The organism is Sphingobacterium sp. DR205 (genome assembly GCF_011064245.1).
Lineage (GTDB): Bacteria > Bacteroidota > Bacteroidia > Sphingobacteriales > Sphingobacteriaceae > Sphingobacterium > Sphingobacterium athyrii.
In genome coordinates this window covers 6,920,577-7,035,919 of the sequence record NZ_CP049333.1, presented here as the reverse complement: position 1 = coordinate 7,035,919, position 115,343 = coordinate 6,920,577, and the positions used below count along the sequence as shown (strand labels likewise).

The 115,343-nt window shown below is 39.4% G+C and carries 106 protein-coding genes and 2 tRNA genes (2 of these 108 cut by a window edge); 57 read left to right on the top strand and 51 right to left on the bottom strand.

The window, feature by feature from the left end; genetic code table 11:
* The 4 genes from G6053_RS29605 to G6053_RS29590 form a co-directional block, all read left to right on the top strand.
* Nucleotides 1-2,408, top strand: partial view of an FG-GAP-like repeat-containing protein gene (locus tag G6053_RS29605; protein WP_165309427.1) — the 3' end only. The gene continues 4,051 nt to the left of window position 1, outside the view; 2,408 of the gene's 6,459 nt are visible here — the last part of the coding sequence; its start codon lies off the left edge, out of view; its stop codon occupies nucleotides 2,406-2,408.
* A gap of 18 nt (nucleotides 2,409-2,426) precedes the next feature.
* Nucleotides 2,427-2,921, top strand: coding sequence for a hypothetical protein (locus G6053_RS29600; RefSeq protein ID WP_165309426.1), 495 nt, complete (start codon nucleotides 2,427-2,429; stop codon nucleotides 2,919-2,921).
* 82 nt (nucleotides 2,922-3,003) lie between these two features.
* Nucleotides 3,004-3,249: a hypothetical protein gene (locus G6053_RS29595; protein ID WP_165309425.1), complete on the top strand. Its 246-nt coding sequence runs from the start codon at nucleotides 3,004-3,006 to the stop codon at nucleotides 3,247-3,249.
* Between the two features lie 71 nt (nucleotides 3,250-3,320).
* On the top strand, nucleotides 3,321-3,539 hold the full coding sequence (locus tag G6053_RS29590) for a hypothetical protein (RefSeq protein ID WP_165309424.1): 219 nt from the start codon (nucleotides 3,321-3,323) through the stop codon (nucleotides 3,537-3,539).
* Here G6053_RS29590 and G6053_RS29585 read toward each other — a convergent pair.
* From G6053_RS29585 to G6053_RS29575, 3 genes are all read right to left on the bottom strand, one after another.
* Nucleotides 3,536-4,291, bottom strand: coding sequence for a copper resistance protein NlpE (locus G6053_RS29585; protein ID WP_165309423.1), 756 nt, complete (start codon nucleotides 4,289-4,291; stop codon nucleotides 3,536-3,538). The two genes, G6053_RS29590 and G6053_RS29585, sit on opposite strands and share 4 nt — an antisense overlap.
* Before the next feature lie 167 nt (nucleotides 4,292-4,458).
* Nucleotides 4,459-5,481, bottom strand: a complete 1,023-nt coding sequence (locus G6053_RS29580) for a hypothetical protein (RefSeq protein ID WP_165309422.1) — start codon at nucleotides 5,479-5,481, stop codon at nucleotides 4,459-4,461.
* A gap of 1 nt (nucleotide 5,482) precedes the next feature.
* The gene (locus G6053_RS29575) at nucleotides 5,483-6,856 is read right to left on the bottom strand and encodes a phage integrase SAM-like domain-containing protein (protein ID WP_165309421.1); all 1,374 of its coding nucleotides are present in this window, start codon (nucleotides 6,854-6,856) and stop codon (nucleotides 5,483-5,485) included.
* A 689-nt stretch (nucleotides 6,857-7,545) separates the two neighbouring features.
* Between G6053_RS29575 and G6053_RS29570 the strand changes: the two genes are divergently transcribed.
* Both G6053_RS29570 and G6053_RS29565 read left to right on the top strand, forming a co-directional pair.
* A complete protein-coding gene (locus tag G6053_RS29570) occupies nucleotides 7,546-8,637 on the top strand; it encodes a medium chain dehydrogenase/reductase family protein (RefSeq protein WP_165309420.1) in 1,092 nt (363 codons plus the stop codon).
* A 41-nt stretch (nucleotides 8,638-8,678) separates the two neighbouring features.
* On the top strand, nucleotides 8,679-9,440 hold the full coding sequence (locus tag G6053_RS29565) for a hypothetical protein (protein WP_165309419.1): 762 nt from the start codon (nucleotides 8,679-8,681) through the stop codon (nucleotides 9,438-9,440).
* Nucleotides 9,441-9,457: 17 nt separating this feature from the next.
* On the opposite strand, the gene G6053_RS29560 is transcribed toward G6053_RS29565, so the two are convergent.
* From G6053_RS29560 to G6053_RS29525, 8 genes are all read right to left on the bottom strand, one after another.
* Complete coding sequence (locus G6053_RS29560) at nucleotides 9,458-9,928, bottom strand: hypothetical protein (RefSeq protein ID WP_165309418.1); 471 nt, start codon at nucleotides 9,926-9,928, stop codon at nucleotides 9,458-9,460.
* A complete protein-coding gene (locus tag G6053_RS29555) occupies nucleotides 9,921-12,122 on the bottom strand; it encodes a peptidase domain-containing ABC transporter (RefSeq protein ID WP_241254884.1) in 2,202 nt (733 codons plus the stop codon). The genes G6053_RS29560 and G6053_RS29555 overlap by 8 nt, the downstream gene beginning before the upstream one ends.
* 25 nt (nucleotides 12,123-12,147) lie before the next feature.
* Complete coding sequence (locus G6053_RS29550; RefSeq protein ID WP_165309417.1) at nucleotides 12,148-13,359, bottom strand: lanthionine synthetase LanC family protein; 1,212 nt, start codon at nucleotides 13,357-13,359, stop codon at nucleotides 12,148-12,150.
* Nucleotides 13,352-16,444, bottom strand: coding sequence for a lantibiotic dehydratase (locus G6053_RS29545; RefSeq protein WP_165309416.1), 3,093 nt, complete (start codon nucleotides 16,442-16,444; stop codon nucleotides 13,352-13,354). The genes G6053_RS29550 and G6053_RS29545 overlap by 8 nt, the downstream gene beginning before the upstream one ends.
* 25 nt (nucleotides 16,445-16,469) lie before the next feature.
* Complete coding sequence (locus G6053_RS29540) at nucleotides 16,470-17,687, bottom strand: glycosyltransferase family 4 protein (RefSeq protein ID WP_165309415.1); 1,218 nt, start codon at nucleotides 17,685-17,687, stop codon at nucleotides 16,470-16,472.
* 3 nt (nucleotides 17,688-17,690) lie between these two features.
* Nucleotides 17,691-18,494 (bottom strand): hypothetical protein, encoded by an 804-nt coding sequence (locus G6053_RS29535; RefSeq protein WP_165309414.1) that lies wholly within the window; start codon nucleotides 18,492-18,494, stop codon nucleotides 17,691-17,693.
* 88 nt (nucleotides 18,495-18,582) lie between these two features.
* Complete coding sequence (locus G6053_RS29530) at nucleotides 18,583-18,750, bottom strand: class I lanthipeptide (RefSeq protein ID WP_165309413.1); 168 nt, start codon at nucleotides 18,748-18,750, stop codon at nucleotides 18,583-18,585.
* Between the two features lie 373 nt (nucleotides 18,751-19,123).
* Complete coding sequence (locus G6053_RS29525; protein WP_165309412.1) at nucleotides 19,124-21,514, bottom strand: outer membrane beta-barrel family protein; 2,391 nt, start codon at nucleotides 21,512-21,514, stop codon at nucleotides 19,124-19,126.
* A 613-nt stretch (nucleotides 21,515-22,127) separates the two neighbouring features.
* Between G6053_RS29525 and G6053_RS29520 the strand changes: the two genes are divergently transcribed.
* Nucleotides 22,128-23,327, top strand: coding sequence for a glycosyltransferase family A protein (locus tag G6053_RS29520; protein WP_165309411.1), 1,200 nt, complete (start codon nucleotides 22,128-22,130; stop codon nucleotides 23,325-23,327).
* Nucleotides 23,328-23,392: 65 nt separating this feature from the next.
* Here the strand turns inward: G6053_RS29520 and G6053_RS29515 are convergent, their stop codons facing one another.
* The 3 genes from G6053_RS29515 to G6053_RS29505 all read right to left on the bottom strand — a co-directional run bounded on the left by G6053_RS29515 (nucleotide 23,393) and on the right by G6053_RS29505 (nucleotide 25,343).
* Entirely contained in the window at nucleotides 23,393-23,857 is a 465-nt protein-coding gene (locus tag G6053_RS29515; protein WP_165309410.1) for a hypothetical protein, read from the bottom strand.
* 39 nt (nucleotides 23,858-23,896) lie between these two features.
* The gene (locus G6053_RS29510) at nucleotides 23,897-24,508 is read right to left on the bottom strand and encodes a hypothetical protein (protein ID WP_165309409.1); all 612 of its coding nucleotides are present in this window, start codon (nucleotides 24,506-24,508) and stop codon (nucleotides 23,897-23,899) included.
* Nucleotides 24,509-24,710: 202 nt separating this feature from the next.
* Nucleotides 24,711-25,343 (bottom strand): glycosyltransferase, encoded by a 633-nt coding sequence (locus tag G6053_RS29505; protein WP_346774515.1) that lies wholly within the window; start codon nucleotides 25,341-25,343, stop codon nucleotides 24,711-24,713.
* A 239-nt stretch (nucleotides 25,344-25,582) separates the two neighbouring features.
* On the opposite strand from G6053_RS29505, the gene G6053_RS29500 reads away from it, so the two are divergent.
* The 9 genes from G6053_RS29500 (at nucleotide 25,583) to G6053_RS29455 (ending at nucleotide 32,782) form a co-directional block, all read left to right on the top strand.
* Nucleotides 25,583-26,506 (top strand): LLM class flavin-dependent oxidoreductase, encoded by a 924-nt coding sequence (locus tag G6053_RS29500; RefSeq protein ID WP_165309407.1) that lies wholly within the window; start codon nucleotides 25,583-25,585, stop codon nucleotides 26,504-26,506.
* A 445-nt stretch (nucleotides 26,507-26,951) separates the two neighbouring features.
* Nucleotides 26,952-27,896 carry a class I SAM-dependent methyltransferase gene (locus G6053_RS29495; protein WP_165309406.1) on the top strand — a complete coding sequence of 315 codons (945 nt, stop codon included), beginning with the start codon at nucleotides 26,952-26,954 and terminating at the stop codon, nucleotides 27,894-27,896.
* Between the two features lie 18 nt (nucleotides 27,897-27,914).
* Nucleotides 27,915-28,367, top strand: coding sequence for a hypothetical protein (locus G6053_RS29490; protein WP_165309405.1), 453 nt, complete (start codon nucleotides 27,915-27,917; stop codon nucleotides 28,365-28,367).
* Nucleotides 28,368-28,544: 177 nt separating this feature from the next.
* Entirely contained in the window at nucleotides 28,545-29,126 is a 582-nt protein-coding gene (locus G6053_RS29485) for a hypothetical protein (RefSeq protein WP_165309404.1), read from the top strand.
* A 647-nt stretch (nucleotides 29,127-29,773) separates the two neighbouring features.
* Nucleotides 29,774-30,520: a TMF family protein gene (locus G6053_RS29475; protein WP_165309402.1), complete on the top strand. Its 747-nt coding sequence runs from the start codon at nucleotides 29,774-29,776 to the stop codon at nucleotides 30,518-30,520.
* 140 nt (nucleotides 30,521-30,660) lie between these two features.
* Nucleotides 30,661-30,939 carry a helix-turn-helix domain-containing protein gene (locus G6053_RS29470; protein WP_165309401.1) on the top strand — a complete coding sequence of 93 codons (279 nt, stop codon included), beginning with the start codon at nucleotides 30,661-30,663 and terminating at the stop codon, nucleotides 30,937-30,939.
* Nucleotides 30,932-31,249, top strand: a complete 318-nt coding sequence (locus G6053_RS29465; RefSeq protein WP_165309400.1) for a hypothetical protein — start codon at nucleotides 30,932-30,934, stop codon at nucleotides 31,247-31,249. Before G6053_RS29470 ends, G6053_RS29465 begins: the two co-directional genes overlap by 8 nt.
* A complete protein-coding gene (locus G6053_RS29460) occupies nucleotides 31,242-31,796 on the top strand; it encodes a BfmA/BtgA family mobilization protein (RefSeq protein WP_165309399.1) in 555 nt (184 codons plus the stop codon). The genes G6053_RS29465 and G6053_RS29460 overlap by 8 nt, the downstream gene beginning before the upstream one ends.
* An 11-nt stretch (nucleotides 31,797-31,807) precedes the next feature.
* Nucleotides 31,808-32,782 carry a DUF5712 family protein gene (locus tag G6053_RS29455; RefSeq protein WP_165309398.1) on the top strand — a complete coding sequence of 325 codons (975 nt, stop codon included), beginning with the start codon at nucleotides 31,808-31,810 and terminating at the stop codon, nucleotides 32,780-32,782.
* A 482-nt stretch (nucleotides 32,783-33,264) separates the two neighbouring features.
* On the opposite strand, the gene G6053_RS29450 is transcribed toward G6053_RS29455, so the two are convergent.
* Nucleotides 33,265-33,705 carry a keratin gene (locus G6053_RS29450; RefSeq protein WP_165309397.1) on the bottom strand — a complete coding sequence of 147 codons (441 nt, stop codon included), beginning with the start codon at nucleotides 33,703-33,705 and terminating at the stop codon, nucleotides 33,265-33,267.
* A gap of 776 nt (nucleotides 33,706-34,481) precedes the next feature.
* Between G6053_RS29450 and G6053_RS29445 the strand changes: the two genes are divergently transcribed.
* From G6053_RS29445 to G6053_RS29435, 3 genes are all read left to right on the top strand, one after another.
* A complete protein-coding gene (locus tag G6053_RS29445) occupies nucleotides 34,482-35,870 on the top strand; it encodes a TlpA disulfide reductase family protein (RefSeq protein WP_165309396.1) in 1,389 nt (462 codons plus the stop codon).
* Between the two features lie 102 nt (nucleotides 35,871-35,972).
* A complete protein-coding gene (locus G6053_RS29440; RefSeq protein WP_165309395.1) occupies nucleotides 35,973-39,191 on the top strand; it encodes a SusC/RagA family TonB-linked outer membrane protein in 3,219 nt (1,072 codons plus the stop codon).
* Nucleotides 39,192-39,202: 11 nt separating this feature from the next.
* A complete protein-coding gene (locus G6053_RS29435) occupies nucleotides 39,203-40,591 on the top strand; it encodes a RagB/SusD family nutrient uptake outer membrane protein (protein ID WP_165309394.1) in 1,389 nt (462 codons plus the stop codon).
* Nucleotides 40,592-40,644: 53 nt separating this feature from the next.
* Here G6053_RS29435 and G6053_RS29430 read toward each other — a convergent pair whose 3' ends face one another.
* From G6053_RS29430 to G6053_RS29415, 4 genes are all read right to left on the bottom strand, one after another.
* The gene (locus G6053_RS29430) at nucleotides 40,645-41,001 is read right to left on the bottom strand and encodes a hypothetical protein (protein WP_165309393.1); all 357 of its coding nucleotides are present in this window, start codon (nucleotides 40,999-41,001) and stop codon (nucleotides 40,645-40,647) included.
* A gap of 26 nt (nucleotides 41,002-41,027) precedes the next feature.
* Nucleotides 41,028-41,768: a MauE/DoxX family redox-associated membrane protein gene (locus G6053_RS29425; protein WP_165309392.1), complete on the bottom strand. Its 741-nt coding sequence runs from the start codon at nucleotides 41,766-41,768 to the stop codon at nucleotides 41,028-41,030.
* A 397-nt stretch (nucleotides 41,769-42,165) separates the two neighbouring features.
* The gene (locus tag G6053_RS29420) at nucleotides 42,166-43,254 is read right to left on the bottom strand and encodes a hypothetical protein (protein ID WP_165309391.1); all 1,089 of its coding nucleotides are present in this window, start codon (nucleotides 43,252-43,254) and stop codon (nucleotides 42,166-42,168) included.
* Entirely contained in the window at nucleotides 43,251-43,940 is a 690-nt protein-coding gene (locus G6053_RS29415; RefSeq protein WP_165309390.1) for a hypothetical protein, read from the bottom strand. The genes G6053_RS29420 and G6053_RS29415 overlap by 4 nt, the downstream gene beginning before the upstream one ends.
* Before the next feature lie 425 nt (nucleotides 43,941-44,365).
* Between G6053_RS29415 and G6053_RS29410 the strand changes: the two genes are divergently transcribed.
* Entirely contained in the window at nucleotides 44,366-45,391 is a 1,026-nt protein-coding gene (locus G6053_RS29410; RefSeq protein ID WP_165309389.1) for a hypothetical protein, read from the top strand.
* 31 nt (nucleotides 45,392-45,422) lie between these two features.
* The gene (locus G6053_RS29405) at nucleotides 45,423-45,704 is read left to right on the top strand and encodes a hypothetical protein (RefSeq protein ID WP_165309388.1); all 282 of its coding nucleotides are present in this window, start codon (nucleotides 45,423-45,425) and stop codon (nucleotides 45,702-45,704) included.
* Between the two features lie 180 nt (nucleotides 45,705-45,884).
* On the opposite strand, the gene G6053_RS29400 is transcribed toward G6053_RS29405, so the two are convergent.
* Nucleotides 45,885-46,079: a DNA-directed RNA polymerase subunit alpha C-terminal domain-containing protein gene (locus G6053_RS29400; protein ID WP_165309387.1), complete on the bottom strand. Its 195-nt coding sequence runs from the start codon at nucleotides 46,077-46,079 to the stop codon at nucleotides 45,885-45,887.
* Entirely contained in the window at nucleotides 46,076-46,216 is a 141-nt protein-coding gene (locus G6053_RS29395; RefSeq protein ID WP_165309386.1) for a hypothetical protein, read from the bottom strand. The genes G6053_RS29400 and G6053_RS29395 overlap by 4 nt, the downstream gene beginning before the upstream one ends.
* Nucleotides 46,217-46,535: 319 nt before the next feature.
* Here G6053_RS29395 and G6053_RS29390 point away from each other — a divergent pair, with 319 nt between their 5' ends.
* Entirely contained in the window at nucleotides 46,536-47,153 is a 618-nt protein-coding gene (locus G6053_RS29390; RefSeq protein WP_165309385.1) for a hypothetical protein, read from the top strand.
* Between the two features lie 89 nt (nucleotides 47,154-47,242).
* On the opposite strand, the gene G6053_RS29385 is transcribed toward G6053_RS29390, so the two are convergent.
* From G6053_RS29385 to G6053_RS29375, 3 genes are all read right to left on the bottom strand, one after another.
* Nucleotides 47,243-48,553 carry a site-specific integrase gene (locus tag G6053_RS29385; RefSeq protein WP_165309384.1) on the bottom strand — a complete coding sequence of 437 codons (1,311 nt, stop codon included), beginning with the start codon at nucleotides 48,551-48,553 and terminating at the stop codon, nucleotides 47,243-47,245.
* A 308-nt stretch (nucleotides 48,554-48,861) separates the two neighbouring features.
* Nucleotides 48,862-48,933: transfer RNA gene (locus G6053_RS29380), tRNA-Glu, on the bottom strand.
* 110 nt (nucleotides 48,934-49,043) lie between these two features.
* The gene (locus G6053_RS29375; protein WP_165309383.1) at nucleotides 49,044-49,685 is read right to left on the bottom strand and encodes a 4'-phosphopantetheinyl transferase superfamily protein; all 642 of its coding nucleotides are present in this window, start codon (nucleotides 49,683-49,685) and stop codon (nucleotides 49,044-49,046) included.
* A gap of 264 nt (nucleotides 49,686-49,949) precedes the next feature.
* On the opposite strand from G6053_RS29375, the gene dcd reads away from it, so the two are divergent.
* Entirely contained in the window at nucleotides 49,950-50,486 is a 537-nt protein-coding gene (gene dcd, locus G6053_RS29370) for a dCTP deaminase (protein WP_108634617.1), read from the top strand.
* On the top strand, nucleotides 50,487-51,596 hold the full coding sequence (locus G6053_RS29365) for an MBL fold metallo-hydrolase (RefSeq protein ID WP_108634618.1): 1,110 nt from the start codon (nucleotides 50,487-50,489) through the stop codon (nucleotides 51,594-51,596). It begins immediately after the preceding gene.
* A gap of 1 nt (nucleotide 51,597) precedes the next feature.
* On the opposite strand, the gene G6053_RS29360 is transcribed toward G6053_RS29365, so the two are convergent.
* Entirely contained in the window at nucleotides 51,598-52,836 is a 1,239-nt protein-coding gene (locus G6053_RS29360) for a glycosyltransferase (RefSeq protein ID WP_165309382.1), read from the bottom strand.
* A gap of 122 nt (nucleotides 52,837-52,958) precedes the next feature.
* Between G6053_RS29360 and G6053_RS29355 the strand changes: the two genes are divergently transcribed.
* The 6 genes from G6053_RS29355 to G6053_RS29330 all read left to right on the top strand — a co-directional run bounded on the left by G6053_RS29355 (nucleotide 52,959) and on the right by G6053_RS29330 (nucleotide 59,950).
* Nucleotides 52,959-55,553, top strand: coding sequence for a phosphatidylglycerol lysyltransferase domain-containing protein (locus G6053_RS29355; protein ID WP_165309381.1), 2,595 nt, complete (start codon nucleotides 52,959-52,961; stop codon nucleotides 55,551-55,553).
* A 39-nt stretch (nucleotides 55,554-55,592) separates the two neighbouring features.
* On the top strand, nucleotides 55,593-56,261 hold the full coding sequence (locus G6053_RS29350) for an AcvB/VirJ family lysyl-phosphatidylglycerol hydrolase (RefSeq protein ID WP_108634621.1): 669 nt from the start codon (nucleotides 55,593-55,595) through the stop codon (nucleotides 56,259-56,261).
* Between the two features lie 75 nt (nucleotides 56,262-56,336).
* Entirely contained in the window at nucleotides 56,337-57,377 is a 1,041-nt protein-coding gene (locus tag G6053_RS29345) for an Atu2307/SP_0267 family LLM class monooxygenase (RefSeq protein ID WP_165309380.1), read from the top strand.
* Between the two features lie 71 nt (nucleotides 57,378-57,448).
* A complete protein-coding gene (locus tag G6053_RS29340) occupies nucleotides 57,449-58,030 on the top strand; it encodes a tRNA-(ms[2]io[6]A)-hydroxylase (RefSeq protein WP_108634623.1) in 582 nt (193 codons plus the stop codon).
* 108 nt (nucleotides 58,031-58,138) lie between these two features.
* Complete coding sequence (gene rlmN / locus G6053_RS29335) at nucleotides 58,139-59,206, top strand: 23S rRNA (adenine(2503)-C(2))-methyltransferase RlmN (protein ID WP_181390595.1); 1,068 nt, start codon at nucleotides 58,139-58,141, stop codon at nucleotides 59,204-59,206.
* A gap of 39 nt (nucleotides 59,207-59,245) precedes the next feature.
* Nucleotides 59,246-59,950, top strand: a complete 705-nt coding sequence (locus G6053_RS29330) for a phosphoribosyltransferase family protein (protein ID WP_165309379.1) — start codon at nucleotides 59,246-59,248, stop codon at nucleotides 59,948-59,950.
* Between the two features lie 29 nt (nucleotides 59,951-59,979).
* Here G6053_RS29330 and G6053_RS29325 read toward each other — a convergent pair whose 3' ends face one another.
* The gene (locus G6053_RS29325; protein WP_108634626.1) at nucleotides 59,980-60,363 is read right to left on the bottom strand and encodes a VanZ family protein; all 384 of its coding nucleotides are present in this window, start codon (nucleotides 60,361-60,363) and stop codon (nucleotides 59,980-59,982) included.
* Between the two features lie 155 nt (nucleotides 60,364-60,518).
* On the opposite strand from G6053_RS29325, the gene G6053_RS29320 reads away from it, so the two are divergent.
* The 3 genes from G6053_RS29320 to G6053_RS29310 all read left to right on the top strand — a co-directional run bounded on the left by G6053_RS29320 (nucleotide 60,519) and on the right by G6053_RS29310 (nucleotide 65,116).
* Nucleotides 60,519-60,890, top strand: a complete 372-nt coding sequence (locus tag G6053_RS29320; protein ID WP_104383543.1) for a PadR family transcriptional regulator — start codon at nucleotides 60,519-60,521, stop codon at nucleotides 60,888-60,890.
* The gene (locus G6053_RS29315) at nucleotides 60,883-62,553 is read left to right on the top strand and encodes a PspC domain-containing protein (protein ID WP_165309378.1); all 1,671 of its coding nucleotides are present in this window, start codon (nucleotides 60,883-60,885) and stop codon (nucleotides 62,551-62,553) included. Before G6053_RS29320 ends, G6053_RS29315 begins: the two co-directional genes overlap by 8 nt.
* A 148-nt stretch (nucleotides 62,554-62,701) precedes the next feature.
* Complete coding sequence (locus tag G6053_RS29310; RefSeq protein ID WP_165309377.1) at nucleotides 62,702-65,116, top strand: TonB-dependent receptor; 2,415 nt, start codon at nucleotides 62,702-62,704, stop codon at nucleotides 65,114-65,116.
* A 45-nt stretch (nucleotides 65,117-65,161) separates the two neighbouring features.
* On the opposite strand, the gene G6053_RS29305 is transcribed toward G6053_RS29310, so the two are convergent.
* Complete coding sequence (locus G6053_RS29305) at nucleotides 65,162-66,187, bottom strand: LacI family DNA-binding transcriptional regulator (protein ID WP_165309376.1); 1,026 nt, start codon at nucleotides 66,185-66,187, stop codon at nucleotides 65,162-65,164.
* A gap of 50 nt (nucleotides 66,188-66,237) precedes the next feature.
* On the bottom strand, nucleotides 66,238-66,384 hold the full coding sequence (locus G6053_RS29300) for a hypothetical protein (protein WP_165309375.1): 147 nt from the start codon (nucleotides 66,382-66,384) through the stop codon (nucleotides 66,238-66,240).
* A 21-nt stretch (nucleotides 66,385-66,405) separates the two neighbouring features.
* Between G6053_RS29300 and G6053_RS29295 the strand changes: the two genes are divergently transcribed.
* The gene (locus G6053_RS29295) at nucleotides 66,406-67,173 is read left to right on the top strand and encodes a rhamnogalacturonan acetylesterase (RefSeq protein ID WP_165309374.1); all 768 of its coding nucleotides are present in this window, start codon (nucleotides 66,406-66,408) and stop codon (nucleotides 67,171-67,173) included.
* 181 nt (nucleotides 67,174-67,354) lie between these two features.
* On the opposite strand, the gene G6053_RS29290 is transcribed toward G6053_RS29295, so the two are convergent.
* The 10 genes from G6053_RS29290 to G6053_RS29245 form a co-directional block, all read right to left on the bottom strand.
* A complete protein-coding gene (locus G6053_RS29290) occupies nucleotides 67,355-68,974 on the bottom strand; it encodes an NADP-dependent glyceraldehyde-3-phosphate dehydrogenase (protein WP_108634631.1) in 1,620 nt (539 codons plus the stop codon).
* Between the two features lie 71 nt (nucleotides 68,975-69,045).
* On the bottom strand, nucleotides 69,046-70,485 hold the full coding sequence (locus G6053_RS29285; protein WP_165309781.1) for an MFS transporter: 1,440 nt from the start codon (nucleotides 70,483-70,485) through the stop codon (nucleotides 69,046-69,048).
* A 106-nt stretch (nucleotides 70,486-70,591) separates the two neighbouring features.
* Complete coding sequence (locus G6053_RS29280) at nucleotides 70,592-71,236, bottom strand: bifunctional 4-hydroxy-2-oxoglutarate aldolase/2-dehydro-3-deoxy-phosphogluconate aldolase (RefSeq protein WP_165309373.1); 645 nt, start codon at nucleotides 71,234-71,236, stop codon at nucleotides 70,592-70,594.
* Nucleotides 71,233-72,258: a sugar kinase gene (locus G6053_RS29275; protein ID WP_241254883.1), complete on the bottom strand. Its 1,026-nt coding sequence runs from the start codon at nucleotides 72,256-72,258 to the stop codon at nucleotides 71,233-71,235. Before G6053_RS29275 ends, G6053_RS29280 begins: the two co-directional genes overlap by 4 nt.
* A 5-nt stretch (nucleotides 72,259-72,263) precedes the next feature.
* Nucleotides 72,264-73,664: a glucuronate isomerase gene (uxaC, locus tag G6053_RS29270; RefSeq protein WP_165309371.1), complete on the bottom strand. Its 1,401-nt coding sequence runs from the start codon at nucleotides 73,662-73,664 to the stop codon at nucleotides 72,264-72,266.
* Nucleotides 73,665-73,678: 14 nt separating this feature from the next.
* Entirely contained in the window at nucleotides 73,679-75,325 is a 1,647-nt protein-coding gene (locus G6053_RS29265) for an altronate dehydratase family protein (protein WP_108634635.1), read from the bottom strand.
* A gap of 12 nt (nucleotides 75,326-75,337) precedes the next feature.
* Complete coding sequence (locus G6053_RS29260) at nucleotides 75,338-76,855, bottom strand: tagaturonate reductase (RefSeq protein ID WP_165309370.1); 1,518 nt, start codon at nucleotides 76,853-76,855, stop codon at nucleotides 75,338-75,340.
* 14 nt (nucleotides 76,856-76,869) lie between these two features.
* On the bottom strand, nucleotides 76,870-77,907 hold the full coding sequence (pelA, locus tag G6053_RS29255) for a pectate lyase (RefSeq protein WP_165309369.1): 1,038 nt from the start codon (nucleotides 77,905-77,907) through the stop codon (nucleotides 76,870-76,872).
* 4 nt (nucleotides 77,908-77,911) lie between these two features.
* Nucleotides 77,912-79,828 carry a glycoside hydrolase family 88 protein gene (locus tag G6053_RS29250; RefSeq protein WP_165309368.1) on the bottom strand — a complete coding sequence of 639 codons (1,917 nt, stop codon included), beginning with the start codon at nucleotides 79,826-79,828 and terminating at the stop codon, nucleotides 77,912-77,914.
* Between the two features lie 7 nt (nucleotides 79,829-79,835).
* Nucleotides 79,836-81,506, bottom strand: coding sequence for a glycoside hydrolase family 28 protein (locus G6053_RS29245; RefSeq protein ID WP_165309367.1), 1,671 nt, complete (start codon nucleotides 81,504-81,506; stop codon nucleotides 79,836-79,838).
* A 571-nt stretch (nucleotides 81,507-82,077) separates the two neighbouring features.
* Between G6053_RS29245 and murF the strand changes: the two genes are divergently transcribed.
* The 3 genes from murF (at nucleotide 82,078) to G6053_RS29230 (ending at nucleotide 86,132) form a co-directional block, all read left to right on the top strand.
* Nucleotides 82,078-83,379: a UDP-N-acetylmuramoyl-tripeptide--D-alanyl-D-alanine ligase gene (murF, locus tag G6053_RS29240; protein WP_165309366.1), complete on the top strand. Its 1,302-nt coding sequence runs from the start codon at nucleotides 82,078-82,080 to the stop codon at nucleotides 83,377-83,379.
* Nucleotides 83,380-83,604: 225 nt separating this feature from the next.
* Nucleotides 83,605-84,360 carry a tRNA pseudouridine(38-40) synthase TruA gene (gene truA, locus G6053_RS29235; RefSeq protein WP_165309365.1) on the top strand — a complete coding sequence of 252 codons (756 nt, stop codon included), beginning with the start codon at nucleotides 83,605-83,607 and terminating at the stop codon, nucleotides 84,358-84,360.
* An 8-nt stretch (nucleotides 84,361-84,368) separates the two neighbouring features.
* On the top strand, nucleotides 84,369-86,132 hold the full coding sequence (locus tag G6053_RS29230; protein ID WP_108634643.1) for an ABC transporter ATP-binding protein: 1,764 nt from the start codon (nucleotides 84,369-84,371) through the stop codon (nucleotides 86,130-86,132).
* Nucleotides 86,133-86,135: 3 nt separating this feature from the next.
* On the opposite strand, the gene G6053_RS29225 is transcribed toward G6053_RS29230, so the two are convergent.
* A complete protein-coding gene (locus G6053_RS29225) occupies nucleotides 86,136-86,654 on the bottom strand; it encodes an acetyltransferase (protein WP_108634644.1) in 519 nt (172 codons plus the stop codon).
* 282 nt (nucleotides 86,655-86,936) lie between these two features.
* Between G6053_RS29225 and G6053_RS29220 the strand changes: the two genes are divergently transcribed.
* Both G6053_RS29220 and G6053_RS29215 read left to right on the top strand, forming a co-directional pair.
* Entirely contained in the window at nucleotides 86,937-87,419 is a 483-nt protein-coding gene (locus G6053_RS29220; RefSeq protein WP_165309364.1) for a DUF4293 domain-containing protein, read from the top strand.
* 67 nt (nucleotides 87,420-87,486) lie between these two features.
* Nucleotides 87,487-87,954, top strand: coding sequence for a hypothetical protein (locus tag G6053_RS29215; RefSeq protein WP_108634646.1), 468 nt, complete (start codon nucleotides 87,487-87,489; stop codon nucleotides 87,952-87,954).
* A gap of 80 nt (nucleotides 87,955-88,034) precedes the next feature.
* Here the strand turns inward: G6053_RS29215 and G6053_RS29210 are convergent, their stop codons facing one another.
* Nucleotides 88,035-88,574, bottom strand: a complete 540-nt coding sequence (locus tag G6053_RS29210; protein ID WP_108634647.1) for a hypothetical protein — start codon at nucleotides 88,572-88,574, stop codon at nucleotides 88,035-88,037.
* A 231-nt stretch (nucleotides 88,575-88,805) separates the two neighbouring features.
* On the opposite strand from G6053_RS29210, the gene ung reads away from it, so the two are divergent.
* Nucleotides 88,806-89,480: a uracil-DNA glycosylase gene (gene ung / locus G6053_RS29205; protein ID WP_108634648.1), complete on the top strand. Its 675-nt coding sequence runs from the start codon at nucleotides 88,806-88,808 to the stop codon at nucleotides 89,478-89,480.
* Here the strand turns inward: ung and G6053_RS29200 are convergent.
* Both G6053_RS29200 and G6053_RS29195 read right to left on the bottom strand, forming a co-directional pair.
* Nucleotides 89,477-90,550 (bottom strand): DUF6695 family protein, encoded by a 1,074-nt coding sequence (locus G6053_RS29200; protein ID WP_165309363.1) that lies wholly within the window; start codon nucleotides 90,548-90,550, stop codon nucleotides 89,477-89,479. The genes ung and G6053_RS29200 overlap by 4 nt on opposite strands.
* Nucleotides 90,551-90,561: 11 nt before the next feature.
* Nucleotides 90,562-91,032 carry an Lrp/AsnC family transcriptional regulator gene (locus G6053_RS29195; RefSeq protein WP_028071042.1) on the bottom strand — a complete coding sequence of 157 codons (471 nt, stop codon included), beginning with the start codon at nucleotides 91,030-91,032 and terminating at the stop codon, nucleotides 90,562-90,564.
* Between the two features lie 332 nt (nucleotides 91,033-91,364).
* Here G6053_RS29195 and sufB point away from each other — a divergent pair, with 332 nt between their 5' ends.
* The 3 genes from sufB (at nucleotide 91,365) to sufD (ending at nucleotide 95,006) form a co-directional block, all read left to right on the top strand.
* A complete protein-coding gene (gene sufB, locus G6053_RS29190) occupies nucleotides 91,365-92,816 on the top strand; it encodes a Fe-S cluster assembly protein SufB (protein WP_104383565.1) in 1,452 nt (483 codons plus the stop codon).
* 63 nt (nucleotides 92,817-92,879) lie between these two features.
* The gene (gene sufC, locus G6053_RS29185; RefSeq protein WP_108635099.1) at nucleotides 92,880-93,638 is read left to right on the top strand and encodes a Fe-S cluster assembly ATPase SufC; all 759 of its coding nucleotides are present in this window, start codon (nucleotides 92,880-92,882) and stop codon (nucleotides 93,636-93,638) included.
* Nucleotides 93,639-93,698: 60 nt separating this feature from the next.
* The gene (gene sufD, locus G6053_RS29180) at nucleotides 93,699-95,006 is read left to right on the top strand and encodes a Fe-S cluster assembly protein SufD (protein WP_165309362.1); all 1,308 of its coding nucleotides are present in this window, start codon (nucleotides 93,699-93,701) and stop codon (nucleotides 95,004-95,006) included.
* 210 nt (nucleotides 95,007-95,216) lie between these two features.
* Here sufD and G6053_RS29175 read toward each other — a convergent pair whose 3' ends face one another.
* A complete protein-coding gene (locus G6053_RS29175; protein WP_165309361.1) occupies nucleotides 95,217-95,411 on the bottom strand; it encodes a hypothetical protein in 195 nt (64 codons plus the stop codon).
* Nucleotides 95,412-95,441: 30 nt separating this feature from the next.
* On the opposite strand from G6053_RS29175, the gene G6053_RS29170 reads away from it, so the two are divergent.
* Nucleotides 95,442-96,671, top strand: coding sequence for an MFS transporter (locus tag G6053_RS29170; RefSeq protein WP_165309360.1), 1,230 nt, complete (start codon nucleotides 95,442-95,444; stop codon nucleotides 96,669-96,671).
* Between the two features lie 39 nt (nucleotides 96,672-96,710).
* Here G6053_RS29170 and G6053_RS29165 read toward each other — a convergent pair.
* Both G6053_RS29165 and G6053_RS29160 read right to left on the bottom strand, forming a co-directional pair.
* Nucleotides 96,711-96,783 (bottom strand) — tRNA-Gly (locus G6053_RS29165).
* 59 nt (nucleotides 96,784-96,842) lie between these two features.
* A complete protein-coding gene (locus G6053_RS29160) occupies nucleotides 96,843-98,387 on the bottom strand; it encodes an FAD-dependent protein (protein WP_165309359.1) in 1,545 nt (514 codons plus the stop codon).
* Nucleotides 98,388-98,554: 167 nt separating this feature from the next.
* Here G6053_RS29160 and G6053_RS29155 point away from each other — a divergent pair, with 167 nt between their 5' ends.
* The 5 genes from G6053_RS29155 to G6053_RS29135 all read left to right on the top strand — a co-directional run bounded on the left by G6053_RS29155 (nucleotide 98,555) and on the right by G6053_RS29135 (nucleotide 102,431).
* A complete protein-coding gene (locus tag G6053_RS29155) occupies nucleotides 98,555-99,133 on the top strand; it encodes a LemA family protein (protein ID WP_108635100.1) in 579 nt (192 codons plus the stop codon).
* Nucleotides 99,134-99,289: 156 nt separating this feature from the next.
* Complete coding sequence (locus tag G6053_RS29150; RefSeq protein ID WP_313533156.1) at nucleotides 99,290-99,718, top strand: TPM domain-containing protein; 429 nt, start codon at nucleotides 99,290-99,292, stop codon at nucleotides 99,716-99,718.
* An 86-nt stretch (nucleotides 99,719-99,804) separates the two neighbouring features.
* A complete protein-coding gene (locus G6053_RS29145; RefSeq protein ID WP_241255028.1) occupies nucleotides 99,805-100,530 on the top strand; it encodes a TPM domain-containing protein in 726 nt (241 codons plus the stop codon).
* 74 nt (nucleotides 100,531-100,604) lie between these two features.
* Nucleotides 100,605-101,744, top strand: coding sequence for a TlpA disulfide reductase family protein (locus G6053_RS29140; protein WP_108634655.1), 1,140 nt, complete (start codon nucleotides 100,605-100,607; stop codon nucleotides 101,742-101,744).
* A gap of 240 nt (nucleotides 101,745-101,984) precedes the next feature.
* On the top strand, nucleotides 101,985-102,431 hold the full coding sequence (locus G6053_RS29135) for a hypothetical protein (RefSeq protein ID WP_241254882.1): 447 nt from the start codon (nucleotides 101,985-101,987) through the stop codon (nucleotides 102,429-102,431).
* 122 nt (nucleotides 102,432-102,553) lie between these two features.
* Here the strand turns inward: G6053_RS29135 and pfkA are convergent, their stop codons facing one another.
* The 4 genes from pfkA to G6053_RS29115 all read right to left on the bottom strand — a co-directional run bounded on the left by pfkA (nucleotide 102,554) and on the right by G6053_RS29115 (nucleotide 106,859).
* Nucleotides 102,554-103,528: a 6-phosphofructokinase gene (gene pfkA / locus G6053_RS29130; RefSeq protein ID WP_108634656.1), complete on the bottom strand. Its 975-nt coding sequence runs from the start codon at nucleotides 103,526-103,528 to the stop codon at nucleotides 102,554-102,556.
* Between the two features lie 194 nt (nucleotides 103,529-103,722).
* Complete coding sequence (locus tag G6053_RS29125) at nucleotides 103,723-105,429, bottom strand: thioredoxin family protein (protein ID WP_165309358.1); 1,707 nt, start codon at nucleotides 105,427-105,429, stop codon at nucleotides 103,723-103,725.
* Between the two features lie 86 nt (nucleotides 105,430-105,515).
* Nucleotides 105,516-105,965, bottom strand: coding sequence for a protein-disulfide reductase DsbD N-terminal domain-containing protein (locus G6053_RS29120; RefSeq protein WP_165309357.1), 450 nt, complete (start codon nucleotides 105,963-105,965; stop codon nucleotides 105,516-105,518).
* A 123-nt stretch (nucleotides 105,966-106,088) separates the two neighbouring features.
* Nucleotides 106,089-106,859 carry a biotin--[acetyl-CoA-carboxylase] ligase gene (locus tag G6053_RS29115; protein WP_241254881.1) on the bottom strand — a complete coding sequence of 257 codons (771 nt, stop codon included), beginning with the start codon at nucleotides 106,857-106,859 and terminating at the stop codon, nucleotides 106,089-106,091.
* A 47-nt stretch (nucleotides 106,860-106,906) separates the two neighbouring features.
* On the opposite strand from G6053_RS29115, the gene rsfS reads away from it, so the two are divergent.
* Genes rsfS through G6053_RS29095 form a run of 4 tightly spaced genes read left to right on the top strand, consistent with a single transcriptional unit; the run spans nucleotide 106,907 to nucleotide 110,745 of the window.
* Nucleotides 106,907-107,281 carry a ribosome silencing factor gene (gene rsfS, locus G6053_RS29110; protein ID WP_077437259.1) on the top strand — a complete coding sequence of 125 codons (375 nt, stop codon included), beginning with the start codon at nucleotides 106,907-106,909 and terminating at the stop codon, nucleotides 107,279-107,281.
* A 48-nt stretch (nucleotides 107,282-107,329) separates the two neighbouring features.
* Nucleotides 107,330-109,414 carry an ATP-dependent zinc metalloprotease FtsH gene (gene ftsH / locus G6053_RS29105; protein ID WP_165309356.1) on the top strand — a complete coding sequence of 695 codons (2,085 nt, stop codon included), beginning with the start codon at nucleotides 107,330-107,332 and terminating at the stop codon, nucleotides 109,412-109,414.
* Nucleotides 109,415-109,471: 57 nt separating this feature from the next.
* Nucleotides 109,472-110,119 (top strand): lactate utilization protein, encoded by a 648-nt coding sequence (locus G6053_RS29100; protein ID WP_104383578.1) that lies wholly within the window; start codon nucleotides 109,472-109,474, stop codon nucleotides 110,117-110,119.
* Nucleotides 110,120-110,121: 2 nt separating this feature from the next.
* A complete protein-coding gene (locus G6053_RS29095; RefSeq protein ID WP_108634659.1) occupies nucleotides 110,122-110,745 on the top strand; it encodes a rhomboid family intramembrane serine protease in 624 nt (207 codons plus the stop codon).
* Here G6053_RS29095 and G6053_RS29090 read toward each other — a convergent pair.
* Nucleotides 110,742-112,286 (bottom strand): YifB family Mg chelatase-like AAA ATPase, encoded by a 1,545-nt coding sequence (locus G6053_RS29090; protein ID WP_165309355.1) that lies wholly within the window; start codon nucleotides 112,284-112,286, stop codon nucleotides 110,742-110,744. The genes G6053_RS29095 and G6053_RS29090 overlap by 4 nt on opposite strands.
* Nucleotides 112,287-112,525: 239 nt before the next feature.
* Between G6053_RS29090 and G6053_RS29085 the strand changes: the two genes are divergently transcribed.
* The 3 genes from G6053_RS29085 to G6053_RS29075 all read left to right on the top strand — a co-directional run bounded on the left by G6053_RS29085 (nucleotide 112,526) and on the right by G6053_RS29075 (nucleotide 113,839).
* Nucleotides 112,526-112,795, top strand: coding sequence for a YtxH domain-containing protein (locus tag G6053_RS29085; RefSeq protein WP_104383581.1), 270 nt, complete (start codon nucleotides 112,526-112,528; stop codon nucleotides 112,793-112,795).
* 128 nt (nucleotides 112,796-112,923) lie between these two features.
* Entirely contained in the window at nucleotides 112,924-113,343 is a 420-nt protein-coding gene (locus tag G6053_RS29080; protein WP_108634661.1) for a hypothetical protein, read from the top strand.
* Nucleotides 113,336-113,839 (top strand): hypothetical protein, encoded by a 504-nt coding sequence (locus tag G6053_RS29075; RefSeq protein ID WP_108634662.1) that lies wholly within the window; start codon nucleotides 113,336-113,338, stop codon nucleotides 113,837-113,839. The genes G6053_RS29080 and G6053_RS29075 overlap by 8 nt, the downstream gene beginning before the upstream one ends.
* Here the strand turns inward: G6053_RS29075 and G6053_RS29070 are convergent.
* Nucleotides 113,836-114,774, bottom strand: a complete 939-nt coding sequence (locus G6053_RS29070) for a GDP-L-fucose synthase (protein WP_165309354.1) — start codon at nucleotides 114,772-114,774, stop codon at nucleotides 113,836-113,838. The genes G6053_RS29075 and G6053_RS29070 overlap by 4 nt on opposite strands.
* Nucleotides 114,775-114,930: 156 nt before the next feature.
* On the opposite strand from G6053_RS29070, the gene trmB reads away from it, so the two are divergent.
* Nucleotides 114,931-115,343, top strand: the 5' portion of a protein-coding gene (gene trmB, locus G6053_RS29065) for a tRNA (guanosine(46)-N7)-methyltransferase TrmB (RefSeq protein WP_165309353.1). It continues 244 nt past the right edge of the window; the window shows 413 of its 657 coding nt (coding positions 1-413); its start codon is at nucleotides 114,931-114,933; the stop codon falls past the right edge of the window.

Here is a 115,343-nt window from a genome sequence, read left to right as displayed (position 1 = left end):
AATATACTTATGATGGATGGGGACAGGTGAAACAGGAAACCTCGCCATTGGGCCAATCGCAATTTGTATATGATCAGGCGGGGAAACTGTCGTCCAGAAATTTTACTGGTACCGGAACGAATATGCAATGGACATATACTTATGACCCGACATCAAAATTGCTGGCCCAGGTAGCATTGGTAAATGGAGATGGTAACAATTCGACCGATGCTTATGTTTATGACACGTACAAACGCCTTTCCTCCCAGACCGAAGATAATTCGTATGCGCAGTTCAGCAGAACATTTCTATATGATGCATTCGGTAGAGTAAATAATACGAAGATCAAGGCCACGCATAAGCCGACATCGACATCGGTCGAAAAGACTGTTTTAACACAATATCAGAATGGTCTAAGACAACAGCTGAACCTTCCGGTAACTCCCGATGGGGGAAATATCTTATGGCGAGTGGATTCGCTTAGTCTTCGCGGAGAGTTGACAGCTGCTACCCAGGGAGTTTCCAGAACCTCATTAAAATATGACACTTATGGATTTCCGCAGCAACGTAGATTATATCGTACCTCTGGGACTCCAACTACTCTGATGACCTTAGGAACAACATTTAATGTCCAGAGAGAGTTCCCTACGAGTAGGACCAATAGTGCATTTAACTGGTCCGAATCTTTTGGGTATGACAATTTAGATAGGTTGACCACATTCAATGACAATAATGGTAGCCAGAGTCAACAGTATGATGCCAGGGGAAGAATTACGCAAAATTCCAGACAAGGTACATATAGCTATAGCGGAGTCAGTTATAAACAAGAGGATCTGACATTAAATACATCAGCAAGCGCATACTATCAAACCAGAACTCCACAGGATGTCAGCTTCAATGCATTTAAATCGCCTATTGAAATCAGTGAAACTGGAATTGATCGAATTAGTTTTCAGTACAATTCTTCACTTGGAAGGGCCAATATGTTCTATGGTGGTGTTCAGGCTGATAAAATGTTGAGAAGATTTCGGAAGCATTATGCCGGTGATGGCAGTTCGGAGATAATCCATGATACCCAGACGGCTCAGGTCTCGTTTATCCTATACCTTGGTGGCGATGCTTACTCAGCACCAGCTATCTGGAAAGAGTCGAAAGGTAGTCTACCCGTAGCCGGGGCTTTATACTACCTGCACCGTGATTATTTGGGAAGTATTGTCATGATAACAAACCAAAGCGGGGGAATCGTTGAAAAAAGGCAATTTGATGCATGGGGAAATATTGTCAAACTTACTGATGGCAGCAACAATAATCTTACTAAGTTTGCAATCTTAGACAGAGGATTTACCGGACACGAACACCTTTTAACCGTTGGACTGATACATATGAACGGGAGGCTATATGATTCAAGAATGGCGCGGTTCCTTTCTCCAGATGGGAATGTGCAAGATCCTTTTAATACACAGAACTATAATAGATTTGCCTATGCATTGAATAACCCGCTGATATATATTGATCCTAATGGAGAAATACTTTTTGGTATTCCTATTCTCGCAGGTATTGTTTGGGGAGCTATAATTGGAGCCGGCGTTGGCGCAGCCGCATATTCTATAAATGCAGCAATAACCGGGGACTGGAGTTGGAGCGGATTTGGAAGTTCCATTGCTATGGGAGCAATTGGGGGAGCAATTGGTGGAGGTGTAAGTGCTATAGGGTCATCCGGCCTTTTGGGATCTTTCGGTAATACATTTGGTTACAATATGCTTTCTCAGACAGTGAGCTCTGTGGTATCAACATCTATGTACGGAGGAGAAATAAATCTTGCCTCGGTTGCTGGAATGGTTGCTGGTGGCCTGGTTGGTTCCGCCATACCTAAATTCAATCCTATAAAAGGGTCGGGTTTCGGAACAGGTGTTAAGAATTCACTTTTGGAATTATCTTATTCAGCGGGAAAAGGAGCATTGACCGGGGCAACTTCAGGAGCTGTTCAAAAAGTTTTGGGAAATGACGATAAAAACATAATTTTGAATAGCGCTATCGGGGGCGCAATTGGCGGATTCTCAAACACTTTGTTCAATATCGGAGTTATGGGCCCTGCAATAAGTTTCAATGATAGTTATGTTCCGCATGGAAAAGATAGGCCGATCCACAGAGCTGGTGGTCTTGCTGATTGGCTGGGAGGAACAGGAGTATCACTAGGGAGAAATGCATATGGAAGTAATTTTGAAGAGGACTATGTCAGAATTGAAGAAAGTCAGCATTATTTACAACAGAAACAGTTAGGGTTTGCTAATTTTTATGGAAGGATTCTTTCAGAAGCATTAAAGTTTGGGAACCCATATAATACTAAAGGTACATTAGAATATCAAGCTCAAAAAGTTTCTTACGATTTTTACAATAAAAGACCGTATAATCCGGCTCCATTACGATAATATTAAAAATATCCAGTTATGAAGAATAGGCTATTGATGTTGAATACAATCTTTGCGCTAATGTTTGGTACATTGATCTCATGTGAAGCTAATAAATATGTCCTTATTAATGGAGACCGTCAAATTTTTCTAAAAAATAATTCCGAGTGTAAGTTGGAGATAAAATCTCATTTTATAAGAGAGGCGTTCCTAATATTTGAATTGAGTCCTAAAGGGTGTGACCTTGAAATAAGCAATGTTGATGAATGGATAGAAAAGTTAACAGCGGCCAATGGATTAGATTCAGGAGCAATCAAATTAAGTAAAAAAGTAGATATTTCTAATCGTAAAGTTTTAATTTCAAACGGGCAGACTTTAAGATTTGATCTTGTAAAGGACTCAAGGACATGGAATCAAGGAAAAATGGACTTTATTTTTCCTAAAAACACTAATATTCTCGGAAGTGGAAAGCCTTTTTTTAGAGAAACGAGGGTTTTGTCATTAGAAGTTGGCAAAATGAGATTTATTTTTTAATTTCTATCTTATGATTTTAAGCAGTACTTTGGATGTCTTCCCAAGGTCAAAAATATTTAGATTTCAAATTACCAAAACTATCATGAAACGTTTTATAATTGTGTTTGTGCTATTATATAACATGAATATCTATGGCCAGGTTCAAGATTTTAAAGATATTCCTAAGGATATTTTGGGGAAGTTCGATTCAATGGAAACCCATGGTTCCCTGTTTCTTAATCCTAATGAGAGTGCCTATTTCAATGTATTAATTGAAAACTCCAGACGAGATTTCGATTTTACCAACAAAAAAATCGCTTTTTTTAGGGGAGCAACGGGGCAACCTTAAGCCACAAGCTCAATCATTTTAAAGATAAAAAAGATAGATGTAAATACTATCTGACCATAACCCACAGTTCATTGGATATCTTTAATGCTGAACAAAAAGAGAAATCAGGTGGATATGATGCCGTAATTACATCTTGGAGTAAGCTATTAGTGCCGGTAGATAAAATTGTTGATAGGCTGAGGAGGGAAATTAAAGTGACAGAAACTAACGCAGATTCATTGCAAAAAAAAAGCGGAGATTTGATTTTTGGCAATCTTGCTAATTATAAACCTTTATATTTCACAAACTAATCCAAACGCACCAAAGGAGACAAAGAGAAAATTCCACTGGAGATCTTTCCTTTCCATTCATAGAAGTAGGCTTGTCTCCTTTTGATAATTACCTTCTTGCTCCTGGGCATCCTTTCTTTGTCCAAGGGTTGTATTACAGTGATCTCGTAATGGTTGGCCCGGGGGTTATTGACATCAATTTCGATAACTTTCTCAAAGCCGTACGAATATACCCCTAACTTGGAAACTTCCTGTCCCGGAAAACTAAATATTTTCGTTGAATCGATAACAACCTGCTTTTTTATTCGCGGAGAAAACATGCAATGTCTATTGTGTGGAGAATGGACTATGTTCCGGTAGTTTTTCCTTTTGTTGATATATATGGTAAGTAATTCAAAATTGAACGGAGATATGCTTACCATCTTATTTTTCTCATAAGTTTCCAAATAATAGCTGATCTCCACTGAAATAGAATCATTATTTTTTTTGACCGATTTTTCCAGTACAGTTATCTTGGGTAATCTCTTTTCCAGATGTGGATTTAAAACTACTGTATCTCCCTGTAATTTCCAAAAACCGCTGCTGGTAAAGGTTTCAAAAGTATAAGGAAAAATAGGATCGGCTTCAATAAGCTCAAATGTGCTGTCAGGTTTCAGGGTCAGGCGGGTAGAATAATCTCCATAAGTACCATAAAAAGGTTTGGAAGTTTTCTGAGCAAATACGGAGAATATCAGCGAAAAATAAAGAAGAGCTGAAAAAAACACCTTTATCATAATCTATTTTTACTTTGGTCTGTTATGGATATGATACAAATATATCACAAAATATTCACTGGATTTACTCTCCGTTCCCCTGAAACGAAAAAGCTATTTATACAAGTGATTTAGAGAACAATTAAGCGTGTCGAAAACGAAAGAAATCCCGCTCCCATTGTTCCCTCTTATTTTTTTCTCAGGCTGTTGATGAATTCACCATTTTTTAATTCGATATCACATAGAATTTTAATATAATCAAAAACTGTCTTTTCATTTTCGGCCTCATAAGCTTTCAGTTCCACTGAACCTATGGAATTGAACAGTTTGTAATAACGTAGGGCAGTATCTATTTTCAGCGGTCCTCCTTGCAATATCCTGCACAGGATTTTGACCCGCTGTTCGTAGCTGAGCTTTTCGTTCCAAATGGCATCGTCCAAAAAACCGAGCTTGTAAAGATAGTACATGCGCAGCTTGTTGTTTTTTATGGATTCGGTTTCCTCTTCTTTGACACTGTCCACAAACTTTGAGAGTTGTTCCCTAAGATCATTACTTTCTTTTTTGACTGACTGGAATTTCTCTCTGTCTTCTTCGCTTTTCTTCTTTAGTTCACTGACTTCCGCTCTGGAACCTGAAAGTAGTGTAGAGAGTTCCAGGTTTGTGTTTGCCATTTCTGAGATCTTGAGTTCGAGTTCCCTGATCTTACTTTCCCTGGAATTTCGGGAGCTGTCCAATATTCTGTTTAAACTCTGGATCAGATAGGATCTCGTATCTCCTGGTCTGAAATCTATGAAGTACGTTTCCCGAATGTCCTCCTCATCCCGGATAATATCGAAGATGATTCCCTTTGTGCTCATCTCCTTCAACGTCTCCCCGTAACGGCCAAATTTCTCTATATCGATCTTTACACCAATCCTCTTGGTCCCCTGTTCTGGTTCCGACGCTTCTAAGAGCTCGATGATAGGTAATAACCGTTCAGCGATCTCCTTGTCATTCTGCTCGACCGCGTTTCCATTTATCAGGTTATCTACCAGGCTCTGGAACGTACCGTCATAGATTCCTGAGAAAAAATCCATCCATGCAGTAGAAAAGTAATTCTTTGCTGAAATATCGTCCCATGACATACCATTCCTGCTCTGGATAAAAACTTTGGGGAACCATAGTATATCTTCGATCTGCGATAATAATTGCTGAAATTCTTTCATGTTCATATCAATCAGTTTTTTTGTCAATCTGTTCTAATGCCATTTTTTCCGTAACTGTATCCAGTATAAACTGTGCATTTTCTTCGGGGGTCATACGGATATATTTGAAAAAATTAGCCTCTGTGGTATGTCCGGTGATCTTCATGATGGTCTGGGCTGGGAGTCTGTAATGTTTGTACATATTTGTAGCAAAAGATCTCCTCGCCGTATGCGTACCCATTGCGTCATGAAAAGGAATTGTTATCTTGACCCTTTTACCGCCATCGGGAACTGATATTGTCACGGGATGAACCAGTTCTGCCATTTTCCCGACCGTCTTGATATAGTCGTTCAGTTTCTGATTGCTGATCGGTTTTGGGTAACGGTAGGTTCCGTCTTCTTCTCGGTATCGTTCCAATATTTCACGGGCGACCGGCAATATCGGTATAGCGACAAAAACTCCCGTCTTTTCTGTCTCAATATGGATAAAGTTACCTACAACACGGGCTTTCTCCTGAAGTACGGAATAGTCCTGAAAACGGAGCCCGGTCCATGCCCCCTGTAGGTAGAGGTCCCGCGCATTCAGTAGTCCCGGATGCCCCGTTAGGTCGACCGAAGCTATTGCCTGTAGCTGAAGGATATCATTGTATACGGCATCGGTATCCTCTTCAACCTTAATAAATGCTTTTGACCGATAGGTATCCGAAACGTGCAGTTTTTCCTCCTCGGATTCCCGCATGAACAGCTTGATATGTTTGATGACCTTGCCAAAATAGTTCAGCGAAAAACGGGAGTCCTCAAACATGTAGCTCCGGATATCGTGATAGAAATCCATGGTAATATCCTCAAAATGTAGTCTCTTTTTTTTGCGCACTTTGATATAGTCCTTTAGCAGCTCAAGGGTTCCTTCATAGGACAGGACTGTGTTTTCTCGGTAAGGATGTCCTTTTCTTGGTCCCTTGATGATCAGCCGCTTTCCTTCACGGCTCAGTTTTATCTGCTTTTCGAAATAGGATATCAGTGACAGGTCGACTTTGGGTTCTTCTGGCTCTTCTCCGTTACCGTTTATCGCCTTTATGACCTGCTGCTTAAAGGATTCCTTGTTGGGATAGGATTTAAAGGCTGAGACGTATTCCCTGTAACTGTTTTCTATGACCGACCTGATAAAGGAGAGCCGTTCGGAAATGATCTTTGCTTCCTGATGGTCAAGGCCTTTCAGCCCGCCTACAGGCTTCTCTTTCTCGGGGTTCCATTTGGACGGAAGGATCTTGCCGCCGGTTGGGATCTTTACCACGGGCTTTCCGTTGAATTCTACAAAACAGGTGATCGGTGTAGCTTTGGTGGAGCCGGATTCCCTTAGCCTGAAACTGATCCCACATTCTATCTTGACTGTTCTTACCATGCTGATCGTGGTTTAAAACGGTTAAACAATACGACAAGATACCAAATAAAGTGCTCAAAAGGAAGTTTTCAGGGGTGCCTGCCGGGGTTCTTTTTGGTGAATTTCCGAGAATCACAACGAATCATAAAAAGCAAAAACCGCATTTAAATATATTTAAATGCGGTTTTTGAATCTTTTTGACTCTCTTTGGAGACTCTTGGTAGCCCGTAGGGGAATCGAACCCTACTTGCATCAATCTATTTATCAGTAGCTTACAAACCTTCTTTTTCCCTACTCATCGAATAACTCACTGGTTTGATATACGTTTTAGCTGCAAGTGCATAATTTTTAAAAATAGTATTATTTCTTCAACTTTAATAATTACCCCCCTATTAATTAGAGATATTTTTGCTAATCCACATATAATGATAAAGAACACATAAAATAATTAGAGGGAATTATTAGTTTTTTTCCACACTCTTGAAATAAATCGATAAAAGAATTAAATTGAGAAAAGTTCCTTCCATACGCAATTTAATAGAATAAAATCAGGCTCAAAGTTATCAATATTTTATACCTAAACTTTAACATATAAATCAATCAGTAATTAATTGTAAGATTGCTATATATTAACATGTCAAACTTTGTTAAACAACTTTCATAAGTTAAAAATAATTTATAAATTATAAAAATTCACAAATATCACAATAATGAGGTCTTTAGTAGTATATAATGAGGAAAAGGATTTAAAACAATTAGAGATTCTAGAACATGGAAAATTCAAAATACAAGGAGAAATCATAAAATGTGCGCTGGTTCAGGATGAATTGCCTGATTTTAATCTGAATAATTTCCCAAATCATATCCTAGTTAAGAAAAGTGCTTTCTCATGCAACTATAGGGATATAGCAATTATGTTAATGAATAAAAACGAAGCGGCCCAAATGGGGACTATAATTCCGTTCGGATCCGAGTTTTCGGGTGTAGTTATTGATAAGGGTAAATCAGTTACAAATTTACAGCTAGGAGACAGAGTAATTCCTAATGGGAATTATCCCAATAATCCTAGATCCCCTTCAATAATCGGACTTCCCACGAATAAAGCTAGTTTGGAATTTGAGCTAGTCCACAAAGATCAACTTATTAAAATTCCTAAAAATATGAGTTTTGAAGAAGGAGCTGGTTTTACTATCGGCGCCCAAACGGTCTTTTCAATGAAAAAAAAATTAAATATTAAAAGAAAACAAAAAGGATTAATATTGGGATTCCCTTCAAATACAGCACTTTTCGCCTATAATATTTTAAAATCAAAAGAATTAGAACTTTACATAGGAAGTAGACGTCCGGTTGACAATAAATATGGCATCCCTGAAAAAAAATCTTTAATTATCCCAGACGATATCAAAAGATTATCAGAAATTGATAAGATCTATGAGGAAATTAAGATCTATGGGAAGTTCGATTTTATTATTGATCCATTTGCGGACAATTATCTTTTTCGGATTATAGATCTCATGGGTATGGGCTCCAAATATGTAACGTGTGGGATCGCAAATCAATTTTCCGAATTGGAGCATTCAATTGATGCAACGGATTTTTTTAGTAAAATCATTATGAAAAATTTGACAATTATTGGAAATTGTTTAGGAAGTACAGTAGACTTACAAAAAGCGTTAAGGGAATTTGAATTGGGAAATTTTGAGGTTCCGATAGGTGCAATTGTCAATAATTTGAATGACTTCATGAATCTGACATTTATCAACAAAAAAGTAGTAGGGAAAATTATATTTAAATATTCATAAGCAAAGGTAAGTAATATTTATTCGTTTAACTTTATTAAAATATGTATATTTTCAATATCAATTGTATTAATGTAAAATTTTTTTTTAAACCTTTAGCGGTAGTGTTTATTACCATTTTTAGTTTTATAACAATGGTAAAGGGGCAAACAAGAAATGAATATAGAGGTACTATTTTATCTGCTGATTCAACATTGTTGTTGAAAGGGATTAACATAATAAATTTGAGATCTAAGAGCCGTTCACTTTCCGATATATATGGAAATTTTGCCTTGGATTATAAATTAGGTGATACAATTGAATTCCGTCACGACCATTGGGAAACGAAATTAATCCTCGGAGATGCCTTAAAGGATTCTATTTTCTTAAATAAAAAGAGTATAGTACTTGAAGAAGTCGTAATAACAAGTAATAGACGTAACACGGAAATTATGGATCTGAAATCAATACAAAAAGAAAAAAACAAAAAAGGTGGAATATATTATGGAGGCAGACCACCTATTGCCCTCTTGAATCCTTTTGGAGGAAAGCCAATAACTTTTTTCTATGAGCTCTTTAGTAAAAATGGGAGGAGAGCTAGAAAAATGGAAAAAAATATTAAAGATGCAGAACTGGAAAACAAAGTAGATAGTGCCTTTAATATCAATTCGATTAAGAAAGTTGTTTCAATAAAAGACGATGAAATAATGAGCTTTATTGAAAAATATAGACCTACCACTGAGCAGGTACGGACATGGAACACATATGATCTATATCTATATATACAGGAAAGCTACGAATCTTTTAAGAAAACCAAAGTTCAATAATTTCATATAATATTTGGCTACCCTTTATTAAAAGAAGCTTTTATATTTTCAATTATTAAAGTTAGTTTTGACTTGGGTATTATAAAACCATTTAATGAAATATTTTTGGGTAGTGTTGAAATGCCTTCGTCATTTAAGGTCTTTATAAACAGAACCATTCTGTCTCGTTGTATTGAATAGTTGATAATTTTGGCTCTGAATATCAAGTTTTGTTCTTCTGTAATAACCTCAATATATGCAATATCAGCTACTTTATCAAAGTCCGAGTTGTTGATAAAAATTTCTAAATTAGAGCTACCCCGTCCAGATTTAAAAACAGAACATTGAATTTTATAATTGTCCCTTAATGACCAATGAATTCCTAAGACAAGTAAAATTGCAAGTATGAGTGTTGGTCCAATTCTTAAAAGCAAAGCAGGCTTTTTGCTCATAAAGTCAGTAATGGCACCGCTATGGATCCTGATATTTTTTTCTTTTGTCCTATTCACTTAATTCTAATTGATTTTTAATAAGGTGAAAGTACGTCGCTCTTTTTGCAACCAATTGCGAGTGGTTGCCTTGCTCAACAATGGCGCCTTTTTCCATCACAATAATATTATCAGCATTTTTGACGGTACTAAGACGATGTGCAACGACAATTACAGTTCTGTTCTTAAAAAAAGAACTTAGATTATTAATAATATTTTTCTCATTTTTTGCATCCAAGGCATTAGTTGCTTCATCTAAAAAAATGAACTTAGGCTGCTTGTATATTGCTCTCGCAATCAATATTCTTTGTTTTTGTCCCTGGCTTATTCCTTTACCAGCATTTCCAATTTTCGTTTTTAAGCCAAAGGGTTGTTCATTTATGAAATCTTCTAAACAGGCGATTTTAATCGCTTCATTTAGCCTTTCATAATCAATTTGATCGTTGCCACCTATCGAAATGTTTTCCTCAATTGTATTTGAAAATATAATATTATCCTGAAGGACACAACCACATGCATCACGCCATATTTTAAAATCTATGCTTTCTAAGTTGTAATTACCCACTTTTATGATTCCCGCTTGTAAATCGTAAAATCGTAATATGAGCTTTAGAATTGTAGTCTTACCACTACCGCTTTCACCCACTATCGCAGTCGTTTTTCCTTCGGGAAAGTGCATGTTTAAGTTTGTAAATATTGGTTTGTTGCCAGATCCAAAATATTTAAAAGTGACATTTTCAAATCTAATAAAGGCATTGGACGGTATAACTTCAGTATAGTTATCAACTGAAACACGCTCTTCTTCGGTTTCATAGATCTCATTTAACCTTTCAACACTTAGTGATGCATCTTGATATGATTGAACCAGAGCCAAAACGTTTTTTATTGGTGTGTCTATACTGCCCGTTATGTATTGAACTGCCATCATTGCTCCAATTGTCATATCCCCATCTATAACAGCTCTCGCACTTAAAAAGGTAATCAAAATAGTTCGGATGCTATTAATAGCTGTTGATCCAATAGATTGCGCCTGAAAGACAAAAAGTGATTTTTCCTTTAATTTGAAAATACGTGCTTGGATATCTTCCCATATCCATCTGATCTGTTGTTCAGCATTATTTAGCTTAATATCTCTAATACTTTGAATCATTTCAACCGTATATGTACTGTTCAACGAAGAGAGATCAAATTGTCGAATGTCAATTTCTTTCCGAGATCTCATGAATATTAATATCCAAATAATATAAACAATTGTACAGACAAAAAATACAATAAATATTCGAGTACTATAAAAGTATAATATAGAGCCAAAAATCATTACGTGTATAATAGAATATATAGCATCAAGGAATGATTTTGTTATAAATTCTTCAATTCGCTGCTGGTCTTCCATTCGTTGTAAAATATCGCCACTCGTTCTTTTGTCAAAAAATGAAAAAGGTAATTTCATCAATCTAATCAAGAAATCGGTTAAAATTTCAATGTTTACTCTTGTGCTTATGTGCAGGAGTGTCCAAGATCGGAAAACAGAAATAGAAATTTGGCCAACAAAAAATAAAAGCTGTGAGAATAAAACAAAATATAAAAAATCAATATTCTTTTGGTTTATTCCAAGATCTACTGCGTTCTGCGTTAAAAACGGTATAGATAAATCAAAAATTCCGCTTAGAATTAATCCTATAAATAACTGGATAAAGAGATTCGTATAACCGGAGAAGTATCTTAATATGTTTTTCCACCTATTTTCCGAATCGGACATTCCAAAGTTATGGTTTAAGCGTTTAGGTGAAGATAATGAAATTAGCACGCCTTTACCAATTTCAGGGGAAGGATACCAGTTGTTCTCAAAATCTTCGCGACTATATTTTATAAGTTTATTCGCAGGATCAGAAATATAGTATTTTTCGTTTTGGATTTTGTAAAGTACAACAAAATGATTCTGCTTCCAATGTAAAATTGCAGGAAGCCTTACTTGATCCAACTCATCTACAGGTAATTGGATCGCCTCTGGCGCTAGTCCTAGCTCCTCTGCCGCTTCTGCGATACCAAGCATATTCACGCCTCGATTGGTCGTAAAACATAAATCTCGGAGTTTGGTAGCCGAAACGACCATTCCAAAATATTTACAGATTATTCGTAAACAAGTAGCTCCACAGTCCATCTCGTTTGCCTGCTTGAAGTGAGGGAATTTTTTAACTTTAAAAAGGCTCATCATCAGAAATTTTCAATAACGATATCCACTATAGTTTAGACAAATTAAAAAATGTTCCCCAATCTGCCATTTCAGGCTCAATATAGTTCAAAAATGTTAATCCTATACCAGCGATGCCATTAAGTAGACCAAATGACGGTTGCCATAAATCTTCATCAACATACATTCTAAAGCCTGCTGCACTATGTTTGTCAAAGTTAGAATATTCGATTGTTTTTTTCATCCAATACTCCTGACATTTCAAGAAATCCGAATGACCAGTATATTTGTGTAATACATTATATTGGTAAGACAGGCCTGAAGTTCCGTGGCAGAAACCCGTATCCAATACACCACTGTCTCGCACAGAATGTCGATCGCAAGTTTGAAGCGCGATATTTTTACCGATTTCAAAGAATTCCTCCTTGGTGCAAACTGCTCCGTATTTCAATAAACTAATACTGATACCTATATCACCATAACACCATGCTAGAGGAGAGAAATTATCATTACCATTTATTATATTGGCATATTTCGGAAACTGAGATAAACCAGATATATTTCGATATTTCAAAATGAATCTAAAGACTTGCTCTAAGATTTTCTGAATTTCATTTTTATAGATATCAAATTGGACGCAATCTAATAATAGCGATATAATTCCAGGGATCCCATGTGCAAAACCAATATTAATAGGCTTACTGTAAATCAAATTAATATCGTCTCGTTTTGAAATATTCCAAAAAGCGACATTATCATCTATCCGAAGATCATTTAATAGCACTTTCACACCTTGCGTTATTAAATTCTTTAGATATTCATGCTGGTACTTTTCATATCTTTCTAATAGATATTTCATTCCTCCTCCTCCTCCATACATATAGTCATAATCCCCTTTGTTATACCGTTCCATCATATATCCAGCAACCAATCTGTCTAGTGAGTCGTCTAATAAACCAGAATATATATCTGTTTTGTCAGACATATAATTAAAGAAAGATAAAACACCAGTAAGACCATTACCGTAACCAAAAGGGAAACTTTCCAAATCATTGAATTTACTGACTAGGTGTGTAGCACTTTTTTCACTAAAAGCAGTGCTTTGATTGCAATTGAATAACTCTCCAAAGTGAAAATTGAACAAAATAGAACCAGGAAGTCCATCCATTAGTGAAATATCGTTAAATCTTTTCTTTTGTAATGTTTCCTTAATTCTGTAGATAATTTGAACCACCTGCGAATTTGTAATACTTTCACCCATTAGGATTAGTTTTTAATTTGAATAGAAAATATCGCTCCATAAAATGATAGATAATCATTTCCCATTTTCTTTGTTGATTTATAAATAGCCGATTTATGAACATATGTACATAGCTAGAAATTAGATTATTTTTTATAGAACCTGTCGCTTTGTGATTAGAAATATTCTTTAAGATCTCCGTTGAAATAACCCCGAGTTGTTCGTAATACAAGCTGAAACTTTCTTTCAAAAAAATTCCATATTCCTCACTTGTCTCATCAGAAAGAAAAGACAGAATATCTTTTTGAAATATCTTATACATTTTGTTGATCTCTTTTTGCAGTATTTTTTGACCGCCGAATTCTTGGTAGAAATCGTTTGCTCCCTTTTTAGCAAACTCATGTTTTTCATTTAAGTTTAAGTTGAACATGTCTAGGTAATTTAAAAAGCCTAAGAGTCCAATCAATAGTCTGTATTTTTCTTCTTCAGGCTCCCCTCTTACCGATTTTAATGCTTCTAGAACAGTTAACGAATCGTAATGAAATAAGGTTTCAGAAATATCTATATTTTCGGGAAAATACCGTTCTAATTCTCGATTATAAACATCAATTGTCCATGAATGGATAAATTCAGCATCAACCAAGTGATTTAGAAATTCGGTTAAGGTCTCCTGAAATTCCGAGAGGGTTCTTTTGTCACTTTGAAAGAAACGTAGCCTTAAATGATTAAATTCGTCTTTATAGCGAATGAAAAAGAATTTCTCAAAGTAATTTGATTTGGCTAGAATAAAGGAGGCTAATCTGTCTACAAGAATTTGATCTAGGCTCTCCGGCCCACCATAAATTTTAATAAAAAGACATTCTTCACCAATTAAAAATCTTCTTTTTACAGTTGTGTTGACTGCTGGTTTAGGAAAGAACTCCTGAGATGGAGTTGAGCTATAAATTGGTATTATAACTTCGTTATTATAATAAAATGAACTGTTATCTTCTATAATTGAATTTTCAACTGACGATAGATATTCACACAGAATAACCGTCTTTTTTGTAATCAAATGTTTTAATAGTATATCAATACAATCTTCCGATTCAAAATCTAGCAGTAAAGTATTATCTCCCTCAACCAGTAAAGCTTTCTTTGGTATATTAGCGGTAACAATAAAATCTTTAAGCTTTTGCTCGTTTTCTTTTGGGAGAGTAGCACTTCCAACGAATATGTCCTCAAAAATAATTTTCCATCTTGCCTTGGCAAGTATCAAATTTTTGTATTCTACTCTTGGTAAGTACCGATTATCAGATAGTATACCCCAGTCCCAAACTACGGGGGTAGATCTATTTTGTTGTTGCAGGTCACATAAAAATTTATAAAACGGTAGACTTTTATACTCGTAATTATGGGCACTGGTTAATTTAGGCACAATATAACGATTATGCTTTTTACTTTTCAAAAACACTGTACCATTGCGAACACTAACATATAAATCGGAAAGTTTAATTTTAGTGCTTTCATCTGAAGTTGAATTACCTAAAAATGTAATTTCAAAATCTCTAATTGATGGTCGCATCAGAATATTACCTAAGCGGGAGTCGGGTAGATGAACGATTTCAGCATTACAAGCATTATTAGTTCCTATAAATTCAGACTCTTTATCTGTAATCTCTTTTATTAGTTCCAAAAATTCTTTACCGCCATAAGAGAATCTTGTCAGCAAATTTGCTCCTGATGATCCGCCTATTGATGTTAGATCAAATTTGAACCCATGCTCTCTTTGGAGGTAATAAGTACCCATTATATAAGTACTATTTGGGCTTTTATTGTTATCTAATTCAGATTCTAACTTCTTAAGCTCCTCCTCCCCAATATTTATAATATCGTCGTTCCCATTCAGAAAGTCATTGAATTTTTTAATTACAAATTTATCGACAGCAGAATCATAACCGCCTTTTATTGTAGGGTAAGAAACCGGTAAATTGTCTAAAATATCTGAACTGCCAATAGATAAATCTGAAAAAGTTCCGTAACCTACTCCAATATCCGAATCCAATGCATGTAATAGAGAGATTTCATTATCGTCATACCGTTCCGTAAACCGTCTCATAAATTCGTCCAATGTCGAAGATTTATAATCTTTTGACAAAGCCATAGTTTCCTCTACTTGGGTTATTATCTTGTCAATATCTTTTTCGTTCAATGCCCCCTTCTCAACATTTAAGAACATATCGGTTTGAATTGTATTTTCGACTTTTCCTACTTCTGGAGAAATGTCTTTTAAAATATCATTGATTTTTTCGTAATCATCAATTACTGCATTAACTTCAAGTTTTTTTAGGATAGTAAGCAATTGTTTAATTGAATTTTTTTCTCGATCACCTGGTACAATTTCTACTATTTTTTCTAATGTATAGAAAGGGGTAGGTTGGATTACCATTGCCCCAATTTCTGGAACAAGAATCCTCGCATTAATCAATTCATCAATATACTCCCAAATTTCTTCGGAGTGTAAATCATATTTTATTTTCAATATAGAGATCACTTCATCCAGTTTTAAACCTGAAGCTGCTAATTCTATTATAAAATCAAGATAATCAGTAGTTTCAACAGTGTTTAATCCGTATGTTCGATTATTATTTTTTACATTCCAATCAATATATCGAAGAAAATTTGTTCCTCTATAAAGGCTATCATTGATATACCATTTGACATTTCTTTTAGACTCAATGTTTTGCAAAAGTGACTCGATAATAGATGATAGGTATTCCATATCAATCCGAGATCTTCGATATCTATTTTGAGGATCAAGGACAACCCGACTTTCTGTGGGGAGTATATCAATTATAGATGTGGAAGCAAACGTTCCAAAAGGAGTACACCGAGTACAGCTCCGATTCCAGTATTTTAATAAAGATTGTCTAGTCTGATCATTTTTCCCATTATCATTGACTGTATAAATATTGGTATCGATAATCTTGTAAAACTCTTTGCTCGAAAGATATACACCTTCCATGAAAAGTTTATTATCCCTGTAATCTGATAAATTATTACTTAACAGGAAGCTATTGAGTGGAACCCGTAATATAGCTTTTCCATAGTGCTTAAATCTTCTCATATTGTTGGTTTATTAAAATAATTAGTTAACCGACTAAGTCTCGGATTCCATAAGCATATTTACACAAAACAGGAAAGTTTTTATCTGCTGTTAAATTTTCCATAAAATAAGAATATCCCTTATGCCCCAATTCCTCTATCAAATCAGTATTCTCCAACAGGATACTGAGCTTTTCCTCCAATTGCTTCGACATTGAACTGGATGTACTTTCCGTTATCTTTATGCAAATACAATCATCAATATCTTCGAATGCAGGAATATCACTGATTATCATCGCATTTTTACTTCTCAATCCCTCCAAAAGTGTGAAGCTGCTCTGCTCGTGCCGTGAAACTAGGACTTGAATATCTGCAAGGGCTATTATATTGTCCAAAACCTTTCTATCCGTAATATAACCTGTATAAATTAAACGCTCCCATAAATTTGGAAGACCACCTAAGAGATGACTGATATCCCCCCCGCCTACTAGTAGGAGTGTACAATCTTTATTATTGACAAATAAATTATTGCACGCTTCCAACAATTCACGAATTCCTTTATCATCGTCCATTCTGCCGCAATACATAATAATTTTAGTATCGGTTCTTAAGCTTGTCAATAATGTATTATCAACTAACTTCTTAGTTTTTTCCGGAAGGAAATTTGGTAGATATAAAAGTTTCTTCTCATCAATTTTGAATATAGTAGATAAAATCCTCTCAGTTTCTTTTGAAAGACAAACTATACTATCCGATATTTCTAGCATTTGAAACTCAATTTCTAGATAATGCCATTGTCTCTTTTTAATTTTTGAAGCCTTAAGCCAGTTCGACTCCAGTTCTCCCTCATTTTCGAAATAACTTTTCCACGTTGAGAAATGAACTGTGTATATGATCTTTACTCCAAAATCATTCTTTAGCAAAAAGGCAATATCCAATCCGGAAAATGAATTAAAATGAAAGATATCGTCGTTTTTGAGTGAAAACCTATTTCCTATCCAAGCCAAAAAACCTTTTAAATAAATCGGATCATCCCAAAAATCTGTTTCCGAACATAGGACAGGAATGATTACATAGCTTACATTACCCTCAATATTAGTTTCAGCCGACTCTAAGCAATCACTGAATCGAATGTTTACCACGATTATTTCAATTTTTGAACCATATTTTCGAGCTTCATTCGTTAAAGTATTAATATAGGTCTTTAATCCATATTCTTGCCCTAGACCCACTGAAGCTAAGAGAAAAATTCTTTTTCTTGACATATATTAATGTAATTTTTGTTCGGTCACATCATTTTTAAAAGCATTCCAGTACAAAAAATCGAAACAACTGCTCTTACTGCAAATAGCCAAGATCACTTGATTTAAATGAAATAGCTTATCACGTGTTGAAAAGAAAAGATCATCACCAACAATTTTGTAAAAAATCTCTTTGATTTGTCTTTTAGAATTAAGGTCTATTATATTCGTATTATATTGGCCCGCAGCAAACTGCAAAATTTCAAAGTAGAATTTGGGGAAATCAGATTCGTACATATCCATTTTCAAAGGGAAACAGAAATCCGTGTATCCTATATTATTTTTACAGCACAAGATCTGTTTAGCTTTATCTACAAGCTTTTTGACAGACAAATTTTGATTTAACATATCATAATTGTGATATCCATGGATCAAATATGTTAGGCCTTGATGATCATACCTACTCATATTATTGTTATCAATATGGTGGTGAATCTTATCAATAATGTACTCATTCAACGATTCCAAATCAAAATCAATTGTATCGTTAGCGATAAGATGCGTAATGGCCAAATAAATACCAATATCACCGTTAAGAAAAGATAGCGGAGTGCAGTGTTTAGTGGAAATTGACAACTCACGAGAAATACAAAATTCAAATAATTCAAATCCAAAATTGTACAATTCTTTACTGTTTAAATATTCTGAAATATGCAAAATATTAATCGCTGTTAATCCATTTCCATCTAATAGATGGGAAGGAAATGTTAATGGAGCTCTACAGACTATATCTAAAAAATAATCAACTACTAATTGATTTTCAATTGGCATATTAAATTAAGAATGGGTTAGGAATAAGAAAATATCGTCGTGTTTTCAATTATAACAATCAAAACACAACGATATTTTTAAAGTTCAATTAGCATCTATTACTAGTTGTTCTAGGGTTAATTGAAATAGCTGAAGTATAAATACTTATCTTTTGTGGAGCAGCATTACCACCGTACAAGTTGCTCAATTCATCATTAGACAAATTTGCAATTTTTCTTTTGTTTAGAACAAGCTTTTTTTTCTCTTGCTTTTTCATAAGATAAAATTTAAATGTTAGAAATAATTATAATAAATATCACCGATTTTGTGATTTACTCTAAGATAATAAAAATATTTATATTCGTGCAAGTTATTTTTTTTAAGATTTTTAGATTATTTTTATTAATAAATAGGAATTAATCCATTTATACTGTATTACTGCTTATAAATTGATAGATTCTTAGAAAGAAAAAAATGAAAACCTGTTAATTTTAACAGTGTATTTTTTTTGATACAACAATTTTTACTTATTGAACTTATTACTGATCTCCGAAACATTGTTTTTGTCATATTTAAATATTTATCATAATCTGGAGACTAGGAGGTCGATAGAAGATCTACATAGGGTATACGAAAATAGCTTCTCAACTTTACAATCTGTTCTTTTCATCAACATTACTCTTTGTTAAATCCTTCAATTCAAAGATCTGACCGAAATTAAAATTATAAGATAGCGAAATTGAGAATATCCTAGATTGTTGCCTCTTTTTTATTCTTATTATATCATCATTGTAGTGACTATTAGCAGTATAGCCACTGGTATAAAATAAATCGCTTACTGAAGCTTTAATAAGCAGTTTATCCTTTAATACTCCTTTTTGTATTGCTAAATCTACGCTTGCAATATCATCAGTAATTATGTTACCTTCAACCATTCCATTGGTGTAAAATGCATTCAAAGAAGCTTGCCAATTTTTAGGAAATGAAAAGGTATGATTTGTCTGCACCAAAAGTGAATTGTTTACAAATGAAAAATTAGGCGCATTTATCTTAGCCCTGTTTAATTGAAAATTATTATATGTGTTCCACCAAGGAAAAAAGTCATGAGGTATGCTCAAGGTCAAATTCATTCCATTCTTTTTTCCTGAATTTTGTTTTGTTATAAGCATCGTTGCGTCATTCGTGTTAGTTATAAAAACTTGGTTCATAACATCTGTCGTTTTATAAACTCCTAATGACAGATAATAGCGTTGCTTAAAAAGGTATCCTAAATCAGCAGTTGTAGTATATTGCGGAGTCAGATATGGATTCCCAGTTTGGGTAGTATAATTATCTATAAAATATCTATAAGGATTCAATTCTAAATACGAAGGTCGGTCTATTCTTCTATTAGCAGATAATATCAGAACATTTTTAGAATTTTCTCCCCATTCATATTGACTGCTAAAAGAAGGAAAGAAATCAAAATAAGATGGGGTTATCGAGGTATCTTGATCGGCTCCATAAACCTTGCCCTTTATATCGGTATGTTCTCCCCTCACCCCAAAATTAAAATCAATTCCTTTAAATTTAGTTTCTAGCAATAAGTAGCCGGCTGTTATAAGTTCATTATAATTATAGGTAAAGTTAAATCTACCAATATCCGCTTTATTCAGATTTGCGAAATCGTATGAATTGTTATTCTCAATTTTAGTATTTGATATTTTAGATCCTACAGAAAAAACCGACGTCTTTCCTATTACCTTTTCATACTTTAAATCTCCGGTTGTAATTTTAACATTGTTGGGATTTGAAAATATAAAAGCGGTATCGGAGAGGTGTCTTCCGTCCCGATATTGACTACTCTTTGTTTCATTTTTATTTCTTTTTCCGTTATATACAAAATCACCCAATATTTGTAATTTGGATCCAACACTATCCATCTCCCAAGTGTAATTTAAGCCAATATTAGAGAAATTTGTCTTTGACAAACTCGAGAAGATACCTAAAGAATTAATATTGTTAATATTATCCTTCATTAGTAATTGTGAATTGGAAGACAATGTGTCTTTTAGCTCACTGAACATTCCTGTATATTCAATTCCAATGTTACTTCTTTCGCTGATGGCATAATTAGTGGAAAACCTTATATTTTTCTTTCTGTAGGTTGATTCATCATAATTATTTGCGATGTATCTAGAAGAGTCAAGCATACTTCTACTTTGATCTAATTGTTCAAACTGTTTATCTTTTGAATAAGATAGATTTAAGTTTGTTGAAAACCTCCCCCGCTTATATTTAAAGGAAGTAGAAGGGGAATATCCTGGAAACTTGCCTAAACCCTTTGAATAGTCCAGACCTAAACGGCCATTAAGTCCTTCCTCGATATTTTTTCGCAGCTTTATATTAATGATTCCACCGCCTCCACTGGCGTCATATTTTGCTGAAGCTTGATATATAACTTCGATTGATTCTATATCTTCTGATCGTAAACTTAAAAGATATTGCGTGAGATCTCCACCGGATAAGTTAATAAACTTATCGTTCACCATAACCCGGCCACCCGAGACTCCTTTTATTGAAATTGATTCACCCAGAACAAAAACCCCAGGTAGCCTATTCACTAACGTAAGAGAATTTTCCCCTATTATCTCTTTTGAAAAATCCATAATTAATCTATCTTTTTCTCTGCGAATTTTGGGCTGATTTACAGACACTGTCACTTCATCAATATATTCCGAACTCTCATCTAGGTTAATTGAACCTAGATTAATATCCTCAATGAAATTTAAGGTGTCTCTATATTCCTTAAAACCTAAAGAAGATATGCTAAGTAAAAATTGACCAGATGAAATGTCAACGATTTTAAAATCACCTCCTTCATTCGAAGTGGTACCATTAACTGATTTCTCATTTGACAAGTTCTTAAGCTTAATAGTAGAAAAAGAAACTGGATTACCCTTGTTCAACAATTTCCCTTTTAAACAATGTTTGTCCGTTTGCCCAAATGTTGTCTGAACTGAAGCGCAACTAAGAAGTATAAGCAGTAAAATTTTGTTCATTATATTTGATTTATAGAAATGATTATTTCAACAAAGCTCTTTTGGTAGAGCTACGTTTGCCGGAAATATAATTTAATATTCTAGAAATTTTTAGTTTGATCCTCTACAGACAATTTCAAACAGCTAGCTTTTAACAATTTTTTGCAATGTAATATTGGCATCAAAAATATAAGGTTGAGTTCCATAACAATCAGTTTAAATTTGTAGCAAAAGCACATATTGAATCGCTCCAAAGGTATTATATTTTCTATAATCTCATTATTCCCCCTATCAGTTATATAGTTTTTTTAACATTAATTAACGAAAATCACTTTAAAAGCTTTACTTAATGATTACTTAATATATTCTTGTCGACATGTAAGAACATACAGGTATGCCATATGAACAGTAAAGTTGTATTTATGAAGTAAAGACATATACATGGTCAATAATAAAGATTACGGTCTAATAATTTATAGAATTTTGTTTATTTAAATATTATTATGCTTTAAATTCATTCTATGATAGAAAATTTTTATTTTGGAATTTATAAACTCTAATGATAACTTAGCTTAAGTCAATTAAAAATATTAAAACAGTGACCTTTATCAATTATAAACTTTAAAGAATAAAGATGATTCCAATAGTTAAGCTATACGATTTTGATAGAAATCCCCTATCCATCGATAGGCAAAACCAACAAGACCTGCGAACGATTCTACATAATTTACGATCTTCAATTCTCTGGGCTATAGATGCTGAAGAAGATGTTATTTTTTGCAAAGTAGAAGATAATGAAAACAATTTGTCCAAGTCAATTTCTTATGATAATATAATAAATGACCTCGTTGATCAAGGGATATACTTTTACTATATAAATGTTGAGTGTGGGTCGCTTTTATCAATTGATGAAAATATTGCTGTAGTTTATGATATCAAATCGATTTCTTCATTTATATTGACTAGGCCTATATTCAATTTAGCTCTTTCCCTTATAGATAATATTGGTAATATAGAAAACCAGAATTGGTTATCTTTTTGCAAGATTCTTGCTCCTGATTCGTTTGCAATCCTAAAACATGATTCCCACAATTTTAAAAATTTTAAAATTCATGTTATTTCACCTTTTAGAAATGTCTCATTATTTATAGATGAATACATCACTACTGTTGAAAAACAAAAATATTCGGATTTTAACATTCATCTTATAGATGACGCTTCTACAGATGGCGGAATCAGCAAATTTATAACGGATTCCAGATTTTCATTAATTGAGAATCCAATACGCCAGTTTGCGCTTAAAAATATCGTTGATACACTTTTACGTCGGGACTTTGGTGATGACGACATTATTTGTTTAATAGATGCTGATGATATACTTCCACACGATTATGTATTCACGATAATCAATCAACTATACAATGATGAATCTTTGTTATTCACTTATGGTTCAGTGAGAGTCTTAGGTAATTATATTTGCGAAGGAACTCCTTATTCTATTGAAGAATTTTCTACATTAAGAAAAAGCGAGTGGAAGGTGTCGCATCTACGTACATTTCGCTACAAACTATTTAAAGAATATCAAAGACTAGATCCAAGATTTTTACAATTGAAAGATTTGAATTTAGACTTTTTGAAAATGCCATATGACATGGCTTTGTTATTTCCCCTGATGGAAATTGCTGGGTTTGAAAGAATAAGATTTATCGAAAGCGTACTGTACGAATATAGATTCCATTCCAATAATGATCATAATATTAGTCGGGAAGAACAGTACCGAGGAGAAAAAATTATTCGCAACAAAATCCCACTTACTAAGTCTTTAAACTTATAATATTAAAAATCAGATTGCAGCTATCAATTGTGCCAAATAACGATTTTAAAATTTGCTATCAAGATTTAATTCCTTTCATTCAAATATCTTCTTTCGGCAAAGTGAGAAAATAGTAGAAAATGATAAAATTCGGGCAGATTTCTTAAATATCGCAAATGTGTATTACAAATATCTTCAATTGTCCCATAGTTATCTCTGAAATCCATTAATTCAACATCTCCAACAAAATCAAGAGATATCAAACCTGTATCATTTTTCACAAAGATTGTTTGTTGAATTTGTGCGTCATGGGTGAAACTTTTGATCTTTTGCCAAGTAATTTCATTGTCATGTGTTATATCCCATTTTAATAAGTTCTTGTGAAGAAAGAAAAGTTCTCCATCTGAATTATATTGCACTATTGTATTTCCATAAAAATCGCCATTATCAGAAATTATACCACAAGAATCAGGGTAATATTCAACCATGTAAAAATCTATTTTAAGAGCTATCCATGCAAACCTGAAAGTATCTTTATCACCAAGAATCATTTTATAATAATATTCGTTACCTAATTTATTAAAGTGGATTCAAAGATTAAGTGGTTTCCAGCATTTCTCCTTATTAATCAAAATCTGTCCGCTTTCCTGTTCATGTATATTGTCATAGGGTGAATCTACAATTTTCCACATGGGATTGTCCTCGCCCGTATACCAATAATCCGGCCAAAAAATTGTTCCAAATTTCTTATAGTTTTCATCTTCAAATAACGTATGGGGAGATCCATAACAAATATTATCCGCATCTAAAAAGAGTACCTCTTCAAAATTTGAATGGAGAATGGCAAGTGGTTTAAGAATAAATCCTTTCGATTCGAACACACCATAATCATGAAAATTTCTACATTCAACATCTAAAGATTTAAATAAATTAATCATTTCTACAGATAATTCACTCCCCATATACCACAATTCTATCGGTAGAGAACATCCTTGGCTTCTCAAATTTGAAATTGATACCCATGCACAAATGCCATATGTAACTCCCCCTGCGGTATACACAATTCCTTTTCCTTGATATTTAAATTGTGGATAGCTTGGGATATTTGCAACATGTAATTGCCATTGAGTTCTTAAGAATTGAATTTCTTTATCAGTACTTTCATAAGTACACTGTCTTAAACCTGAAGGATGAAATATCATATCTATTTTTTATTCTTGTCAATGAAATAATTAATTAATCAACACAAAAAAGGTTTCTCATTCGCTTTAAGCTACTCATTAATTATATTAATATTTTTAGTTGGTCGAACAATCTAATTACACGTTAGGGAGCAGATCATAGACAAATCAATATATTAATCAGTATAAAAAAACGAAGGGAACGACTTTTTATCACACCTTATTAAAACCAGGAATGCTCCCAATAATGAGTCATAATTCCTGATTTCTGAAATTCCGTCGCAGCCTTTGCTTCAACGTAGTCATATTCGAACACCTCCTTAACATTTAAAAGATCCTGTAAAGAATTCCTATGTTTTAATAAAGAGTTTAGCATTCTATATGGACCAGAGTATTGGGGAGTAAACATTAGATCCTGTTCGCCTCTATTATACGTCTCAACAATATCGTTGATAATAGATAGAAGAAATGGTTCATTTTTGGTTCCGGAAAAATGTTCAGCAGCTGGGACGTTATTCGCTGGATCTAATAATAAGTATCCATTCGGTGTCTGCCGTACGAGTTCAAGAAATAGATCTTTATCATTTAAATTTATATCCCAATCGCAATAATACCCCCCTTCGTTGTAAATAATAATGTATCTTCCAATATCTGCCGCCTCTGCGTGATTTCTTGCTGATAAGAAAGTATTGACCACTGATGGATGTCTACGTTCGATTAATTCCAACAAATGATTGTCATCCCAGTATTTTATTTCGAAACCAGAATAAGTTAGCTTTCTCCAGCTTTCCATACAATCTTTTACTAAACTGGAAGGTTTCTGACCAACAATTTGATGTATAATTTGGGGAACCATATAAATAATTTTTCAAAGTAATTGCAACATTGCCTTGAAAATAATAAATTTAATCGGAAACAAGAAAAAGGATTTCATTAAGACCGTTGGAAATTTATTCAACATAATCAGATCATTATATTTATAACATCCAAAGCAAACAAATTTACATTGCAGTATGGTAGGATTCCGTCACATATTTTCAATTCCTACTTAGATATAAACTAATTTGTAGATCAAAACTAAGCTATCTAAAAATTATGGAAAAACTAACATTAAGTATATTGGAATTAGGATCTTTTAATGGAGTACAAAGTATTGTCGATGATATTATTCCTTATGCGCAAAAAGCGGATAAATATAACTTTTCAAGATTTTGGATAGGCGAGCATTATTTAGCGAGATCTCAATGGTATAATCCTGATATTCTTCTACCACTGTTAGCAGGTTCTACAAATAAAATATCAATTGGTACAGCTGGAATATTGTTATCCTATAGAAATGTTTATAGAACTGTGTTAGATTATAAGATGCTTAGCAGTTTGTTTCCGGATAGGATTCATCTAGGTTTGGCAAAAGGAGGGATAGAGCCAGAGATTGAAGGGCTTTTAGCTCAAAGCACTATGAATGATGAACTATTAATATCCCAAAAGTTTGAACGTAATTTTAGACAATTAATGGAATATTATCACTATTCTTCTGAGGATATTAAAACTAGTCCCGAACTTTTCATACCCCCAATTGATGGTAGGCTTCCTGAGTTATGGTATTTAAGCGCTACATTACCACAAGAAATCCAAGATAATCAGTTGTCGAAATTAAATTATTGTTTTTCATTCTTTCATACACCAAATCTGACAATACAATCCATGGCTCAGCGGATTGAAAAATTAAGAGAAGTCTATATAAAACGCTTAAATATTCTCCCGAAAATTAGTATCGCATTTGCTGGAGCTTGTTTCAAAAGCTCTGAAAATATCTATGGTAAATGGAGTATAATAAAAAAAACTGAACCCGTCAATTCTTTTAATGAAATCTATGGAGATATTAATCTATTTTATGAACAGGTTAAAGAGCTTAGTTACAAACTAAATATAGATGACTTTGTGTTTTATAACAAACAAATAGAGCCAAAGCAAAAAAAACAGTCTTTAAAAATTATATCAAAAAAATTTGATTTATAACTTAATAAGCCATGTGTAAACCTATAGTCGGACGATACAATGAAGCAAGCAGAAGTTGGGCAGAGCCCTACTTTTCTTGCCCCATTTACCAAAAATGGGGTTTTGAGTATCCTCCGGGGATACTCTCAGGGCTTAGCAATAGCATAAAGCCAATTTTTGGTATACTGAGGAGTATACTTTAGGAAAGATTTGACTTTAGCAGTGATAAGCTATATATCTAATAGGCTAATTATCCAGATAAATAGCCCTATAACTATACATATATCTAAAAATACAGCCCAACATCTCCATGATTATCAATTTTACTCCTGTATTTTAATTTACCTGTAGCGTCTGTAAATAATTATCCGTTACAATAAATAAACCTAAGACAAGGTTAAGACCAAGAGAAGAATATTTATTTGTCTGATCAATATCAGATGATGTAACTACGACAAACTTAATCATGGAAAATAATTTGCGAAAACAGGACCAATTCAATGAACATAGCTATGACCTCCATGCCAATTGGTATAATACCCTATATCCTGAAAAAGAACAAAAGATAAAAGTAATCAAGTCACTTAATAGCTATAAAGGAAGTATAAATCACTGGCTCCAGGAACTTTTTTTCAAATGCCTGAATCCTTTCACTAAGGACAAAAATGCGAAATGGCTGACCCTTGGCGATGCTTATGGACATGACGCGCGCTACCTTCTTGACCAAAATATCCACGATGTCACCGCCAGTGACCTAGATGACAGTTTCCTGAAAGTTTCCCATGAACAAGGATTTATCAAGGATTTCTCCGCCCAAAACGCTGAGTCATTAAGGTTGGAAGACAATAGTGTAGATTATATACTCTGTAAGGAAAGCTACCATCACTTCCCACGCCCCTACGCAGCGCTCTACGAAATGATCAGGGTAGCCAGAAAAGCCATTATAATTATTGAACCGCAGGATCCGATATCAAAAATGCCTACCTTATTATATTTAGCCAATCTACTTGGAAGAATCAACGACAGAAAGATCAATAAGATATGGAAAAATCGGTTCTCCTATGAAACGGTGGGAAACTTTGTCTATAAGGTTTCAGAACGGGAATTTGAAAAATTTGCTGCTGGACTCAACCTTCCCATGATTGCTATTAAAAAACTTAATCCCAACTTTTGGTTTCCGGGGAGTGAACATATCAAAGCTGATAGAAAGGAGAAGGCTTTCAGGCGTATTCTTTTCAGAAAGAAAATACGTGATTTCTTTTCCTGTTGGGGGATACTGCCCAGTCAGACACTTTCCATTGCCGTTTTTAAGAATATGCCCACGGATTCCCAGAAGAAATCCCTTATCGAGGAAGGATATAGATTGGTCGAGATTCCGAAAAACCCACATATTAAAAACCCATCGTATTAATCCTAAGAGAAAATAGCTATGAAAAACTATTCTATATTACTTTTATTAGCATTGATTTTTGTTTCCGCGAATTCATGTAAAAAGGAGAAGACCATTTGCGGGCAATTGGACATGTTGGTACTGACCAGGATAAATTATCTGGACGAAGACGGAAAGGACCTTCTTTTCGGAGATTATCCACCCTATCCCGCAGAGGACTTGAAAATCTATCAAATATTGCCCAACGGACAGAAGTTAGAGGTATATTTCAGCATTAACAGAGACGAGAAGTTTATAGCTGTAAATATAGACCGTGAAGAAACCGGAACATTTTATATAGAACTTAAACCCGATCTGATAGACAAAATAACATTTAGAAATGAAGCCGATAAAAGCATGCCCTGCAGCGCGCTGATGTTAAAAGAACTAAAACATAATGACATTGCCGGTCAATATGACGAAAAGACACAGGTCTGGATTTTGACAAAATAATATTAACAAACTGAGCTCACGTTAAACTGGAAAAAATCCTGGCAACCTGTGGCTGAAATTTCGCGAATAATAAACTTTATCCAGCGCATATTAAGTCTCCATTTTTTCCGGATGGTGAAATCCATAATTTTGGCAGAACAACATTGAAGCTAAAAATCTTAAAAAAATAAACAGGAAATGCCAAGTAAAGTTTTGAAAGAGATAAATGGAGGCTTAATGATAAGCCTGCTTATTTTTGTTCCATATATGACTGTCATTTATCTTTTCGTCCAATGGAACCTGGCCCAGACCAATAATGTTACGAAGGATGATCTTAGAGAACTAAACTTTAAGGTGCAGAACATAAAATCCTATGAGACCTCCAAGACAGTAAATAAACAAAGGATCAAAGACAGCTTTATTCAGATTATCTCCCAGGAACCATATGCGAAATGGAGAATAGACGGTGAAACAAGTATTGATGTGCGTAAAAATGACAGCATAACTGTCAAGTACCTTAAACTACAGTTCAATACAGCGACCTCGCCAGCTTTAAGCGGTAAGATCCAGCGGTTTTTCTCGACCTATGGAGATCATATACTTATATATCAGTTGATAAAGGACAGCAGGATACTGATAGAGAAACCCATCAATGAATATGATGAAGGCACCCGGTCAAGAGGGCAGATTTTTATGGCATTATTTACCCTTATATGGTTTGTTGCCCTGAATAAAATGGTAAAATATCTGAAGAGAAAAGGGCTATGGGTACAATATTGATATATCTCTCCAAAACTGGATTCTCCAGAATGGATAAATAAAATGGCTAGGGCATGGAAATGTTACAATTAATCTCAACAGAGAAAGACCAATTGAACGTTCTGTTGTATCAGGCGTCCAGATCTGAAAACTTTAGGAAATCAAGGCGGAATAGCCGGCTGATCTTTGGCACAATAATGCTCCTGTTAAGTATATTATTTGCAGTTTTTGAAAGAAAGATGGGAATTATATTTTTTACTCTATCAACTATTGCGTTTATTTTCTTTCCCGTTTATCTGGGATGGTATTATAAAAGGAATTTTACAAAGCTTATAAAATCGGATGATTATAGAGCTCAGACCGGAAGCCAGTACAATATTACATTTGAGCAGCAGAGCGTCCTGGTGCAGAGTCCTATCGGAGAGACCAGATACCTTTGTGATAACTTTGATTATATTTCGGAAACCGGAGATAGTTTCTATATCAGATTAAAAACCGGTGCGCTTTTAATTTTTCCCAAAAATCAAATTATAGACATCCGCGAACTAAAAAATTATTTTAAAACCATTTGCAGTACATATGGGATAAACTTCATTGATGATAACCGGTGGCACTGGAGATGATCGCCCATCAATTATTGTGCGGCACCTTTTTATTATATTTATGACATGTCAGCAATGTATTTTAAAGCAAGAAAAGCCTTTGATTTCAATCCGCACCCATTTGATTTAGGAAATATTCTGGGGCTCAAAATGGGGTATGAAGACAATCACTTCCTTTTGAAGGTCTATGATCTGGAAGAGAAAATATTTCAGGATTATTATCAGTACCATCTGGAATATTACCTTTCCGGAGGAAACCGCTCGGAAAAAGATTTCTTTTCCCATGTCTGGCATATCGTTTCCGATAGGATAGATTATTTTAAGGGACAGGATCCCTTCTCCTCAAAGCATTCCCTCCATATCTCCAACATCAGAAAGCTGAATGAATTTTTGGATTTTCTCGCACCATTGGACAAATGGAACATCAGGCCAGATGATATGCTGATCAAAGAAAAGGATGAAGAGATATGCAGATTGCGGGCAGAATTGGAAGCCCTGCAGAAGAAACTGGACGATCTTGAAAAATATGAGGTGTCCGTAAAACCAATGGTACAGGACGACCATCTTGCCACTTTTATCGACCTGATCCAACAGTTGAAAAACCTGACGCTTCCAAATGGAAGAAAGTTATTGGTCAGCGACTACGAAAGCCCCTATTACAAGATGGTCTCGAAATATTTCGTCTATAATGGCAAGGATATACCGGTCAATACCGTCCGGAATTATTTTGTACAGAAAGCCCCAAAAGATTCCATGAAAGGCGTCAAAATCCCCGAAGACAAAAAACTGTTTCAGATAGTACCCAAAAAATAGGCATAATAGCGATCCTGTTCGACTGCCGAACATGACCAGCGCAGTCCGATGGTCATCCAGGATGCTCCTCAGATACCCAATTTTGTACAAATGGCCAGGCACGGAAGTCTAGCCCATATTGTTCACAAAATTGATATGCTATGGTATTTGACATCCTGACAAAAGAAGACTTACAGCAGTTCAAGAAAGAACTGCTCGAAGAGATCACACAGGTCCTAAAAAGGAAAAAAACAGCTGGCAGCGGAGATAAGGAATGGCTCCGTAGCCGGGAAGTCAGAAAGAAACTGGATATATCTCCAGGGACATTGCAGAACTTACGGATCACAGGCATCCTTCCCTTTAAGAAGATCGGCGGCAGCATGTATTATCGCAGCAGCGATGTCGATAAAATGATGGAGGGAGGTAACAGCAATGGATAACAGAGCGCAGGGTCTTTGCTTTGGTTCTTATCTTGAGCATGTGGCAAAAGATAACAGGTTGCTCCCATCGCACATCGGACTGCTCGCGGCGATGTTCTATTATCACCAGAAACAACTTCCCGGGGATTACTTTCATTCCAGCCGTAAAAAACTGATGTATTTTTCACGTATAAAATCCATTGCGACCTATCACAAATGTCTTTCCGATCTAGTTCTTTATGGATACGTGGATTACATCCCTTCCTGGCATCCCACAAAGGCCAGCAGGTTCAGGTTTATCATCGACAATAATTGCGAAAGTAATGGCTAGACCCGATGAAAATACACGGTCTGTCCGCTTCCCAGTGGAAGTGGATGGCCGTCTGGCACTGCTCTCCCGTAAACTGGGTAGAACCAAGCGGCGATTGGTGATGGAGATGGTCGATTATTTTTACAGGAGCAAGAAAGACCCTGCTGACCTGAATGACGAGGTACTGAAAAAGGAACTCTCCAGTGGGGTAAGCCGTATCCTTTCCTTTATCCGAAAACAGGAGACCGATCTATTGGTTCCCCTATATTCCATGCTTGACGAACTTGGCGCAGTCACCAAACAGCAATCCGGTATGATTGACCTAATTTCAGATGAGCAGCAGAAATCGTCCGAATTTCTAAAAACAAATACGGAATATCTCGGGAGTCTGGATAAAGTCCTTAAAAAAATATTCTTGGGCATTACACAGAGAAAGGAATTAAAGGATGGTTTCAGAAGGATCCTTGAACATTACATTGCCCAGCGGGAAACACTAGGATGGCCTGTGTCAGCGGCAAAAAAAGATGAACTGGCAAGACAGGTCAGGGAAGCACTGGATAAACTTTAGCCCTATCCGAAATGTATATCAATATCACGGATTCCGAAACAGGGAATAACAAAGGTAGTTGTAGCGATCTTGTCGGTTATCTGGAAAAAGAAAACCGCCTTGCCGATAATAAAAAACAGGAGCACTGGTTCAATGGAGGGCGGAACAATATTAAACCCCATGAGGTGCGCATCGGGATTGATGGCAATATTGCCAAACTTGGAAAAGAGGATAGTAAATTTTTCCTGGTCAATATCAGCCCCAGCAGAAAGGAAATCGACTTCCTGCTGGCGACCTATGGCGAGGTGGGCGCAAGGGAAAAGCTGAAAGAATACGCCGTAAGGATAATGGACGAATATGCCCGCAACTTTAAAAGGTCGGGAATAGAAAGCAATAAGGACCTGCTCTGGTTCGCCAAACTGGAAAACTACCGTTATTACAGTCACAGGGACAAAGAAGTAAAGAACGGTACCAGAAGAGCAGGAGAACGTAAGGAAGGCCCACAATTTCATGTACAGATCATCGTCAGCCGTAAAGATATTACCAACCGGATCAAGCTGAGCCCCCAGAATAGGTCCCGTGGAAAAAATGTGGAACATTCCAAAAAGCTCGGGCAATTTGACCAGATGGCTTTCAAGCAGTGCGGGGAAACTGTTTTTGACCGGATGTTCGGCTTTGACCGCAAACTAAAAGAGACTCTGCAATATGCGAATATCATGAAGAATGGGAATATCGCACAAAAATCAGAACTGCATGCGCTGGACAGATTTTTGGAAAACGGACGACTCCCTGCGATGGAAAAAGGCCAGACCAATACAATAGGCTCAAACCTTTCAGGTGATATATTTCACCAGCTGGGAGAGACAGCAGCTTCGTCGATAGGAAACAGCCTCGGGCTTCTGGATATTCTTCTGGATCCGGTTCAGGATTTTGGAGGTCAGGGTACGGCCACTGATGAGGAAGAAAGGAAAAGGAAGCGAAAAAAGAAAAAAAGGGGACAGCGATGATGATCAACTTTCGATATTGAATCTATCAGTAACCAAATAAAAAATCAATGATCCTGCAGGTACCCTACATTGTCATCTGCCCCAGCAAATTTACCCACGATGGTACAAAAAGGCAAGGGTATAATAAACGCTCCCACACTCAGAATTCCCTCCCTAGCGCCCTTGACCCAATTGTACCATCTTGTCTTTTGGTGGCTTACGCAGTGACAATGCAAGAATATATGCCAATATTTCCCAAGTTATATAACTCAAAAACAACTGCACATAAAAAGGCCCTCATTCCAAAGGACGAAGACCCCAGTTCTCAATCTTGAATTTCTTGAATTGAAAATATTATCTAATCAGCTTTTCGGTTGATATCTTTCACACTGCCTTCACTATATTGGTGTATACTAAAGTTATCGTAAGAACAAGACCTGTTCGTGTCTTTTATCTGCTAGATGAGCATCTCATCTAGTTATATAAATTATAATTTCGTGTGATTATTTTTTTAAAGAACGAATCTCTTTACTCAACTCTTTTATTGTCCGGTTTGCGTCAGACAATTCCTCTCTGCAGATTGCATGTGCTCTTAACAGTTCATTGTGACTTTCTAGCAGATTAGTATATTTCTGTTGAATTCCTTCAAATTGGATTTTCAAGTCCGTATAACTTTTCTCACCGCCAATTGGGTTTGATCGAAAATAGGGTGCTAATTCAGGGAAATCAATCGAGAAATCATGGGGAATTGCCTTCCCATATTTTATCATGATAGAATCGGCCAAAAATTCTTTCTTAAAATGATTATACAGTGTATTAGCTTTATATCCGGCTCTTTGAGCAATACTGTCGTTCGTATCCGTACTCAACGACACTGCGATATATAATGCTAATCCTCTTCCTGTATATTCTTTATCAGTTATTTTATTATTCCTTTTTCTCACAAAAACTTTTATCTCAATTTACATAAAGATAGGCAGGCTTTATATTGATATTAAAATTGAAAATAAGTTGATTTTTATTGATTTTTATTTATATTTGTAATACATAATGTTTGTAACACTATTTTTTCATTGATTTAAATAAAGTAAAATAGAATTAAATCAATAAGATTAGAGAAATTGAAGTTAACGAACTCTCGTATCTGAATTTGGCGATTTGCAATGCGAGTGTGAGTACTGCGTCAATTTTCCTATCTTTGAGAAATCTTTTTCTCTGGGTAGGGTTGACGCTTGCTTAGACCATGCATTGCAATATAATCTTCGGGTTATACATTGAAAATTACTTCCCTGAGAGTAATAAGTAAAGGTTTCGCCAAAACCTCAGATGCAAAGGAAAGCAAGTAGTCAACCTATTTTTGCTTAGCTTTTCGGGAGTTCTTAGAAATAAGAGCTGATGAGAACAACGAGTACACCAAATAAGCATCATCTTTTACCATTGCAAAATGGTAATAGTGATGCTTATTTTGTTTTTCGCTCAAGCAACAAACAATTACTTCGAAATTTAGCTTGCCCACCTGAATAGCCCTACTGAATACCTATATACTGCTCCTTCTCTGTCCCTGTCGAATCCGTCATAAATTTTCTAGGGGACTTGGGAGCGGCTATTTTTATAACCCTAAAAAACAAACCAATTTCATCGAAAAAGTAAACGCCATTAGCGTAACGGGATAACTATGCCCCTTCATGCCGTTGTTTTTCGACCATAAACAGACCATATTATGCGCGCACCGATACTGTCAATCATAAAAGATATCTCAAAAACACGCTTTTACAGGAGAAATAGCCTGTTAAATATATTCACGGCAATTTTCGTTTCTATGTTTAGTTTATCGGCTCAGACGCCCCGCAGGGACAGCGGGGCCGATGGGCTATCCCATCTTGTTGCTTTAAAGCCCGGCGATAAGATCCCAGATGCAGTTTGGAACCAGTCGCTCGAATTGAATTATTTCAATGGGAAGAAGAAAACAATCAAGTTCTCAGAGCTTAAAGGTAAGCTGATCCTACTGGATTTTTGGGCCACCACCTGTCCGAGCTGTATCGAAAATATACCCCATATGGAGGAAATCCAAAAGCGGTACCCACAGGAACTAACAGTAGTATTGGTGAATAGCAAAAGAAACAAGGATACTCCCCGCCGCATTAAGATTGTATTGGATCGATACAAGGAAAAGTACAATTTTGAAATCAAACTATTGACCTTATTGGATGATACGATACTAACAAACCTTTTCCCCCACAATACCATACCCAATATTACCTGGATCAATCCGGATGGTATCTTTCTGGGAAATACCTTGCCAGATGAAGTCGGCATAAAAAATATCGAAGCTATTCTCCAAAATAAAAATGCAGATTTACAGCTGAGCGGTGAATTTCGGAATAAGGATAACAGAATGGCAACGCCGCCGATCTTTGATACGACAGGTGTTAAATTTCTGTCCGCTATAACTGGCTATTTACCCGACTATCTACCAACTTATCCGAATGTCGCCCATAAGAATGATAAGTCCAACTATCAAATGGTCAATGCAGCCTTCAATTTTATGCTAAGAAATGCTTTTAAAAATGAATTGAAAGGTTTTGAAAGTACTGACTATGTGTTTGAAGACGGATTGAAGGATAAGATCCAACTAATGCTGCTCGGCGGTTCGCGGCGCGAATACCAATACAGCTATCAGCTCTTTGTAGCGGACACAATCTCGCCGGGCAGGGCTGAGCGCTATTTTCAGAAAGCTTTTAAAGATTACTTCCACCTCACTATAGAGAGGAAAAGAGGCCCGGTATCCTATTACAAAATCGAAATATTGGACAATATTTCGGATTTGAAATCCAAAGGCGGTATGCATCAGATCAATGTAAACCCCGGGGAAGGGCCAATTTTCTTTCGGAACTTTCCCTTGGTAACCCTGCTCAGCCTACTGCATCAGTATGTTGACCTGCCGGTTTCCTATGACAGGAATGAAGACATGCAGGTCGACCTCACATTTCCAGTGGGTTTTGAAGGGATGCCTGTGGAAGAGAAGCTGAGTTTTTTGGCCAGTAAGGGCATTTTGTTGACCAGGCAGCAGCAGGAAAAGGAATATCCCTACATCAGCCGTATTTATTAATCCCAAAGACTTATTGTTATGAAACCATCATGATTTATTCAATCACACCGGAGAATGAATAAATCTGATAGCTTCATCACAACTAAAAAACAAATTAAATAGATGAAAATATATTATTTAATAACCCTTATGCTGTGCTGTAATTTTATTGCACATGCCCAGCAAGACAATTTGCTGATCTCAGGTCAGGTCTATTCGGGCGAAAACAAACAGCCGCTCGGGGGAGTAACGGTCCGGCTGATGGGAAAGGGAACGCTCGGTCGTAGTACCTCGGATGGAAAATTTAAAATAAAGGTGCAGAGTTTGAAAGATACACTGGTGTTCTCCAGTGTGGGATTTATAGAGAGAAAGGTGGCGGTAAGTTTCTTTGATCGTGAAACGCCTCTGTTTCTGGAGAGACAGATAAACTACCTTGAAGAGGCACTGGTCAGTACGGGATATCAGACCATAAAAGCTCGTGATATCACGGGGGCCGTCGAAGTTGTTTCGGCAGATGTGCTGGGTCAGCAGACGGGATTAAATGTACTCCAGCGCCTGAACAATGTAACCGCTGGTATCCGCTTTGATAACCAGCCGATCAATAACCCGGATCTTCAGAAACTGAATTTTTCAGTGCGCGGGCTGAGTACAATAAATGGTAACCTTGACCCGCTGGTGGTGCTGGATGGTTTTATCTACGAGGGTGCAATCGGAAATATAGACCCCAATAACATTGAATCTGTTTCAATATTAAAAGATGCTGCCGCCAGTGCTATCTGGGGAGCAAGGGCGGGCAATGGGGTAATTGTCATGACCTCTAAAAAAGGAGGTATCGGCTTGGCTCGGCAGGTGAAGATCTCGTTAAGCAACACATCCATTATTCGACAGAAGCCTGATCTGAATCAGCTTTACCAGCCCTCTTCCCGGGATTTTATCGAAGTAGAGCGTATGTTATTTGATGGTGGATATTATGATACTTTCCTTAATTATCTGCCCTATTATGCGATGACTCCAGTGATCAATCTGCTGAGTGGTAAAAAACAGGGACTCGTCACAGCGACAGATTCGGCACGTATGATCGATTGGCTTTCCAATCAGGATGGCCGCCGCAATTTTGCAGATAGCTTTTACGGTGCCGCTTTTTCCAATCAGCTTTCCTTGCATATCAATGGGGGTAGCAACTCAAACGCTTATGGATTGGGCGTTGGCTATACGACAGATCGGACAAATCTGAATGCACGCATGCGAAAAATAAACCTGCTCTTTTCCAATAGCTACAGACCTATAGAAAAGATGCAATTAGATCTTACAATCAATTTTACCCAGCAGCTTGACCGATCTGGAAAACCGGACTATTCAAGTTTTAATACAGTGGGGAAAGCTGTGCCATATCTCTATTTTAGAGATGTAGCAGGAAATGAAACACCTTTTGAAAGCATGTACAGCAAAACTTATCTCGATCAGCATTATGCAGATGGTTACCTGGATTGGGGATACTATCCCTTACAGGATTATAAATATGACCGCAAGACAGGTCATCTCAATGAATTATTTGCAACGGCTGGTTTGCGCTACCAATTATTTGACTTCTTAAGTGCCAATGTGGGCTTTCAATGGCAGGATCAGCGTGCGGAGAATGAAAGCCTGCATGAAAAAGACAGTTATTTTACGCGTTTAAAAATCAATCAATTTATGACCGTTGATCCGGTAAGTGGGCAGCGCAAGTATAATGTACCTATGGGAGCCATTCGCGCACTGGACCAACAGCTGGGCAGATCGTACACAGCAAGGGCACAGTTGGATTTTAACAAAATCTTTGGCCAGCATCGTCTACAAGGTATAGTCGGAGCAGAGGCTCGGGAAAATCAGTCGTCGGGAAGTTCAAATACCGCGTATGGCTATAATGAAGTACCGCTCACCTCGGTGCCGGTGGATTATCTAACAGCATTTGCCACGGTACCGGACAATCTGTATTTAAACATTGTGGGTGCGCCCATGTTTACCAAAACGACAAATCGATTTGTCTCACTCTATAGCAACTGGACTGATCTGTACCGTGATAAGTACGCCTTATCTGCAAGTTTTAGAAGGGATGGCGCCAATATCTTTGGAGCAACTACCAACGATAAATGGTCGCCGCTCTGGTCTGTGGGTGCTTCCTGGCAAATGGATCGTGAGGTTTTTTTTAAGGTGGGATGGATAGATGCGCTCAAGCTAAGGGTTACGTATGGCTATAGTGGCAATGTTGATCTCCGCAAGACACCCGAACCAATTGCCGGGAGTGGGGCAGATCGCTATACATTATATCCTATGCTGGGTATTTCAAGTTTGAACGATCCATCGCTGCGTTGGGAGAAAGTGGGTATGCTCAATTTTGGTGCTGATTTCTCAATAATAAAAGGTCGCTTATCAGGGGCTATAGATCATTATCAGAAATATGGCAAAGACCTTTACGGAGAGACAGCCTATGATTACACGACATGGGGCAGCAGTGGAACAATCGTGAAGAATGTGGCCGAGATGCAGGGCAGGGGTTGGGATATCAAACTCAATTCAATAAATACCACTGGTTCATTAAAATGGAGCAGTAATCTCTTGCTGGGGATCAATAAAAACAAGACGACGGCTTACTATAGTAATCTGAATGAGGGTTTAGTGTACTTTCTGGCCGATGGCAACCGGATCAATCCCGTCGTTGGCCTTCCGCTGAACGCCCTTGCCGCGTACACCTGGATGGGGCTGACTGATCAGGGGATGCCACAGGGACTGCTGGATGGCGGGGCAAGTTCAGATTATACCGCGATATTTAGATCGGCATCCATGAACCCCATGGGCAACGAGACGATCACCTATATCGGACCTGCCAAACCGACCTCTTTTGGGAATCTGATCAATACCTTTTCGTACCGTGATTTTGATCTTTCGGTCAATGTGAGCTATAAAGGTGGTTATTATTTTAATAAGCCAACGACCAGTTACTATACCCTGTTTCAGTCCGGGATAGCCTATCCGGATTTTGAGCAGCGCTGGCAAAAGCCCGGTGATGAAAAGGTGACCAATGTACCGGCCATGAATTATCCGGTATCGACCGATGCGGATGCTTTTTACGCCAGGGCAAGTATCAATGTATTAAAGGGCGATCACCTGCGGTTGGAATACATCAATCTCAGCTGGAGAAAATCCTATAAAGTCATGGCTAAGGACGTGAATATTCGCCTCTTTGCTAATGCCAGCAATTTAGGGGTGATATGGTCTGCCAATAAGGAAAATATTGACCCCGAATTTGCTTACAGGTTGCGTCCTTCAAAACAATTTTCACTGGGTCTACAACTGGAATATTAAATCGAAGAAATATGAAAAAGATAATTACCGTCCTGTCAATCGCACTAGGTATTATTGCCATGTGCCTACTGTTTAGCTCCTGTAGCAAGTATCTGGACATTCAATCAAACGATGCCCTGGTAATCCCCAAAAGTCTGGAAGACCTGCAAAAATTACTGGATAATACGCTTACGATGAACCGCGGTATTGGATCGATGGGTGAGATCTCGGCAGATGATTATTTTTTGGAGCAGTCGGTACTGGATATGCAGACGGATATGGACCGGTTAAATTATACCTGGCGGAATAATCTGTATAACTTTAGCAACGATTGGTCTGCAGGCTATGCGCCTGTGTATATCTCCAACTTGGTTTTGGAACGTTTAGACAAGATCGAGCTGACAGCAGCTAATGCGCCAGACTACGATAGAATCAAGGGGACCGCCCTCTTTGCAAAGTCCAATCAGTACCTATCCTTATTATGGAATTATGCTAAAGCTTTCCACAGTACAACAGCTGCGTCGGATCTGGGGATCGTGCTGCGGGGCTCTTCGGATATGAACGAGAAGTCAGAGCGTGCTCCGGTTTTGGGCTGTTATAATGCTTTGCTGAATGATTTACGTGCTGCTTCGGATCTATTGCCACAGGAGAGTACACATGTGATGCGCCCTTCAAAAGCGACTGCTTATGGTTTACTGGCCCGGGCTTACCTTTCGATGGCAAAATATGATTCAGCCTATTACTATGCAGATAAAATGCTCCAGATCAAAAATGATCTGATGGATTTTAATAATCCGGACGAGGTCGATCTGACAGGAACAAATCCGTTTTCGAGGTACAATAAAGAAATCGTGGGTTATTATGAACAGACTTCCAATGGCACTCCCTTGATCCGTATAGCCCAGATGGATACAGTATTGTATAGCTCTTTTGATGCCGATGACCTTAGGAAGCAGGCTTATTTTAAACCTGGTCCGGGCGGTTATCAGGCATTTAAAGGGAATTATGCTGTTGCTTCCAGCGCCTGGGAAACAGTATCGCCATTTGGCGGGATTGCAGTAGATGAAGTTTATCTTATCCGTGCGGAATGTCTGGCACGGGCAGGTAAGCCAGTGGAAGCGCAGGCAGATCTCAATAAGCTATTGGCCACCCGATATAAAGCCGGGACTTTTAAGCCTTATCAGTTGACTCTCGCAACCGATGTACTCGAAATGATATTAAGAGAGCGACGAAAAGAGTTGATCTTTAGGGGGCTGAGGTGGATGGACATCAAACGCCTGAATCTTGAAGGGGCGAATATTGTACAAAGGCGGTTTTTGGCCGGAAAGGAGTATCGGTTGGAGCCTAATGCAAACCGGTATGCTTTGCCATTGCCGGATGATATTATTCGCTTGACAGGAATGGAACAAAACCCACTTTGATAGAACAACCAAAGCCTCCCATATAGGGAGGCTTTGGTGTTTTGAGGAACTGTTTAATTTCGGTTCAACGGATTGAAAGGTGTCGAACTCGACCCTCCGGTACGCTGCGGAATATAACCTGACCCAGCGCCAGCTGCACCGGGAGTTGCATCCATCGAAATTTTTGCTGGATCTAAAGCCGATCCGCTCAAGTCTGTATTGTCAACTGAAAGCGAACAGGCTTTATTGTTCGTCAGATTACAACTATGCCCATTTGGCGTAGTCGTCCAGCGTGATTCATCAGCAACCTGAGATGCATTCAATGGATCTCCGTTGAAATAAACAGTCACAGGAGCTAAACTTTTTCCTGCATAAGCCTCAGCACCTTTAAATGCTGAGAATCCGATAATCATGGCTCCTCCTAATATCATGTAGCCATAATTGTTTAAAAATTTGGTTAGCATTTTGCTACCCTCCTTTCTGTACTGCAGGCCAGTAATTGATTAGTAAAGCTGCTAGCCTGCAAACTTTTGGTAAATAATTGTCGGTACGGTCCTGTGTACCGATCGTATAAGGTTACCAGCAAACCTTTTAAATTGCTGCTGGAAGTATTGGGCTCCCAATAGTCGTAAATGCTGTCCGGTGCGTACCAAATACCCTTTGACTTTCTATAGTGGATATTCCAGTAGCTGATGGCTCCCATTGCCATAAAGCCTATCAGAAATAATGCGATATGTGCTCTGCCCGTCAGTGCACGCTCGCCATATCTGTCCTCCGTACGATGCAATCGCCATCCACTTATCGATAGGCCAAGAATAACGAGATTAAAGATCAAATGCGTTGTCCAGGAAATATTGCTCAAAAAGCTGGTACACATACAGGGTTTCTTTTCATATACATTCAATACCCCCAGAACGATATAGATACTAAAAGCAATAAGCAGTATGATCGAAACTTTCCATCCCAGGGCGCGCAGCCTGACCGGTGGCATTCCCAGCAATACGCCAATACCGATTTCCATGAGCGGAAGCAGCCAAAAGAGTATCGGAGCCAAAGAACTGATCACTGGTTGCTGCTCCAGGGCAATCTTGAACGCTCCTAGCTGCCAGAGTTTTTCCATCCCCACATAGACCCAAAAAAGCACCATTGCTGCCCGAATGATCTTGTATATCATGTTGCCGGCTTTATTTGCTTTCATAACTTTAATTTTTTATTCGTATTTATTATTTCTTTTCCTTGTTTTATTATATTTCGCCGTTTCAAAACAGAGCGCTGTATCTGCCCCTCCATTTGATACAGCGGCCTGCCTCAGCGTCAGCTTCTACTTTCTCGTACGCTGTAAAACAAAGTTAGTATGGAAAATCGGCCGGCGCAGGTGTAACGAAATGGTTGATCTGGAGAGTGTACCTGCCTCTATTCGATTTAAATAAAGACTGGGATGTAATGAAGATGTATTATGCAGTGAAAAGGTTCAGAGGGAATTCTTGGTAAAACAATAGGTTTTGACACAGTGAGGGCTGTTTTTGATCGGTAGAATGAACGCATTCAGGAGGTGTAGCGATGGCATACCCCCTGTTTTTTAAATTTTCTGTATTTTACTGTTTTAATTCGGGAAACTGTTCGTTAAGCTCGGCAAGCATTGTATTCAATACTTTGCGGATACGGATGGCTGCATGAAATTCAGCGCTTTTATCCATCCGGGTCAGGCTATGGGCAGATAGTAATGTGCCTTCCCGCGTTTTGACAAGCCTGGAAAATACCTCGGCAACTTCTTTTTTCTCCGACGACCACATAATATTCGCCTTCACAGATATATGCATCCACAGTTTGAGTTCTTTGCCATTAAAGTTGCTTTGAATAAATTGCTGGGGATCATCCCGCATTGCTGCTGATTGAGAGATATTTTCATCCTCCATGTACTCGCGCATCAACTTGAGCAGGCTCCTGCTGTTGCTATCATAAGCGAAACCCGGGATACAGGAGAAATGTTTGGGAAAGCGTATTAGTAGATCCATAAAAGTAGTGTTGGAGGTGTGCAATTCTTTCCATCGGTTGAAAAATCCCATATGGTTAAAATTTAATTTGACCATCAGGACCAAAAAACGATAATGCCAGTTTTTACTCTGGCGTCTGTCGTCGGCCAATTGGCGCAATGATTCGATCACTTTAGGTAGGTAATCCTGATGTCTGAATTGAATATAAGGAATCTTACCATTTTCAAATAGGCTGTCCATAGCCGAAAGAATTTCGGTGAGATAGGCTTTCGGTATGTTTTTTTGAGTCAGCTTATCCAGGATACCGGGCATATTTGCATATACATATTCATGCATCCGTAGGTAATAATGTTCTGGCAGCGGCGTACAGGGATCAATATCTTTTTTAAAGAGATGTTCGATTCGCTCAAGTAACTCTTCCAGGGCGAATAGTGCCGTAGGATTTTCAATTTTACCTTTTTTACAGAAGCTACTGAGCAGATGGTATAGATGCAACAATTGTGTGTGGTAAAGTTGGATGGCCTGGCGGGCACTATCTACCTTTATGATCTCCCGGTGTGCCTCCAGTGCCAGCGCAAAATTATTATTGCAGGCCTCTGTGATTTCACAAAAATGTTTTGGGATATCCGTGTTCTTCAGATGAACTATGGCTTCTATGAGTATTGTCAGCTTCTGTAGACTTACGATCATCTGTACCTCCTTTTAATATCTTTGTGGTACCATGGCCAGCCATATCTTCCGGGATGCATCTGAAGTATGAGCGAATCTCCCTCATTGGTCTGTTCATGTAGTTTGAGACCTACATTAATGGAAACCTTTTCTTCCTGGCCTTCATACCTGAACGAAAACCACAGTTCGTATATGTCACAGCAAGCGGGGCATTTTTGGATAACAATGGCAGGTATGCGTACAGCTTTAGCATTTGGGATATGCTGGCAATTAGCTATGATCAGCAGCATACGGATATACCAAGTACATGCAATGATCATGATGGGAAATTGGATCCCATAAAGTTTGAAAACATTTGTTTTTCTCCAGAAAAACAGATGTGCCATGGCGCAGACAATAAAAGCTATCGGTATACCTTTTTTTACAGCGACCCAAAACGGTTGCGAGCTGATCAGTAGCTGATAAGTTAGACGGTCAAATAAAGCAATACTACTGGCCTGGATACAGACAAAAAAGATAACAAAAAGCTGCATGATGCGCTCTTGGCCTCGGATTTCCAAAAAAGGGATGAACAATACCAGAATACCGATGCTGTACAAGCACTGCTCTTGCGTCGTTGCTCCAAAAAGCCCATACAAGGTAATCGATACAGCTATCGCAATAAATACATAATTACGGCTGAATGGTATTTTCTTTATCGTCCTCATGATCTATGGTTTAATAATCAGTGAAGTTTTACTCTTTAAATTTACCCACTATAGCACGAAATAATAGTGAATATCCCCATCATTTCAATGAGGGGCAATTTTTTACAATGAGAGGTGATTTCCTTACAACGAAAGAGGAATTTAAGACAATACAGAAATAAATTTTCATCCGGCAGGGGAATTATTTGAACCAAAGAAGGACCTAAAAGCATCGATTTAAGGTAGACGGATATTGTTTAATAAATAATTGGCTAAATTTATATAACAAAAATTTCCTCAACAGGGGAGTTTTTAGCGGCAGTTCTCCGGCGATAGGTTGCTAGGTAATGTCGGATGAACCTGATAGGCGAAAGATATACAGAAAGAAGATATAAATCTGATAAATATGTAGGTTTTGATAGCATTTTTTAAAATGTCGTTTGTACATGAAAAGTTTTAATGAGAATAGATCTCTGGATAATAGAAAATTGACCGTGCAGTATCCCGATGGGATTTGGCAATTGATCGCATCCTTCGTTTTTGGGGGATTCTGTTGGTATCTGGGGTACCGTGGAGCTTTGGCGGAATGGCTTTTAGACTGGCCTGTCACCTATAGCTATCTATTTTTTGTATTGATTGTAGCGATAGTTTTCTTTTATATACGATTGGTTATCGTGATATTGGACAAAAGGCAAAACTGGCTGGTTAGCCCAGAAAAACGCGCCGCTAGCCAATTGTTATTTTGCTGCATATTACCATCACTTTTGCTGTTCTGGATTATAGGCCCCGATCAGCTGGCTAAGGATGAATGGCTGCTATTTCCTTTAATGGTCATATTTAGCGGAATTTTGGTCCTGAATATGGGCCATACAGTCTATTTCTATGTCGCTATTAATCAAAGGCAGAGAAAGTTGATTTTGGAACAGAAGGAAACTATCCTGCAGCAACAGTTAAAAATGAGAAATCTTGAGGAGCAGTTCGAGTTGTTTTCTCCGGATCTAGAAGAACTGAAGGAGATTCTGGAAACAGCTGAGGAAGATAAGGATGTCGATTCTATGGGTGAAATGGACATAGTACAGGTCAAATCCATTGATGTGGAGAAGGAAGTATTCTTGCTCAATAATAAAATCCTGTCACAAAAGATATTGTATAAAGATTTAGGGATTTTTACGTTTAAAAATAGCATCGTCAGCCTTTATCTGAAAAATGCGATGAATGAAAATCTGACCTGTGGCGAGCAGCGCAGCTTAAAGGAAGTTGTAAATATTACGAAGGGCTTTGTACAGAAGATAGACCGGGATAAGGCCATACCATTGGATATGATCCAGGCTTGTCATGGGTTGAAACGGGGCCGGCTGCGTATTGTGCTAAAAACACCTTTTGAGGGGCGATATGATTTTGAGGTTTCCGATAAGATTGCAAAACATATCAGGGAATGGGTCATGTTGCAGGTACCAATAGAAAAGGAGTAATACATGAATAGGTAAAAAAATAGCTATTTATATGGGAACCAACAAGAAATGTAGGGAAACCGGAAAGGTGATATTTGCTTCCTGGATAGAGGCCCGGCTCGTCATGCTCGACATTAAGTGGAACTACTTTTTCAAAAGGGACGAAACAGGCCGTCGCATCAAGCACAGGCAGGGACAGCCTGTACAGCGGAGAGCATATTACTGCACATACTGCAGGGGCTACCACCTGACTAAATGGAAAAAATCAAATTTTAACTCCTATACCGAGAAAAAATGGAGAAGGGATAATGGGGAAGAAAATTCAGACTTATAAAAGCTTTACCCATACCATGATCCTCATCCCCGATTGAAACGGCCACGGCGGAGTCTAAATAGTAAAACGGCCACCCTTTTTGGGGCAGCCGCTTAAGGATTAGTTTATGGGGATTGTTTGAAAAACAATATCAAATTACGCATTTCAAGGAAGTTTTCAAAACCCGGAATTAAAAGCTTTCTATTTTCCCAGCTGCTTGATGAAGTATACAATTTCGGAAAGGGATTTGTTTCCCGGTCCATCTATTGCAGCGAGCTTTTCATACGAAAAGGCCATCAGTTCAGCAACCGTCACTATCCCATGCTTCTGGAGAGCACCTACAGTCTTTGAACTGATCTCCTGCCAGAAATAATAAAGATCGCTTTCAAGGATCATCTCATGGATATAGTCGTTGTCACCCAGGATGGCTGCAGTTTCAGGGAAAGGTTCCGAAGTGAGGTATAATCCATCTTTCGAAGGTCGACCCTCGTTTTCACACCATCCAGATAGATATCAATTTCATGTTCTTTCATGGATTCAGATTATTTGGTCATCAGTTAATGGCCATCTGCTCTGACCGTCGTTCTGTTCAAAAATCAGCATTCAAATTAGGTCAACTTGAATAATAATTCCAAATTTATTCGACCAACTGCCATTAGACCATATCCAAGAGTATGATTTGCTCGATTATTTAAACTTTTCGGACAATCCCTTCACAATTATATCTATCAAAAGCGCCCCACATTGATAAAATCTTCTATCCCGACTACCGCAGCTTGAAAACTAAATCTCCATAGATTTTGGACTCATTTTTAAATTATTTATTTTAGCTATTCAAACCGTAATTAGGCCATGATGAGAAACCAATTGATCCTTTTGTTCATTTTTTCCCTATTGTTTGTTTCCTGCAAAAAGGAAAATTCTGGGCAGGATATGACTGACAGTCTGAAAGGAAAATGGAAGTTAAAAAGTTATGAAACGACCCTTTCAATCGGTGATAAGAATGGGAGCAGTAATGTTCAGATAGACAACCTCCCTTACGAATATCTTAGTTTTGACGGGCGTGACAGTGCTTCTCTACGGTTAACGGTACCGTATTTTATCGGTTCAAGTAGTGCCGGCGACGGCGGAGAATGGAATCTCCCGGGCGCAGATGTAATTATTAAAGATGGGAGCATCCAGACCGGAGAACCTATTTATTACCGCAAATATTATTATCAGCTCGCAGGAAACCGTCTCTTGCTCAAGGAAACCAGGACATTTGACCCATCCGCATGGGTAGAGAAATGGGGAAGCCCTGCGACAGGAATTGTCGATTCCCTCGCAGATTATTACCCAAAGCTCAGGACGGATATAGATTGGTGGGATGTATCTCTTGATAGAAATTCACTAAAATTACAGCAGGAAATCAGCTATGGCGGCAAGGACAGTTTTCGGTCCAAAGTAATAATGCTCTTTTCAAGAGAATAGAGAAGGACGGCTATTTCTCTACTGAGGAAGGATAACATATTTTTTATTTAATATGGAAGCGATACACGATGTACCGCTTCCTTTTGTTATTAAGCAATATTTCTCCCGTTATGGTCTGTCTTTATAAAAGTAAATGCCTGAGGGGTACATCGCTCCGCGATTTTAGCTTGATTTGCAGAGGCCGGTTTATTCTCGATTTTTCTTTCCAGTCTTTCCATATCCACGGCAACCCTGTTATCCAATAACTTCGCATAATGCTGTGTGGTTTTGATATCCGTATGTCCAAGCATCTTTGAAACTGTTTCAATAGGAACACTATTGGCAAGTGTCACAGAAGTGGCGAACGTATGGCGTGATTTGTGAAAGGTCAGTTCTTTGGTGATCTCACATAGGTCTGCAATTTCCTTGAGATAGCTATTCATTTTCTGATTACTCAGCACAGGAAGTGCCATATCCTTTGCCACACATGGTGGATAGGTACGATACCGTTCAATGACTTCAAGAGCCTTGGGCAATAGCGGAATATTTGATGATGTTTCGGTTTTCTCCCTGCTTGTGAAGATCCAGAGTTTTCCATCCACTCCCTCAGCAATATCGGTCCATTTAAGTTTCCTCACGTCTGCATAGGAAAGTCCAGTGTAACAACAAAAGACAAAGATATCACGGACATGTGCAAGTCTTGGTATCTTGAATAATTTCCCCTCTATCCTCCGAAGTTCCGCATCGGTTAAAAATTCTTTTTCTTTAGCTTTCGCCTTGATCTTATAAAAGGTAAATGGATCGTCCGTTATCCATCTATGCGCAATACAGATCTTGATGATCTTGCGAAGGTGCTTCATGTATTTTGCTGCCGACACGGCAGAACAGCTCATCGTGGCACGCAAAAAGAACTCATACCCTGCGACAAAAGCATGGTCAATCTTTCTTGTGTCAATATCCTGCGACCTGTATTCTTTCTCAAGGTATCCACAAATATGCAATAAAGAGGTCTTATACCCTTTGAGCGTATTGGGCTTGAATCCATTGCCGAGCAATGCTTCCATCTGCATATTGTGTTCCCTAAATACATCAAGGAATTGCTTTCGCTTAATATCCTTTCCCTGATACCTTAGTTTGATGGATTCTGCTGTAATTTCCTCTGCGGCAGCCGTCATGGCCGTATGGATCGTACCTACTTTGCTGACTAGGGTATCAAGGTAACTGTTCATGGTTTTGACAACTTCTGTTGTGCCTTTCATACGGTTAGCTTTGGAGTTCCATTTCGACGGATCACATTCCCGTCCAGTGGAGACTTCTTTTGGGATACCATCTACGGTAATCCGCATGTAGATCGGTTTGGGACCGTTAACATAATTTTTGGGTTTCTTCAGATAGAAGAGCAAGGAATAATTTGTACTCATGACAACATCATTTAAGTGAAACAAACCGAGCCGCCTTTGCGGCGAGCTCTGCATCACCACTGAAAAACAAATTTCAGCGATGCAAAATTAGCCTTGCAACTAAAACGGATCAAGATGTTTAATCTTTGAATAAGCTGATAATCAAAATATTAAACATGTTTCAGTGAGTAGCCATGTCGGAGAAAATGACTCACTGAATGACTCACTTTTTTCTTGGTAATTCGTGTAAGTTTTGTAGATACTGAAAAACAAAAAAGCCTGCAAACGTTTAATTTGCAGGCTTTTGTATGTTTTGACTTTTAGATGTGTAGCCCGTAGGGGAATCGAACCCCTGTTTCAAGAATGAAAATCTTGCGTCCTAACCCCTAGACGAACGGGCCATTTCCTTTGTGATGCTGCAAATATAGAAGCTTTTTCAATAAGCGCAAAAAAAAAGTGCGTTTATATCGCTAATTCGCTGAAATTGAGAAAAATTATTTTTTAAGCGACCTTAGCCAACAGCATATGCAAGCATATATTCATTGAATTTTTCATAATGTACGTCAAAAGTCTGCTTGTGGTGGTTGCTGTCCAGTTCGAGTTTTAAGACACCTTGCTTTTGGTAGTCGAAGGGCTGAATCGTCATGTTGTTTAAGAAAGAGACCCCCGCATTCCCCTGAAGTTTATAGATGGCTTCTTTGGCACACCAACAGGCATACAACTGCTCGTATCGTGTATCGTCCTCTGTAATAAAAGCAAATTCAACGGGTTTGAGAAATTTATGTTGGATCCGCTCAACTTTTGTTTTGATAATTTCCATGTCGATCCCAACCTCCCCCTCGGTACTTATCATTGCGGCGGCATAGTCAAAGGAGTGCGAAAGTGATATCTTCTGTGGAAAATTGGCTAAATAAGGTTTACCGTTCGCATCGGAAGGGCAGTCTATATAACGCGAAGTATTCAGAAGGGTCCGCAGTAAGACGCGTGTAGCAAGCCAATGTAACCGTCGTTTACCTTTATTAAAAGAACCCAGTTTAGCCTTCTCGCGCTCGTCCAGCTGAAGTTTGGATAACAGATCATCATCGGATTCTTCAATCCGCCAAATGGCAAATTTGGTTTGGCCATCTATTTCACGTAAATACACTAGACTCATACCCAAATTTAAAAAACAAATTGCAAATTATCGCATGTTCAATCAGGAGCGATTAGATAAACCGTCGTGTAGAATACAGACAGCAGGGGGAAAGCTGATTTTGGTACGCCCGTCAAAATGAACGAACTGAGCTGGTCGAAGCTTTAAAGAGTCAATTCTCAATAAAAGCTGTACTTTAAATAAAAAATAGCGTAAAAATTTGTGTGAGAACCGTATTTTTGAATTTATATAGCATGGCCTGATGCTCTTGCTATCTTGATACACATGATTTTATCGGATAAAAGAATTCTTGAAGAGATTGAAAATGGCAGTATTGTCATTCAACCGTTTGACCGTAAGTGTTTAGGAACAAATTCCTACGATGTACATTTGGGCAAATATTTGGCAACCTATGCAGACCGCGTACTGGATGCCAAAAAACATAATGAAATTGATCATTTTGAAATACCGGAGGAGGGTTTTGTATTGGAACCTAATACCTTGTATTTGGGTGTAACACAGGAATATACAGAAACACATAAACATGTTCCTTTTTTGGAAGGAAAATCGAGTACTGGCCGTTTGGGAATTGACATCCATGCAACAGCTGGTAAAGGGGATGTGGGATTTTGTAATACGTGGACCTTGGAGATATCTGTCGCACAGCCCGTCAGAGTCTATGCTGGAATGCCAATCGGTCAACTGATTTATTTTGCTGTAGAAGGCGAAATCGAGACGTTTTACAATACAAAGGGGAATGCAAAGTATAATGGCAAGACCATACGTCCTGTCGAATCCATGATGTGGAAGAATAGTTTCTAAATGAAAAACGTTGGATGGATCATTTTAGGGATGCTGCTGATTATCGTGATCAGTGGATTGCTTTATTATTTTGTTCATCCAATGTTTGGCGGAAGCTTTAAAGGCGCCCGATTAGAGCGGATGAAACAGTCGCCAAACTTCAGAGATGGCGTATTTCATAATCTTGAAGTGACTCCCTCCCTAAAGAATGATGTAAATATCGTCTCTTTAATGTGGGATTTTCTTTTCAATAAAAAGCCGGGGCTGAAGCCATTGGTTGTGTTACCGGCGGTGAAATGTGATCTGAAAAATCTGCCGGCACAGGATCTTTTGGTCTGGTTTGGACACTCTTCTTATCTGCTGAAAATTGATGGCAAACTATTGCTCGTCGATCCCGTATTCAGTGAAAATGCTTCACCCGTACCGGGAAGTAACAAGGCTTTTAAAATTGCCGTGGATTATACAGCGGCAGACTTTCCTGAAATAGATTTCCTTTTTATTTCCCATGATCACTATGACCATCTCGATTATGAGACTGTAACCAAACTACGGGAGAAAGTCGGTCGGGTTATCTGTGGTTTAGGGGTGGGGGCGCATTTTGAATCCTGGGGTTATAAACCAGAACAGATTGTCGAGGGCGATTGGTATGATCAGGTTACTCTTCAGCCTGATTTTCAGGTAACTTTTACCCCCGCAAGACATTTTTCAGGCCGTAGATTTACAAGAAATAATACCCTTTGGACTTCCTTTGTCCTGAAAACAACGAAATACAATTTGTTTTTAGGTGGTGACAGTGGTTATGGTAAGCATTTCAAGACAATAGGGGATCGATTCGGCCCGTTTGATCTGGCTATATTGGAGAACGGGCAGTATAATGATGCCTGGCATTATATCCATTCGTTGCCCGAAGAATGGGGGCTTGAAACCAGAGACTTACAAGCCAAAGTCACTTTGCCCGTTCATTCGTCAAAATTTGCCTTGGCAATGCATGGATGGAAAGAACCAATGGAAAAGTTTTATGAAATTGCCCAAAAAGAAAACAGTAAACTCATTACACCGAAAATAGGGGAACTGGTGCATCTGGACAAACTGGATACAATATATGCTCCCTGGTGGCGGGAAGTCAATTAAATTATACCTTGTTCTTTTCAGCAATCCACAGTGACATATATTTTGTGCTCTGTACAGTGTGATGTAGGAGGATCTGGCTAATAAAATTGTGTTGCCGATGTTTGTCCAGCTGTACCTTAAGTAAGGATAGATTGGTCATAAAGTCCGCTTGATATTTGCGTTTCTCGTAGCGTTCGTTGATGATACGGATACCATTGGACTGCGCTGTTGCCCAGGCGACTTTGTCGTTATAAAGCGCCATGGTTTTTTGGCAGAAAGCTTCGGGTTCATCTTCAATAAAACCATTCCAGGATAGATTGCCCTTCATCGCCTCAGCGCCAATCGATGTCGTGACGGTAGGGGTACCGGTATGCATGGCGTCGATAAATTTGCCTTTCACTCCGGCCCCAAATTGAATCGGCGCAATCAATAGTCTGTAGTTGGACATGGTGTCCTTTGCAGAATCTGTTCTTCCTTTGATATGAAAATTCTCTTTGGGATTATGTAACTGAAGTACTTTCTGTGTCGGATATGCCCCATAGATATGTAGCTCTACTTTAGGGAGCATTTTACGAAGAACTGGCCAAATCGTTGTCTTTAGGTATTGCACGGTATGCCAGTTGGGTTCATGGATGAAGTTGCCGATAAATAGCAGATTTCCTCGTTCTTCAAATGACTTCCATGCATTCGTCTGGTCGACCGTAATTTCATCTTCCAGAAAAGGGAGATAGTATAGAATATCAGGCGAAATCCGAAACACTTCCGTCAGGATTTTCATTTCAGACTCCGAGATAATTAATGATAGATCACAACGCAATATGGAGGCAATCTCCCGCTTTGCCGTGTCTGTAAACAATTCCTGAAAGGAAAAATCGTCTTTATTTTTGACGCAGGTTTGCCGTGCCTGTCGTAAGAAATGGAGGTCCTCGGTGTCGAGCACCCGAAGTGCATCGGGACACTGTTGAGCCACTCTCCAGCCATATTGTTCCTCGACCATGAACCTGTCGAATACAACAATATCGGGTTGTAACCATGCAATAAATTCGTCAAAACTATCACTATTGAGCACAATAGCTTGTTCGGTAATACCTCGCGACTTTAATGGTGCACTATAGGGAGATTTGGCCGCTGCAGAAGCAAAGGTTATTTGATAAGAACGATCCAGGAATGTCTCGATCAGTTGCATCATCCGAAATCCGGCGGCTGATGATGTTGGTTCTGGCCAAACCAGCCCGATGAACAATACCCTTTTCTCTTTCATGGGTGAAAATTACTGATTAATGTCAAAAGAATTGATGAAAACTTAACAATTTGTCATTTTGAAACGATTAGCTTTATTTCGTGTTTATTATACGGTACGGTTATTAGACAATAAACGATAATATGGGCAAGACTATTGTTCAACGCATTAGACGTTTTTCACCAAAAACCTATTGGAAGGAACTAATAGCTGTTTTGGTTATTTTATTGGCTTTCGTTTTTTTTAGAAATGAAAGGAAAGAACTCGCCGCCATTATTCCGCAGTTAAAAGCGGCAGATCTAACCTGGGTGTCGGTCGGCATCTGTATAACCCTGCTCTATGTCCTATTGCAAGGTGTGATGTATGTGCAGAGTTTCAAAGCCATTGGTCTCTCGATCAATTTGAAAATTGCCATAGATCTATTCCTAAAAAGAAATCTGCTCAGTGTATTTCTTCCTGCGGGCGGCATTAGTTCCCTCGCTTATACAACTACTCAGTTGCGAAAGCGGAATCTGAATACGACACAGATTCATCAGGCTGGCGCGCTGTATGGGTATGTGGGACTGTTAACCGTCTTTATGATTGGTGTCCCCGTCATATTGTATACAATTTGGGATAATAAAAATTTTGGTGATGCCTGGATTTCACTGTTAATTTTGGGTATACTGCTCGCTATTGTATTCTGGCTCGTATGGTCTTTCCGTACACACAAAGGAATTTACCGTTGGGTAGAACTAAAATTTCCTGCTGTTGCCTCCAATATAGACGAGATATTTTCCGGGGAAGTAAAAATGAAATATCTTCTGGGTACCGTGTTGGCGTCTATGGTTGTTGAATGCTGTGGGATAGCCCATGCTTTTGTTAGCATGTATGCGCTGGACTTGGATCATTCCTTTGAAGCAGCGGCTATCGCCTATACCGTTTCAGTGGTTTTAATGATTGTGTCACCTTTTTTAAGAGGTTTAGGGGCCGTGGAATTAACGATGCTGTATATCTTCAAGGCCTATGGCTACGGTCAGGCAGAAGGCTTGGGAATAACCATTCTTTATCGTGTATTTGAGTTTTGGTTGCCACTATTGTTAGGGTTAATCGCTTTCGCTTGGCGGGGTAGACAGCTTTTGGCGCGTGTAGGGCCAGCACTGCTGATCTTCTTCTTGGGCATGGTCAATATTGTGTCGGTGCTGACACCGCCTTTGGCCGATCGCATGAAGCTAGATCGGTTTTATTTACCCCTTGAAGCGATCCATGCATCTAAGTTTATGGTTTTTGTTCTAGGAGTAGGTTTGTTGGTTACGTCGGCTTATTTGATCAAAGGTTTTCGTGTAGCCTTTTGGATCGCTGTTATTTTTAGTGCGCTGTCGTTATTTGGGCATGTGTTTAAAGCGTTGGACTATGAAGAGGCATCGGTGGCCTTAATGACGCTCGTTTTTTTGGGCATCAGTTATAAGCAATACCCAATTAAAAGCAATATTCGCTGGGTGAGGATCGGGTTTGTAACATTCGTCGTTGCATTGGTCGGGGTCTGTTTATTTGATGTATTGAGCTTCTATTTTATCGATAAGCAACATTTTGGAGTTGAATTTACTTGGCGGCAATCCATTTATCATACCGCAAAGAGCTTTTTGTTGTTCGCCGATGACGATCTGATGCCACATACCAATTTTGGGCAGGAATTCTTACGCATTACGCAGGTCCTGGGGATTTTTTGCTGGTTCCTTCTGATCTATGCGCTCGCCCGGCCACGCCTGATCGCAGATGAAGATTCTAGTAAATCCGAACGTGAACGGGCGCAACAGCTACTGGATGAATTCGGACAGTCTCCCATGGATTTTTTCAAACTCGGGAAAGACAAATATCTTTTTTTCTCTGAGATTTCCGAAGGGTTTACCGCCTATAGATTGGCAAATGAGTTTGCCATAGTATTGGATGAGCCGGTTTGTGAACAGGGGGATAAAGAAGAGCTTGTCGAGGAGTTCGATCGTTATTGTTATGCCAATGGATTAAAAGCGATTTATTATCGGGTCGATGAAAACAGCCTGGTTCATTTCTCATCGCTTCGTAAGCAGAAGATCACCATTGGGCAAGAAGCTGTTTTGGAACTGGAAACATTTACGCTCGAAGGAAAAGAGCGTAAATCATTGCGCAATGGACTGAATGCAATCCAGAAAAAGGGATTTACAACCGCAGTGCTGAAGGCTCCACAGCATGCAGCAGTCCTTGATGAACTTCGGGCTATTTCGGACGAATGGCTAAGAGAATTTGATAAAAAAGAAATGGTTTTTTCTCAGGGAATGTTCAATACCGCAGAACTGATCGAACAGGATATTATTGTGCTTAAAAATGGGAACGGTAAAATCGTCGCGTTCTTGAACGTCATTCCCGATTATGCCAAAGATGAATGCACTTATGATATGATCCGAAAATCAATGGAAGCACCCGGCGGGAGCATGGATGCGTTGATTGTAGAGATGATCAGTTATGCAAAAGCGCTAAAATATAGTTACCTGAATCTGGGAATGGTTCCGATGACGGGGCTGGAAGCAACAGAGAGCCCCGCAGAAAAGATTATGAAATTTGCGTCAACGCGACTTGGGAATTTTAAACATTATCACAGCTTACGTGATTTTAAAGCGAAGTATGCGACTTTTTGGGAAAACAAATACCTTATCTTTGATCATGATTTTGATCTGATACAGCTTCCGGTTGCGCTAGTTAAAGTAATGAAACCGAATGATTAGTATCATCTTGAGCGTTATTCGGCGAGTAATACTGATCCTATGAAGAAGTTGACCGTTTTATTTATCATTGGTTGCATGGCATTTCATGCCCTCGCCCAACAACGTTTGATCGAGATGAAATATTGGAACAACAAAACGGTATTGCCCCTGGTCCTTTATTTGAGTGGAGATGGTGGTTTCAATTCTTTTTCGAATAAGATCTGTCGGTTAATTGCCGATGCTGGATATGCTGTGGCTGCGATTGATTCCAAGAGCTATTTTTGGAAGAAAAAAACACCTAAGGATATCGCTGCGGATATGTCAAATACACTCAAAAATCTGATGTTGTCTCGACAGAATCACCAGCTTTTTATTGTGGGATATTCGTTTGGAGCAGATGCGGTACCTTTTATCATAAACCGTATCGATCCCTTAATAAAGAAAAATGTACGTAGCATTGTGTTACTGGAACCATCGGTATCGACCGATCTGGAGATACATATTGCCGATATTTTGGGTAGAAGCAGCACCAAGCGGAGCCTTGATGTAGTTGCTGAGATAAACCGGATAGAAGGTGTCAAAACAAGTGTGGTGTTAGGAGATGATGAGGCCGAATTTCCGGTAAAAAAGATTACATTAAAAAACTTTAATAAGAAATATCTTTCGGGTGGACATCACTTTAGCGGCAATGCGGAGCAGGTCGTTAAAACAACATTATCTCTTTTTTGATATTTCTTATCCTAGATCAAATAAATTACGAAATGGAGCCGCTATTTTTGAATTAGTTTTAAATAGAGAAGACACATGGAATTAGGAATAGGAATGTTTGGTGACTCCAGGATAGATCCCGCTACAGGTCAGATTCAGGCGCCACAGGATAGAATGAAAGAAATTATTGAGGAAATCAAACTGATGGATCAGGTTGGACTGGATTTCTTTGGTATCGGTGAACATCATCGGGCAGATTATGCTGTTGCTGCCCCGGAGATCATATTGGCTGCTGCGGCTACGGTGACAAAGGACATCAAGCTGGGCAGTGCTGTTTCCGTATTGAGTTCGGCGGACCCCGTCAAACTATATCAGGATTTTGCGACAGTTGATCTCTTGTCTGATGGTCGGGCAGAGCTGATGGCGGGCAGAGGGTCATTTATTGAGTCATTTCCGCTCTTTGGATATGACCTAAAGGATTATTCAGATCTGTTTGAAGAGAAATTGGAATTATTACTCCGGTTGAATAAACAAAATCCGGTTACCTGGCGCGGAAATTTTAGGGCTCCTTTGATCAACCAGGAAATTTTTCCACGTCCAAAGAACGGATCTTTGCCGATCTGGGTTGCAGTAGGTGGTACTACATCATCTGTTATTCGTGCCGGAAAACTCGGTTTGCCGGTCATGTTCGCAATTATTGGAGGGATGTATGAAAGTTTCGACCATTTGTTTGAAATGTATCGCCAGGCGTATGAAGATAATGGACACGATATGTCAAAATTTCAGGTCGGGGTGCATATGCACGCCTTTTTTGGGGATAATAGCAGGCAGATTGCAGATTACTATTATCCCATCTACTCGGCACAGATGGATCGTGTCGGAGCTAGCCGCGGATGGCCACCTTATCAGCGGACACAATATGATTTTGGCAGGTCTTCAAGGGGGCATCTTATTGTTGGGGATGCTGAATATGCCGTTGACAAAATTTTGGCAATTCATGAAAAATTTGGATTGACGCGTTTTTCGGCGCATATGGACGTTGGTGCTCCGGGACATAAAGAGATGTTGCGGTCAATTGAAATTTACGGTGAAAAAATAGCGCCTAAAATTAGAGCAGTACTCAATAAAGATAGCTAAAGAACACATTATCATTTTTTTTAAGCAGAGATATTGCCTACCTTTGCCAATAAATTATTTTAGATAGTAAGATGCTTGGACTTAAGTTGTTGACAGATCCGCGATGGGCTAATATCGCAGAGGGGAATTTGGAAGAGATTTTGACAGATCATGCGTGGTGTGAACAAAAGGCAGCTTCAAATGCAATATCCTTGATCACAAACAACTCAGAGCACGAGGATTTGGTTCATGAATTGACAGCCATAGCCATTGAAGAGATGGAGCATTTCAAAATGGTTATTGACATCATCAAAGAACGGGGCTATACATTGGGTCGCGAGCGGAAAGATGACTATGTAGGTCAGTTGATGAAATTTTCCAAAAAGGACGGTAGCCGGAATATGGCGTTTATCGATAGACTATTATTTGCTGCAATGATTGAAGCACGTAGTTGTGAGCGGTTTAGGGTCTTGTCTCAAAATATCCAAGACAAGGAGCTTGCTCAGTTTTATTACGATCTGATGGTTTCCGAAGCGAACCACTATACAACTTTCCTTAATTTTGCAAGGAAATATTCCGTAGATGTCGATGTGGAAAAACGCTGGAAAGAGTGGTTGGACTTTGAAGGTAAACTGATCCAGTCTTACGGAAATAAAGAAGCCATACATGGCTAAAGGATAGCGAATCTACCTATTTTAAAACACATACATAACAGTTGTCCCGTTCTATTTTCTTTAGAACGGGATTTTTTGTCACTTAATTATTCTTATCTTTGTACCGTGATCGAAAAAAGTAAAATAATAGATATCAGGAGTTTGTCTTTGAGTCAGATCAAAGATCAACTGACCGCGTTGGGTGAACAGGGCTTTCGTGCAAAGCAGATTTATGAATGGATATGGGAAAAATCTTGTACAGATTTTGATCAAATGAGTAATTTGAGTAAGGCCCTGCGTGAAAAGCTGAAGGAAAATTTTACGATTAATGCAGTCAAAGTTAAAGAGTCACAAATCAGCTCGGACAAAACTATTAAAAGCAGCTTTAGGCTCTATGACGGTAATATCATAGAGGGTGTATTAATTCCGGCACCTGAGCGTATGACTGCCTGCGTGAGTTCGCAGGTGGGCTGTAGCCTGACCTGTAAATTTTGTGCAACAGGTTACATGGATCGAAAACGTAATCTTAATGCAGATGAAATTTATGACCAAGTGGTACTTATCAGTAAGCAGGCTGAAGAGAACTATGGTCAGCCTTTGACAAATATTGTCTATATGGGCATGGGCGAGCCGCTATTGAATTACGCCAATATGATGAAGTCTGTTGAACGGATCACCGCTCCGGATGGCCTTAATATGGCTGCGAAACGAATCACTGTGTCAACAGCCGGTATTGCGAAAATGATCAAGAAACTAGGAGACGATCAGGTACGGTTTAACCTCGCTCTTTCACTACATGCGGCAAATGATAAAAAGCGTAATGAGATTATGCCAATCAATGAGCAGAACTCTTTAGCCGCATTAGCTGAAGCGCTAAAATACTTTTATGCGAAGACAAAGAGTCCGATAACATTTGAATATATTGTATTCAATAATTTCAATGACGAGTTGGAAGACGCCAAGGAGCTTGCTAAATTCTGTAAGCATGTCCCCTGTAAAGTAAATTTGATTGAATACAACCCAATTGCTCTGGCCGACTTCCTGAATGCCGAAGCTGACAAGATAGACGTATTCGCGAATTACCTAAAAAGCCAGGGAATCATCACCAATGTAAGACGAAGCCGAGGAAAGGATATTGACGCAGCTTGCGGACAATTGGCCATAAAAGACAAGGATAAAGAGACTGCTGAGGCTTAGTTTGCAATATTGTTGCTATCTTTAACTTAGGAAGTTAGCATGATGCCATTTGATCTACGGAATATTCTTGGTGATTTTGTTTCCATATTCTTTCCCAAAGAATGTGCCTGTTGTGGCTGTGTGCTGAAATATCAGGAAAAATATATCTGTATTGCCTGTGATTATCATCTGCCTTATACCAATTTTCATACATATTCGGATAACGATACCGCTAGGCAGCTCTGGGGCAAAGCGCCTATAGAAGAGGCTTGCTCTTTTCTCCTCCTACAAAAGGGGAGTCGTGTAGAGCGGCTAATCTACCAGATTAAATATAATAACCAGCCATTTTTGGCTGAATACTTTGGTTATCAGTATGGCCTCAAGCTCCTTCAATCCGAACTGTACGTTGGATTATCGGCTATTGTTCCGATACCATTACATACGAGTAAGCTTCGGAAAAGAGGTTATAATCAATCGGCTTATTTCGGTCGTGGGCTGTCGCGGGCGATGCATATTCCGTTATGGGAGGACGTATTGATCCGTAAACGGGCAACAATGACACAAACAGGTAAGGACCGTTTAGCGCGTTATGAAAATGTGGAAGACATCTTTGTCTGCAAAGAACTTTCAATGCCACAAGATGCACATATTTTACTTGTTGATGATGTACTTACTACCGGTGCAACCATTGTCTCAGCTGCAATTACCCTGCAGGAATCCCGCGGATGCAAAGTGTCCGTGGCAACCTTGGCCAGAGCCCAATAGTTTTATTCGATAGCCGAGTTTACCGCCAATCAGTGCCTCCTGTCGACATAATTCAACAGATAGGCAAATCCGGCCATGCCAATTCCTACAGAATCAGCAAATAAATCCCACCAGTCACCACTACGGTAAGTAAAAATATAGAGCTGAAGTATTTCCGTTAATCCTGCAAACAGAAAACCGAAAAAAGAGACAATAAAGATGGGTAACCAGCGTGTTGGTTTTCCGCTAAATTGTTGAATAACACCGTTGTACATCAGTGTGCAAAAAACGAAAAACATGCCCGCATGAACGAGTTTGTCCATTCCGGGGTAGCTGGGAACTGTATCAAAGTTATTTCCGGGGAGCGTACATAAAACAATGACTATGATGGCCCAAATAAAACACCATTTGTAGTCCAGTAGGATTTTAATCATGGGGATAAATATCCAAAAATTTCTTGATAGAAGTGAAATGTAAATAATTTTAAAAAATTATTTACCTAATAATCAGCTTGTTAATATATTTTATTTGTTTTATATGGTACTATGTATTGCATGGTACCATAAAATACATATATCTTTGTATTGTTATGATAGCTGAAAATACACAAATCCAAATGAGGAAGGGGATACTTGAATATTGTATCCTATCCATAATTTCTCGAGGAGAAATTTATGCCTCCGATATTATCAGCGAACTGAAGAAAGCTCAATTGTTGGTTGTGGAAGGAACCCTATATCCGCTTTTAACACGTCTAAAAAATAATGGCTTGTTGAGTTATATATGGAAAGAATCGACTTCAGGTCCGCCTAGAAAATATTATGAAATTACCCAAGAAGGACTTGATGTCCTTTCAAGATTGGACATTACCTGGAATGAATTGGTGTTTGCTGTAAACACGTCATTGGTGGGTAGAAACAATGATTCAACTAAACCAGTTAAAGACAATAGCGATGAATAAGACAATAATTATCAACATAAATAGCATCGTCTTCCATATTGAGGAGGATGCCTATGAGGTACTGCGGTCGTACATGATTGATATACAGAAGCATTTTGGTCAGTCGGAAGACAGCCGTGAGATTTTACAGGATATTGAGAACCGTATTTCTGAGATGTTTACAGAGAAGATCCAGGCGGGAAGTAAAGAGGTGCTCAATATGGAAGATGTAAATGCAGTTATTGATCAGATGGGGAGGGTTAGTGACTTTGAGTCGGAAGATCAGGATGACTATAGCTCCTTTCGCCATGAAACGAATACCAATGGTTTTAAGGTCGGTAAGAAATTAATGCGGGATCCCGACGATCGCGTTTTCAGTGGCGTCTGTAGTGGTCTTGGCCATTTCTTTGGGATTGAAGCCAAATGGGTAAGGTTACTTTTTGCGCTTTTTGTCATAATCGGTGGATCGGGGCTATTGGTTTATGTGATTCTTTGGATTGTAATGCCGCCAGCGATTACCAGAGCGGATAAAATGGAGATGCGTGGCGAAGCGCCGAATATCCAGAATTTTAAACGTTCTTTTGACGAGGAAATGAGCGGTGTGAAGGAGACTTTTTCGCGGGGCATGGATCGCACCGGGGATGGCGTGGCGAAGCTATTGCAGATAATCGTTAAAATCATTGGCGTCTTCTTTGTCATCATCGTGGGATTGACTCTTATAGGCTTGATTATAGGTTTGATTTTCTTTGCCTTGGCCATCGTGAATGTTATTCCGGATGTGATGGACGATTCAGGACCATTTTATCTGATGGATCCTAGTGACGTCCCTTTTGCATTGATTGCTGGCTTTTTATCTGTATTTATTCCTTTTGCCGGTTTGTTTTATTTACTTCTTCGGGTGCTATTTGAGAAGAAGCCAATGAGTAATTATCTGACAACGACATTGTTTGTTGTGTGGTTACTGTCCGTTGGAGCACTTATTTACTATTCAACTTCGGTAGCGAAAGAATTTAGGGAATCGAGCACGATTGTGGACGAAAAGCCGCTACAGAAACAGCCGGTATATTATCTGAAGGAAAATGATGTTCGGGTTATCCGCTTAAAAAATGGGGTGAAAACCGGTATCGGAATAAAAAGCGAGAACCTTTCGTCTTATCTGAAACGGGATATCCGTATTCGGATTGAACGTATCGACTCATTGCAGGAACCTTATGTACGTTATGAATATTCTGCAAAAGGAAATACCTACAAAATTGCTACAGACAGGGCCGCAAAGATCAATTATGCACTGAAGCAAGATACAACTGCCTTGATTTTTGACAGTGCTTTCCAATTGAGCGAAGGTGAGCGCTACCGTGATCAGGAAGTGAATGTTACCCTGTTTTTGCCTGTTGGAACAAAATTGGTGATCAATGATAATTTGGAAGGTAAATTACGCGATATTTCATTTTACGAATGCCGCGACCGTTATAATAAAGATTTAAGGGATGTCAAGGATGTGGAATTTATTGTGACTTCGCTTGGTGTTAAATGTGCTTTGCCTCCAAAAAAATCAGACGAAGAGGAGGCAGAAGATGCTGACCATAATGAAGTCGTTATTGCCGATACTTCCATTGTGATCCGTCGGGATACGATCATCAACACGAAAAAAGATGGCGCGTCCGTTCAGATAAAAAATAAATAATAAGCTGTCTTCCGCCTCAACCGGGCGGAAGACAGATCATACAAGCCAATACCATGATGAAGCCATTGAGCGCTGAGGTTAACTTGCAAAACAAGATAACTAGGACCCTTTTGAAGTTTCATTGCCTTTAAACAAGATTATCCTAATAATGAAAAAATATTTTTACTTCTTACTGTTAAGTTTTTTGATTGTCTCCTTTGCCCATGCGCAAGTGAAAATTACGGGGAAAGTGCACTCGGCGGATCATTTGCCGCTGCCTTTAGCAACGGCCTACCTGATGAAAGCCAATTCTGCTGTTGTCTTAAAAGCAGTGGTCACCAATGAATCTGGAGAATACCAATTTACGGATGTGGGGCCCGGAAACTATCTCGTTGAAGCAAAGATGGTGGGATATACTTCAAACCGAAGTAGCTCTTTTGCTATCGATAAGTCCGATTACTCTCCAGCCGTGATCGAATTGATTGCGGATAACAGAAAATTAGAGGAGGTCACTGTGGAAGGGAAACGTCCTATGGTCGAGAGTAAGCCCGGTAAGTTGATCCTAAACGTAGAGAATTCTCCATTGGCGGCCGGCAACAATGCCCTGGATATAGTGCAACGTGCACCCGGTGTCAGCTTGGACAACAACAATAATTTGCAATTGATGGGACAATCGGGGGTAGCCGTTACCATTGATGGACGGCAAACCTATATGTCTGGTGAGCAACTTTTGAGCTTTTTGAAAAGCACGGATGGTAATCAGATTAAATCCGTTGAAGTGATTACGACACGATCCGCTAAGGATGATGCTGAAGGAGCTGTAGGAACGATCAACATTGTCCTTAAGAAGAATAATCGTATGGAAGGATTTAACGGGACCTTTAACCTGACGGCAGGAAGCGGTGAAAAATTCAAGGGAAATAGTTCCCTTTCATTAAATTACAAAAAGAATAATACAACACTGTTTGGTTCCTATGCTTATTCTGATGAAAAGTCTTACCGTAAGCTGTATATAGACCGGGTTATACAGAATGATGGTAAAAAGAAATATTTCAATCAAAAATCAACATTGGATGAAGATGAACGTAATCATTCCTACCGTTTCGGCGTTGAACAAAAGACATCTTCAAGAAATACATTAACACTACAATTCAATGGGTCAAATAATACCGAATATAATGACAATGATAGTAGGACGAATATAGGTACTACCGTATCCGCTTATGATACGATATTAAGCTCATCGTCCTCTTTCAAAGAATTGTTTGACCGCTACTCCGCTAATCTAAATAATGAGTTTAGGATAGATTCCAATGGTCGGAAACTGACTGTTGATTTGGACTGGAGCAAATTTAGGAGCAACAAACGTGTCACTTATCGCAATGAATATTTTGATGCCGATATGAAGTCAGTTGCCCCATTGGAAAATGAACGCAGTAGAATGCCAATCGGTATCGATATCTATGTTGCGAAGTTCGATTACGAACATCCCTTATCAAAAAAGTCCAAGCTTGAGATGGGGGGTAAATATTCGAATGTAAAGTCTGATAATGATCTGCTTTTCGAAAAGCTACAGAAAGACTTTGTGTGGATAAATGATCCGACACGTACTAACCATTTTGTCTATAAGGAGCAAATAGTGGCAGGCTACCTCGATTATAATACAAGCATTGGACAGTGGAGTTTAAAAGCTGGTGTGCGGGGCGAGTATACGATGTCGGATGGAAACTCATTAACAAAGAGCAAGCGTGTGAAACGTGATTATTTTCAACTTTTCCCCAACGCTAATTTGACCTATTCGCTAAATGAGAATCATATATTGTCTATAGGATACACCAGAAAAGTGACCCGTCCTAATTATCGCCAACTGAATCCATTTGATTATTATATTGACAAGTTGACCTTCGAGCGTGGAAATCCGTATTTAAATCCCCAATTTTCCAATGAATTCACATTGAATTATACCTTGTTGCAGCGTTATAATGTGACACTGGGTGTCAATGATGTGAAAGACGCAATTGTAGAAAGCATGGGACAAGACTCTGTCAGAGGTGAGACTTGGGTTGTGCGGGAGAATTTAGGTCGAAATCTGACCTCTTATTTAAATCTAAATATTCCCGTCACTGTATTTAAGATCTGGAGCATGAATAATAATATCACTGGAATCTACTTTGATTTTGATGGTATGATTTCAGGTATTCCGATCAGAAGGAAATCATTTCTCCTTCAAGCGAATTCCATGCATAATCTAAAACTAAGTAAGAGTCTTATGGCTAATGTTAATTTACGCTATTTTTCACCTTTTAAATACAGTGTGTATGACTTAGAGGGGAGATGGGACATGGAAGTGGGAGCGACCAAAACATTTAAAGATCAGCGTAGTTCCTTAAAATTGGCGGTGAGTGATCTATTCAATACGGGCAATCAAAACCTGGTCACTACTTTCGGTCAATTTGATTCTCAGATCAGGCAACGTCAAGATCGTCGGATTATACGGCTGACTTATTCGTACAAATTTGGTAACCTTAAAAATAATTATCGTAAGAAAGATACAAGCAACGAGGAAAAAGAAAGAGCGCAATAGAGCATTACTGTTGTTATTATATGGCACCGTAAGAAAATCGTTTTCTTACGGTTTTTTTATTTCGTGATTGTTGATTAGTTCGGTGGGTAATACACGGGTCTCAAATTCTGTAATAGGATATTTGGCTTCTATCAGTTTGATCAGCAGTTCGGTAGCAATTTTCCCCATTTCGAAAGCAGGTTGTCTAATTGCTGTGACTTTGGACGAAAATAGTTCGACAACATTAGAGTTTGTAAATCCGGCAATAGCGATATTGCTAGCGGCTTCGAAATTTCTTTTTTTCACGACATGGAGGTATCCTGTGGTCAATTTGTCTCCAGAGATGAAAATGGCATCAAACCCAATTTGGATAAGCTCTTCGATCGCCTTTTCAATTTCGTCTAAATGCAGACCTCCATATTGAGAATATTTGACAAGATTCGGATCAAAATCGATATGATTTGCCATCAATGCCTTTTTGTATCCTTCTAAGCGATCTCTTGTTATGGACAGGGATTTTGAGCTTGTCAGGTGCGCGATTCTCTTGTTTCCGAGTTTTATGAGATGCTGGGTCGCATCATAGGCCCCTTGCTGATTGTTGACCACGACCTTGTAGGTGTTAAACTGTTTTGGGATTCGATCAAAAAATACAATTGGAAATCCACGTTCTTTTAATTGATGAAGATAGGAAATATCCTCGGTTTCTGAAGACAATGCAATCAGTAGGCCATCTATGCCTCTGGATGTTAGGTACTCCACATTAAGCCGTTCCCTTTCCGAAGACTCATGTGTCTGTGAAATAATGATCTGAAAATTCTTGTCATAGGCAATAGATTCGACGCCGTTGATGACTTGGGAGAAGAAATTATTGGCTATTTCACTGACAATAATACCAATGGAGTGGCTTCGACGTTCCTTTAAGCTCCTCGCAATGGGATTAGCACGATAATTGATTTTTTCGGCATATTCCAATACAATTTTTTTTGTTTCAGGACTTATTTCATAACTATCTCTTAATGCTCTGGAGATGGTAGAAGTTGATAAGTTAAGCGCTTTAGCAATGTCTTTGATTGTATAGTTTTCGAATTTCATAATCGGCAAAATAGACTATAATATTAATCAAAAAAAATTATAAAACCTAATTAACTGCCCCGTGCAAACGTTGCCGGCAACGTTTGCATAACTTTATTAATGACATTGGCATCAACAAGTGAAATATACTTTGTAAACTTGATCATATGATAACCAAATAAATTTCCATGCAGTTCGTGCAAGAGTAATTTAATCATTTTAATTAAATACCTAAAAATATGAAAAAAATCAGTACACTTATTTCGGGCTGTGTGATGGTAATTTTTCTCCTGGCTTTACAGCGGGAACAAATCCGCACAATCTATATAATTGGCGACTCTACAGCTGCGGATAAAGATAGCCGTACCTTTCCAGAAACTGGTTGGGGAATGGCTTTTGCAAAGATGTTCAATCAACAGGTGAAGGTCGATAACCGTGCATTAAATGGGCGTAGTTCCAAATCCTTTAAACATGATATCGGCAAAGATGGAAGTGCTGTAAATCATTGGAAGCCTATTTTTGAAAACCTCCGTCGAGGAGATTATGTGTTCATTCAGTTTGGACATAATGATGAAAAGGTTCATAAACCCGCTGTGGGAACTTCATTGGAAGAGTTCGAACAGAATTTGATTTTCTATATCAATCAAACAAGAGAGAAGGGCGGCACTCCGATTCTTTTGACACCGATAGCACGGCGTAAATTTGAAAATGATGTGCTCGTGAAAACCCATGGAGAATATCCTGCAATTATCCGTAAGGTCGCTCGGGATATGCAAACACCTTGTATTGACATGGAGGATAAGACAACAAAACTTGTCATGTCCTACGGAGTAGTGGACAGTAAGAAATTGTTTTTGCATGTGGACAGCGGTGATAAGAATTATCCGCAGGGAAAGAAAGATGATACGCATCTGAATACTTTTGGTGCTAATGAAGTGGCAAAGCTCGTTGCCGAGGGGATTCGCGAATTACAGTTACCTATTCAAAACAATCTGATTCTGAAGTAACTTTAGAACGTTATAAAATCAGAAAGAAGCATACACTCAAATCAATTTGACTGACAGAGGAGGGCTGTCGTAAAAGATGCAGTAGATATGAAAAAGTATTTGGAGAATTTATGAAAAAATGAATTTTCATAAAAAAGCGACATCGATAATCTCGATGTCGCTTTTTTGTATCAGTCGTATACTAGAAAATATATTTCGTGCTTAAGAAATTTGATTCATTTTCACTGACTATGTCATTTAATAGTTTTTTGTTTTCCTCAGTGAATTTTGTCGCCACTAAAGAACGTATAGAGAATGAACGCAAGGCATCCACTACGGACAACGTTCCTTCAGCACTGTCCTTTCTACCTGTGAAAGGGAAAGTATCCGGACCGCGTTGGCATTGACAATTGATGTTTACACGGCTCACTTGATTGACCAGTGGATCGATAAGTGATGAAACAACAGCTGCATTATTGCTGAAAATACTTACCTGTTGTCCATGCGAAGATCCAATTAAGTATTCGATAGGTTCTTCAAGGTCATCAAAAGGAACGACTGGGATAACCGGGCCAAACTGTTCCTCTCTATAAAGTTTCATCTGTGAATTTACAGGATAAACAATCGCCGGGTAGAAGAACGATTCTGCAACTTGGCCACCGTTTTCATTCACTACTTTCGCACCGTATGCTTTTGCATCTTCAATGCATTCAGTCAAATATGCCGGCTTATTGACTTCAGGAAGCGGAGTCAAGGATACTCCTTTTTCCCAAGGCATGCCAAACTTCAATTTAGCAACTTCAGCAGAGAGACGTTTCAGGAACTCTTGTGCCAAGCTACGGTGCACATAGATAATTTTAAGCGCTGTACAACGTTGACCATTGAATGAAAGTGAACCCAATACTGTTTCAGAAACTGCTAGATTCAAATCTGCATCTTTGGTAATGATTGCTGCATTTTTTGCGTCCAAACCAAGAATTGCACGGAGACGATTCACTTTTGGGTGCAATTTTTTAAGTTCATCAGCTACACGGCTTGAACCGATTAGCGTTAATACATTGATCTTTCCCGATTGCATTAAACTAGGGACAATTTTATTGCCACGGCCATAGATCGTATTGACAACACCTTTAGGGAAACTTGTTTTAAAAGCTTCTAATAAAGGGTAGTGTAATAACGTACCATGTTTAGGTGGTTTGAATAACATGGTATTCCCCATGATCAATGCAGGAATCAATGTCGTAAAAGTCTCATTCAACGGATAATTGAATGGTCCCATACAGAGTACGACTCCTAATGGAGATCTTCGGATTTGGGCAACGATACCCTGTTCGATTTGAAAACGTGAAGAATCGCGGTCTATATCTTTCAGTGCATCGATCGTCGCATAGATGTATTCTACCGTACGATCAAATTCTTTCACGGAGTCAGCGTAGGATTTGCCAATTTCCCACATAATAAGCTTGACGACAATGTCCTTCTTGGCGATCATCTTTTGTGTGAAATTTTCAACACAGGTAATACGATCGGCAACGCTCATTGTCGGCCATTCTCCACGGCCATTGTCGTATGCTTTTACAGCAGCGTCTAAGGCTTCCATGGACTCTTTTTCTGTACAAACAGGGAAACTACCGATGCGCTTACGTTTCAAGCCGTCCTTAGTCTTCACACAAATAGGTGAAAAAACTTCGTTTACTTGACCCGTCCAAGAAATCATTTCTCCATTGGAAAGGAACTCTCTTTGATCGACCTGTTCGTCGAGCGTAAATTCTGCGGGAATGTCTTTCTCCTCGTAGAAGATACCTTCTAAGTTTAAGCTCATTGTTTTTAAAAATGGTTTAGATTGATATTTATAAAGATATTGCTAATATAATATAAATTTTGCAATATATGTTAATTTTTTATTAAAATAAGTTTAGGAACTAGTGTTTTCATTACGACCCATGCAATTAAATAGGCAATGGCGCAGAAGGAAAAGATAATGAAATAACCCGCTTCCTCGCCTTTGAAGCCCATAAAAGTCATCTGGGTTTCTTTGGCGTAATCAAATAGCCATCCTGATGTTTTGTTGATAATAAAGGCTCCTACACCTCCCGCGAGCCCTCCAATTCCGGTAACGGTTGCAATGGAGCGCTTTGGGAAAGAGTCTCCAACGGTCGAAAAGATATTGGCGGACCAGGACTGGTGTGCGGCCCCGGCAAAACCGATAAGAATGACGGGTATCCAATAGGAGATATGTCCCAGGGGCTGTGCAAAGAGTACAACCAATGGCACAAAAGCAAACAACAGCATGGCTTTCATGCGCCCTTCGTATGCGTTCATTCCTTTTTTGTCAACAAAATAGGTTGGTAGCCATCCGCCATAAATAGACAACATGGTAATTGCATAGAGCACAAAAATTGCGAGCTGCCCTTCTGTATCCGATGATTTTATGTCGTAGACGGCAGAAAGATAAGCCGGCATCCAGAATAAGAAAAACCACCAGACTCCGTCGGTCATAAATTTTCCAAAGACAAATGCCCAGGTTTGTTTATATTTTAAGCATTCAGAGATGGTCGTTCTTGGAAGTTTGGTATCGCCGGAAGGTGTGATCTGCTGTTCATCGTCATCTTGATTGATATAAGCCAGCTCGGCCGCATTGACTTTTGGGTTTTCATTTGGTTTTTTATAGAGAAACATCCAGAAACCCATCCAGACAAATCCTAATGCACCGATGATGATGAAAGACATTTCCCAGCCCCAATGTGCGGCGATTACAGGAATGGTTAAGGGAGCTGCCAAAGCGCCTATTGTCGCGCCCGAATTAAAGATACTAGTAGACAATGCGCGGTCTTTCTTTGGAAAATATTCTGCCGTAGCTTTGATTGCAGCCGGAAAATTGCCCGCTTCACCAACAGCTAATACGAACCGCGCAAATATAAATAGATTGACACTGACACTGATCACTAATCCCACATTGTTGACATGAGAAATTGCCTCTTTTGCGCCTTCGAAACCTACGAACCATTCACCAGCAACAATTCCTGACGTCGCTATACCACAGAAGGCATGTAGTATTGCACCAATGGACCAGATTCCAATTGCCCATAGAAAACCTTTTTTTGTGTCCATCCAATCCACAAAGCGACCTGCAAACAGCATACTGATGGCATAAAAGATTGAAAACAGGGCCGTAATGTTACCATAGTCCGTATTTGTCCAATGAAATTCGGGGCTAATAAAATCCTTCCAGGTCAGGGATAGCACCTGGCGATCCAGGTAATTGATTGTAGTAGCAAAAAATAGTAGGGAGCATATTACCCAACGGTAATTACCCTTTTTCTCCGTGTTAATCATAATGGGTTTAATAGTTTATTTATAGTGTAAGTGTCTGTTTTTTCACGCCAATAAGATCCCTTTGTATTTGCTTTTTAAAGCCGGTGCCAGAGGGATTTTACTGTTATCGTGCTTTCGAGACGAAGTCAAGTGCCTTTTTAGTGTTCTCAAATAAATTGCCTGTGTCTTTAGGGGCAATCAACTTGCTGCCCATCCCTACGGCGCATACACCGGATTTGAACCAAGCTTTTAAGTTTTCCATTTCGATTTCTACCCCCCCCGTAGGCATAAATTTCTGACCTTTAAAAAGGTCCCGGATAGATGACATAAATGCTGGCCCCAGCATATTTGCGGGGAACAATTTTATAAGTGCTGCTTGTTGCTGTTGCGCCGTATAGATTTCTGTTGGGGTCATACATCCCGGGATCCATAATTTGTGCTGCTCATGAACAAGCGAACCGACCAAAGGATTTACAATCGGAGAGACAATAAAATCGGCACCGATTTGCAGAAACTGTTGTGCTTCTTCAACCGATTTGATTGTACCTATACCCAAATAAAGGTCAGGCATGTCAAGGTTCCTTGCAGCAACTAAACTCTCAAAAACTGTTAATGCTTCGGGACCACGGTTTGTAAATTCAAAGACACGTATACCGGCCTGGTATAAGGTCCGCAGAATAGCTATACTTTCGGCCTTATCGTGATGGAAGAACAAAGGAAGTATCCCTTGTTCAATGATTTTATCTAATACAATTTCTTTCAAATTCATGCTATCATTCTATTTTTTATGTCTTCCACTGTACTTGTTGTCGCATCGCTGGCGATAAACAGTTTATCAAATGCGGCTAGTGTTGCAAACTCCAGGGTCTCCTTAGGAGAAAGGTTGGAGTATAAGCCATAAATCAGGCCCGCCATAAAGCAATCGCCACTGCCTACCTTATCCAAAATTTCATCGGCTATATATTCCGTTGATTTAATCAGGCTGTCTTTGTCAAACAGTGTGGTATAATACTTGATTCCCTTGCTTTGATGGTCAAAACGAAAGGTGTTGGCTACATATTGACAAATCGGATTCACGGAAATGATCTCTTTGCTTGTACGATCTGCCTGTGCCAGTAAATCTTCTTCCTGATACCCGGAAGAAGAAGTTAGGAACTTTTCGTCTAGCTGCGTACCGAGCATTTGATGTGCAGCCCAGATATTTCCCATGATTAAATTGCAGTATTGTGCAATTTTGGGCATAATTTCTTTCGGTGCTTTCCCATATTTCCAAAGCTTTGCACGGTAGTTAAGGTCCAATGATACAAAAATGCCTTTTTCCTGTGCTTTTATAACTGCTTCCTGGCATAGATCAGCAATATCTTGGCTAATAGCAGGACAGATAGCTGAAAAATGAAACCATTTGACATCGGCAAAAACCTCTTCCCAATCGATGCTGCCTACTTTGAGATTAGCAAATGACGAATTCGCACGATCATAGATGACACCGGCATTTTTTAGATCTTTCCCTTTTGGGAGATAGTAAATTCCTAATCTCTCGCCGGTCCACAGCATAGCCGAGGTGTCTATATTTCTGCGTTGCAGGTAGTTGTCAATACCTTCACAGATGGCATTTTGAGGAATTGCGGATAAATAGGATGATGGTACATTCCACAATCCTAAGGCTGTGGCGACATTCAGTTCAGCCCCCCCCACGTAGAAAGGCAACTGGTGTTGTTCAATCCAATCTTGTTCGATGTCGGGACATATCCGCAACAACAATTCTCCAAAGCTTAAAACTTTACCCTGCATGTTCATTAAAATTCAAAATATTCTTTCGCGTTATTGTAGCTGATATCTGTTATGATTTTCCCTACCCATTCGATATCATTCGGTATCTCTCCCTTTTCGATGTCCTGCCCAAAGATGTCACACAATAATCTTCTGAAATATTCATGTCTCGGGAAAGACAGGAAGCTTCTGGAGTCGGTCAACATACCAACAAGACGGCTTAATAAACCCATATTCGACAGTGTATTGATTTGCTTTGTCATACCATCTTTTTGGTCTAAAAACCACCAGGCAGAGCCGAACTGGATTTTTCCCTTGATAGAACCATCGTTGAAATTCCCGATCATAGTCGCAATAAGTTCATTGTCCGCAGGATTGAGATTATACAAGATTGTCTTGGTTAGCTTATCTTGATTGTCTAATTTATTCAAAAATTTTGACAATGCACGTGCCTGGCTAAAATCTCCAATGGAGTCCCAGCCTGTATCTGGTCCGATCAAGCGATGCATACGGGCATTGTTGTTGCGTAATGCTCCTAAGTGGTATTGTTGAACCCAGCCTTTTTCATGATCCCATTCTGCAAAATAAATCAGCATTGCAGATTTGAATTTCAGATTTTCGGCCAAGGAAATTTCCTTTTTTGTTCGAATCTTATCAAAGATCGTCACGATTTCCTGTTCGGTATAGTCTTCTGCATAGATTTGTTCCAGGCCGTGATCCGACACTTTGCATCCGTTGGCAGCAAAGAAATCATGTCTTGCTTTTAATGCCTTCAAGTAATCTCCAAGACTATTGATTTGAATATCGCTGACCTCTTCCAGTTTATCGATGTATTGATTCAACGCAATGATATCGTCCGAGTTCATGGCTTTATCAGGACGAAAGGCGGGAAGCATCTTGAACGATTCTTTCTCCTTGGCGAATTGTTGGTGAAACTCGAGACTATCGATCGGATCGTCAGTGGTACAAACGACCTCAACATTCATCATTTTCAGTAACCCCCGAACCGAATGGCTATCTTGTTGTAATAGGGCACCTGTATCGGCGTATATCTTGGCCGCCGTTTTTGGGGATAGCAAATCCGTGATGCCAAAGTAACGTTGCAATTCAAGGTGTGTCCAGTGGTGTAATGGGTTGCGCAATGTATAAGGAACAGTTTCTGCCCATTTGATAAATTTTTCTTCATCCGAAGCATCGCCCGTAATATAGCGTTCATTGATACCATTGGCGCGCATGGCCCGCCATTTATAATGATCCCCATGCAGCCACACTTGACTAATGTTGTCAAATTTGACATTATTAGCGATCTGTTCCGGAATTAAGTGATTGTGATAATCAATAATCGGCAAATGCTTCGAATAGTTGTGATACAGCTCTTCGGCTGTTTTTGTGTTTAATAAAAAGTTGTCGTCTAAAAAAGCTTTCATACAATATCCTATTTTTATAAACTCACACCTCTTTTCCAAGGTATGAAATCGTCTTGATTTAATTGGACAGCCTTAGGTGTTATTTCGCCACTCGCTGCTTTGATACAATATTCTAAAATATCCTCTCCCATGGCCTGGATAGATTTATCTCCGTCTATAATAGGACCGGTATTAATATCGATGATGTCGGCCATTTTGGTGGCTAATACATTATTTGTTGCTACTTTGATGACCGGACATATTGGATTACCTGTAGGGGTACCCAAGCCTGTTGTAAACAGAATAAGTGTTGCGCCTGCAGCTGCTTTTCCGGTTGTTGCTTCCACATCGTTTCCGGGTGTACAGACCAAGTTAAGACCGGGCTTTGTCGCTTCCTCGGTATAGTCCAGGACATCCACAACGGGTGAGGTTCCACCTTTTTTTGCGGCACCATTACTTTTTATAGCATCCGTGATAAGCCCATCACGGATATTCCCTGGAGATGGATTCATATAAAAACCCGAACCCACAGCCTCTGCGGCGTTGCTGTAGGCAGTCATAAGGTCAATAAATTTATTGGCGGCCTTTGGATCGATAGTACGGTCTATTAGATTTTGCTCGGCACCACATAGTTCCGGAAATTCGGCCAATAGTACTTTTCCGCCAAGAGCAACCAGGAGGTCGGCCGTGTAACCTACCGCAGGATTGGCTGAAATACCGCTGAATCCATCACTGCCACCGCATTTTACACCTAAGGTCAATTTGCTCAATGGCACGGGCTGTCTACCGAGTTTATTAATTTCTGTCAGCCCAATAAAAGTTTGCAGTATAGCCTCCTTCAGCAATTGCTCCTCACTTTTTGATTGTTGCTGTTCAAACAAGTACAAAGGTTTATCAAAATTTGGATTACGTAGCTTGATGTCGTTGACTAGATCATTCAGCTGTAAATTTTGGCAGCCTAGACTCAATACTGTAATGCCTGCGACATTCGGATGGTCGGCGTAGGCGGCAAGCAATTTACTCAAGATGGCCGCATCTTGTCGAATTCCGCCACAACCACCCTGATGGTTCAAAAATTTGATGCCATCCACGTGCTTGAATACACGGTCAGACTGTTCGGTAATCGTGTTAAGCTGGTCTAGTGAGGACAGGTCTAACGTTTCACCTTTTTCATAGGCTTTTAACAGCTGATGAGTGAAGTTCTTGTATTTTGCAGTGACTGAATAGCCAAGCTCATTATATAATGCCTCTTTAATAACATCAAGATTACGGTTCTCGCAGAAGACAGTTGGGATAAATAACCAGTAATTTGCGGTTCCAACACGGCCGTCCGGGCGGAGATAACCATTGAAAGTTCTTCCTTCGAACTTTGAAACATCAGGCTTTTCCCAGTGGTAGTTTGAAGGTCTGAAATGATAAGGCTCCACAGCATGTTTGGTGTTGTCTGTATTCATGATGCTTCCCTGAGGAATATCAAATTGAGCCTTTCCGACGAGTACACCATACATGTGGATTTCGTCACCAAAGTGCATGTCTTGCATAAAAAATTTATGCTTGGCCGGAATATCTTCCTGTAAAATATAATTCGTGCCCTCAAACGAGATCGCATCCCCTTTTTTGAGATCTTGTAAGGCCACCAAAACATTGTCTTTGGGATGTATTTTTAATACGTTGTTTTTCATCTTTAGCGCTATTTATACCTTTTTATTGTCAAGAACTGATGAAATTTCGAGCGCTTTTAATGCTCCTTCTTCAATGATCTGCTGTAATTTCTGATTGACTGTTTCTTCAAAATGAGGAAATTCCGTTAAATTGGTTCCCCATAAATCCGTATCTGAAAGTACGGTATGGACGAGTTTATCTGGATTGGTCCAGGCGGCATGTAATCTTGGGGCCAATTCGTCCTGAAGTACGATCGTCCGTCTATTGATCACCTGCGTATACTGATCGCCGTTCAGTTTCGATTTTAATAGATAGAGATAAGCCGCAAAGCCAAGTGCAAACAGTTGAGGCGCTTCATTGTGGGCTGTATACCACTTTTTTAGCAGCGGGATATTGCGCATGGCCATTTTTGAGCTGTAATTTAAGGCAATGGATTCCCATTTGTGCTCTAGGTGAGGATTAGCAAAGCGATCGATTACTTTCGACGAGAAATCGTTGGTATCCGCAACGGAAATACTGTCACTTAATATTGCCGGGCCAATTTCATCTTGCATTAAAAGACGTATAAATTGGTTGAATGCTGTATTTTGCATAGCCTCCTTTACCGTATTGAAACCTGCAAGAAGAGCAAGGGCACAACTTAATGTATGTGTTCCATTAAGGAGCCTCAGTTTGATTTCCTTGTATTTTTCAATGGAAGGAACCAGCAATACATTTGAATCCGCCAGGGCAAAGGACAGACGTTGCTGCACACGTTCAGAAATAGCTTCTATCGCCCACAAGCGAAAGGGTTCGGCCATAATCATCAATTGATCTTCGTAGCCCAATAAGGCACAGGTTTTTGTGTATTCCGCTAGAGGCAGTGCTCCGGGGACGATACGGTCTACCAGTGTGTTGCAAAAGTCGTTGGCGGTATCAAGCCAGTTCAAAAACTCTTTCGGGAGCTTATTCAGCTCAGCAAGATCCCTTATTATTGATTTCAGTTTAGTTCCATTGTCCGTGATCAATTCGGTCGGAACAATGGTTAAACCTTTATTTTTATCTGCATTGAAGTAAACAAATCTCCGGTATAAAATGGCCAAAAGTTTACCTGGAAATGAAGCTGGTGGTGCGTCGTTGATCGTATCTTCACTCATGACAATGCCAACTTCGGTGGTGTTGGAAAAGACAATTTCAAGATCGGGATTTTCGGCACTTTTTAATATCTCTGACCAATTTTGGTTGGCCGAAAGCACACGTGAAATCGAATTGTTGATTTCGTAATGTGAAATTTCCTCACCGTCTTCTATACCTTTAATAGCTAATGTATATAGGTTGTTTTGCTGTTCGAAAGCATCAGCACCGGCTGAACTTGTTGATTTTACAACGAGGATTCTGCCACAGAACAGGTTTTGTTGATTGGCTTTATGGACAAAATAATCTGGTAGGCCTCTGAGCAGTACGCCCGTGCCGAATTGAAGAATCTTTTCTGGATAAGAGAAAGATGATTCGGTAGGCTTACTGACCAGATCCGAACCAATTGTATTTATAGTATGTTGTGCGAGTAACATCTGATAACTATTTATTATTGAATTTTATGTTGTTTTTTCCATTTCGGAAAGTCCTTTTCGATCAGTTTCTCTGGCCAGCTGCCGAACCAGGCATAGCCATTTCTACGCTCTTCGGATACATCCTCAAAATTGTATTTGACGGTATCGTCGCGATCTCCAAAGAGCGGACGGTTGTCAGCCAAATCATAGAATCGTGCCCAAATTGTTGAACTACTATCAGCCACAAGCTTACGCTCATACTCTCCGGTCAGCTTATCTTGCATGCGGTCGAAACGATAACCTTCGATATCATTTTGCTGAAACCATTGTATTGCGGATTCGATAGCTTGCTGGATCGCTGGCGTCGCAGGCTGCATCATCAGAAACCGAACGATGGCAACGGATTCACTCGTACTTAATGAAGCAGGTTCAAATTTTCTGGCTTGAGCAGGCACCAAAGTATTCTGATCGTATTGGGCAGCCCAAATACTCCTTATTCCGTCTTGCATGACCTGTGTTTTCAGGATACAGGCTATGCCTTTTTCCACTGCTGTTTGCGCTTTTGACACAAATATAGGGTTGACAGATTCAAAGCCTTGTTGTTTATTGGCAACTTTGTAAAGCACCAATAACGCATTGATCATGGCATTATCGTTGTAGGTTATCTCAGCTCTATAGAGTGATTTATTCGGATAGTATTGTGGAAAGCCCCCATTCTCATATTGAGCCGATAAGATATATGCGATACCTTTTTCCGCAGCGGTCAGATAAGCCGGATTTTTGGTATCCTTAAAAGCTTTGATCAATACATTTATTTCCCGAGTGGTCGCATTGTTGTCGAGCGTGGCATGGTCAATAGCTGTGTTTTTAATCTTTTGCAGGATTTCTTTTGTTATTGGCAGCTTGTAGTCAACGACACTTTTGTCGACCAGCTGTTTAGGCCATGCACCATTTGGTAGTTGATAAATGAGCATCTTTTCCGCTAATGAATCTTTGGAAGTCAAGGACTGTCCAGTGCAGTGATGATGAAACACGGATACCGCGATGAAACTTAGGATGGCTATTTTTCTCATGGTTCTAGTTTTTGATCTGCTTGAACAACCAGTGCACTAAATCATTTGCCGCAGCAAAATTTTCATATTCCTGGGGCAGTTTTCTTCCATCTGTATATTCGTTATACAACCATGGATCTCCGATTGCAAATACGGTCCCTTTTCCATACTTCGCCGTGGCAATGATGTTATCACCATTCTCTTGAATCAATACTTGGGCAGGAGCTTTAACTTGTAACGTTGAAATCTCCTTGACATATATTTTGGATGTATTTGGAAATACTGTATTACCTTTCGGGATATGAACTGCCCCGGTCTGGAATTCATTTCCTTTGACACGATTGCGACTGTCTTCATTAAATGTGATGCCGAACTTCTGTGCGAGGGTATTGAATTTGGTGATTTCGCAATTGCCACTATCATTTAATAAAAGAACGAGTACACCGCCCTGTTCAACCCATTGTGCAATCTGCTGGGCATCGGTTTCATTCATGAAATGTGGATTTTCGGTTTCTTTCTCTGTATCGGGATCTACGATCATATAGATGTTGGATTTGGAGAGATTCTGTCGTGTAGGAGCTGTCTTTAATGTATTTAATTGCCCCCCGTTTTTTTCAATTATCCTACCCAACAGCGAAAATCCATTGTTATCATCGCCATCCCAAAGATAATGATAGGGTTTAAGCTGCCCCGATGCTGTCTTTTTATATTCGTTGTTGAAGTAATTGTCCAATGTGACAGTACGCCGTTTCTTACCCTTTTGTTCATTCACAAATTCAACTTCTGATGCTGCAAGGATAAAAGCACCGACTCCCTTGGGATCATTGGTAATGACGGGTTCGCTCATATAATACGCAAAGCTACCGTCGCGATATTTTTTCCCACCTAAGCCAGACACTTGGACCGTTTTGTTAAGGTTCACACGATTTTCTCCTGCTGGAGTAATGAACTCCTTAACAAGTCCTTGATAACCCCGGTCCAGACTTTTTTGAAATGAAACCGGGATATAGCCTTTGCGCAATGATTTTGCCAATGCAAAGACAAACATACTTGAAGCCGAGGATTCGAGGTAATTCTCTTTTCTGGTGCCTAAATCCACAATATCATACCAAACACCTGTTTTGGCATCTTGATACTTGACGATTGCCGATAACGTTCTGTTTAAGATCGCAATGAGTTCTTGTCTACGTGGATGCTCTTCCGGGAAATAGTCCAATACATCGACAAGCGCCATGACATACCAGCCCATGCCCCTGGCCCAAAAGTGTGGTGACAAACCTGTTTTCGGATCAGACCAACGTTCTTTTCTCGATTCATCCCAACCATGATACAGCAGGCCTGTTTTCGCATCACGGGCGTTTTTTTCCATGTAGCTAAACTGGTTGGCGATATCGTCAAAGGCGGAAGGTATATTCATTAGGCTAGCATATTCCGCGTAGAAAGGTTGTCCCATGTATAAGCCATCCAGCCACATTTGATAAGGATAGATTTTCTTATGCCAAAAGCCTCCTTCATTAGTTCGCGGATGCTTTTGGAGCTGTGCATATAATTGGTGGCAGGCCTTAAGGTATTTTTCTTTGCCGGTCACTTTGTAAAGCGTTAATAGTGCCGTACCATTTTTGATGTTGTCGATATTGAAATCTTGCGCATCATAGTTCTTAATGGAATCCGGAATGCTGAGATAAGCATCCATGCGGGTCTGCATATAATTAAAATAGGTAGCGTCTGCCGTATTGCGCCATACATCTGTGAGACCTTCAAAAATAACCCCCATGTCGTATGACCATTTCGGAAATTTGTCGGTCCTGTTGAATAGGGAATCCGGATAGAGCTGTTCAAGTACAGTATTGGCCATCTGCTCAGAAAAAGGCTTTTTTTGGCCAAATCCTGAAAATGGAACAAGTGCTATAAGGTTTAAAAGAATTAAAAATAACTTTCTCATCACGTTCCTAATTTTTGATCGTTAAGGATTTGTTCGTACTTCCCGCTATAAATTGACTGACAGTCTTGGCCGCCTTTGTGTTGGATTTTGAGAGCCGGATATCACTGCTTTTCTCACCTGCTACCTCGATATACAATTCTGGAGCATCCAATGCTTGGATATTATCTAGCTTTATCGCGGAGCTATTGTTGATGGCGATCAACGGATTGTTTTCTGTTGTCTTTAATACAATATTTTTTAAATTAATCTGAGAAGCTTCAATGATTTCTATACCCTTATTTGCTTCCAGGGTCGCATGCTCAATCCAGATGTTTTGAATATGCATTTCAGGAAGACCACGTAGGAAAATTCCTTTTGATGCTCCTTTTGCTACAATATTTTTGATATAGAAGTTCTTAAACTGCGGAGTTTCTTCTGTAACCGGAAGTGTTGTTGTTTTTACGGAGGATCTTTTTTCTCCGGCCAGTGGAACGGGGTCTACTGCCGCATAATACATGTCAAATAGAATAGCCTCGCCGGGAATATCAATCATATTGATATTGTTGATGAATATGTTTTCTACTACTCCACCGCGGCCTCTTGTCGTTTTGAAGCGAAGTCCAATATCAGTCCCGATAAATGAACAGTCTTCCACCCAAATATTACGGGCGCCACCGCTCATCTCGCTTCCGATCACAAACCCACCATGTGCGTGATAAACAACATTATTGCGAATGATTACATTTTCGGTTGGCTTGCCACGGTCACGGCCAGCTTTATCCCGGCCTGACTTGATACATATGCCGTCGTCACCAACATCAAATGTACAGTCCTCAATCAGGACATTCTTGCAAGATTCGACGTCCACACCATCGCCATTTTGACCGTACCATGGATTACGAACCGAAAGTTTACGTAAGGTGAGATCTTCACATAATAAAGGGTGTACATTCCATGCAGGGGAGTTTTGGATCGTCACTCCTTCCAATAATACCTTTTTACAGTTTGTAAATACCAGCAGATTGGGCCTTAAGAAATCTTTGACATCTTTGAAGTCATCGATTGTTGTGCCCGGACGAATTACTCCTGCTTTCTTCTCTTGAGAACCTTTCAGCGAACTCGCTGAGGGATACCAGATTTCACTCTTGGGATCGACTGTACCTCCGGATGCGACCAGGTTTTTCCATTGTGAAGCCGTTAATTTACTTTTTTTGACCATTCGCCAGGCTCCTCCATTCCCATCGATGATACCATGGCCGGTAATGGCAATATTATATAGGTTCTTGCCAGATATTGGATTTTGATTGCGCCAAGCCGGTTCACCTTCCCAATTGGATTCAACAAGCTTGTATTGATCAAAGTCCTTGGTGAAAAGCAAGACGGCGTCTCGTTTGAGATGTAGGTTTACATTGTTCTGCATTTCAATAGGCCCTGTCAGCCAAATTCCGGCGGGGACCAGTACCACACCGCCACCGCGTTCGCTACATGTGCGGATGGTTTGGTTGATTGACGCCGTATTAAGAAATTGACCGTCACCTTTAGCGCCATAATTGCTAATACTTAACGTGTCTTTCTTAAATTCGACTTGTTGTATAATAGGACGGGCAGGTTCTTGGGCCATACACAGCTGTGGTAGCACGAGAAGCAATCCAAGCGCAGATTTCAATGTACGGGAATAGTGCTTTTTAAACGAATTCATTTTTTACATTTTTGGTTTAAAAATGGTTATTTGTAAAAGCAATTGTACATTCTTTGTTCCTAACTTAGATGAAAAACTTATGCAATCGTTACCGGTCATTACTTAGCAATTAAATGTAAGATTGGTGTCCATTCCTTGAATACAAGCCGAGAATTAAGGCTATCAGCTGCTCCATCTATTAAAAGATGTTCCCATTTGACACGATTTTGTGACATAGAGCCAACCTGTTTATTCCTATATTCTACTAAACATGGGGAATTTTTATTCGATACCTGTATGGTTTGGAAAGCGCAGAAACCAACTTCCCCAATACCCGGATCCTGTCTTTTTGCTGTCGGAGCAAGAAGACAGAAAGAACGTGAAAAAAGTGAAAGTATAATCGTCCGCATTTCAAACTGTTTAATTGGTCAATGAAATTACCAATATTAAAGCCTTAGTTAAAGAAAATTGGTTAAAATAAATGCGCAAACGTTATCGGGGATTGTGTTTGTAGTCCAATTATTTGAGATGTGCGTCCCTATTGATTTGAAATCGGGCAGAATGGTTATATTTGCTCATCAAATTTCTAAACATGGACATTCAATCGTTATATCAGATTTATAAACAGTATCCAAATATTACAACAGATACACGTAAGATTGAGAAGGATAGCATATTCTTTGCACTGAAGGGCGCAAATTTTAATGGAAATACATTTGCAGAACAGGCGCTCGAGATCGGAGCGAAGTATGTTGTTATTGATGAGGAAATTTATAAAAAAGGCGAACAGTATATCTTGGTTGACGATGTATTGAAGACATTGCAGGAGCTGGCAAATTATCATCGGAGACAATTGAATATTCCCGTTATCGGTGTAACAGGAACAAATGGAAAGACAACAACAAAGGAATTATTGTATTCCGTTGTCTCACAGAAATATAAAGCTTATGCGACAAAAGGGAATCTAAATAACCATATCGGCGTTCCTTTGACACTGTTGGCTATTGATGCATCCATTGAAATCGCCGTTATAGAGATGGGAGCCAACCATTTGGGAGAAATAGCGTTTTTGTGTGAAATTGCTGAACCAACACATGGATTGATCTCCAATGTCGGAAAGGCGCATCTGGAAGGATTTGGCTCTTTTGAAGGTGTTAAAAAAACAAAGGGTGAGCTGTATGATTGGTTGCAAGATCATCGGGGGACACTCTTTTTACAGGCGGATAATCCGCATTTGAGAGAAATGGCTGCAGCACGGCAAATAGCTGAAATTGTGACTTATGGGTTTTCCGAAACCAATGATGTCATTGGTAAGTTGTTGAAAGCGACTCCGTTGTTACAGATCTCGTGGAGGACGAAAGAAGATCCGCAGACTTATATCATAGATACGCAACTTACAGGTTCATACAACACAGAAAACTTTTTGGCTGCGATAGCGGTAGGTTTGCATTTCGATATCTTGCCCCGGGAGATCAATTCCGGTATTGCGGGCTATACCCCAACAAATAATCGCTCCCAGATCATGAAAACGGCCCACAACACGGTAATCTGTGATTATTATAATGCCAATGCTACCAGTATGGCCGCTGCTTTGGATAATGTTCGAATTATTGAGGCCGACAAGAAAGCGGTTATTCTGGGGGACATGTTTGAACTTGGTGCCGAATCTTTTGATGAGCATAGGAAAATCGTGGATAACGTAGGAAGTATGTTCGCTGATCGCAAGATTTTTGTCGGAAAGGCATTTCTTGAACATAAAAATGATGACGCCGAGTTTTTTGAAACGACCCTAGATGCGAAAGCCGCCCTGGAGGAAAGACCGATTATCGGAGCTACGGTATTATTAAAAGCCTCGCGGGGTATGGCTTTTGAAAATCTGATAGATATATTATAGGCTCAGCATAAGTACACTTGAAAAAGGTGGACTCAACATGGGTTCAAGGTGTCTGCATGACCAATTTGGTAACAACGTAGACCTGAGTAATTTCCTTATTCCTGTAGGTTAAAACCAAAGGCGTTAAAAGTTTTGTCATGTGAGGATTAAATATTGGCAAAATAAGCAAAATAATACCTTGGGGAAATGTAGCTCATTTTGAAAAATGTACCTTTGTGTCGTATAATGGATAAAAGACGTTTTTTTTTAGAAATAGCCTACTTTGGGCAATCTTATCATGGTTGGCAGGTTCAGAACAATGCGATTTCGGTACAGGAAGTATTGAATAGGGCATTGGCGACATTGTTGCGCGAACCTATTGAGACTACTGGAGCGGGACGGACGGACACAGGTGTGCATGCGAAGCAGTTGTACGCACATTTTGATGCAGCTGCTGTGGGAATATTAACAAAGCCGGACCGTTTTATTCATTCACTTAATGCATTATTACCTTTTGACGTTGCGGTTAAAAGGCTGATTGAAGTTGCTGATGATGCTCATGCCCGATTTGATGCGACGCATAGATCTTATGAGTACCACCTTCATTTTCATAAAGATCCGTTTATTTATCCTTATTCCTGTTTCATGCGTGACCGCCCCGATGTGGACAAAATGAACGAGGCTGCCCAATTTTTATTGGGTAAGCAAGATTTTGAATGTTTTAGCAAGTCTCATACGCAGGTGTTTACAAATATTTGTGATATTCGTAGAGCAGAATGGTTATGGCATAATGAACAGGATCTGGTATTTCATATCACCGCGGATCGTTTCTTGCGCAACATGGTCCGTGCGATCGTAGGTACTTCGCTGGAGATCGGACTGAAGGACAAACCGGCTTCCTTTATGCAGGAAGTGATTAAGAGCAAAAGTCGCGGCAAGGCTGGGGTATCCGTCCCGGCGCATGGATTGTATTTAACAGAAGTAGCTTACCCTTATATATAAATATTAACGTGAGTCAAGATAAAATAACAGGTAAAACCTATGATGTCAATTTGTTGCGGCGCATGAGTCGCTATATGCGGCCTTATCATGTCGCATTTTGGATATCCGTGGTTTTAACGATACTATTGGCGGCAGTTGCCCCAGCGCTACCGATGCTTATTCAGCATACGCTAGACAACTATATCTTAAATTTTGATACGGCGGGATTGTCCTATATGCTCATGGCCATGCTGGCATTGGTCGTGGTGCAGACCCTGATTCGTTATTATCATACCCTGATGACAAATACACTGGGGCAGTCTGTTATCCGGGATATCCGCATTCAGGTGTTTAATCATATTGTACAGCTGCGTCTTAAGTATTTTGACCGCACTGCCTTGGGAAAGTTGATTACGAGGACGATATCTGACTTGGAAACACTTTCCAATATCTTCTCGGAAGGATTGATTCAGATTATTGGCGATCTTCTGCAGTTGGCGGTGATATTGGGCGTTATGTTCTATTCGGATTGGAAATTGACGTTAATTGTACTTATTCCAATGCCTTTGATGATTGCTGCAACCTATGTATTTAAAGAAGCTATGAAAGCTGCCTTTATCGATGTTAGGAAATGGGTGTCTAATTTGAATACCTTTTTACAGGAGCATATTACTGGAGTCGGTATTATCCAATATTTTGCACGTGAAAAGCAAGAAATGGATAAATTCAAAGAAATTAATGCACAGCATCGGAACGCACATATCCGTACCAACTGGTATTTCTCTATCTTTTTTCCTGTTTTGGAAATTATCATGGCAATTTCCTTAGGCTTGCTGGTGTGGTTTGGTGCCAAACAGATTATGGGCGATGTGATTTCACCCGGTGTAGTTGTAGCCTTTATTATGTATATCAACATGATTTTTAGGCCTATTCGGGAGCTTATTGATAAGTTTAATACGCTTCAAATGGGTATGGTGAGTGCTGAACGCATTTTTGAAGTCCTAGATACCAATGAGATGACTCCTAATTCGGGTACATTAAAGCCCGACCATATTAAGGGAGAAATTACATTTAAGCATGTTTGGTTTGCTTATAACGATGAAAGTTGGGTATTGAGAGATGTCAATTTTAGTGTACAACCTGGCGAGACATTGGCTTTGGTGGGTGCTACCGGTGCGGGTAAATCATCCACAATCAATATTCTTAGTCGGTTTTACGAGATCAATAAAGGTGAAATCCTCTTGGACGGTGTAAATATTCGCGATTACGATCTTGATTATTTGAGAAATACCATTGCGACGGTGCTGCAGGATGTGTTTCTTTTCTCGGATACTGTCATCAATAATATTACATTGGGTGATCCCTCAATTTCGAGGGAACAAGTTATCGAAGCGGCCAAAGAAGTTGGGGCACATGACTTTATTATGCGACTTCCCGGTGGGTATGATTACGACGTGAAGGAAAGAGGAGCAACATTGTCTGCCGGGCAGGCTCAATTAATTTCTTTTATTCGGGCGCTGGTTCATGATCCTAGAATCCTGATCTTGGACGAGGCTACCTCCTCCGTAGATACCGAGACTGAGGAAATGATCCAAAGTGCGATCGACAATTTAATGCGGGGACGGACATCCATTGTCATTGCCCACCGCTTGTCCACCATTCAAAAGGCGGACAAGATCATTGTTTTGGACAAGGGGGAAATAAAAGAGATTGGAACACACCAAGAGCTTTTGTCTTTTGAGGGTTACTACAAAAAGCTGTATGATCTACAGTTTCACTCGGCGGGAATTTAATCCTTAAACGACACTCTCTTTGGGGATGGTCTCTTCGTCCTCGATATGAGTGTTAGCTTTGATTTCTGAGCCTCGGCCTACCAGTACATTGGCACCGATGGATACATTTGGTCCAATGTTTACGAAATCTTCAATAATGGTATTGCTTTCAATGACTGCCGATCCTGAGATGATACAATGGTTGCCAATCTGTACATCGGGGGCTATTGTTGCTCCGGGAAGAATAATACATCCTTCACCAATTTCAGCTCTTTTGGAGACATAGGCTTTCGGGTGAATTAAGGACTGAAAATTCCAATCCGGATTTTCGGACACGATCCTTTCGCGTAGCCCCGGATTTTTAACGGCAACAAAGAAATTTTCTGCAGCATCTTTCACCTGATGGTGGAGTTGGACCTCATAATCGAATACATCCTCGATCAGCAGTGATTTGTCAATAAGCCCTCCGATTTCGATGTCCAAATCTTCGGCTACATCTACAGCAGTCTTTGCATGCGCTGTTGCACCATATATATATAGCATGATCTTGTTTTTTGTGCAAAGATAATGCTTTCTGAAAAGAACTCCATGAGGCAACCTGTATCAACATGCTAAAAAGAAATCGGGGACCAAGTCTGAATATTGAGCTGAAAGTAGATCGTTTTAACGGTTCCCAAGAAAAACTTAGCATGAATACAAATGTGCTGTGGCCGGGAAGAGAGTTTTTTATCTTCCAAAATTTGCAACAAAATAGCCCTTTCGATTGTTCTGATTTCTAAATAGAAAGAAAGCTTATTATATTTGTTGACATACAAAAATTAAAATATGATTCAACGTATCCAAACTGTTTATTTATTAGTGGCAGGATTAATTATATTCGGCTTATTTTTATTCCCTTATGTAAATTACAGTGATTTAGTCGGTTTGGGAAAAAATGTGAAGGTAACAGGTGTTTATGGCGTTACTGCTGGGCAGCCGGTCCATGAAGGTGGTTTTGGTTATATCCTTCAGACTATTGTGGCAGCGCTATTGGGATTGCTTCCGATTATCACCATATTTAAATTTAGACAACGTAAGGTTCAGCTTTTATTGATATGGGTAGAGATTGTCGCAATTATATTTTTCGCCATCTGGCTTTATTCATCCGCGAGCACACACCTCGCTACCGTCGGTCAGTTTTTGGGAGCCGGTAATATCGGGGTTGGTTTCTTTTTATTGCCAATATCAATTATTTTTTGTGCGCTGGCATTGGGCGGAGTACGCAGGGATGAGAAACTGATTCGCTCGGCCGACCGTTTGCGTGCATAATTTGATTTCAATAGATTTTTAATAGATAGGAGCCACGGTTAGCGTGGCTTTTTAAATAGTATAATATATGACTAAAATTTTCCATTGTGCTGTCATCCTGCTTTTTCTTTGTTTTACTGCTGGCACAGCGCAAGCTCAATCTGCGGATTCATTATTGGTGGTTGATGATATCCAATTTGATTTAAAAGAGTTTCATGTGGATAAGGCAAAAAATGAGTTGGTTATTAATTTATTTGCAATATCCTACAGTACAGATCCCCGCGAGTATAAAATGAATACTTTCTCCACACAGATTCTGGATCAAAAGAAGCAGCCGCATTTTTTCTCTTCAATTCAGATGGGAAATGTCCGGATCAACTTTGAAGATAAACAGAACTATTTGCATTATCTGCTTGAGGAGGATAAACCTGTAGATATTCAGGTAATTGTGAAAGACTGGAAGAAGACCGATAAACCCGTTAGTATCAAACTTGTTTTTGAAAGTAGCGAGGAGGAAGGTAAATTTTTGGAAGTCCCCATCTTGCTGAATAAATAGTTGATCGGACTTACATAAATAGAAAAAGCGCTGAGTCTTCAAAGATTCCAGCGCTTTTTTAGCTTTTTGAAATTTATTTCTTATCGATTGTAACGGATCTGTTGTTTGTCTAACATGCCCATCTGATCTTTCATCATTTTTATTTGGTCAGCTAACAGTTTATTTTTATCTGCTTTCTTAGCTTCTTGAAGTAATTTTTCCGCTTCACGTTTATTACGTTTTGCCATTGCTACACCTGCTAAACTTAATTTTGCCAACGCGATATTATGATCCATATGAAGTCCGAGTGCAAGCGCCTTTTTGAAATACTTTTCGGATTGCATTGGAGCGCGTTGAGATTCGATCAATCCGATTAACATGTTGTAATAACCATGTTGTTGCGGAATTAATTGTTTTTCATAATTCGTGATTTTCTTTAACCATTTTTCGGCAGCAGCCATATCTTGTTTGCGCATATACCATTGCGCGATAAGCATGTATTCATGAAAAAATACAGTGACAAAACCAAGAATTGTGATCAAGATGCCTAGTATTCCCCATCCCCAATTTCCGGTCCAAAATAAAGCAACTGTCCCAATCAGCAATGCACTGCAAATGATGATTCTAACGAGATTTGACATAAATCTTTGTTTAAAAATATTTGTGTTCAATTTAATTCTGCAAATATCCGTTAATTTCGTCGTTTAAGCAACTTGTTCAAGTGGTTATTTTGTAAAATTATACATTTCATGCTCATACCGATCGTCAAAATGATCTTATGGCAGATAACTGTTCCGCTATCGTAAGTGCTTTATGAACAGCGACCGGGGAATAAATTTGCCATTACATGCAACTTTTTCTAAGTTTGGTTTATGGAAAAGCTATATGATGATTCTTGGGCACCAGTATTGAAACCTTTGTTCAGTCAGCCTTATATGAAACAATTGTCTGCCTTTGTACAGGCGGAACGTCAACGGACTAAGGTGTTTCCGCCTGCTGATCTGGTGATGAATGCTTTTAAACTGACTCCGCTCCAACATGTTAAAGTTGTTATTCTCGGGCAGGACCCGTATCACAATGATGGTCAGGCACATGGTTTGTCTTTTTCTGTGCCAGAGGGGATTGTATTGCCGCCTTCTTTAAAGAATATTTTTAAGGAATTACAGGATGATATTGATGGATTTGTAGAACCTCGATCAGGGGATCTGACGTCTTGGGCCAAGCAGGGCGTATTGTTGCTTAATGCAACGCTGACTGTGCAGGCGCATTTGGCCGGTTCGCACCAGAAAAGAGGCTGGGAAGTTTTTACAGACAGTATTATACATGCTATTTCCGAACGATGTGAGCATGTGGTCTTTCTGCTTTGGGGTAGCTACGCGCAAAAGAAAAGTGTATTGATCGACGCGCGTAAGCATCTTATTTTGACAGCTGTGCACCCATCGCCGCTTTCTGTTTACAGGGGTTTTTTTGGAAGCAAACACTTTTCAAAGGCAAATCAATATTTGGTGGAGCATGGTAAGACTCCTATTGATTGGCGTTTGGTCTAAGCGTATTTGTCATGGGCAGTAACACCGGTTTCTCCAATTGCCAAAACATGGATATGTTCGATTCGAATGGTATTCTTATTTTGTCGTAGATGACTGAATAGAAAATGGCTGTCGTAGGTGATCTGATAGGAGCTTTCAAAATCTATGGGCTGGCTCGTTTCCCCCAGAACACTGTATTCATGCTCTCCTTGTTGCGTGAATCGATGTATAATCACCCGATTCGCACTAATGGGGTCTATGTGGAACCAGGCCCCCTCGCCGACACCGCCTAGGTACTGTGCGCTGGCTGGGAGGTGGCAGGGCTTATCTTTCTGCAGCATTCCACCAATTGTAATATCTTCGGGTAACGTTCCAGCGCAACGAGCAGAGATATTACTCCTTAGTTTTTTAAGGAGAAATAACAATGATGTGAATCGTCCCATTTTTATACGTTGCAGGCCGCCTGATGTCGTATATTTATAGATTGACCCGTCGGAGCAAGAGTTGACTATATTGCTCATTGGGCTTGCCTTTATGGTTTCCGGAAAATTGATCGGATGCCAGAAATGAAACTTTTTGGAGGCGTGGATAAGGAGTCTTACAATAAATCGGGAGCAATTATTGTTATTGTACGCTACGGCGCCATAGGGGTATGATCCCCGGTGTACCCATTGATCAGCAAAAGCTTTTGCATGATAAAAATCTATTTTTTGGACAATGGAAAAATAAAGATCGCCGACGCCCTGCATGGCATCTTTCATCTCTTCAAAATACCGGACAATTTCCGGCAGGTTTAGGATGTGGTTTCGCTCAATTTGTGCTTTAAGTTTAATCGTTAGTTTTGGATCAGAATCTTCTGAACGTGCTCTTCCGTATCCTCTTGGGGCAATATATCGGCCAAAATCGTAGAAACAAAGTTTGCCTGTATCGCGTTCGATCAGGACGATGCCTGTGTGGCCGACTTTAAAGTTTAGATTTTTAACAAGGCCTATTTTCTTGAAAAACATCATCCATGCTTCGTCACCGCGGATCGTAGCATCAGGCCAAGCAAGGATCATTGCGAGATCCTGATATTGGGATGATGTTTTCATAGGCTTTTCTTTTAGTATTCCAATGGAATGATCGGTTCCTTTTTGCTTGTGGACATAATCATCATAGTTTGGAATGTTTTTACAAAAGGAATTTTGGCAATCTTTTCCATGATAACACCTTCATAGGCTTTTATGTCTTTTACGTAGACCTTGAGAATAAAATCGCAATTACCGGTGACATGGTGGCACTCTGTTACCTCCGGGATCATTTTTACGGCAGCGACAAATTCTGGAATTGCATTGTGTGTGTGGAAATCCAGCGAGATCTGTATAAAGGATTTTATGCCTAGTCCTAATTTTTCTTCGTCAACAAAAGCATGATAACTCTTGATAAAGCCCGAATTCTCAAGTTTTCTTACACGTTCTAAAGTCGGTGCAGGAGAGAGCCCGATACTGGATGCTAATTGCAAATTGGTAATACGGCCATTCTCTTGTAATAGTTTAAGAATTTTTAAATCTGTTTTGTCTGGTGCAAACGGCATATCTTAAGTCTTAATAATCAATAGTATTTGTAAATATACAAAATTATATTTGGAAATTTAAAAATAAACAAAATTATTGATGATAAATAGATTTTGTTTATATGATTTGTAGTTTGTTATAATTTTTATTGATTTAAAATCATTTGACTGTCATAATCGTTTGAAATGTGCGCATTTCAATGAAATGAAATGATAAATGTCATTTTTTTATTAAAAATACCTGTTTGAGGATACATAAAATGTATTTTATTGGCTTTGAAATTGTAACTTTGCAGTTCGATAGGTGCGGAGGTTAGACCCCTCCCGAATTAGTTAAACCGTGAGAGCGAAATATGAGTACTAAAGACGACGATTTATTAAAAGAGCTGGAGCTCGAAGAATATAAATACGGGTTCACGACAGATATCGAAATGGAAATCGCAGCCAAAGGCCTTACAGAGGAGACGGTTCGTTTTATTTCGGCAAAAAAGAATGAGCCTGAATGGTTATTGGAGTGGAGATTGAAAGCTTTTCGTCATTTCTTGACGTTAAAGATGCCTACTTGGCAAAATTTCAGAGCTCCAGAGATTGATTTTCAAGATCTATCTTATTATGCTGCCCCAAAGGCAAAACCGCAATTGAATTCTATGGACGAAGTTGATCCTGAATTGATTGCTACATTTGAAAAGTTGGGTATTCCTTTGGATGAGCAAAAGATTTTGGCCGGTGTGGTAGCTGTTGATGCGGTCTTTGATTCGGTATCGGTAAAGACAACGTTCCGTGAGAAGCTAAAGGAACAAGGGGTAATCTTTTGTTCATTTGGCGAAGCCGTACAAGAACATCCTGATCTCGTAAAGAAATATTTGGGAACAGTGGTTCCTCAAACAGATAATATTTATGCTGCGTTAAACTCTGCCGTGTTTTCGGATGGATCATTTGTTTATGTTCCAAAGGGCGTGAAATGTCCGATGGAGTTGTCAACTTATTTCCGTATTAACGCACAAAATACAGGTCAGTTCGAACGTACCTTAATCGTTGCGGATGAAGGGGCCTACGTGTCGTATCTGGAAGGCTGTACTGCGCCGATGCGTGATGAGAATCAATTACACGCTGCTGTAGTGGAACTGATTGCTGAACGCGATGCAGAAATTAAATACTCTACTGTGCAGAACTGGTATCCCGGTGACAAAGACGGTAAAGGTGGTATTTTCAACTTTGTAACGAAACGCGGGATCTGTAGAGGTGATAATAGCAAGATTTCATGGACTCAGGTAGAGACTGGATCTGCAATTACCTGGAAGTATCCAGGGGTAATCCTAAAAGGAGATAATTCAATCGGTGAATTTTATTCGGTTGCAATGACCCGTAACTACCAAGTTGCTGATACTGGGACAAAAATGATCCACTTAGGTAAAAACACGAAGTCTAAAATTGTTTCAAAAGGAATTTCTGCGGGAAAAAGCCACAATAGTTACAGAGGATTGGTGAAAATAGGGCCTAATGCTGATAATTCCCGAAACTTTACCCAATGTGATTCTTTACTGATCGGTGATAGATGTGGTGCACATACATTCCCCTATATCGAAAACCGCAATAAGACAGCAAAATTGGAGCACGAGGCGACTACATCGAAAATTGGTGAAGATCAAGTGTTTTATTTAAACCAACGTGGTATTGATTCCGAAAAAGCGGTTGGGTTAATTGTTAATGGTTACGCTAAAGAGGTGTTAAATCAGTTGCCAATGGAATTTGCTGTGGAAGCACAAAAATTATTGGCGATTTCTTTAGAAGGTTCAGTAGGATAGATAATAAATAATTGAGCAAGCTAGCTAATGCTGGCGTATCGTTCAATACTCAATAAGAATAAAATGTTAAGCATTAAAAATTTACATGCGTCTGTAGAAGACAAACAAATATTAAAGGGATTAAACCTGGAAGTTAAAGCAGGGGAAATCCACGCTATTATGGGACCTAATGGAGCTGGAAAGAGTACCTTAGGTAATGTTTTGGCCGGACGTGAATCATACGAAGTGAATGAAGGTTCTGCTTTTTTGGATGGCGTGGATTTATTGGATCTTTCTCCAGAGGATCGTGCTCGTGAGGGACTGTTCCTGGCGTTTCAATATCCTGTTGAAATCCCGGGTGTATCGAATATCAATTTTCTGAAAACAGCAGTGAATGATATTCGTGAATATAAAGGTTTGCCTCCAATGGAAGCCAAAGAATTCTTACAGATGGTAAAGGATAAGCAAAAGCTGGTTGAGTTTTCGGCCAATTTAGCGAATCGTTCTTTGAACGAAGGGTTCTCCGGTGGTGAGAAAAAACGTAACGAGATTTTTCAGCTGGCGATGTTGAATCCTAAATTATCAATTTTGGATGAAACAGATTCAGGTCTGGATATCGATGCACTTCGTATTGTTGCAAATGGTGTGAATCAGTTGCGTTCCAAAGACAATGCCTTTATTGTCATCACACACTACCAGCGTCTGTTGGATTACATCGTTCCAGATTTTGTTCACGTCTTGTACAATGGCCGTATCGTGAAATCGGGGCCTAAAGAATTGGCTTTGGAGCTCGAAGAAAAGGGATACGATTGGTTAAAAGAATATGATACACAAAACGCCTAATCTTTTACACCGATAAAATAGGAGTGGAAGAGAATTTTGGCGATTTGATTAAAAAATAACATGAGTACATTAGTTTCAGAATCATTACTTCAACAAGTGTTGGGAGCTTTTAAAGAGCAACGTGTTTCAGACGGACCTGCTTTCTTTACGGAAGCGCGTCAACAAGCATTCGAGCGTTTCGAAGCAGCAGGCTTTCCCACAGTTAAGAATGAAGAATGGAAATATACAAACATCCACAGTATTGTCAATAAGCCTTATGCGCTTGATGTAGATGTGGATATCGAGGGCTTGGATTTTAGCGCGGGAGAGATTCCGAATTTGGATGCGTACCGTATTATTCTGGTTAATGGCCAGTACGTATTGGCGGTGAGTGAGCTGGAAAAGGTAAAGGGACTTGTTGTTATTCCAATGGATGACGCTGTTGAGGAACCTGCATTTCAGTCCCATTTTGCGAAATACGCTGACAAGTCCGATAATATTATGGTGGCACTCAACACAGCGGCCTTTACGAATGGTGTATTTATCCATTTGAAAAAAGGCGTTGTACTTGATAAACCTATTCAGATTATCCACGTAGCAACCGGAAAAGAAGACTTTTTTGCACAGACACGGAATTTGGTCGTTGTCGAACCTAATGCTGAACTTGAACTGATCGAGAGTTTTATTATGGCAGATGGTAGCGCAAGCAATGTGCATAATAAAGTTTCGGAAATCATAGTAAAAGAGAATGCTAAAGTTCAACATTACTATCTTCAGGTGGCCGAATCTGCGAGCCGTTACTTTAATCATACAGAAGTATATCAGGAAAAATATAGTCTTTACAATAACTACAACTGTAATTTCCCCGGTGCATCCTTTATTCGCAATAATATTAATGTGCGCTTAGATGCTGAAAATGTAGAAAGTCATCTGTATGGTATTAACCTGACAGCGGGGGATCAATTGGTGGACAATCACACTGTTGTGGACCATCTTAAGCCACATTGTGAATCCTACGAATGGTATAAAAATATTACACAGGATAAATCTACGGCTGTTTTCAACGGAAAGATCTTCGTTCGCGAAGATGCACAGAAAACCAACGCTTTCCAACAGAACAATAATATGTTGATGTCGGATAATTCAGCGGTTTATACAAAACCACAACTGGAGATTTTTGCGGATGATGTGAAATGTTCACACGGATGTACGATCGGTCAGTTTGATAATGAAGCTTTGTTTTATTTGAGAGCGCGTGGAATAGGTGAAGAATCAGCACGTATCCTACTTGTACATGCTTTTGCCTTTGATGTAACGACCCGCTTTTCAAACGAAGTTGTTCGGAAATATGTCGAGGAGTTGGTGGAACAAAGCCTAAAAACGAACTAAATAAAATCACACAAACTATACACTGAATAAGGCGTTTACCAATCGGTATACGCCTTATTTTTTTGATCAACATTTCTCTTTAAAAGATCCGGTGGAAACGGTTTTAAAATAGGTAGAAGCCTTGGAGTTGTGTTTTTGCTTCTTTTCTCTTACTTTTGTACCGTTATGAACATGTCTTTGTATACAGCTTACGCTTATAAACCTTGGGTTTTATAGCTCATTTACGTTTTTAAATTCTCCATTGGACACACCTGTTCGCTTAATGAATGGATTGGTGCTCTCTGAGGTATCCACTTGCAGCTTTGACAAGTCTGATATTCGGTGCGCGCGATCCGGTATTTTCATTTGCTGATTCGGTAGGTGGTAAAAGCGTTTTACTTTAATGTGCTGATCATTCTTGATCATGCACCTGTTGTATTTTTTATTTAAAATTTTATGGAAAAAAATAACTGGTTTCGTACCTATAGTTATATATGGATTGGACAATTTATTTCTTTACTGTCCAGTTCAGCGGTCAACTTTTCGATCATGATCTGGTTGAGTTTGACACACAGATCTGCTGAGATATTGGCTTTTGCCGCTATTGCCGGTTTGTTACCACAGGCGATTATCGGACCATTTGCCGGTGTTTATATCGATCGTTGGGATAGAAAGAAAGTCATGATTTTCGCTGATGGTTTTATCGCTCTCTGTACCCTAGGAATGACATTTGTGCTAAAAAGTGACGGCACCAATATGTTTCTAATTTATTTATTGATGGCCTGTCGTTCGATCGGCTCTGCATTTCATTCGCCGGCCATGCAGGCAATTGCACCGTTGCTTGTGCCTGAAAATAAATTATTGCGTGTATCGGGGATTAATCAGATGCTACAGTCAGTAAGTAGTATCGCAGGCCCTGCATTGGGGACATTGGCAATTAGTTATTTCCCAATTTCACAGGTGCTGTACCTGGATGTCATTGGTGCCGCGGTAGCCATCACATCTTTATTTTTTGTAACTATCCCACATCTTTCCCGATCTGATATGAAGCCTTCGATTGCTGCCGTTTTGGAAGATCTTAAGCAAGGAATGAGAGCGATCTATCATAATAAGGGCTTAAAAATGTTATTTATTTATGCCATGGTGGCGACTTTTTGTATTATGCCCGTTGCGATCATGTTCCCTTTATTGACCATTGGTCATTATAGTGGTGGTAAGTGGGAAATGAGCATTATTGAGATTATTTGGGGGATAGGTATGCTTATCGGAGGGAGCTTTTTGGGACTTGCAAAAGTGTCGGTGTCCAAGGTGGTATTGGTTAATAGCATGCATATTGTTTTAGGAATCACGTTTGCCCTGTCGGGTTGGTTTCCCTCTACTTGGTTTATTCCTTTTGTCATTATGACCGGTCTGGGCGGAGTTTCAATGTCTATTTTCTCGGCCTCATTTATGACAATTATTCAAGAGCAGGTGCCGGCGGAAATGTTGGGTCGTGTGTTCTCGCTTTATTTTAGCATCGCTATTTTACCAAGTATGATAGGACTTCTCTTTACAGGCTTTATCGCAGATGTGATCGGAGTGGCGACGGCATTTATCATTGCGGGTCTTATTGTTGTATTGGTGGGCTTGTTGTCTTTTTTCAACAGCTCGATTATGAGTTTGGGGGAGGTGCGTAAATTAAGCTAATAAATAAAAAAAGCTTCCAAATTTTGGAAGCTTTTTTAGAGCGAAAGACGAGATTCGAACTCGCGACCCCAACCTTGGCAAGGTTGTGCTCTACCAACTGAGCTACTTTCGCGTTGATGCTACAAAAGTAAGGCATTTCTTCTTATTCTGCAAGAGAAAAAATAAAAAATCTTAACTTAAATCAATAGCGTCGACACAATTAATCCCGTCTATCGCGGCTGAAATAATGCCGCCGGCATAGCCGGCTCCCTCCCCACAAGGGTAAAGTCCTTTGACCTGAGGGTGTTGCAGGTTTTCTTTATTTCGCGGGATACGTATAGGCGAAGATGTCCTCGATTCTACACCGACCAGAATAGCTTCATTCGTATAGTAACCTTTCATCTTTTTACCAAATATTGGGAGGGCACCCCGAAGCGCTTCATGTACAAAAGTTGGTAAAACCTCTCGCAAGTCTGCCGAAGAAGTTCCAGGTTTATACGAATTTTCCGGTAGATCCATAGATACTCGTCCTTCGACAAAGTCAACCATCCGTTGTGCGGGAGCAACAAGGTTTCCTCCGCCAACTTCGAAAGCCCTGCGTTCGATCTGCTTTTGAAAATCAAGCAGAGCAAAGGGATCATTCAGGGTATTAGGTACATCATCGAGGTTGATCTGGATGACGGTACCTGAATTGGCATGTGGATTATTCCGTTTGGATGGAGACCAGCCGTTGACGACGATTTCGTTATGGTCAGTTGCACAGGGGGCAATAACGCCACCCGGACACATACAAAATGAAAAGACACCGCGATCATTAACTTGCTCGACCAGACTATAATAGGCTGGTGGTAAATGCTCACTTCTGACCTGACAATGGTATTGAGCCTGATCAATAATAGCCTGTGGATGTTCAATGCGGACACCGAGCGCAAAAGCTTTCGCTTCAATCAACCAATTATTGCGATGAAATAGTTCGAAAATATCACGCGCGGAGTGGCCCGTGGCTACAATCACATGATCGGCTTTGATTTCTTCTCCACTGGCTAATTTTACACCACGGACCTGACCAAAGGATTCCAATATATCATCTACACGTTGATCGAAAAGAAACTCACCTCCAAATTCGATCACACTCTCCCGCATCGCTTCGATAATATGCGGGAGCTTGTTGGTGCCGATGTGGGGGCGGGCATTCACTAAAATGTCCGTTGTCGCTCCATGGGACACAAAAAGCTTAAGGACTTTGTCAACGTCACCTCTTTTATTGGAGCGGGTATAAAGTTTCCCATCTGAATAGGTCCCCGCGCCACCTTCTCCGAAACAGTAGTTGGATTCGGGGTTCACAGTGCCCTCGCGGTTTAGCTTCGCAAGATCGCGTCTTCGGTCCTGTACTTTTTTGCCTCTCTCAATGACAATTGGTTTGAGACCTCGCTCAATACAGCGGATCGCGGCGAATAAACCTGCAGGGCCTGCGCCAACGATAATAACCGGCTTTCCTGTCCGGACAGATTTAAAATGATTTTCATATAGCTCAGGCAAAGGGAATTCGTCGATGTAATAAATGACCCGTGCCCTATAAACCACCTGTCTGCTGCGGGCGTCAATAGAACGTTTACGAATTTTAAATCCTTTGACCTGTTGTGGTTTTAGGTGCAATGCTTTTACACCTTCTTGTAGAATATATTGCTCATCTTCGATTTTTTCGGGAAGGATAGCAATTTCAATTTCTTTTTGCATAAGATAAAAGGGCTGGGTTTTTATCCCAAAACCGCCACAAAGTTACGGAATATTGGTTGTTTGCCGATTTGGAAATAAAAATATTCTTATCTTAGTAGGAGCTTGGTATATGCTTTGATAGTGTATCCATATAATTTGAATAGTATTTAATTCTTTTAACAATGAAAATGAAAAGATTTTTAGTAGCCCTATGCGGTTTATTTGCATTAGTATCATTAAACTCATGTGGTTACAATACGATGGTTTCTCAAGATGAGAATGTCAAAGGGAAATGGGCACAGGTTGAAAATGCTTACCAACGTCGTGCAGATTTGGTGCCGAACTTAGTGAACACTGTAAAAGGTGCCGCGAAACATGAAGAAAGCACATTAACTGCCGTGGTTGAAGCGCGCGCTAAGGCAACGTCGGTTACCATCAATGCGGATGATTTATCGGAGGAGAATATTGCTAAATTCCAGAAAGTACAAGATCAGTTCAGTGGTTCTTTGAGTCGTCTATTGGCTTCGGTGGAAGCTTATCCGGACTTAAAGGCAAATCAAAACTTTTTGGAATTGCAAGCGCAATTGGAAGGTACGGAAAACCGTATTTCGACGGAACGTAGATCTTATAATGAAGCCGTGCAGCAATTCAATACGACTGTACGCAGCTTTCCGAATAATTTAATGGCGGGCATGTTCGGCTTTAAAGCCAAAGGTACATTTACTGCTGCCCCTGGTTCAGATAAGGCCCCTACCGTATCATTTTAATAACATCTTTGTTAGAAATGGACGAAATGATGGATGATGCGGCTTGCGTATGGCCCTTCATCCATTTTTTTTATATAAAATGCTTTATGTTAGATGTTTGCATTCCGTTTGGGCCGAAGGTCGAACTCTTAATGTGAACATAAATGAAAATATATTATGGCTTTAAACGCAGAAGAGCAAGAAAGAGTCGTTCACGCCATTAATCTGGCTGAAAACGAGACGTCAGGAGAAATTCGTGTTGTGATAGAAAATCACTGCCCAGATGAAGTTCATGACCGTGCAACATACTATTTTTCCAAATTAGGCATGCATAAAACTGTGCTGAAGAATGGAGTTCTTATTTATATTGCATTGGAAGATCATAAATTTTCCATCATTGGTGATAAAGGGATCGATCAACGCGTAGAAATCGACTTTTGGAATTGCACCAAAGATCTAATGGTCGAGGAATTCCGTATGGATAGAATTGTGGAGGGACTGGTGAAAGGGATTGAACATGCAGGCAAACAGTTAGCGAAATTCTTTCCCCGTGAACATGACGATATTAATGAATTGCCAAATGACATTGTTTTTGGTGATCGCTAGTCAATAAAAAAATAAAACTTATGTCGAAATTATTTTCCCGGGTTCGGATTCCGGTCATGCTGATGTTGCTTTGGGCGCTGACGTTCATGACAGCAATAGGTCAGGATTTTCCGGAGGCACCGAATAGACTTGTTAATGATTATACTAATACGCTGACTTCGAGTCAAAAGCAGCAATTGGAGCAAAAGCTGCTGGCCTTTGAAGATTCTACATCTACACAGATCGCTGTGGTTATGATGAACTCCACCGGAGGATATGATATTTCAGATTACGCTGTCCGTCTGGCGAAGAAGTGGGGTGTCGGTAATAAAAAATACAATAACGGTATTCTATTGCTGGCAGCATTGGGCGACCGGGCTGTTACGATTCAGACCGGCTATGGAATTGAAGGAGCGGTACCAGATGCGATTGCTTATCGTATTATAGAGAATGATATCAAACCGGCATTCCGCCAGAAAGATTATTACAGTGGAGTTGACAAAGCGACGAATTCCCTGATTTCCTATGCCAAGGGCGAATATAAAGCTGATCCCAAACAGCCTAGCGGCGGTGGATCGGGATCCATCATATTTGTCATTATTGTCGTGATATTTCTTGTCGTGATGTTTTCAAACCGCGGTGGCGGAGGAAAAGGCGGCGGCCGTGTGATGAATGGCCGTGGCTCTTCAGATATTTTCTGGTGGACTTTGCTTAACGGTCTTGGGGGAGGTAACCGAGGTGGTGGCGGTGGATTTGGAGGTGGATCCGGCGGTGGGTTTGGTGGATTTGGTGGCGGTGATTTCGGTGGTGGCGGTGCTTCGGGACGATGGTAACAACTTTGCTAAATAATGTTAAATAGCATGTCAATGCAACGGAAATCTTTTACATTTATGGGAAGTATATAATTATGAAGAAGGGAATATTGATGGGTTTAAGCTTTTTACCAGCCTTATTGATGGCACAAGAAAGCTATACAGTGACAGGAAAAGTGAATGCAGCTTCTGATAAGGCTAAAGTATTTATGCAGTACGCCAATAATGGTACCCGTCAGCTAGATTCAGCTGCTGTGGTCAAAGGTGAGTTTAAATTTAACGGCCAGGTAGCATCGCCAACTAAAGGTGTGATGATTTATTCTGCAGAGGGGCTTTCCTTTGGCGAACTCCGGGGTGCACAAAAGCAACCTGAAACGGCTCAGTTGTATTTGTCCAAAGGTGTGATCAAAGTAGATGCATCCAAAGGATTTAAAGATGCTGTGATAACAGGTACAGCGATTAATGATGACTTTACGCAATACAAAGCTTTTGTAAAGCCTTATGCAGATGGATTTGAAGCATTAAACCAACAATATTATGCTGCTTCGGATGCGCAGAAACAAGACCCAAAATTTATTGAGGGGCTGCAAAAGCAAGCTGGAGAGATCTCGGAAAAGATGGAGAAAGCTGATGCTGAATTTATCAATAAGAATCCAAAAAGCTGGTATACATTGGATTTGCTTTCCGAAAACGTAAGCGGCGAAAATGTAAACGAGTATGTAACTTCTTTCGAGAAACTGTCTCCGGAATTAAAAAATTCTGAAAAAGGTAAAGAATTGTCCGAGCGCATCCAAAAACTGAAAGCTGTTGCCATAGGTTCGGTAGCTCCTGATTTTACATTACCGGATACTACAGGTAATAATGTCTCTTTATCTTCACTTCGAGGAAAATATGTATTGTTGGATTTTTGGGCGAGCTGGTGTGGACCTTGTCGTCACGAAAACCCGAACGTTGTTGCCGCATTTAATAAATTTAAAGATAAAGGCTTTACTGTGTTTGGTGTTTCCTTGGACAACCCAGGTAAAAAAGATGCTTGGATGAAAGCAATTCATGATGATAATTTGCAACAATGGCCACATGTCTCCGACTTACAGGGCTGGAAATCTGCTCCCGTGAAATTGTACGAAGTACGTGGAATTCCACAGAACTTCTTAATTGACCCGTCGGGTAAAATCGTCGCTTCAAATCTAAGAGGAGAAGCTTTGGAAGCTAAATTGGCAGAGCTATTAAAATAAACTGTTCTTTCAGTCCGGTACTGAAATACAAAAACACCTACTTAAAATCTTATCTTTGTTGATGGATTTTAAATAGGTGTTTTTTGTTAGAAGCCAGCTATTGATCTTTTAGCTATCTTTGTCCGGAGAATGAACTCACCTTTAAAAAATATTCGTTCCGACCAATCTTGGTGCGGCGAATCATTTACTCAGGAGTTCGTGGAGATTGAACAGAGTGAAGTGTACACAGATTAGCATAAAATGAAAGAAAAACTGATATTGGTCATGGTCTTGGCCATTTTTGCTGTCGCCTGTAATTCGAAGAAAGAAAATGGCGTGCCAGTGGTAAACCTTGAGGCGCTCAGTGCAATCCCTTTGGATCATTCCATTGACGCGCTGGCGAAGGGGCAGGAATTTATAGATGTGACATTACCGCCAAATGCGCGGATAGATGAGCTGTCACAAAAAGAACTAGGCCTGTTGAAGGCAGCTGCCTATCGCTTCTATCACCATGTGTCTTTAGCTGACAATCAATATCAAGTTGATATCAAAGATCCCAAGTCTTTATATATCTCCGATCAGGTTGTCAAAGCCTATGAGCAGGCGATCCAAAATACCAATCATTTTGCGGATTCAATGGCTAAGGCCGGACAGGCGATTCAATTACCTGCCGTAAATGAAGAATATCTCAATAAGCTACTGAAATAGGCTTTCGAGATAATGTAAAAGTTGGTTGGATAGCATGTATTGTCTAATTTGGGATATAAAAGAAACGCGCATGAAATAAATATCATGCTCGTTTCTTTTATATCCGATGGAAAACACTATCCTTACAAGGAAAGTATTTCAATGATACGAAGTAGATCTTCGTTAAGTTTAACGTTATGTTTAATCGCACTCTTGAAGGGTGTGAATCTAACTTCGCTGCAGATCAACCCGGCCATTTCGCCTCTACGTCCTGCAACGAGTGCTTCTACTGCAGCAACACCAAGTCTACTGGCCAATACACGGTCCATACAGGTCGGGCTTCCACCACGTTGGATGTGGCCCAAAATAGAAAGCCTTACATCGTAATGCGGGAAATTTTCCTTTATTTTTTCCGAAACGACCATTCCACCTTCTTTGTCTCCTTCGGCAACGATGATAATGCGTGAAGATTTATTCTTCCGGCTTTTATCCAGCCTTTTCATGATTGTATCGTAATCTACCTCAAATTCGGGAACCAATACAGCTTCCGCACCGGTGCTTATACCAGAACGGATGGCGATCAAGCCCGAGTCACGTCCCATAACTTCGATCACAAAAACACGGTCATGGGATTCTGCAGTGTCACGGATCTTATCTACAGCCTGAATAACAGTGTTTATTGCTGTATCATAGCCAATGGTAAAGTCTGTTCCGGCCAAATCATTGTCGATTGTGCCCGGGAGACCGATAATTGGAAAGTCAAACTCGTCAATGAATTTTGATGCGCCAGTAAATGTTCCGTCACCTCCGATGACAACCATTGCGTCAATTCCATGGCTGCGTAAATTATCATAAGCTTGTTTGCGTCCTTCTATTGTCTTGAAGGCTTCGCTGCGGGCAGTTTTTAAGATAGTACCGCCACGCTGTATGATATTGGCCACAGATTTGGCATCCATGGGAAAAATTTCACCATTGACCAAACCATCATAACCCCTGCGTACACCAAATACCTCAAGATTGTTATAGATACCCGCCCTTACTACAGCGCGAATACCAGCATTCATTCCTGGAGCATCTCCTCCAGATGTCAAAACAGCAATTTTTTTAATGTTACTCATACGTACTCAAACTTAGCTATTTTTGTGTTTATATACAATTATATTTCCGTTATTAAAAGTTATGAATCACTTCAAAACAATTAAATAATAGCCATCTGATCTGCATTTAATCTAAATGAAGATTAAACTTCATGTAAACTTTATAATAGGGCCAACAATTATAACAAGCTTTAAGCAGCCCAAGGTTGGGCCGCTTATTTTTTTGCTTTAAAAGCATCAATACCACTTTGCAAAAAAGCTTTGTATTGTTCAATATTATAGTTTGCGCCAGTTTGTGGCACTAATACTGTCCCAGAAGCGTCGACAATGACATATAATGGTTGCGAGTTGCTATTGAAAGTAGATGCTTGAAAATCACTATTTTTATTGCCAATCGTTTTGATCTTCTTGCTGCTATACTTAGAAACAAATTGTTCGTTTGCCGGTAATTCTGTTTTATCATCCACAAATAATTCTGCCATAACAAATTCTTCTTTTAATAGTTTGGCAACACCTGGATCTGTCCATACATTTGCTTCCATTTTTCGACAATTCACACAGTTCCAACCTGTGAAATCTATTAATACAGGTTTATTTAGTTCTTTCGCAGCTTCCAGAGCTTGATCATAATCGTAGTACGGGTCAAACCCTTTAGGTGTACCGCGTTCATGGAAGATTTCGGCGTATTTCTTTACTTTGCCATCGCTGTGCGCTGGCGCACTTGCTACTCCAGCCGAAAGGTCAAAGTCCTGTGTTGCAGAAGGTGGTAAGAAAGCCGAAATGGATTTCAATGGTGCGCCCCATAGACCAGGGACCATATAAACAACAAAAGAGAATACAATGATTGCCAATAGCGTTCTCGGTACAGATAGAAATTTCAGATCACTATCATGTGAAAACTTGATCTTGCCGATTAGGTATAAGCCCATCAGACCGAATATGGCAATCCACAAGGAAAGGAATACTTCACGATCAAGCCAATTCCAGTGGTAAGCCAGATCTACGTTGGACAAAAACTTTAGCGCCAAAGCGAGTTCCAAAAATCCGAGAACGACCTTCACCGAATTGAGCCATCCGCCAGATTTTGGCAATGATTTTAGCATGGAAGGGAACATAGCAAACAGACCGAAAGGGATCGCCAAAGCAATGGAAAAACCCAGCATACCGACCGCTGGGCCTAAACGTTCGCCTTTTGATGCTGCTTCAACGAGCAAAGTGCCGATGATCGGACCTGTACAAGAAAAGGATACCAGTGAAAGGCTGAAAGCCATAAAGAAGAGTCCGATCAGGCCTCCTTTATCGGATTTGGCATCCATCTTATTGACAAAAGAACTTGGTAGCGTGATTTCGAAAGCCCCAAAAAAAGAAGCCGCAAAGACAACGAGTAAAAGAAAAAATAGGAAATTAAATATGCCATTCGTTGATAATGCATTCAGCGCGTCCGAACCAAAAGCAATTGTGATAATCATACCCAAAGCCACGTATATCACAATAATAAAAAGGCCATAGAGGAGCGCTTTGCTAATGCCGCTTGCACGGGTGCCCGACTGTTTGGTGAAGTAGCTGACGGTCAGTGGAAGCATCGGGAAGATACACGGCATCAAAAGAGCGGCAAAACCACCGATTAATCCAGCAATAAAAATGCTCCAAAGTGATTTTTTCCCTGTATCTGAATTCGATGAAGAGACATGTGTTGTTGCCTTATCCAATTTGCTGCTATCCTGACTGAGGGTCGTGTCTGGGGCCTCTGAAAAAGCCAGATCGTCTGGTACGGCCTCCACCACTGGAGTGGTGTCAGGTGAAGATTCAAATTGAAGCCCTTCAGTACTCGTTAGACTGTCTTGTTGAAATGCAAAAGCTGTCGTTGTAAATGGAAGACTGAAAAAAGCAATTAAAAGTAGAATAAATGTGTTTTTTAACATGCGTATCTGTTTCTGATGTCAGCTCCAAAAATAAAAAAAGGCGATGAGAATCGCCTTATTATTTTATCCGTGTATGATCATTTTTACTATTTGATTGTCACAGCAAAAGCATATTCATCCGGGGGAAGACATTGTGATGCATCACAAGCCTGCCATTCTACGGTGCCTTTTACTGTTGCAGTGCCCTTATTTAACTTCACTTTTTGTTGAAAGATTACTTCATTTGTGAAATAGCCAACATCCATTTTAAATACCTCTTCGTGTTTTACCTTTGGTTTTGGTTCAGCGGTTTTACCTACCAATGCATAGTCAGCAGCTTTAGCAAAACTGAATGAAGTTGGGATAGGTCCGCCATCTTTAATATTCTGCGAATAGATGTGCCATCCGTTTTGGATTGTTCCTTTGACATAAACAACAGCTTCGTTGTTGTTCAGTTTTTTGCTGGCTACAGTCCATTTTACAGGTTTGTGAATTTGAGCGAAGGCTCCGGTAACTGCGAAAATTACCACAGTTATTAACAATACTAATTTTTTCATTTTCCTAAATAATTATTGCAGTTCGTTATACACCTTTGATAACTAAAGTTGATAAAGGTTTAATTTATCCGCTTCACAAATTTAGCATATTCTAACATGGTTTATCTGGATTTTGTGTAAAGATTAGGATATAAGATGGCTTATCTCCTTGATGTTGAATTTATGCAGTTTGTTGTCAATAAGCACTTGCAGTTGGCCATCGATCCCCACGGCTTTGATGATCCCGGTTTTTTTTTCCCCTGCGACCAAAAATGGTTTTTCCTCGCCTTTCCAGAAAAGTAGCTCGTTATAATGATCCAATTGGAAACGCCACGATTGGGCATAAAGGGTATTATATTCCTTTTGGAGACTTGCGAAAAGTTCGACAGCCAAGTCTTTAATGACATAATCGTCTCTGTCCGTAAGGATGGATAATGAAGTAATTGTTGTCGCTGTGTCAAAATTGACCTGATTGATGTTTATGCCTATTCCGATAATAGAAGCATCAATTTTATTTCCCTTTAACTTATTTTCAATAAGGATCCCTGCTATTTTTTTGCTGCCGACATAAATGTCATTGGGCCATTTTACGGTTACAGGCAGCTCCGTTTTGCTTTTAAGCCACTTTACGACGGCGATAGCCACAGAGGCGGAGAGTGCAAACTGTTGTTCTATGGATAAAAAATGAGGTTTTAAAAGAATGGATGTGGTCAGATTTTTTCCGGGTTCGCTGACCCAGGTACTCCCGCGTTGTCCTTTTCCTTGAAACTGTTCTTCTGCTAAAATGGCAGTACCCTCTGCGAGTGGCTTGAAATTTGACAATAATTCTCTTAAATAATCGTTTGTAGAGGCAACTTTGTCAAGATATATTATATTTTGACCGATGATAAGTCCCGAAATATTGTTATTTTGCAAACTGAAAGTATTAAATAAATATTAAGTCAAAACTATCATATTTTTTAATGAGTAAAAATAAAAGTTCAGAATTGTCGCAACGTCTATCAGAAATTATCGTTCACGGTATGCAGGAAAAGAAAGCAAACGAGATTGTTCGCTTGGATTTAAGAGATCTTCACAGTTCTGTTTCTGATTATTTTGTGATTTGTCATGCCGACTCGAACATTCAGGTTAACGCTATTGCCAAGAGTGTAGAGGAGGAAGTTTATAAAGCTTTTGGTCAAGAACCCCAATATAAAGAAGGACAATCAAATGGAGAATGGTTGATTTTGGATTTTGTGGATGTGGTTGTACATATCTTTAAGACCGAGAAGAGAGCACATTACGGAATTGAGGATTTGTGGGGAGATGCACAGATTCAGCATTTCCAAAGCGCCTAATAACCGCCTCAATACAATAGTTTATACAGAAAATATAATTACGATATAATGAAAAAAATCCCAAGTAGTAAGGTAAGCCCAAAACCGCCGAAATTCAATTTTGTGTGGCTTATGATTGCCATGTTTTTAGGTTTTTTTGCCTTGCAATATGTTTTTGGAGAAAACCCGGCTAAGGAAATTAGCTATAGTGATTTTGAAACACGCATGTTAAAAACCGGAGCCGTTGAGCGTCTGGAAGCATATAAGAAAAATGATCTTGTCGAGGTAGAAGTCTATCTAAAAAAAGGCTGGAAAGACAACCCGAGTTTTAAAGATGTAACTAAGAGTAATGATCCTATTCCCAGTCTTGCTGGTCAAGAGGAAACAGGACCTCAATATATCTTTAAGGATGCCTCAGCAGAGGTATTGGAGAAGAAATTAGCAGCATCGCAAGCTGAATTGGCTCCTGGAACACCTAAAGTGCAATTGAAATATGCTGACCGTTCCAATCCTTGGGCGAGCTGGTTTGTGACATTTATGTTGCCATTGTTGGTATTGGCAGCGATCTGGATTTTCTTGATGCGCCGGATGGGCGGTGGTGCTGGTGGCGGCGGTGGTGCGATCTTTAATATCGGCAAATCCAAAGCACAATTATTTGATAAAGAATCGCAGATCAACATTACCTTTAATGATGTCGCTGGTTTAGAAGAAGCAAAACAAGAAGTTATGGAAATCGTGGATTTCTTGAAAAATCCACGTAAGTACACGAACCTAGGGGGTAAAATTCCGAAAGGAGCTTTACTTGTAGGCCCTCCGGGAACAGGTAAAACGTTATTGGCAAAAGCTGTTGCAGGTGAAGCACAGGTGCCTTTCTTCTCCCTATCAGGTTCAGACTTCGTAGAGATGTTTGTGGGTGTGGGTGCTTCACGTGTCCGTGACCTGTTCAAACAAGCCAAAGAGAAAGCCCCTTGTATTATCTTCATTGATGAGATTGATGCAATCGGTCGTGCTCGTGGTAAAAATTCTATGATGGGTGGCAATGACGAACGTGAAAATACATTGAACCAGTTGTTGGTGGAAATGGATGGTTTCGGTACGGATTCAGGTGTTATTATTTTAGCAGCGACAAACCGTATCGATGTATTGGACACAGCATTATTGCGTCCGGGACGTTTCGACCGTCAGATTTCTATTGACAAACCAGATTTGATAGGTCGTGAGCATATTTTTAAAGTGCATTTAAAACCATTGAAGTTGTCAGCGGAAGTGGATGCCAAAAAATTATCAGCACAGACACCGGGTTTTGCGGGAGCAGAGATCGCCAATGTGTGTAATGAAGCTGCATTGATTGCGGCACGTAAAAACAAATCTGAAATAGATATGCAGGATTTTCAGGATGCCGTGGATCGTGTGATCGGTGGTCTTGAGAAAAAGAATAAAATCATTTCCCCCGAAGAAAAGCGTATTGTTGCTTATCACGAGGCGGGGCACGCCATTGCGGGTTGGTTTTTAGAACATGCCGATCCTTTGGTAAAAGTGTCTATTGTTCCGCGTGGAGTAGCGGCGTTAGGATATGCACAATATCTTCCACGTGAACAGTTCTTATATACAACCGAACAACTGGTTGATAGTTTGTGTATGACTATGGGCGGACGTGTGGCAGAAGATATTACTTTCGGGAGAATTTCCACAGGAGCTCAGAATGATTTGGAGCGTATCACGCAACTTTCTTATGCAATGATTGCCATTTATGGTATGAATGATAAGGTAGGAAATGTGTCTTTCCGTGATAGCTCAGAGGCCTCTTTTCAAAAACCATACTCTGACAAAACGGCAGAGCTGATTGATGCTGAAGTCCGTAATCTGATTACAGACGTCTACGCGCGGACAAAACAACTTTTGTTGGACAAACGTGAGGGGTTGATTAAGATCGCGGAGAAACTATTGGAAAAAGAGATTCTTTTCCAATCTGATCTTGAAGAGATATTAGGTAAGCGTCCTTTCGATACCAAGACAACTTATGATGAGTTTGTCAACGGGGCTGACGGCGGCGGTGTACCACAGACCGATTTACCATTGGATGTTCACCCTGAGGAAGCATCTTCAAAAGATGATCAGCGATTGGACAATAATCCGTCAGGTAGTTTAAACTAATTTAGATTTTACAGCGCTAGAAAAACTCTAGCGCTGTATTTATATTGCTATTGAGCCATGAATGTGAAGAACGCGACAGCGAAGGAGGTAATGTTAAAACGCATACGTCAGGCACTACTTCAAAAGAACGATAATCCACATCCTAATTTCAAAGAAACACCCCTTTACAAAGAAGAGGATGAGTTGGTTGATCTTGTTTTTGTTCGCGAACTGACAGCCGCTGGCGGCAAGTTTCTTTATTGTGATGGTGAGATCGGCCTCATTGAGAATCTGATTACATTGACAGAGGTCAATAATATAAAAAATATCTATGCCTGGGAACAGGGGATCCAAAATCTGTTGAGCCCTTATGGTTTCCCATTTTTCAAAACAGAGAAAGACTTCGAGTCTGCCAATGCGAGCATTACCTCATGTGAAGCATTGATAGCACGTAATGGCAGTATTATGGTGAGCAATGCAAATGCTTCCGGACGTCGTCTGAGCATCTATCCGCCGATTCATATTGTAGTAGCAAAGGCCTCTCAATTGGTATGGGATGTGAAAGATGCCTTGGCTTATATGCAGAAACGTTATGGGCAGGAGATTCCGACGATGATTTCAACCATTACAGGGCCTTCACGAACAGCTGATATTGAGAAAAGATTAGTTTTGGGTGCTCATGGCCCAAAAGAACTCTATGTTTTACTTTTAGAAGACCGTTTCTAACCATGTTGACTTACTATTTACAACAAACTCCCGTAGCGAGTGTCATTTTCTTTTTTACGCTTGTAACGAGTATATATACCTTTTCTCATGAGCAGCTTTATGGTAAATTAATGCTCCATCCGTATAGTATCGCGCGCAAAAAACGCTTGTACACTATCCTGACAAGTGGTTTTATCCATAAAGACTGGGGGCACCTGCTGTTCAATATGATCACTTTTTATTATTTCGCATTCGGGTTGGAGCAGATGCTGGCACAGGCAAGCGTCTATGGACATCTTCTCTTCGCTGTTATCTATTTAGGCAGTCTGCTGCTGAGTGACATTCCAACCATTATTCAGCAGAAAAATAATTATGGTTATTATAGTTTGGGGGCTTCGGGAGCGATCTGTGCTGTTTTATTCAGTTACATCCTCTTTAATCCAAAGATGACTATCGGTGTGATGATGATTATTCCAATGCCCGCCTATTTATTTGCTTTCCTGTTTTTGGGGTATTGCATCTGGGCCTCCAAAAAGGCTCAGGACGGGATTAATCATGATGCGCATTTCTATGGCGCATTATCCGGATTGATTCTAACGATCATCTGTTTTCCCTGGGTCATCAAACATTGCTTAGCACAGTTTTAAAATTTCCCGCCCCAGGTTTCTTTGTCTAAATTCCTATACTGAATAGCTTCCGCAAGATGATGATTTTCTATTGAAGGGCTATTTTCCATGTCTGCAATAGTACGGGCTACTTTTAATATTCGATCGTAAGCCCGTGCAGAAAGATTCAAGCGGTCAATGGCTGTTTTAAGTAATTGCTTTTGTGATTCACCGATCTGACAGATCGCCCGGGTAAGTTTTGTGCTCATATGCGCATTACAATGAATATCGGGATAGGATTCAAATCGTTGTTTCTGGATCTCTCTTGTCTGAATGACACGATTACGAACCATCAGACTGTTTTCAATAGGACGGGAGGCGCTCAATTCTTCAAATTGCACTGGTGTGACTTCTACATGCAGATCGATGCGATCCAACAAAGGACCTGATATTCTACTTAAATACCGCTGAACGGTATTGCTGCCGCAGATACATTCCTTTTCGGGATGGTTAAAGTACCCACAGGGACAAGGGTTCATTGCGGCTATTAACATAAAGCTGGCCGGATAATCGATGGATAATTTTGCTCGGGATATGTTGATGTTTCGGGATTCTAGTGGTTGTCTCATGACCTCAAGGACACTTCGTTTAAATTCGGGAAGCTCGTCCAGAAATAGTACGCCGTGATGCGACAAGGAGATCTCTCCAGGTTGTGGATTAGAGCCACCACCGACCATGGCGACATCAGAGATGGTATGATGCGGTGCTCGAAATGGCCGAATCGTCAGTAGAGCATCTTTAGCTTTGAGATTCCCCGAAACAGAATGAATTTTGGTTGTTTCCAGCGATTCGGCTATATTAAGCGGTGGTAGAATCGTCGGTAACCTTTTTGCGAGCATGGTCTTTCCCGCTCCCGGTGGACCTATTAAAATGACATTATGTCCTCCGGCGGCGGCTATTTCTAAAGCTCTTTTAATATTTTCCTGTCCACGAACATCCGAAAAGTCAACATCATATCTATTTGTTTCGGTGTGAAAGAAGGATTGGATGTCGACTTTGGTTGGAACAATATTTTTCGAATTATTGAGAAACTGGACCACATCGCTGAGGTTTTCGACAGCGATCACATCAATTCCAGTAACGATGGCGGCTTCCAGCGCATTTTGCTGAGGAAGTATGATTCCTTTAAATCCATCATTTAATGCTTGCAAGGCGATGGATAAGACACCTCTGACGGGTTTTATACTGCCATCTAGAGACAATTCGCCTAAGATCAGGTAATGTTCCAACAGATTGTTTATTAACTGTCCGGAGGAGGCTAGTATACCGACCGCGATAGATAAATCATAGCCGGAACCTTCTTTCCTGATGTCAGCTGGTGCCAAGTTGACCACAATTTTTTGCCGTGGCATGTGAAGTTGACAGGAAGTAATGGCACTTTCAATGCGTCTGAGACTTTCTTTGACAGCATTGTCAGGAAGTCCGACGATATAATAATGTAGTCCTGTAGAAACTACGACCTCAACGGTAATGGTACACGCCTCAATTCCATAGACGGCACTACAATAGGTTTTGTTCAACATGAATTTTGTAATCGGTTGATTTAAAGATACTAAATATTAAATTATAAATAATAATGCTTTGACGAATTATTGTAAATCGATAGGGAGTTGTTGGAAAATGACTATATTGTAATTGGATAGATTCTAGTAAATAATGGATAAAATGCGGTATTTGGCAAACGATTTGCTTTATAAATTGTATTATTATCGAAGACTAGATTCATCGTATAATAGAATTAGAACTTTAAAACGAAAAAGAAATGAATGACACAAGTAAAGTAGCTTTGGCGTTGTTGGCAGGTCTTGCTGCGGGTGCAGCTTTGGGAGTTTTATTTGCTCCGGATAAAGGATCAGATACAAGAGATAAGATCAATGATTCATTAAGCGATTTGAGTGATGCTATTCGTGAGAGAGCGGAAGAACAATTCGATCAGTTGAATGAATTTAAGGAAAAAATTGTCTCCACCTTAAAAGGTAAATTAAATCAGGCCGAGGAGATTGTAGACGATGATATCATCGAGCATGCATAGAGTGCAAGTTGTCCTTTGGGATGATTTGGTGAAATACATAGCATTATAGGCTATTTCAAAAGACTGAATTTAGATAATCAAGAAGTTGATATTGGACTTTTGAGATAGCCTACATAAATTTAAGATGAATGGAAGAAGAAAAATTTTCACTTAGTGGTACTTTCCAGAAAACCAAGGAGTACGTAGATTCCCAGTTTAAGCTTGTTAAATTGAAGACAATCGAGCGTTCATCGCGCCTGATTGCTAGTTTAGTAGTAGATGCGACCAAATTAATCTTTACTTTGTTTGTTATCTTTTTTTTATGTTTAGCATTGGGGTTTTGGCTAGGTGAACTATTAGGAAGCTATTCATTGGGATTCTTGGCAACAGCGGGTATTTTTATGGTGATTATCGTGATCATACGAATTTTTGAACCCGCCTTGGAGTCGAAGTTTATGGATCTTTCTATCCGCCGCTTTTTGGCCAAATGGAATGATGAAATCGAGGAAGAAGAGGAAGACTTGAAAAAAAAGGAAAAATTTGATAGAGAAGGGGCTACAAATGAATAATAAGCAGACGAAAATACGCAATTTACAAGAGCTTAAGGAAGAAATTGCTCGTTTGAAAGAACTTAAAAACGAACAGGAAGCTTACTTGAAAGCACAATTTACCTTGTTTAACAATAAGATTGAAGCTCCGGTCCGATTTTTCAATTCATTAAAAAATAATATTCCCGGAGTAAACATCGTTCAACAATTATTTGCGAAAAGCAATAATCCCGATTCGGATTGGCTGACAAAAACCCTGCGTATAGGTGTTCCGTTTATTATGAACAGACTTTTTCTGAAAAACACAGGCGTACTAAAAAAGGCGCTGATGCTGTTGTTGTCTGAACGGGCTGTCGGTCAGATCAATCAGGATAAAATCAGTGGTTTAATCAGTAAGCTCACTAACTTTATCCGTCCCAAAAAGAAGAAAAAGAAAGGCTCACAAATTGAAGGAGAAGTTCCGCTAAAGGATGAAGTCAACGAATATGGTATTCCTTCCTATAGCGAGACCTATTAAGAATCCGTTTCCTCTTTTTTCAGGAAGTCAGCATAAGCTAATTTAATTCCCTCGCGAAGATTGATTTTATGTTTCCAGCCTAATGCATGTAATTTAGATACATCCATTAATTTGCGTGGTGTTCCGTCAGGTTTACTGCTATCGAATGAGATACTGCCTTTATATCCGATAACTTCTTTAATTAACTCGGCAAGATCTTTTATGCTGAGATCTTCGCCAATACCGATATTAACAAACTGTTTTTCGTTATAATTATTCATTAGGAAGACACAGGCATCAGCCAGATCATCTGAAAAAAGAAATTCCCTTAGGGGAGTTCCGGTGCCCCAGATAACAACCTCATCCAGGTTGTTTACCTTAGCTTCATGAAATCTACGGATCAGGGCTGGTAGGACATGCGAGTTTTGCGGATGGTAATTATCGTTGATACCATACAGATTGGTTGGCATCACTGATATAAAGTTACAGCCATATTGGTCGCGAAAGGCTTCGGCCATTTTAATACCAGCTATTTTGGCGATGGCGTAAGGCTCATTGGTGGGCTCAAGCGTGCCCGTCAATAATAGATCCTCGTTTAAAGGCTGCGGGGCCATTTTGGGATAAATGCAACTCGAACCTAAAAACATCAATTTTGTAACTTCATTATCGTAGGAGGACTTAATGACGTTATTCTGTATTGCCATATTTTCGTAGATGAAATCCGCACGATAGGTATTATTGGCCATGATTCCACCGACTTTAGCCGCAGCCAGAAAGACATAATCAGGTTTCTCTTCGTTGAAAAAATCAGCAACTGCCTGTTGGTTGCGCAGATCTAATTCTTGAGACGTACGGGTTACGATGTTATTGTACCCCAGTTCCGTTAATTTGCGATATATTGCTGATCCGACCATTCCTCGATGGCCTGCTACGTAAATTTTAGCGTCTTTTTCCACGATAAGTTATTGATTCCTGCAAACTTAGATAAATTGCTTTTTATATGCAATATAAATTGCCTGCATAAAGACATTTTATCGGTATTCCCACAGGCATCAAGATTTATTTTTTTTAGCGGGAATATAAGGTTATTTTTGCGGGATATTAAACAAAAAATGGGAAAGGATAAACTACGTAAATTTGCCGAAGTAGCGACTTTTGAGAATGTCATCCAGCTCGATGCCGGCAAAGAATATAAAGGAAAATGGGCGGAGAAGCAATTTGGAAATACACACCCGGTTGTTTTGGAACTTGCCTGTGGTAAAGGGGAATATACGGTTAACTTGGCGCGCTTGTTTCCGGACAAGAACTTTATCGGTATTGATTTTAAGGGCAACCGTATTTGGCGTGGCGCAAAAACTGCATTGGAAGATGGTATTAAGAATGTCGCATTTTTACGGATACAGATTGAGACGCTTCTTGAGCACTTTGCTGAAAATGAAATCGATGAAATTTGGATTACCTTTCCAGATCCACAGCCGCAGGACAGCCGCGAAAAGAAACGCTTGACAGGTCCTAAATTTTTAGA

Coding starts and splice junctions, on each gene's coding strand:
- G6053_RS29555 (WP_241254884.1), bottom strand. CDS start 12,122: ATGATGAGCCTTTTTAAAGTTAAAAAATTCCCTCACTTCAAGCAGGCA.
- G6053_RS29290 (WP_108634631.1), bottom strand. CDS start 68,974: ATGAGCTTAAACTTAGAAGGTATCTTCTACGAGGAGAAAGACATTCCC.
- G6053_RS29435 (WP_165309394.1), top strand. CDS start 39,203: ATGAAAAAGATAATTACCGTCCTGTCAATCGCACTAGGTATTATTGCC.
- G6053_RS29490 (WP_165309405.1), top strand. CDS start 27,915: ATGAAAAACTATTCTATATTACTTTTATTAGCATTGATTTTTGTTTCC.
- G6053_RS29345 (WP_165309380.1), top strand. CDS start 56,337: ATGGAATTAGGAATAGGAATGTTTGGTGACTCCAGGATAGATCCCGCT.
- G6053_RS29175 (WP_165309361.1), bottom strand. CDS start 95,411: ATGATCAAGAATGATCAGCACATTAAAGTAAAACGCTTTTACCACCTA.
- G6053_RS29295 (WP_165309374.1), top strand. CDS start 66,406: ATGAAAAAAATCAGTACACTTATTTCGGGCTGTGTGATGGTAATTTTT.
- G6053_RS29170 (WP_165309360.1), top strand. CDS start 95,442: ATGGAAAAAAATAACTGGTTTCGTACCTATAGTTATATATGGATTGGA.
- G6053_RS29565 (WP_165309419.1), top strand. CDS start 8,679: ATGTATATTTTCAATATCAATTGTATTAATGTAAAATTTTTTTTTAAA.
- G6053_RS29575 (WP_165309421.1), bottom strand. CDS start 6,856: ATGGTAAGAACAGTCAAGATAGAATGTGGGATCAGTTTCAGGCTAAGG.
- G6053_RS29310 (WP_165309377.1), top strand. CDS start 62,702: ATGAAAAAATATTTTTACTTCTTACTGTTAAGTTTTTTGATTGTCTCC.
- G6053_RS29505 (WP_346774515.1), bottom strand. CDS start 25,343: ATGGTTCCCCAAATTATACATCAAATTGTTGGTCAGAAACCTTCCAGT.
- G6053_RS29360 (WP_165309382.1), bottom strand. CDS start 52,836: ATGAAAGAGAAAAGGGTATTGTTCATCGGGCTGGTTTGGCCAGAACCA.
- G6053_RS29265 (WP_108634635.1), bottom strand. CDS start 75,325: ATGAAAAACAACGTATTAAAAATACATCCCAAAGACAATGTTTTGGTG.
- G6053_RS29430 (WP_165309393.1), bottom strand. CDS start 41,001: ATGATATTAGGAGGAGCCATGATTATCGGATTCTCAGCATTTAAAGGT.
- G6053_RS29390 (WP_165309385.1), top strand. CDS start 46,536: ATGATGAGAAACCAATTGATCCTTTTGTTCATTTTTTCCCTATTGTTT.
- G6053_RS29475 (WP_165309402.1), top strand. CDS start 29,774: ATGTCAGCAATGTATTTTAAAGCAAGAAAAGCCTTTGATTTCAATCCG.
- G6053_RS29350 (WP_108634621.1), top strand. CDS start 55,593: ATGAAGAAGTTGACCGTTTTATTTATCATTGGTTGCATGGCATTTCAT.
- G6053_RS29300 (WP_165309375.1), bottom strand. CDS start 66,384: ATGATTAAATTACTCTTGCACGAACTGCATGGAAATTTATTTGGTTAT.
- ung (WP_108634648.1), top strand. CDS start 88,806: ATGGAAAAGCTATATGATGATTCTTGGGCACCAGTATTGAAACCTTTG.
- G6053_RS29520 (WP_165309411.1), top strand. CDS start 22,128: ATGATTCCAATAGTTAAGCTATACGATTTTGATAGAAATCCCCTATCC.
- G6053_RS29525 (WP_165309412.1), bottom strand. CDS start 21,514: ATGAACAAAATTTTACTGCTTATACTTCTTAGTTGCGCTTCAGTTCAG.
- G6053_RS29140 (WP_108634655.1), top strand. CDS start 100,605: ATGAAGAAGGGAATATTGATGGGTTTAAGCTTTTTACCAGCCTTATTG.
- G6053_RS29465 (WP_165309400.1), top strand. CDS start 30,932: ATGGATAACAGAGCGCAGGGTCTTTGCTTTGGTTCTTATCTTGAGCAT.
- G6053_RS29365 (WP_108634618.1), top strand. CDS start 50,487: ATGAAAAACGTTGGATGGATCATTTTAGGGATGCTGCTGATTATCGTG.
- G6053_RS29410 (WP_165309389.1), top strand. CDS start 44,366: ATGAAAAGTTTTAATGAGAATAGATCTCTGGATAATAGAAAATTGACC.
- G6053_RS29460 (WP_165309399.1), top strand. CDS start 31,242: ATGGCTAGACCCGATGAAAATACACGGTCTGTCCGCTTCCCAGTGGAA.
- G6053_RS29400 (WP_165309387.1), bottom strand. CDS start 46,079: ATGATCCTTGAAAGCGATCTTTATTATTTCTGGCAGGAGATCAGTTCA.
- G6053_RS29135 (WP_241254882.1), top strand. CDS start 101,985: ATGAAAGAAAAACTGATATTGGTCATGGTCTTGGCCATTTTTGCTGTC.
- pfkA (WP_108634656.1), bottom strand. CDS start 103,528: ATGAGTAACATTAAAAAAATTGCTGTTTTGACATCTGGAGGAGATGCT.
- G6053_RS29500 (WP_165309407.1), top strand. CDS start 25,583: ATGGAAAAACTAACATTAAGTATATTGGAATTAGGATCTTTTAATGGA.
- pelA (WP_165309369.1), bottom strand. CDS start 77,907: ATGAGAAAAATAGCCATCCTAAGTTTCATCGCGGTATCCGTGTTTCAT.
- G6053_RS29535 (WP_165309414.1), bottom strand. CDS start 18,494: ATGCCAATTGAAAATCAATTAGTAGTTGATTATTTTTTAGATATAGTC.
- G6053_RS29570 (WP_165309420.1), top strand. CDS start 7,546: ATGAGGTCTTTAGTAGTATATAATGAGGAAAAGGATTTAAAACAATTA.
- G6053_RS29305 (WP_165309376.1), bottom strand. CDS start 66,187: ATGAAATTCGAAAACTATACAATCAAAGACATTGCTAAAGCGCTTAAC.
- G6053_RS29275 (WP_241254883.1), bottom strand. CDS start 72,258: ATGCAGGGTAAAGTTTTAAGCTTTGGAGAATTGTTGTTGCGGATATGT.
- G6053_RS29125 (WP_165309358.1), bottom strand. CDS start 105,429: ATGTTAAAAAACACATTTATTCTACTTTTAATTGCTTTTTTCAGTCTT.
- G6053_RS29260 (WP_165309370.1), bottom strand. CDS start 76,855: ATGTTACTCGCACAACATACTATAAATACAATTGGTTCGGATCTGGTC.
- G6053_RS29280 (WP_165309373.1), bottom strand. CDS start 71,236: ATGAATTTGAAAGAAATTGTATTAGATAAAATCATTGAACAAGGGATA.
- G6053_RS29095 (WP_108634659.1), top strand. CDS start 110,122: ATGTTGACTTACTATTTACAACAAACTCCCGTAGCGAGTGTCATTTTC.
- G6053_RS29325 (WP_108634626.1), bottom strand. CDS start 60,363: ATGATTAAAATCCTACTGGACTACAAATGGTGTTTTATTTGGGCCATC.
- G6053_RS29330 (WP_165309379.1), top strand. CDS start 59,246: ATGATGCCATTTGATCTACGGAATATTCTTGGTGATTTTGTTTCCATA.
- G6053_RS29315 (WP_165309378.1), top strand. CDS start 60,883: ATGAATAAGACAATAATTATCAACATAAATAGCATCGTCTTCCATATT.
- G6053_RS29550 (WP_165309417.1), bottom strand. CDS start 13,359: ATGGGTGAAAGTATTACAAATTCGCAGGTGGTTCAAATTATCTACAGA.
- G6053_RS29225 (WP_108634644.1), bottom strand. CDS start 86,654: ATGCTATATATATATGGTGCAACAGCGCATGCAAAGACTGCTGTAGAT.
- G6053_RS29540 (WP_165309415.1), bottom strand. CDS start 17,687: ATGTCAAGAAAAAGAATTTTTCTCTTAGCTTCAGTGGGTCTAGGGCAA.
- G6053_RS29195 (WP_028071042.1), bottom strand. CDS start 91,032: ATGCCGTTTGCACCAGACAAAACAGATTTAAAAATTCTTAAACTATTA.
- murF (WP_165309366.1), top strand. CDS start 82,078: ATGGACATTCAATCGTTATATCAGATTTATAAACAGTATCCAAATATT.
- G6053_RS29210 (WP_108634647.1), bottom strand. CDS start 88,574: ATGTCAAATCTCGTTAGAATCATCATTTGCAGTGCATTGCTGATTGGG.
- G6053_RS29600 (WP_165309426.1), top strand. CDS start 2,427: ATGAAGAATAGGCTATTGATGTTGAATACAATCTTTGCGCTAATGTTT.
- G6053_RS29245 (WP_165309367.1), bottom strand. CDS start 81,506: ATGAATTCGTTTAAAAAGCACTATTCCCGTACATTGAAATCTGCGCTT.
- G6053_RS29420 (WP_165309391.1), bottom strand. CDS start 43,254: ATGATCGTAAGTCTACAGAAGCTGACAATACTCATAGAAGCCATAGTT.
- G6053_RS29415 (WP_165309390.1), bottom strand. CDS start 43,940: ATGAGGACGATAAAGAAAATACCATTCAGCCGTAATTATGTATTTATT.
- G6053_RS29530 (WP_165309413.1), bottom strand. CDS start 18,750: ATGAAAAAGCAAGAGAAAAAAAAGCTTGTTCTAAACAAAAGAAAAATT.
- dcd (WP_108634617.1), top strand. CDS start 49,950: ATGATTTTATCGGATAAAAGAATTCTTGAAGAGATTGAAAATGGCAGT.
- ftsH (WP_165309356.1), top strand. CDS start 107,330: ATGAAAAAAATCCCAAGTAGTAAGGTAAGCCCAAAACCGCCGAAATTC.
- G6053_RS29150 (WP_313533156.1), top strand. CDS start 99,290: ATGGCTTTAAACGCAGAAGAGCAAGAAAGAGTCGTTCACGCCATTAAT.
- G6053_RS29160 (WP_165309359.1), bottom strand. CDS start 98,387: ATGCAAAAAGAAATTGAAATTGCTATCCTTCCCGAAAAAATCGAAGAT.
- G6053_RS29470 (WP_165309401.1), top strand. CDS start 30,661: ATGGTATTTGACATCCTGACAAAAGAAGACTTACAGCAGTTCAAGAAA.
- G6053_RS29220 (WP_165309364.1), top strand. CDS start 86,937: ATGATTCAACGTATCCAAACTGTTTATTTATTAGTGGCAGGATTAATT.
- G6053_RS29215 (WP_108634646.1), top strand. CDS start 87,487: ATGACTAAAATTTTCCATTGTGCTGTCATCCTGCTTTTTCTTTGTTTT.
- G6053_RS29375 (WP_165309383.1), bottom strand. CDS start 49,685: ATGAGTCTAGTGTATTTACGTGAAATAGATGGCCAAACCAAATTTGCC.
- G6053_RS29485 (WP_165309404.1), top strand. CDS start 28,545: ATGCCAAGTAAAGTTTTGAAAGAGATAAATGGAGGCTTAATGATAAGC.
- G6053_RS29340 (WP_108634623.1), top strand. CDS start 57,449: ATGCTTGGACTTAAGTTGTTGACAGATCCGCGATGGGCTAATATCGCA.
- sufC (WP_108635099.1), top strand. CDS start 92,880: ATGTTAAGCATTAAAAATTTACATGCGTCTGTAGAAGACAAACAAATA.
- G6053_RS29395 (WP_165309386.1), bottom strand. CDS start 46,216: ATGAAAGAACATGAAATTGATATCTATCTGGATGGTGTGAAAACGAGG.
- G6053_RS29320 (WP_104383543.1), top strand. CDS start 60,519: ATGATAGCTGAAAATACACAAATCCAAATGAGGAAGGGGATACTTGAA.
- G6053_RS29090 (WP_165309355.1), bottom strand. CDS start 112,286: ATGTTGAACAAAACCTATTGTAGTGCCGTCTATGGAATTGAGGCGTGT.
- G6053_RS29495 (WP_165309406.1), top strand. CDS start 26,952: ATGGAAAATAATTTGCGAAAACAGGACCAATTCAATGAACATAGCTAT.
- G6053_RS29445 (WP_165309396.1), top strand. CDS start 34,482: ATGCGCGCACCGATACTGTCAATCATAAAAGATATCTCAAAAACACGC.
- uxaC (WP_165309371.1), bottom strand. CDS start 73,664: ATGAAAGCTTTTTTAGACGACAACTTTTTATTAAACACAAAAACAGCC.
- G6053_RS29545 (WP_165309416.1), bottom strand. CDS start 16,444: ATGAGAAGATTTAAGCACTATGGAAAAGCTATATTACGGGTTCCACTC.
- G6053_RS29100 (WP_104383578.1), top strand. CDS start 109,472: ATGAATGTGAAGAACGCGACAGCGAAGGAGGTAATGTTAAAACGCATA.
- sufD (WP_165309362.1), top strand. CDS start 93,699: ATGAGTACATTAGTTTCAGAATCATTACTTCAACAAGTGTTGGGAGCT.
- G6053_RS29425 (WP_165309392.1), bottom strand. CDS start 41,768: ATGAAAGCAAATAAAGCCGGCAACATGATATACAAGATCATTCGGGCA.
- G6053_RS29385 (WP_165309384.1), bottom strand. CDS start 48,553: ATGAGTACAAATTATTCCTTGCTCTTCTATCTGAAGAAACCCAAAAAT.
- G6053_RS29515 (WP_165309410.1), bottom strand. CDS start 23,857: ATGATTCTTGGTGATAAAGATACTTTCAGGTTTGCATGGATAGCTCTT.
- rsfS (WP_077437259.1), top strand. CDS start 106,907: ATGAGTAAAAATAAAAGTTCAGAATTGTCGCAACGTCTATCAGAAATT.
- G6053_RS29080 (WP_108634661.1), top strand. CDS start 112,924: ATGGAAGAAGAAAAATTTTCACTTAGTGGTACTTTCCAGAAAACCAAG.
- sufB (WP_104383565.1), top strand. CDS start 91,365: ATGAGTACTAAAGACGACGATTTATTAAAAGAGCTGGAGCTCGAAGAA.
- G6053_RS29155 (WP_108635100.1), top strand. CDS start 98,555: ATGAAAAGATTTTTAGTAGCCCTATGCGGTTTATTTGCATTAGTATCA.
- truA (WP_165309365.1), top strand. CDS start 83,605: ATGGATAAAAGACGTTTTTTTTTAGAAATAGCCTACTTTGGGCAATCT.
- G6053_RS29250 (WP_165309368.1), bottom strand. CDS start 79,828: ATGAGAAAGTTATTTTTAATTCTTTTAAACCTTATAGCACTTGTTCCA.
- G6053_RS29145 (WP_241255028.1), top strand. CDS start 99,805: ATGACAGCAATAGGTCAGGATTTTCCGGAGGCACCGAATAGACTTGTT.
- G6053_RS29075 (WP_108634662.1), top strand. CDS start 113,336: ATGAATAATAAGCAGACGAAAATACGCAATTTACAAGAGCTTAAGGAA.
- G6053_RS29120 (WP_165309357.1), bottom strand. CDS start 105,965: ATGAAAAAATTAGTATTGTTAATAACTGTGGTAATTTTCGCAGTTACC.
- G6053_RS29355 (WP_165309381.1), top strand. CDS start 52,959: ATGGGCAAGACTATTGTTCAACGCATTAGACGTTTTTCACCAAAAACC.
- G6053_RS29440 (WP_165309395.1), top strand. CDS start 35,973: ATGAAAATATATTATTTAATAACCCTTATGCTGTGCTGTAATTTTATT.
- G6053_RS29200 (WP_165309363.1), bottom strand. CDS start 90,550: ATGAAAACATCATCCCAATATCAGGATCTCGCAATGATCCTTGCTTGG.
- G6053_RS29585 (WP_165309423.1), bottom strand. CDS start 4,291: ATGATAAAGGTGTTTTTTTCAGCTCTTCTTTATTTTTCGCTGATATTC.
- G6053_RS29405 (WP_165309388.1), top strand. CDS start 45,423: ATGGGAACCAACAAGAAATGTAGGGAAACCGGAAAGGTGATATTTGCT.
- G6053_RS29455 (WP_165309398.1), top strand. CDS start 31,808: ATGTATATCAATATCACGGATTCCGAAACAGGGAATAACAAAGGTAGT.
- G6053_RS29580 (WP_165309422.1), bottom strand. CDS start 5,481: ATGAACATGAAAGAATTTCAGCAATTATTATCGCAGATCGAAGATATA.
- G6053_RS29085 (WP_104383581.1), top strand. CDS start 112,526: ATGAATGACACAAGTAAAGTAGCTTTGGCGTTGTTGGCAGGTCTTGCT.
- G6053_RS29595 (WP_165309425.1), top strand. CDS start 3,004: ATGAAACGTTTTATAATTGTGTTTGTGCTATTATATAACATGAATATC.
- G6053_RS29510 (WP_165309409.1), bottom strand. CDS start 24,508: ATGATATTTCATCCTTCAGGTTTAAGACAGTGTACTTATGAAAGTACT.